The sequence below is a fragment of the Burkholderia sp. ABCPW 11 genome (assembly GCF_001523445.1).
Classification (GTDB): Bacteria; Pseudomonadota; Gammaproteobacteria; order Burkholderiales; family Burkholderiaceae; genus Burkholderia.
This window is the reverse complement of the sequence record NZ_LOVM01000007.1, coordinates 1-84,300: the sequence shown is the minus strand read 5'-3', so window position 1 is coordinate 84,300 and position 84,300 is coordinate 1. Positions and strand designations below refer to the sequence as shown.

Below are 84,300 nucleotides of genomic sequence, written 5' to 3'. Positions count from 1 at the left end.
CGACGTCACCGAGCTGTTGGTCGTGCTCAGACCCGTCGACAGCGAGCTGACGCTGCTCGACGTCGAAGTCGACAGCGAGTCCAAATTGCTGTTCGTCGTGCTCAACCCAGTCGACAGCGAATTCACACCGCTTTGCGCCGTGCTGATACCGGTCGAGGCCGATGTCGACAGTGAACTCAACTGGCTATAGTTCACTGCGTCGGTCGGATCTACGCCTGCTGCCACGTTGGTCAATTTGACTGGCGCAGTCGCGCTTGTACCACCCAGCGTCACTGACGTATGAGCCGAATTGTCATACTGCACCGAATTTGCTACACCGGTCGACAGCGAAGCAACCGAACTGTTGGTCACGCTCAGGCTGGTCGACAATGACGTAACGCCGCTTTGCGCTGTGCTGATGCCCGTCGACGCCGACGTCGACAGTGATGTGACCGAGCTGTTCGTCGAGCTCAGGCCGGTCGAAAGCGACGTCACCCCACTTTGTGCCGTGCTGATGCCCGTCGACGCCGACGTCGACAGTGAAGTGACCGAGCTGTTCGTCGAGCTCAGGCCGGTCGAGAGCGACGTCACCCCACTTTGTGCCGTGCTGATGCCCGTCGACGCCGACGTCGACAGTGAAGTGACCGAGCTGTTCGTCGAGCTCAAGCCGGTCGAAAGCGATGTAACCCCACTTTGTGCCGTGCTGATGCCCGTCGACGCCGACGTCGACAGTGATGTGACCGAGCTGTTCGTCGAGCTCAGGCCGGTCGAGAGCGACGTCACCCCGCTTTGCGCTGTGCTGATGCCCGTCGAGGCCGACGTCGACAGTGAAGTGACCGAGCTGTTCGTCGAGCTCAGGCCGGTCGAAAGCGACGTCACGCCGCTTTGCGCCGTGCTGATGCCCGTCGAGGCCGACGTCGACAGTGAGGTGACCGAGCTGTTCGTCGAGCTCAGGCCGGTCGAGAGCGACGTCACCCCACTTTGCGCCGTGCTGATGCCCGTCGACGCCGACGTCGACAGTGATGTGACCGAGCTGTTCGTCGAGCTCAGGCCGGTCGAGAGCGACGTCACCCCGCTTTGCGCCGTGCTGATACCGGTCGACGCCGAGGACGACAGCGACGTGACCGAGCTGTTGGTAGAACTTAGCCCTGTCGAGAGCGAGGCAATTGCGCTACTTTGCGACCCAGAACTAGAATTGGCAACGACAGTAGACAAGCTGGAAACACGCGAATCGACGGCAGTGACAGCTAAGTTTGTTGAATAAAGTTGCGATCCGTTTACCGCATCCGTACTCGTTGACAGTAGCTGCCCCGCAGCGACATTGGTAATAGTTCTCTCAGAACCGGCGGAGCCCACGCTGACGGTCCCGATAGGACCAATTCCAGCGAAAACATAGGTCACACCGTTGATAGTCGCCCATCCAGTAGCGACCGCACCGCTCGACTTTGAGCCATTCCCTAAAGCCACGTCGTTAGTGCCTCCAGCCGTGGCGTAATAGCCGATCGCAGTCGCGCCCGCAGCCGCCGCGAGACTACCTGAACCGAGTGCCGTAGCGTTCTTTCCGGTCGCGCTTGCAAGGTGCCCCACCGCTACGGACTCAAAGCCGGTAGCAGTTGCATACGAGCCGACAGCTACCGCTGGGACGTAGGTTGCAGTTGGGCTCGAAACCGAATTCGCAAGAGCCCCTTGTCCGATGGCGATATCGCCGGCGCCCGTCGCAGTCGAGGTCGATCCGATCGCGATCGTGCCAGTTTGAGTCGCAATCCCGCCGTCGGCAGAATATTGCGCCAAAACCAATTGGGGACAAGCGACCAAAGCAACCGCGACCAACGCGGCGACACTTCGTTTGTTAGGTTTCCCACGAGCCGACTCATTTTCCGATGCCGCTACCCAGGCGCCGAGCGCCTCGTTCCAAATTGTCCTGTAACTCTTGTTCATTTTCGACCCACCCGAATCACGCAAAACGGTGCTATCACCATCCAGCTTTCACACCACACCGATCCCTGGATAAAGATCGGCAATCTGACGGTGGCCGAATGAATCTATTCCACCGATTAGCCGTGATTTTCCAATCCATCGTCATCACCAGGGCTGAACGTTTATCAACATTGCGCACCACTTCGGTGAAAAATTGCAAACTTTCGCAAAACAATCTCGCACTCGATCAATCGCCAAATAATTGGCGAGTGTCGTTTTCTCTGAACTTTTCAAAAATTTTTCACTTCCGCATCGATCACGAAAATTTCGAAAGCACGAGTGTGACATTCGTGACAATATTTCACGGAAGGCTACAAAGAGGTATTTCCCAGGATTTTTCCGGCATCAAGAACCGATGTAGCTCCCTTAGGCCAAGAGCAGCCACAACGCAATCCGATCTACCTTCCAGGGGAAAAATATTGGAAAAGTATCGAAAATATATTGAATTCAAAAATCGACTCGATCGAGAGCTCGAGCTCGAGCGGAGGAAGGTGATTGATGAAGTGATTTCGGAGATCCGCGCCTGCATCGATTTGTTCAAACTCTCTGAGGGCGACATTTTTCCTCATAAACACGAACATCGGCGAACAAGGAAACCGAAATACTACGACCCGGTCTCTGGCCAAACATGGTCGGGAGTAGGTCGTGAGCCGCTCTGGATTAGGAATGGAGATCGAAGCAAATACCTTATCAAACAAACCGATCTTTAGTAAGCTCGGATAACATAAATCCCGACACCCCTATAAATACTCGCCAGGCACCCAAGAATTGCGAAGTCCATATGTGAATATAGGGGCATTCAATCGAAACATTCGATGGGTCCCCACGTCGGATCTCACACTCCAGCACTTCTCGTTCGCAGACGGCATTCGACCATTTATCGGCAGTTAGATATGAAGATATTGTTATTGGATAGCAACCAAGCGCATCGAGATTACGTGATCGCTCTTGAGAAATTAAAAGAAAATGACGTGACTTTCGCAACCAATGGCGCTCAAGCGTTGAATATTCTTCGCCGAGCCATGTTTGACCTCATTATTCTCGACTTGTCATCTCCACATATTTCTGGAATAGATGTACTTCGATGGATTCGCAACAATCTTGGCAATAAAATTCCGGTTGTTATTTTTTCGAGCAAATCTACAGATTATTCTCCAGTAGAGGCGTTAAACGCCGGCGCAGACGACTGTATCAAAATGCCTGTAAGCACAAGTGAGTTTATCGCAAGAGTGAATGCCGTCTCTAGGCGCGCGATCGCCCGAGAAGATTATGATGGAACGATTTCAGTCGGTGCGTACGTTGTTCCGCGGGGAGGGCAAAATATCTTCGTCGACGGGCAAGCTGTGAAAGTAACCAGAATGGAGTTCGACATTATTGCCGCACTTTTTAGAAATATCGGACACACGGTTCCGCGCGAGCACTTTATTACTTCTTTGTGGGGAAGCAGGGTCGATATATCCTCACGTTCGCTCGACACTCACGTGTATCGCGCCAAAAGCAAACTTCGATTAAATGGTTCTCACGGATTTCTTTTGCGGTCAATATACAATCTCGGCTACCGCCTTGAAAGGCTCTGAAAATAAGGACCCACCCAAGACAATCCGGCAAGCGTCGGCCGCCGACTGTCGATGCCCTATTCCGTCAGCTGCGGCCAATGAGGCTGTTTGCCGGCAAAAAAAGCTTGTAGACCGACAGCTTCCGATAGATGGCGGCCGTTGGATGGCGAGCAGTCTCCGGGTTCAGGCACGCAGAACGTCTCCTTACCAAACGGGGATATTGTCAAACGTTCGAGTGCCTCTCAACAAGACGATAAGCAACGCCGCACCGATGAGGTCACATGCGCCAAATGCGGTAAAGAAAATCCCATAGCCCAGTTTGTCGGCTGCTAAACCTAATAGTAGAGAAAATCCGAGACCTCCCAAGGAGGCGAACATCCCTATCATGCCAGCCGCTGTACCGACTTCGCCAGGTTCAAAGAGATCTGTAGACAAGGTATTTAGAAGAACAGAAATCATTTGATGAGCAAATCCTCCGACGCAGAATAATGCGATTGCTTGATAAGGAGAAGCCGTCAATCCAATGCAAGCCGGCCCCAGCATCAGAACTGCCCCAAGGGCAATGCCGACGACACGCGATGCGACTAAGGATATGTGGAAGCGCTCGGTCACGAAGGGAGAGAGATACCCACCAAACAGACCACCCAAATCAGCAGCCAGGAACGGCAACCAGGCGAACATTGCAATCTGCCTCAAGTCCATGTGCCGTTCTGTTGCAAGATAAAGCGGCACCCAGAAGATTAGCGTTTGCCAGACCGGTTCAGCGAAGAAACGTGCTTGGGCTATTGCCCAGAAACCACGCTCTCTAAGAATTTTTCCCACGTGGCGGGTCTTGTCGTTTGGTTCGCTCGTGATTTGTAGGTATCCGTTTCCACTTTTAGCTCGTACCCGAATCATACCAATGTACCGTGCCGGGGAGCGGTAGGCGAGATACCAAATTACTGACCATACAAAGCCAAGGCCGCCCGTAATCGCGAACGCACTTTGCCAGCCGTACTGGCGCATCAGGAAAATGACGACTGGTGGGGCGAATAGGGACCCGAGCGACGTTCCAGCATTAAAGTAGCCGACTGCCACCGATTTTTCTCGATGCGGAAACCATTCGGAAACAATCTTCATGCCAGCTGGAATCGCAACAGCGTCTGCGGCTCCCTTTACAGCGCGTAGCGCCGCCAATGAAAGCCATCCGCCCGCGAATCCATGCAGTACACCAGAGAACGAGGATATGCAAATAAAAATGGCTACCCCCGCCCGCAGACCGATAGAGTCAAGGATCAGTCCACATACCGGCTGCATCACCAAGTAGCCAACTTGAAACGCGCCCACTACATACGAATATTCTCGTGTACTAAGGTCGAGCACGGACTTTAGTTCAGGCGCCATCACCCCCAATGCGTTGCGAGACAGATAATCGATGATTGTGCCGAGACACCCCATAACCACGATCCACCAACGCATGCCTGATGGTTGATTCATAATATTCTTGGATGCAATTGTAACAGCGGTTGGCGGCCCGACGACACAGTAGCCTCTAAACCAATATTCCCCAATCAACAAAGTTGGCGTCACGAACAACCTATCGAATACCACTCAGAAAAATCAAATTCTATGGCGCACAAATACCCCCTGAATATCGGTTAGCACCGGTACGGGAAATTGATCACATAATGCACAGGCGACGCAAATCGCGGACAACGATTGCCGAATCAACGTCAATCAACCACCATTTCTTGATTGAATCGATTCCGCTTGATTAATTCTGATGGCCTAACCTTCCACCGTCGCTTAAAGGAAGTTGAAAAATGGCTCATGTTGTTAAACCCGCATGACAAAGCGACATCGGTTACGCTAATATTTCCTTGAAGCAACATGTTCTTTGCCTGTTCAAGGCGCGCCTCCATTACATATTGATGCGGGGGAAGACCAGTATACTTAGAAAACAAGCTAACGAATCCATACAGATTTGATTCGAAGCCGGCGGCGTTTGCGATCTCCCGTACACGGAGCGTTGTATCAAGTCCGGAGTGAATGAACTCCAGGGCCCTGTCCATGATCGCATCTACGCGAGTCATGTCGCACTCCCACGTGGTATTCCTCGCCAACGCAGTGAAGCGATAAAGCGCCGAGAGTGCTAGCCATTCGGAATGCTCGATTCCGGCTGGGGTACCAGACAACGCGTCCTGTGCGATCTCCTCCAGGAGTTGCACTAGTATGCGATCGTGGATCCCTGCATACCATCCATACAGCGGGATTGGCCTTGGGCCGGTTACGCCCTGAAGCCAGTCTACGTTGATGACGAGGTGGGTCTGATCGAGGCTCGTTCCCCATCGGTAATTCAACGCTGCATTGGGCGGACCATATGCCACACTGCCATCTGAAGCGTCCACATATTGCCACCGCCCGAAACGGTTTAGGCTCTCGACTTGCTTGTGAGGCTTTCGATACAAGCAGAGGAGAAGATTGGACTCGAACCTCAAATCCCGAACTTCGCCTTCTTCGCCAATGTGATAGCGATGCACCTGCATTCCGTCCCAGGGCGATGCTATCGGTCCAATTTTCCATGCATCCGGCAGGTCCGTCAGAACCCGCCCCTCAGCCGGGGAATTGTCGAAAGGCGGCGACTGCCCCACCGAATTATTGCTCATGGTCTGTGACGTTTGGCGTACAAAGTCAAGGTAATTGGACCATATTTTGGACACAACTGCGAGATGATCATTTTGTATGATGAAAATTTAGCCAGCCTCAGCGCCCAATGCACCTAATGCAAAACGCTAAGAGCGTTCAGTAGAGCAAGAGGCTTCCGTACAATCTCTCTGGCCAAGGATTGGCCAACATTCTTGTCCATCTCCAACAGGTGAATGGCACTGCTTCGTCTGCACGACAAACGTCCAACATTGCTTGCGCACGCCCGGACAGCAGTTTTGGCCACTTCGGAGCAACAACCCTTAAAATTCCCCTACTTAGCGTTCGTCGGGGCGATCAAGATTGCTTCCATCGCGCACTAACCGACGGCCTGTCCATCGCTCGAATTGCGCAATTGCTCAGCGATTGCACCCATACCATTCGGAATTACGTCGCGGACCACGCGCCAATTCCGTGGCATCGCATCGAGCTGCTTCGACTGCTCGCACGCAAAGTCGATGCACCGCCGGTCCGGGCTGTAGCCGCATCGACGACGACCGAACAACCGGCCGTGGTCGCGAACATCGAGACGGACCCCGCCCCCCCCCCCCCGGCGTTCTGCCCGACGAGATGCTCGCATGGGTCGGCGTTCACGTCGCATTTCCTCTCCAGCCAACACCGCATTTCGTGATATTCCCGATCCGGGAAGCCGGCTTCCTGAACTGAACGAACCGACAACGCGTTATATTCTGGTCCCAGGCAGGACCACTCCGGAGCCTCCCGCTATCGCCACCCTTCCCTACGCGCTTCTTCACCCCGAGAGAACGATAAAAATGGACCACGCGCAATATTTCAACCAAAGCTCGATCCAGGCCGCGAATCTTCGCCTGCACTACCTATCGCAGTTGCTGCGCGAGCAGACGGGTTCGATCGTCCAGTACGGCATCCTGCGCGGGTTTCCCATCGGTTTCAGTCATTGGGCGGAAGTCGCGGTCGGCGGCTATCTGCTCGGCACCTACGAGATCGCCGTTTGCGCGATCCTGGAAGCGCTCGGGTCGCCTGAAAAGGTGCTGGTCGATCTCGGGGCCGCCGACGGCATTTTCGGCATCGGCCTGGTCAGGAACAACGTCTTTGCGCGCAGCCTGTGTTTCGAGATGGACGAGCAACGCCGCCACGCGATCCAGCACCGCGCCGCGGAAATGGGGCTGGCGGACCGCGTCGCCGTCTACGGAAAGGCCGATCGCAACCTGCCCGCGATCCTGTCGGAGCACGGCGGGGAGCCGGCCGGACGGGTCATCCTGTGCGATATCGAAGGCGCCGAGTTCGACCTGTTCGACGACGCGCTGCTGGAGCAGCTCTCCGGCAGCCACGTCATCGTCGAAATCCACGACTTCCTGCTTGCCGACCCTGAGCAAGCCGCTCGCGCATTCGATGAATTGAGTCAGCGCGCGAGCAAGTACTTCAACGTGTACGAGATCCGCGACGGGCTGCGGGACATTCGCAACATCCCGTTGCTGCGACACTGGTCGGACTGGGACGCATGGCTGATGTGCGTCGAGGCACGCTACCGCATGATGCGGTGGCTCTGGCTCGAGCCGAAAAGCCAGCCGCGGCGCTCCGATCACGACATCGATCGTCTGATCCTCGACTACCAGCGCCGAATTTTCGCCGTGTGACGGCCGCGCGCGGCGTGTAACCGCCGCGCGCGGCCGGCAACGTCACGATCGGGCGGGCGCATCCGGGCGAATCGCCGCCCGCTCGAACGAATGCGCGCTGACGATGGATGTGGACGGTAGCGCCTACCCGATTGCATCGTCGCCGGACAACGCCTGCGCCATCTCCGATATCGGCCTGCTCCAGTCACCCAATGTCGCTTGCCGGTACAACTGCATCGACCTGTACCACGGCGTGTCTCGATGGCAGTTGGACCAACGCTCGTCGCACGCCGCCGACAGCAGTACCCACACTGGCCGTCCGAGCGCGCCGGCGAGGTGGGCAGGCCCCGTATCCACCGTGATCAACAAATCGAGCGAATCGAGGATCACGGCCGTGTCTCCGAGATCGCTCAGCTCGTCACTGATGACGCCAATGCCATGTTTATCGAGCACCGCATATTCGTCGTCGGTGATCTTGCCGAACTGCAGCGCATGGAAGCGGCTCTGGGGCGCACCGAACAACGGCGCAAGTTGCTCCAGCGCGATCGATCGATAGGGTTCATGGCGCACCGAGGTACCGCTACGCCAGATCAGGCCAATTTCGCGAACGCCGTGGCGTCGATTTTTGAAAATGTCGGCAACCCGCGCCGCCATTTCCCGTCCGGCCGGTGCCTGCAAGTATGAATCGGTGTAGCTGGGAAAGTATGGCGTCGCCTGATAGCGCACGAAGAGGTCGAAGGTACAGATGACGCAATCACTTTGGTCGATCGCACTGCGGGCATCTTCTACGACGGTGATCCAATCCCATGCGGAAAATATCGTTGCCAGTGTGTTCGGCGCCTGCAACACGACAGCCTGTGCCCCTTCGTCCCGCAAGAGATGCAAATACCGAGAAAACATGATCACGTCGCCCAGTCCCCTCTCCTGAACGACGAGGACACGCTTTCCCGCGACCGATTCGTCGAATCGCAGAAGCTTGCCGACGATTTTTTCGTACTCGACGGTATCGCTCCGATAGATATTGGAAACGATAGCGGCTCGGCTCCAGGTATCGCGTAGCCGTCGGCTCAGGGCGTGGGCCTCGCGAAAACGACCTTGAGCGTATTGCGAGATCGCGAGTTCGACCTGCACGATTCTGAGATCAGGCTCATGATCGAGTTCGGTGATGGCTCGAGTCAATAGCGTTTCGGCCTGCGAAAAAAGGCCGAGATAGTTCATGTCGATGCCGATCTGCGCGCGAAAGAATGGCTCTTCAATGCGATCCGCGAGCTCCTTCATCAGTCGAATCGCTTCCTCCGCGTGGCCCGACAACCTGAGCGCGCGGCCCAGCGCGAGGCCGGTGCGCGCGGACTTCTCACGAAGGTAGGCGTTGTATGCAACGTCGAGCGCGAATTGATCGCTTGTCAATTTATCCCCGCATGGAATTCCGGTGATTCGGTTTCTATATACGATCGAGTTTTATTTTGGGCGCCGTCGACACGACGACGTATCGCGGTCGCCATTTCCGGTATCCGCCACCGCCACGCGATTCCCCCGTACCGGCAGCTTGCGGTCGCAGGCTGCGGGAAATATGCCGCTTGCGCGCGCGACCTCAATCCGCGAACGCGACAGGAAGATGGCCGGCCGTCGGCGGCATATCGCTACGACGCCGCGGCCACTTGCCGAACCTTACACTTTGCCCGCGCGACATAAAAGCCCTCCGCCCGGGAACATTTGTCAAATAACTTGAATGACCGACAACGGGCCGACGATTTCCCTTAACATCCGCCGTCATGTCGGCTCACGTCGAACACGGTCGACCGACCGTCGGGCATCGGCTATCGATCGTTCTATTGGACGCCCACCCGGCACCGATTTCATCCGCACCCCAGGACCGATCATGTTCCAGACTCCAGGAGATTCCTTCGTCAACGGTTCGTTGCTGGGCCTGTGCGTCGAGGTGCCGATTGCCGTGCTGGTTTCGCTGGCCATGCACGGTGTCGACTGGAACGGCCCGCGCGTCGCGATGCTCATCGCCACGCCCGTGCTGATCGCGTGCGTTGCGCTGCTGACCCGTCCGGTCGCATTCAGCACGGTATGGAAGCACAAGCGCTCGCCTTTCGAGCTCGACGACAATCTCCGCGCCTCGATCTATGGCCGGCTCTGCGGGATCGCGCTCGGCGTGGTGTTCGGCATCATGGTCGCGACGACGTTCTCCTGATCCGGTCGCCCGAACCTTCCGGCGAAACCCGCATCGCCACCGGTCGGCAAGCGCTTCCCGTTTCCTTGCGTCATCCCGCCGCAACCGGCGGATCGAACGACGTATCCCACAACGGCGCGACACGGGCCGGGCCGTTCAACACGCCGATGCGGGCAAACAGGCCCGCTCCCGCCCTACCAACGTTTCGCGGAATCGATATGCGAACGTGCGTAGCGCATCGGTCGGCCCTCGCCTAGCGAGGCGTTGCGTAAACGCATCGTCATGCGAACGACGGGTATTGCGCACATCGAACGATTTCATCGATCGATATGACCGCACACGTGCATTTTCGACACGCAACGTTCGCGGTCCGCGCGATGCGTTCGCCACAGCAGGCGTGCCGGACGCGATCGTGGCGCACATGCCGGGCCGACGGCAACGCACATTACAAATCGGCCGCGCAGCGATTTACAAACCACGGATCGGCCGTTCGTCGGCGCGTTCGTCGTCAATAGCATCGTGATCCTCACAAACGTATCGATAACGACAGAGGATGGTCATGATCAAAAAAACGGTGGCGCTGGGTTTGGTTTCGATCGGTTCGGTCAGCGCGCATGCGCAGAGTTCGGTGACGTTGTACGGCGTGGTCGACGCCGGCATCGCGTATACGAACAACCAGGGCGGCGCGAGCAACATCCAGCAGACGAGCGGCAAGCTGAGCGGCAGCCGCTGGGGCCTGAAAGGCGCGGAGGATCTCGGCGGCGGCCTGCAGGCGATCTTCACGCTGGAAAGCGGGTTCCGGCCGAGCGACGGCGGGCTCGGCCAGGGCGGCCGCCTGTTCGGCCGGTCCGCGTACGTGGGGCTCGGCAAGAAAGGCCTCGGCACGCTGACGTTCGGCCGTCAGTACGAGCCGATCACCGATCTCGTCGCGCAGTACTCGGGGGCCGGTTTCTGGTCGCCGGCCACGCACGTGGGCGACAACGACAACATGAACCAGAGTTTCCGGCTGAACAACGCGGTGAAGTTCCGCAGCGACACGATCGCCGGCTTCACGGCCGACCTGCTCTATGCATTCAGCAACCAGACCAATGGCGGCGCGGGCACCGGATTCTCGAACAACAACGCGTGGGGCGCATCGGCGAACTACGTGAACGGCCCGCTGTCGATCGGCGGCGGCTATGTGCGATTCAACCATCCGAATGCGACGTCGAATACGAGCGGCGCGGTGGGCGGCGCGACCTCGAGCACCGGCAACGACTACAGCGGCGCGTTCTTCTACGGGCTGAACGGCGGCGTACTGAAGCAGCAGATCGGCGCGGCGGGCGCGAACTACGCGCTCGGCCGCGCGACGCTCGGCTTCGCATGGAGCCATACGCAGCTCGACTATCTCGACGGCTCGTCGCGCAAGTTCAACAACTACGACGTGAACGCGCGCTACCAGATCACGCCGGCGGCGACGCTGATCGGCGTCTATACGTTTACCGACGGGCGCGCGAGCGGCTTGCCGGGCACGAGCGGCCAGACGCTGAAGCCGCGCTGGCACCAGTTCACGCTCGGGTTCGACTATGCGTTGTCGAAGCGCACCGATATCTATGTGTCGGGTATCTACCAGCTCGCAGCCGGCGATGCGAGCACCTCGACGTCGGGCGGCTATCGCAAGATCGCGGCGATCTCGAACATCGGCAGCGCGTCGTCGACGAACCGCCAGCTTGCGTTCGTCAGCGGGCTGCGCGTGAAGTTCTGACGGCACCTGCATCGGACGCGGCGCGACAAGCGCCATCCGTAGCGTATCGGGACGCCCCGGCGCATGTGAAAAGCCGCTTTCGGCCTACGTCATGCATGCGCCGGGATCGATCGCGCTAGGCCCGTCAGTGCTGGATGCCCCAGCGCCGCACGGTCGCGCGTTCGAGCGTATCGAACACGAGGTTCTCGATCAGCAGCCCGATCACGATGACGGCCGCGAGGCCCGCGAACACGCGATCCGTATACAGCTCGTTGCGGTTCTGGAAGATGTACCAGCCGAGGCCGCCCTGCCCCGCGCTCGCGCCGAACACGAGTTCGGCCGCGATCAGCGTGCGCCATGCGAAGGCCCAGCCGACGCGCAAGCCGGACAGGATCGACGGCAGCGCGGCCGGCACGAGGATCAGCGCGATCTGGCGCAGCCCCGTGAGCCCGTAGTTGCGCCCCGCCATTTTCAGCGTGGCGGGCACGCCGGCAAAGCCGGTATACATGCTGAGCGCGAGCGGCCACAGCACCGCATGCACGAGCACGAACAGCAGGCTGCCGGTGCCGAGCCCGAACCACAGCAGCGCGATCGGCAGCAACGCGATCGACGGCAGCGGATTGAACATCGACGTGAGCATCGTGAGCAGATCGCGGCCGATGCGCGTGGATACCGCAAGCGACGTCAGCGCGAACGCCAGCAGCACGCCCAGCGCATAGCCGCGCAGCAGCACCGACATCGAGATGCCGGTCTTGACCAGCAGTTCGCCCGACTCGATGCCTTGCACGAACGCGGCCAGCGTCGCGCCGAAAGTCGGGACGAGCAGATCGTTCGCGACGATGCGCGCGACGATCTCCCATGCGGCGATCAGCACGAGCGCGATGACGCTGCGGCGAAACCACGCGGCGGCGCCGATGCGGCGCATGAGCGGCGCCGGCGCCGCGCGCTCGGCATCGGGCAGCGCGTCGAGCGTGCGCGTGTATTCGGCGCGCACGGGCGGCAGCGGCGGCAGGAGGGGATCGAGCGTACTCACGATGCGGCGTCCTCCGTCGTCGGTGCGTGGGGTGCGTCGGTGTCGAACAGCAGGCGATGGATCCGCGCGACGTTGTCGCGGAAGTCGCCGGTGTCGACGTCGTCGAGCGAATGCTCGTGACTGTTGAGCTCGGCGCGCACGCGGCCCGGATGCGGCGACAGCAGCAGAATCCGGTTGCCGACCACGAGCGCCTCCTCGATCGAATGCGTGACGAACAGCAGCGTGAAGCGGAATTCGTCCCACAGTCGCAGCAGTTCCTCCTGCATCTTGCGGCGCGTGAGCGCGTCGAGCGCGGCGAACGGTTCGTCCATCAGCAGCACGCGCGGCTGCATCGCCAGCGCCCGGGCAATCGCGACACGCTGTTTCATGCCGCCCGACAGCGTATGCGGATAGGCGTCGGCAAACGTGCCGAGGCCGACCTTGTCGAGATAGTGCAGCGCGCGTTCGCGCGCTTCGGCACGCGACAGCTTCGCGGCGGCGCGCAACGGAAACGCGACGTTCTCGACGACCGTCTTCCACGGCGGCAACTGGTCGAACTCCTGGAACACGACGATGCGGTCCGGCCCCGGCCCGCGTACCGGCCGGCCGTCGAGCGCGATCGAACCCGAGACGGGCTCGATGAAGCCGGCGATCGCCTTCAGCAGCGTCGACTTCCCGCACCCCGACGGGCCGAGCAGCACGAAGCGGTCGCTGCCGTACACGTCGAAGCTCACCCGATGCGTCGCGCGAACGATCCGCGCGCCGCTGCGGTATTCGAGGCTGACCTCGTCGATGGCGAGCAGGCGTTCGCTGTGCGTGCCGGCGGGCGCGGCGTTCGCTGCGGGCCGGCCGGCGGCACGTATGTCGGGCGCGGCGGATGCGGCCGGCGACGCGCCGTCACGCGCCGCATAGGGCGGCAACCAGGTTCGGGGAGAAGTGGCGTTCACGATCGAATCTCTTGCGGGCAAAGCATCAACATACGGCCGGGCGTCGTGCGGACCAACCATCGATTGTGCATATCGAAACCGCGTCGACGCATAAGCGTCGATCGCGGCGTCGCAGCATCGGCGCCGCTCAACTGCCGCCGGCCGTCGCGGGATCGTCGAAGAAGTAGTCGCGCCACGACTTCGGTTCGTTGCGGATCGCACCGGTGCGATGCATGAACTGCGCGAGCGGCAGCGTATTCTGCGGCGCGGTCTTGAACTGCACCTGCGGATTGCGCAGGATCTTCAGCAGCAGCGCGCGATCGATCTTCGACGCGTTCACGCGAATATAGGTATCGGCCGCCCGCTCCGGATCGGCCGCGATCTGCCGGGCGGCATCGGCCAGCGCGGCGACGAACGCGCGGTAGGTCTTCGGGTTGTCGTCGCGGAATTTCTCGGTCGCGTACAGCACCGTCGCGGAGCTCGGGCCGCCGAGCACGTCATACGAATTCAGCACGATGTGCGCGTTCGGGTTGCCGGCGAGCTCCTGCTCCTGGAACGGCGGATTGCCGAAGTGACCGGTGATCACGTTGCTGTTCGCGAGAATCGCGGCCGTCGCGTCGGGATGCGGAATCGCCTGCGTGAGTGCGTCGAGCTTGTCGAACTGCTTGTCGCCCCACTGCTTCGCGGCCGCGTACTGCAGCACGCGCGACTGCACCGACACGCCGACCGCCGGCACCGCGATCCGGTCCTTCGTGCTCAGGTCGGCGATCGTCTTCACGTTCGGGTTGCTGCTCACGAGGTAATACGGAAAATTGCCGAGCGACGCGACGCCCTTCACGTTCTGCCGGCCGCGCGTGCGGTCCCACACGGTCAAGAGCGGGCCGACGCCCGCGCCCGCGACATCCACCGCGCCGGACAACAGCGCGTCGTTCACGGCCGCGCCGCCCGACAGCCGCACCCAGTCGACCTTGATGTCGAGGCCCGCCTTGCGCCCCTCCTTCTCGATCAGTTGCTGGTCGCGCGCGACGTTCAGCATCAGGTAGACGACGCCGAACTGCTCGGCGATGCGGATGCGGCCCTCGGCGTGCGCAGCTTGCGGGATCGCCGCGCCCGCGAAAGCGAGCGCGGCGGTGAGCGTGGCCGCCAGCGCGCAACGCGCCGGCAAAAACGAAAACGACATCGGAACTCCGGTCAGGAAGGGGCGAAAATGAACGACGCGGCGCGCGGCTCAGAAAGGCGCGTCGCCTTCGATCGTCGTGCGGTACAGCTTGCGGCGCAGGTGGTCGGGCGTGCCGGCGGCGAGATGCATCAGCGAACGGTTGTCCCAGAACACCAGGTCGTGGTCGCGCCATGCGTGTCGATACAGGTGCTCGGCGCGCACGCTGTGCGCGAACAATTCGTCGAGCAGCGCGCGGCTTTCGTCGTCGGGCAACCCGACGATGCGCGTCGTGAAATGCTCGCTGACGAACAGCGCCTGGCGGCCGGTTTCCGGATGCGTGCGCACGACCGGATGAACGACCGCCGCGACCTGCGCGATCTGCTCGGGCGACAGGTTGGGCCGCCACGGGCTGCGCGCCTGCAATTCCGCATAACGCGCCAGATACGTATGCTCCGCGCGCCGCCCTTCGATCGCGCGGCGCAGATGGGCCGGCAGCGTGTCCCATGCGAGATGCATGTTCGCGAACAGCGTGTCGCCGCCTTCCGCCGGCAGCTCCTGCGCGTGCAGCAGCGAGCCGAGGCTCGGCTTTTCCTTGTACGACAGGTCGGAATGCCAGAAATGGCCGGCGTCGCCGAGCCCGATCGGTTTACCGTTCTCGACGATGTTGGACACGATCAGCACTTCCGGGTGGCCGGCCAGCGCGAACTGGTGCAGCACGTGAATCTGCAGCGGGCCGAAGCGGCGGCTGAACGCGATGTGCTCGTCCGGCGTGATGCGCTGATCGCGAAATACCAGCACGTGGTGATCGAGATGCGCACGATGGATGCGCGCGAAATCGTCGGCACCGAGCGGTTTCGACAGGTCGAGGCCGATCACTTCGGCGCCGAGCGGCGCGTCGAACGGCACGATGTCGAAGTGCTGCGCCACGCCGTCCGGCCGCAAGGCGGGATGCCCGGTGGAAAGCGTTGCGGCGTCGCGGAGGGCGGTAGTCGTCACGGCACGGCTCCTGATTCGGTCAAAACGCGAATCTACGAGGGCGTGCCGGCGGGCGTCAACGAAGCGATTCGGATACGTTTATCTGCTGCGGTGATAAAGATCGCTGCTCGCGCATACGGCGCCGATTCGGGCGGAATCGGCGATCGGCGTCGATGGCGGGAGGTTCCGGCCGCGTCCGACCGCGTCGCGCCGCCAGCCAACTAAGGTTGCCCGGCGCCACCCGACGCGCCATAGATCTGCCCGGTCACATAGCTCGCGCGCGACGACAGCAGCTCGACATAGATCGACGCGATCTCGGCCGGTTGTCCCGGCCGCCCCATCGGCACCTGTTCGCCGAACGTCTCCACGTTGTGCGTCGTCTGTCCGCCGCTGACCTGCAACGGCGTCCAGAACGGCCCCGGCGCGACGCCGTTCACGCGGATGCCGCGCTTGATCATCTGCTTCGCGAGCCCCTTCGTGAAATTCGCGATCGCCGCTTTCGTCATCGCGTAGTCCAGCAGATTCGCGGACGGGTCGTACGCATTGACCGACGTCGTATTGACGATCGCCGAACCGGGCGGCATGTGCGCAATCGCGGCCCGCGTGATCCAGAACATCGCGTAAAGGTTGGTGCGCAGCGTCCAGTCGAACTGCTCCGTGCTGATGTCGAGGATCGATTCGTGGCTCTGCTGGCGAGCCGCGTTGTTCACGAGGATGTCGAGCCCGCCGAGCGCGGCGACCGCCCGCTCGACGAGCCCGTTGCATGCGCTTTCGCTGCGGATGTCGACCGGCAGCGGCACCGCCTTGCGTCCCGCGCTGCGGATGAGGTCCACGACTTCGCGCGCATCGGGCTCCTCGTCGGGCAGATAGACGATCGCGACGTCCGCGCCTTCTCGTGCACAGGCGATCGCTACCGCGCGGCCGATGCCCGAGTCGCCGCCGGTGATCAGCGCCTTGCGGCCGTCGAGCCGGCCGCTGCCGCGATAGCTACGCTCGCCGTGATCGGGACGCGGCGTCATGCGGCCCGCAAGGCCCGGCCACGGCTGGTGCTGCTGCGGAAACGGCGCATGCGGATAGAGCGTGCGCGGATCGCGCGGCGCCGTATCGCCGGCGTCGGGCGGGCCGCCCGTTTGCGCGATCGTCGGCAGCGCGACGCTGGCGACCAGTCCGGCCGTCGTGCCCTGCACCCATTTGCGACGGGATTCGGAAACTTCGTCTGATGACATGATGGACTCCGGTGCGTGGATGGCGGAACGGAACGGGCGATTCGGGCGGCGGCGCCGCTACAGCGGTCGCGGCCGGTTGCCCGAATCGTCGGGCGCGTCGTGCTCGTCCGGCCACGGCTTGCCGGCCGGATCGCGCGCCTCGGTCTGGCGCGGATCGTCCGGCACGACCTTGCGCGCCTGATCGTCCGGAATCGTGTCCAGCTCGCCGCCGCCGGGCGCATGGCCGGAGCGCGCGGTCGATGCGCGGCCGGGTGTCGACTTGCGCCGGTCCGGCGCGCCGGTCGCCTCGCGTGCCGGGTCGGGCAACGCGGGGTTCTTTCGTCGAGTGTCCTGGGTCATGACTATCTCCCTGTTCGGATGGTGTCGGGCCGACCACGCGCGGGGTGCACAGGATCCGCCATCGTGCGTGTCCCGCATGCTCGTCCCGGTGCGGCTGCCGCCGGGTCGCGGCCGGACACGTTTCACCGCCGGCGCCGCCTTTCGTGCGCGACCTCGCCGGTCGGCACCGCGTCGACGTCCTGCAGCGGCTCGCCGGGGTTGCGGCGCTTCGCGGACTGATCGGCCGGCAAATCCTCCGTCTGCCCGGCGCGCCCGTCCACGCTGCCGCCTTCCGCATCGAGTTGCTGCTCGGCCCGCCGCCAGTATTCGTCGGCGCTGCCGTCCGGCGCGCCGTCCGCCTGCCACAGCCGGTATGCGCGCTCGCGGATCTGCGTTTCCCTGTCTTCGTTCATGCCGTTCTCCGTGTCTGCCATGGCGATCACCGATCCGGGCGCGACGGCGCCGACACCGCGCCGAGCGTCGACGACATTCCGCCGTCCGCGGCGGTAGCGAGATCGCCCAGCGCGACGATGCCGACCAGCCGCTTCTGTCGGTCGACCACCGGCACGCGGCGAATCTGTGCGTCGTCCATCTTCTTTTGCACCGCCGAAACGTCGTCGTCCTCGTAACACCAGTTCGCGGGTCCGCTGACGACGCCCTCGACCGCCTCGTCCGGCGGCACGCCCATCGACACCGCGCGCACGACGATGTCGCGGTCCGTCAGCATGCCGATCAGCCGTGTGCCGTCGCACACGGCGCCGACGTTCAGGTCGTTCATCAGCCTGGCCGCATCGCGCAGGCTCTGCGTCGGGCCGATGGTCGCGGCGTCGCGTGTCATCACTTCCGATACACGTGTCATGTTTCGCTCCTTGGAAAGCCGCCCACGGCGGCCTGCTGCACGAGCATCGCGCGTTCCGGCCGTCGCGCGGGTCAGTTCTCCGCCGAGCAGCGGACCGACGTGAGGCCGGCCGATTCGAGGATCCGCATCAGTTGCTTCAGCATCACGTCGGCGTCGGCCGCTTCGCGCCACTGCACGAACATCTCCTCCTCGCGCGCCGCGCATGCAGTCGTTTCGCGAAAACTCCTCGTTCGGCACGTGAAACCCGCGTCGCGTAATTTCCCGCCCAGTTGGTTGCGCGCGGCCGACCCCAGCGGATATTCGACCGTGACCAGCGCGGTCCTGGTGCGCCGCAAGCGCTGCTCGACGAACCGCAGCGGCCAGACGACCAGCAGCGCCAGCACCAGTCCGAGCGCACCGAGCGACAACTGGCCGCCGCCGATGCACAGCCCGATGACCGTCACGAACCACAGCGTCGCGGCGGTCGTGACGCCGGACACGAGGCCGTCGCGATGAAGGATCGCGCCGCCGCCGATGAAGCCCATCCCGGTCAGGATGCCGAGCGGCAGCCGCATCAGGTCGAGCACCGAGAACGCGCCCTCCGGTTTGCCCGCTTGCAGCAACAGCGCATTGACCTGCAGCATCGACAGGCACGCGGCGAGGCAGACGAGGATCGTCGTGCGCAGTCCGGCCGTCTTGCCGGATTCGCTGCGATCGATGCCGATCAGCCCGCCCGCGACGAGCGCCAGCAGGATCCTGACGAGAACGTCGTGCCACTGCAGTACGACCGGCATCGGTTCCATGCGCGCCTCCCCATGCGAATCGTCATGTGCCGGGGCGCGAACGCCGCCGACGACGCTGAACCGAGCAAGGACCGGGCCCGCATTCGGGGTATGGCGGCGCGTGTAGCGAGTCGGACGGAATTGTAGAAAGGGGCGTTCCGCGCGAGAGTGGCGAACGGCTGCCGTCGGCGTTGGCCCGCGCTTTGCAACGATCGGACAAAATGCGTTCGATCGATCGCTTTCCGTATCCGATCGGATACGACCATTCTCTTCGCAATCATTTCACGACATTCGGTTCCCGATCGGGTACGAAACGACGCCCCGGGCGTCGCGACTACTTTTTCGTTCCCGTACGAATACGAATTGATGTCCGCGCCCGCGAGTTATGCAATACTGTTCCCGATCAGATACGAAGCACGGAGAACGTCATGTCGGAGTCCCGGTCCGTCGACACGATCGGCGCGCTCGCCCACCTCATTCGCGCGACGCGGATCCAGCAGGGATTCACGCGGGACGAACTCGCGAACGCGACCGGGCTGTCGCCAAAATTCATCAGCCAGGTGGAAGCCGGCAAGCCGACCGCGCAAATCGGCAAGGTCATGCTGTTGCTCGGCGAACTGGGGGTGCGGCTGTATGCCGAATCGTCGATCGAGATTTCCGAAGCCACCGCGCTGAAGGCCGCGCAACGCCGCAGGAGCAGCCATGGCGGCTAGAACGCTGATCGCGTCCGCGAACGGCGTGCGCATGGGCACGCTGACCGACGACAAAGGCATCTGGTCGTTCGCGTACGACGCGAACTGGCTCGCGTCGCCCGCCGCGTATCCGCTGTCGCCGGCGTTCCCGCTTCGCGCCGGCGTCTTCACCGACACGTCGACCGATCGCCCGGTCCAGTGGTTCTTCGACAACCTGCTGCCGGAGGAAGGCATGCGTACGTCGCTCGCGCGCGAGGCGAAGGTCGATGCGGCCGACGCGTGGGGCCTGCTCGCGTACTTCGGCCGCGAATCGGCCGGCGCGCTGACGCTGCTGGCCGACGGCGAGCACGAAGCGGCCGGCGGCCTGCAACCGCTGCCGCTCGACGAGCTCGAACGCCGGATTCAGTCAATGCCCGAGCGCGCGCTGACGGCCACCGCACCCAAGCGCATGTCGGCGGCCGGCGCGCAGCAAAAGCTCCTGCTGGTGCTGCGCGGCGATGCGCCCGACTACGCGCTGTTCGAGCCGGTCGGCAGCGAACCGTCGATGCACCTGCTCAAACCCGACATGCGCGCGGCCGGCTATCCGCATTCGGCGATCAACGAGTTCTTCTGCATGCAGCTCGCGAAGAAGATGGGGCTCGACGTGCCCGACGTTCATTTCCTGCGCGCGCCGTCCGCCTGCTACGTGATCGACCGGTTCGACCGCGACGTCACGTCCGAACCGGCCGGGCGCGTGCATACGATCGACGCGATGCAACTGCTGAACTACGACCGCGGTTTCAAATACCAGCGGGCCAATGCGCAGGAGCTTGCCCGTGCGATCGACCGCACCAGCACGCGCGCGCTGACACGCCTGTCGGTGTTCCGCTGGACCGTGTTCAACGTGGTGGTCGGCAATGCCGACGCGCACCTGAAGAACCTGTCGTTCTTCGTCGACGCGCGCGGCTACCGGCTCGCGCCGTTCTACGACATCGTCAGTACGGTCGCGTATCACACGCCGACGCACCGCCCCGGCCATCGCGGCGATCACTGGCCGCACTGCGAGCTGACGATGCCGCTCGGGCATGCGACGCGGTTCGCCGATATCGACGTGGAGGCGCTGGTCGCGTTCGGTCAGGCGCTCGGGCTCAGGGAGAAAGCGGCCGCCGCTGAATTGCAGCGTTTTCTCGAACCGCTCGATCGTCACGTCGAGCAAACGCTCGATGAAGTGCGGAACATCGCGCATCCGGACGCCGGGGAAATGCGGTTGCTGAATTCGATCGTTGCCATGCCGATCGCGGAGATGGGGCGCGTGCTGCGGCAGACGCGCGGATAGGCTGCCACGCGCGGGCGTCGTGCCGCCCCCGATACCCGCGCGGCGCCCGGCGAATGTCGGGGCGTCAGCGGCGCGCCGCAAAAGCATCGACACCCGTCGCTGCCGCAGACCACGCCCACAGCCGCGACGCCTCCTCCGGATCGATCGCATGCGGCCGCACGCCCGATTCCTCGTTGCCGCGCGTCACCGCCGCAACGTCGCAATCCTCGCAATAGACGCCGCCGAGATCGGCGATGCGCGGCGACGTCGCCGCCCATACCTGGGTTGCCGCCCCCTGCGCAGGCGTCTTGAACGTCGGATCGACCGGCACGCCGTGCTCGTCGACCCAGCCCTGCGCCATCATTTCTTCTCGCGTCAGATGACGCTGCAGCGGCGTCGCGATCTTGCCGGGATGCAGCGAATACGCTCGGACACCGAACGGCGCCCCAAGCACGTCGAGCCGCACCGCGAACAATGCGTTGGCGGTTTTCGACTGCGCGTACGCCAGCCACTTGTCGTAACCGCGCGCGAACTCGATATCGTCCCAGCGGATCGGCGACAGCCGGTGCCCGAGCGACGACACCGCGATCACGCGCGCGCCGTCGCCGTGCGTCAGCACAGGCCACAGCCGGTTGACGAGCGCGTAGTGACCGAGGTGGTTGACGGCCATCTGCGCTTCCCGACCGTCGCCGACGCGCGTCTCGGGGCACGCCATGATGCCTGCGCTGTTGATGACGATATGCACGTTGCGCCGCGCGTCGACGAACCGCGCGGCGAATGCGGCCACGCTCGCGGCGTCGGCGAGTTCGAGCGGCGCGATCTCCACGCCGGCGATGCCGCGGGTCGCTTCGCGCGCGGCCGCGACGCTCCGTGCGCCGACGACGACGTGCGCGCCGGCTTGCGCCAGGGCACGCGTGGTTTCGAGGCCGAGGCCCGAATGGCCGCCCGTGACGACGGCGGTCTTGCCGTGCAGGTCGACGCCGGCCAGGACGTCGCTCGCCGTCGCGGCGGCGTCGAATCCGGAATGAAGAGGGTGCTGCCTGCTCGTCATTGAAGGCTCCAGGAATGGTGCGCGAAGCACGCGGCCGCCCATCGGCCGCGTCACCGCACGAGATCATTCTCCGGCCGTACAACCGGACTGTGAATGCAATAGAATCCGGTTTTTCGTCGAGATCGTCCGGGGGCTGTGCGTGGACCCGCTATCGGAAGTGCTGTCGCTGCTGGAGACGCGCGACTCGTTTTTCACCGGCTTGCGGGCCGGCGGCCCGTGGGCGGTCGACCTTCCCCCACCCGACGGGATCAAGTTCAATGCGGTGGTCGAAGGCAGTTGCTGGCTGACCGTCGACGGTGCGGGACCGCCCGTCCGGCTGCGCGCGGGGGACTGCTTCCTGCTCGCCGCGCCGCGGGCGTTTTCGCTGGCGAGCGATCCGTCGGTCGCGCCGATCCCGGCCGCCGACATGTACCGGCATGTCGAACGCGGTATCGCGCACTATGGCGAACCGGCCGACTGCTTTCTGATCGGCGGCCGCTTCGCGTACGAGGAAGGCATGCCGCTGCTGCTCGGCAACCTGCCGCCCGTGGTGATCGTGAGCGGCGATTCCGAATCGGCGGCGGTGTTGCGCTGGTCGCTACAGCAGCTCGCACGGGAATTCGACGCGTCGTCGCCGGGCGGGTCGCTGATGGTTCGGCATCTCGGCCACATGATGCTCGTACAGATTCTGCGGCGCTATGTGGACGCCGGCGCGAACGGCGATGTCGGGTGGCTTGCCGGGTTCGCGGATTCGCGGGTCAGCGCGGCGCTGGCCGCGATTCACGCCGCGCCCGAGCGACGCTGGACCGTCGACGCCCTGGCGGCCTGCTGCCACGTGTCGCGTTCCACGTTCGCGCTGCATTTCAAGCGGCGGCTCGGGTTCGGGCCGCTCGAATACGTGCTGCGGTGGCGCATACAGATGGCGATGCGCGAACTGCGCCGCTCGAACGCGCCGGTATCGGCGATCGCGCAGCGGCTCGGCTACGACTCGGATAGCGCGTTCGGTCATGCGTTCAAGCGCATCGTGGGTTGTTCGCCGCGCGCATATCGTCACGGCGTGACGAGCGAGTCGGGCAGCTAGCGTCGTTACCGCACCCCGGGCATGCGAGTTTGCGATTCCATCGACGCCACGCATTCGCATCGCGACTATCGGGATAAGTATTCTTATCACAATAGCTTCATTATCCGATCAAACCAGCGTTTGCGAAAACGCCCCGCCTGCGGCGAGGCGTCCACCGGTTCACCGCCCGATCGGCAATCCGGTCGGTTCGATCCAGCCGAGCTTGTATGCGATCAGCAGCGACAGAAACAGCGTAACCGACAACCCGACGCGCGCGGCGAGCGACCACGCCATCCGCTTGGACTTGCCGCGATCGTGATTCATGAAGTACAGCGCGAAGATCAGGCTCGCGATGATCATCGCGAATGCCACAGAGACCAGCAGGGTTTTCATTGCCGTTGCCTTTGAAGTTCCGAATCGGCCCGAATCAGTTCGGCCAGTTTGTGCCGCTCGTCGGCGACGCCGCCGACGCCCGATGCCGGCCAGTCCAGCGCGACGCCGTTGCCGAGCGAATCGCGCACGAGTGCCTGATACCGCCGGTCGTTGATCGTGCCGTGCGCCATCGTGTCCGAGATCTCGCGCCGGAACGGCAGCGGGAAACTCGCGTACGCGCGCGACAGCGCCGCGTATTGTCTCGCATCGATCTCTTTCGACGATGGTATGACAGTCCAGATCACCACGGCGACGATGGCCGTGAACGGAATCGCCGTGTAGCGAAGGATGAACTTGATCGGGGTCATGAAGCGGTGAGCAGAAGTGATCGCAAGCGCGCGCGGCGCAGCGGCGAAACGGCCAGCCAGCGGCACTTTGCATCATTGTACTGAAAGCACCATCCAGCCAACAGAGTATGATAATGAAATTATCATATTGATCACATGATTCGATGGCCCGGCATCCGCTGCGGGCGGTGTGCCCGTCACGCCGCCCGCAGCGGTTTTCCGCCCGTACCCGCGAACCCGCGACGATTGAGCGAAGCCCTTATGCCAGCGCAGTACTTCCGAAACCTGACGGGGAAACACCGTAGTGCGACCGCGAACCGCCAGCTCGGGTTTTCGCTCGCGTTCGTCGCCGGCGCGGCCAATGCCGGCGGTTTTCTCGCGGTCAAGCAGTACACGTCGCACATGAGCGGGATCGTGTCGGCGATCGCCGACCAGACGGCGCTCGGCGACGTGCGGTTCGCGCTCGCCGGCATCAGCTCGCTCGGGTCGTTCCTGATCGGCGCCAGTTGCTCGGCAATCCTCGTCAACTGGGGGCGCCGCCGCGGGCTGCACAGCCAGTTCATGCTGCCGCTGCTGGTCGAAGCCGCGCTGCTGTTGCTGTTCGGGCTGCTCGGCAGCCATCTCGCGCTGTGGGAAACCTTCTTCGTGCCGGTGACCGTGACGCTGCTGTGCTTCATCATGGGGCTGCAGAACGCGACGATCACGAAGCTGTCGGGCGCGGAAATCCGCACGACGCACGTGACGGGCATCGTGACCGACCTCGGCATCGAACTCGGGAAGCTGTTCTACTGGAACCGCTCCGCCATCGACGTCGACGCGCACGCGGTCATCGCCAACCGTTCGAAACTGAGGATTCACGCGACGATGCTCGCGTCGTTCTTCGTCGGCGGTCTCGCCGGCGCCATCGGTTTCAAGCACGTGGGCTACGTATCGACCGTGCCGCTCGCCGCGATGCTGGTCACGCTCGCGATCGTGCCGGTGATCGACGACCTGCTCGCGCTGCTGCGCAGCAGACGCTGATCGTGCGCCACGGGCGGCGCTTGCGCACGGTAACGCCGAAAGCGGATCGATTATAATTTGATTAACATATCGACCACCCTCGCCCCGTCATGGAAACGAAAACCGCCCGCCTGACCGTCCTGATCGATCCCGCGAAGAAGGAAGCCTTCGAGATGCTCTGCGCGGAGCAGGATCTTACGCCATCGCAAGTCGTGCGGCAGTTGATCCGCGAATATCTCGACCGGCACGGCGTCACGTACAAGACCCGCAGCGCGATCGGCAAGCGCGTGAAGTAAGCGCGACCGCAAAGGCGTGCGCCGCCGCTCAGTGCCCCCAGGTATCCGCAACGACCGTTACGCGCCGATCTCCCAGCGTTCGTGCGACTGCGCGCGCCAGACCAGCCGGCGCGGATCGATGCCCTCGCCGTGCTTCATGCGCCTCGCGGTGGCCGCCAGCTTCAGTTCGCCAGCCTGCGGGCAGGCGAGCGCCCGCTCCAGCAGGATACGCAACGACGGCAGCCGGCTGCCGTCCTTCCATGCGAATGCAACGAAGTTGTTGTCGTCGCCGCACGGCGCCAGCGCATACGACGAACCGAATACCGCTCGCAGTTGCTCGAGGTGTTGCGGCAATGCCGGATCGTCGTCCATGAAGTTGATCGCGAGCACCCCGGATTCGCTCAGGCGCGCGCGGCACGCATCGAGGAAGGTGCGACCCGTACAGCGGCCGCGCATACCGTCGGCGACGAACGCATCGTGCAGGATCACGTCCGTGCGGACGTCCGCCCGTTCCAGATGATCCGCACCGTCCGCGCATACCACGCGAAAGCGCGCATCGTCGGCAGGAATCCTGAACACGTTGCGCAGCGCGATCACGTCCGGATTGATCTCGACCGCGTCGATCGCCGTGCCGGGCAGGTGGCGATAGCAGTACTTCGCGAGCGAACCGCCGCCGAGCCCGAGCATGCAGATGTGTGCGGGCTCGGCCTGCAGCAGCAGGAAACCCATCATCACGCGCGTATAACCGAGCGTCAGCTGCACCGGATCGCGCAGCGACATGAAGCTTTGGGTGCCGAAATGATCGAAGTGCAGCGAGAGCGCGTGCTGCGTCTTCAGCACGAACGGCCGGCCGTCGTTCAGCGGCGTCGCCAGGAACCTGACGAACGCGTCGTAGGAAGTTCGATCCTCGGCCATGCGCGGGTACTCGGCTGAAAACACGGCGGATGAAAACGCGGATGCAACGGTCGCCTAACCGCGCGCTCAGACCTTCTTCAGGTAGCACGCCTTCAGCATGAAGCCGCCCATGTCGGTCTTGCAGTCGACTTCGTGATCGCCGCCGACGAGCCGGATGCTCTTGACCTTGGTGCCCATCTTCAGCGTGATCGACGAACCCTTCACGCGCAGATCCTTGATCAGCACCACCGAATCGCCGTCCGACAGCACGTTGCCGTTCGCGTCCTTGACGACGTCGCCTGCCGGTTCGTCGCCGGCCTCGGCGCCGGCGTCGGCCGACCATTCATGGCCGCAGTCCGCGCACACGGTCAGCGCGCCGTCAGGGTAAGTGTTTTCCATCGCGCATTGCGGGCAGGCGGGGGCGTTCATTGCGGTTTCCATTCGGGGAGGCATTCGGGTCGATCGACGATGCCGGGCGAGCAGGTTGCGCGCCCGGAGGTGCGGCGACTCGCCCGCGGCAGGACCGCAGGCCGGCATCGGCGCACACGGCATTATAATGCAATTCACATGATCGGGCCGATGCATTATAATCGTCCACTTTCGACAATCCGCGAATTTGAACGCACCTTTGCAGCCGATGTCGGCAAGTTCGCGCCGAATGACGCATGCAATCCGCCCGGCCGGCGCCTCGCAACCCTGCGGGCAATCTGCGCGCCGGCCGCCCGAGGTCCCGCAGCACGTGCGCAACCGTGCATGTCGCGCGCTGCCGCGCCCACCCGCCCGGAGGCTTTCCAGCATCGTGGCAACCGTCGTGTACGTTGAAATCGGCCCCGCATGGAACCGCAATCGGGGTCGCGCCGCGCGCGACGCGGCCGTCGCCGCGGCACGCCGCTTCGAGAGCGACATCCAGTTGATCGCGAACGGGCTCGGCAGCAACGCAAAAGACAGCGGCGCGATTGCGGCGCTCCAGGTTCACGGCGGCACGTCGGCCCAGGTGCTCGCCACCGGCCCCGACGAGGAAGCGGCGCTGCACGCGCTGCTGCCGTTGCTCCAGGCAAGCTGATGCTCGGCGCCGCCGATCCCGCGGCCGCGCGCCGTCCACCCCGAAACGCCATTTCCCGAGGAAGCGATGAACGACAACCTGACGTCCAACACCCCCAACCTGTCGGCCTCCGCGATCTGGGCGCTCGAACGCCTCGCCGATGTTCGCTACGGCCGCGACGCGCCGGCGCTCGGCTGGTCGATCGAACAGGAACTCGTCGGCGCGGGCTTCGTCAGCCATGCGGCGAACGGACGCTCCGGCGCGTCGATCACCGCGCAGGGGCGCAATTTCCTGAAGAGCCGCAAGTAACCCGCCATTCGGCACGGGCACGATCTCGCGTTGTACGCAACACGCGGGCGCGTCGATTGCCGTTGTCAGCAAGCGGGCCGACAACTCACCCCAGGCCATGTTCGCACCGGTATTCGCCACACGGCGGCGAACGGCCCGCATTCGTCGAGCGCCCCGCGTGACGCGCACCAGACCGCGACGCCGTCACGCGAGCCGGTCCGTGCGAGCACCGCCGGCCCCGGCCATCCGCATGATGCGGTCGCATGCGCCGATGCGGGCGGGGATTGCATCCACATCGTGCATCCACATCGCCGTTTAGCGGTATCGTACGGGGCTCAAGCGCGGCGCCCTGCGTCGCCATCCCTTCCTCATGGAACGCCCGATGACATTCAGCGCCGCCCCCTTCGTCTCGTCCCCGCCCGTTCTCGATACGCCGCGCCTGATTCTCGAAGGCCATCCGCTCGGCGACTTCGACGCACTCGCCGCGATGTGGGCGGAACCCGGCGTCGTCGCGCACATCTTCAACGGCGAGCCTTCCAAGCCGCGCGACTCGTGGATGCGCATGCTCGCGTATCGCGGGCTGTGGCCGCTGCTCGGCTATGGCTACTGGGCGATCCGCGAAAAGGCGTCGGGCCGCTATGTCGGCGATCTCGGCTTCGCGGATTTCCACCGGAACATCGAGCCGCCGATTCGCGGCGTGCCGGAAGCCGGCTGGGCGCTGGCGACGTGGGCGCAGGGCAACGGCTACGCGACCGAGGCGCTCGCGGCCGCGCTCGGATGGCTCGACGCGCAGCAGCGGTTCGAGCGCAGCGTATGCCTGATCGCGCCGACCAACGTCGCATCGATTCGGGTCGCGGAGAAAGCCGGTTACGGCGAGCCGCTGCGCATCCGCTTCAACGACGCCGATTCGTTGATGTTTTCGCGAAAGTGTCGCTGAGGGAGGCGAGCCGGCGCCGGGTCAATCGGCGACCGGTTCGTAGCAATGCATGAACAGGCCGTCGTCCATCGGCCAGCAGTTGCCGCATTCGTCGCGCAGGATCCAGTCGCCCGGCTTCACCGAGCGCCAGCCTTCCGGCGTCGCGACCGCCCACCTGCCGTGACGGCGCTCTACCCGTTCATGGTCGCCGTCGGCGAACCAGCGCGTTGCCTCGACTTGCCCGGCGCGTTTTCTGAATTTCATGCCACCACCGAAAGAAACGAATCTCAGTGTCGCGTTGCCGCGGCACCGGTGTCGTGCGACTGCGGCCGCACACTCGGCGCGCTCGTTGTCGCGCGGGCCGCGCGCAACGCCGTCCAGCCTTCCGCGATGAGCGCCTCCAGCGTGTCGCGCGCGACGGTGGAGATCCGGACGTCGATCTCCTGCAGTTTCATCAGCGCCGACACAACCTCGTCCGGTTGATCGGGTGCGAGCGCAACGATGAACGCCGAACGCCTCTCGGCAGCCCGGACGGCCTCGCTCCAGTCGGCACGCGCCACCGCTGCTTCGATCGCATGCGTGAGCGACTCGAGACTCAGGACGACTTGCAACGGCGTCATTTCGCCTCCCGTTGAATAATTCGCACTGTCCGCTTGCCCGCTCGCCGGGAGCCGGCGCGGCGTCGATCCGACCCGTGCGCCTCCGGTCACGCATGCGCGCAGCATGACTCGACGTGTCGTCGAAGCAGGCAGTCGATGCGACCGGGAAACGGACGCCACCGCAGTATGCGATGCGCGCGAGTCAGGTTCGGGAATTGTAGGGAGCGAGACGCGACAACGTCGGTAATATTTTGTAATGATATGTCGACTAACCTTGCCTGGCTTAGGTTCGGCCGGTGCGGGCGAGATTCGCGACGCCGGATTGGCGCAAACGTTTTCGTCTGAAGGATGCCCGCTCGCGCATCGTCGCGCGCGCCGCGCCGGATCTCGCATCGACCCGTTTCGATCTCACCCGCGGCCCGGCGCCGCCCGCGCCGCACTTTCCCCCTTCCAGCAGCGATTGGCCCATAGCTCAGTTCACCGAACGATTCAGATTTCGTCACATACCGCCGGAATGTTGCGCAGTATCATCCACGTCGCTTCGGCTACGACGCGCTCGGACTGGGCCTGACCGCTCGCCACCTTCCCGTTTTGCCCCCTTCGTTTACCGATGCCGATCCGAATCCTGCTCGTCGAAGACGACGTCCCGCTGTCCGCGCTGATCGCCGACTATCTGCGCAAGCATCATTACCAGGTGGATACGCTGTACGACGGCGCCGGCGCGGTGCCGGCGATCGTCGCGAGCCGCCCCGACCTGGTGCTGCTCGACGTCAACCTGCCGGGCAAGGACGGTTTCGAGATCTGCCGCGAAGCGCGCGTGCATTACGACGGTATCGTGATCATGGTGACGGGCCGCGACGAACCGTTCGACGAATTGCTCGGCCTGGAACTCGGTGCGGACGATTTTCTCCGCAAGCCGGTCGAGCCGCGCCTGCTGCTCGCGCGGATCAAGGCGCAGTTGCGGCGCACGCGCGTGCCGGCGAGCGACCCCGTGCCCGATACGCCGCAGCGATACGTATTCGGCAAGTTTTCGATCGACCGGGCCGATCGCCGCGTGCATCTTCCCGACGGCAGCGTGCCGCGTTTGACGTCGACCGAATTCGACCTGCTGTGGGCCCTCGTGTGCCGCGCGGGCGAGGTGGTCAGCCGGGAAGAGCTGACGCTGCTGCTGCGCGGCATCGCGTTCGACGGCCTCGATCGTTCGATCGACGGCCGCATCTCGAAGCTGCGCCGCAAGCTGCGCGACGATGCGAACGAACCGAAACGGATCAAGACCATCCGCTCCAGGGGCTATCAATTCAGCAAGCACGCGTGGGATTGAGGCCGCGCGTGGACCGACGAACGGCATCGCACGCGCGGCCCGCGATGTCCGGCGCGCGCTCGCAGCTATTGCGGGCGAGCCGTACCGGTATCCGCATTCGTGCCCGCGCCGGCCTGCCATCCGCCGCCGAGCGCCTTGTACAGCGCGACGAGATCGGTCGTCGTCTGCAACGCACCCTGCTCGGCCTGCTGCCGGCCCTCCGACCATTGCCGCTCGGCGTCCAGCACGTCGAGGAACGGCGACAACCCCTTTCGGTAACGATCGCGCGCGAGGTCCAGCGCGCCCTGTTCGGCCTTCACCGCATCGTCGAGCGCGGCCGCGCGCGCCTGATCGGTGCGGTACACGGCCAGCGCATTGTCGACGTCGCGCAGCGCGACGAGCACCGCCTGCCGGTAGGCGAGCGCCGCCTCGGCCTGGCGCGCCTGCGACAGCCGCAGGTTCGACACGAGCGCGCCGCCGGAAAAGATCGGCAGGGACACGGCCGGGCCGAACGCATAGAACAGATGCGACCAGTGCGCGAGTTCGCGCACGTGCGACGCGCGCAGGCCGACCTGCCCCGTCAGCGAAATGTCCGGATAGAACTGTGCGACCGCGACACCGACGTCGGCGGTGGCCGCATGCAGCTCGGCCTCCGCGCGGCGGATGTCGGGGCGCCGGCGCGCGAGCGTCGACGGTAAGCCGACGGGTACGGTCGGCGGCACGTCCGGCAACGCGCGCGGGGCGGCAAGCCAGTCGTCGAGCGCGCCCGGCGCGCCGCCGACCAAGTAGGCGAGACCGTTGCGCAGCAGCACGATCTGCTGGTCGAACTGCGGCAGTTGGGCACGAATCTGCGCGAGCCGCGCGTCGGCGCTGCGCACGTCGAGATCGCTCGCGAGACCATGCGCGGCCTGCTCGCGCGTCAGGTCGAGCAGGTCGCGCTGCGCGCGTTGCAGGTCGTCGGCCAGCGCGCGCTGCGCTTGCGCGCCGCGCAGTTGCAGATAGGTCTGCGCGACCTCGGCCTCGAGCGACAGCAGCGCGTCGTCGCGGCTCGCGACCGCCGCGCTCGTCTGGGCGCCGGCCGCTTCGACCGAGCGGCGCACGCGCCCGAACAGGTCCAGTTCCCACGACGCGTCGAACCCGGCCTGCCACAGGTTGACCGGCGCTTCGAGGGCATCGAGCGCGCCGCGCGCGCCTTGCTGCACGCGCGCGCCGGTTCCCGGCCCGAACCGGTCGAGCGGCGATCCCGGCGCGCCGAGACGATCGACGCGCTGGTCGATGCCCTGCTCCTCGACGATGCCTTTCAGGCCGAGCTGTTCGCGCTGGTAGCTGGCGGTCGCACGCACGTCCGGCAAACCCTGCGCGGCGGCGGCGCGAACCTGCGCGCGCGCCTGTGCGATGCGCAGCACGGCGGCCTGCACATCGAGGTTGTCGTGCGCGGCGCGCTCGACGAGCCGGTCGAGCAGCGGATCGCCGAACGCGCGCCACCAGCGCGGATCGGGGTCGGCGTCGATCGTCGGCGAAGACCGGACGGCCACGCCGGATGCGGGGGCCGCCGCCCGGCCGTCCGCCTGCATCGCATGCCAGGTGTCCGGCGCGTCCGCGTGCGGCGGCTGGTAGTCGGGTCCGACGGTGCAGCTTGCGATACCGACGCATCCGATGAATATCGTCACCGCGCGACACGCGATAGCGCGAATCCAGCGGCGGTTGCGGTGCTCCCGATGCATGCGCATGTCAATGCCCTCCCGCGCCGCCCGCGGCCTTCGCCGGCGTGAACAGGAACGTCAGCGGAATGCTGAATGCGCAGAACACCGCGAGGATCGCGAACACGTCGATATACGCGAGGATCGTCGCCTGCGCGATGAATGTCTCGTACAGCCGCCCGTTCGCCGTCTGCAGCGCGGCCGGCGGCGGCGCGCCCGTCAGCGCGGCGATCGCGCGCGCGTTCTCCTGCAGCGCGTCCTGGAAGTTCTGCGACAGCGTCGACATGTGCGTGGACAAATGGGCCATGCGCGCCTGCGTGCGTTCGCGGATCAAGGCGGTCGACACCGAGATGCCGATCGAGCCCGCGACGTTGCGGAACATCGTGAACAGCGCGGACGCGTCGTCGTTGAGCCGCTGCGGCACGGTCAGGTACGCGAGCGTCGTGATCGGCACGAACATGAAGCCGATCGCGAGCGACTGCGCACACCGGATCATCATGAGGTGCGTGTAGTCGATGTCGGGCACCAGCGTGCGCGAATAGATCAGCGAGGCGCACAGCAGCACGAAACCGAACCCGACGAGATAGCGCGTCTGCACGTGCGGCATCAGCCGGCTCACGAGCGGAATCTCGAGCGTGATCAGCAGCGCGCCGGGCGACAGCACGAGGCCCGCGAGCGTCGCCGTGTAGCCGAGACGCTGCTGCGCGAGCTGCGGCACGATCACCGCGCTGCCGTACAGCACGGCCGCAAACGTCGCGATCGTCACGCAGCCGAGCGCGAAATTGCGATCGCGCAGGCACGACAGGTCGACCACCGGTTTCTTCGTGCGCAGCAGCCACAGCGTCGCGCCGATCAACCCAAGTGCGGACAGCACGGCAAACACGCGGATGAAGTTCGAGCCGAACCAGTCCTCGTCCTCGCCGCGATCGAGCATCACCTGCAGGCAACCGAGCCCGATCGCGATCAGCCCGATGCCGATGTAGTCGATGGAAATCCCGCGGTCGGCGCCGCGCCGCCACGGCGGATCCTCGACGAGCTGCATCACCGCGAGCACGGTCAGCGCGCCGATCGGCACGTTGAGCAGGAACACCCAGCGCCACGAGAAATGGTCGGTGATCCAGCCGCCGAGCGTCGGCCCGAGCACCGGCGCGACGACGATCGCGATCGCCGAGATCGAGAACGCGCGGTTGCGCTGCTCGGGCGGAAACGTATCGAGGATGATCGACTGCTGGTTCGGCTGCAGGCCGCCGCCGAACAACCCCTGCAGCACGCGGAACACGATCAGTTCGCCGAGGTTGGTCGCGACGCCGCACAGGAACGAGCACACGGTAAACGCGGCGATGCACAGCAGGAAGTAGCGCTTGCGGCCGAGCATGCGCCCGAGGAAACCCGAGATCGGCAGCACGATGCCGTTCGCGACGAGATACGACGTGAGCGTCCAGGTCGCCTCGTCGTAGCTCGCCGACATCGTGCCGGCGATGTGCGGCAGCGCGACGTTGACGATCGTCGTGTCGAGGATTTCCATGAACGCGGCGAGCGTGACGACGATCGCGATGAGCCACGGGTTCGCGGCGGGACGCCACGTGCCATCGGATGCGCCGCTGCGATCGGGCGGCCGGTTCATCGGCGGGCCTCGTCAGGCGGGAACGGCATGCGGGTATCGGGCATCGGATCGCTCCGGTCGAAACCGGCCGCGGCACGGCGGCCGGTCATTTCAGGTGGACGGTCGGCTCGACCGACAGGCCGAGACCGAGCGGCGGACGGGTCGGCAGCGGGCCGTCGAGCACGATCTTCACCGGCACGCGCTGCACGATCTTCACGAAGTTGCCGGTCGCGTTCTCGGTCGGAAACGCGGAGAAGCGCGACCCGCTGCCGAGCTGGATGCTGTCGACGTGGCCGTGCAGGTCGAGATCGGGGTACGCGTCGACCGACACGTCGACGCGATCGCCGATGCGCATCCGCTCGAGCTGCGACTCCTTGAAATTGGCGGTGATCCACACGCGCGGCGTGACGATCGAGAAGATCGACGTGCCCGGTTGCAGGAACGAGCCCAGTTGCACGTTGCGTCGCGTGACCCAGCCGTCGGACGGCGCACGCATTTCGCAGTACGACAGGTTCAGGTTGGCCGTCTCGAGCTGCGCGCGCGCCTGCAGCACCTGCTGGCGGCGTTCCTCGACGGCCGTCTCGGCCTGCCGGATCTGCTGCGGCACGAGGCTCGCGGTACGCGCCTGCGCCTGGGCCATCGCGACGTTCGCGTCGGCGGTCGCGCGCTGCGCGTCGGCGGCGTCGATCGCCTGCTGCGACGTCGCGCGCGCATCGACCGCGCGCTGCCGCGTCTGCGCGGCGAGCGCCTGCCGGTACGCGGCTTCCGCGGATTCGATCTGCGCGCGCGCCTGCCGGTACTGGGCCGGATACTGCACGCGCGCGATATCGAGCTGCACGCCCGCCGCGTCGAGCTGCGCCTGCGCGAGACCGAGCTGCGCCTGGGCCGCGTCGACCTGCGCGCGGTAGTCGCGCGGATCGATCTCGACGAGCACGTCGCCGCGCCGCACGAACGTGTTGTCGTCGATCGCCAGCCGCGTCACGTAGCCGGACACGTGCGGCGCGACCGCGACCGCGTTGCCGTCGGTATACGCATCGTCGGTGCTGACCTGGTTGCGCGTCGCGAACCACCAGACGAACCCGGCGACGAGCAGCACGACCACCACCGCGCCGAGAATGATCAGCGGCTTTTTGCCGGGGCGCTTGCGTTCGCCGTCGCCGTTGCCGCCTTCTCCGTCGCCGCCGGTGCGGCCGCCGCGATCGTCGTGCGGATGATCATCGCCGCCACCGCCGCCCGGGGCGTCGGTCGGGCGCTCGCCGTCGTTGCGGCCCGGCGCGGCCGCCGAGCCGCTGCCGCCGCCGGACTGGCCGTCGCCCGCACGCGCGAGCTCGGTCGGCCAGCGGACGTGCAGCGGCGTCGACAGGGCGACACCGGCGGCCGCCGACGCGAACGCGTCCGGCGCGCCGGTGCCGCGAGGTCCGGGCGTCAGCGCGCGCCGGACCGCGGCGCCAAATCGCTCACGAACGGACAACGGGCACAGGATCGCATCGGGCATAAACGGAACTCCAGGCGGTGGCCGCGAGCGTCATTGCCCGCGCCGACCTCAAGCGCGCGCTCAAGCAAACAGCGGACCCGGGGCGTGCTTCGCCCGAAACCGGCAGCCCGAACCCGGCACGCCCGATGCGCGACACGTACGCTTCGACGGCCCCGACAGGACTCGCGAACTATGAAGCGCTCGACCTCACTCGATACCGACACGCGCAACGAAGATCGCGGCGACAGCACGCCCGGCCCCGAAGGCAAGCGCCGTGGCACAGCCACGCCGCCGCCGCGCAGCGCCCGCGACCCGGCCGAAGGCAAGCCGGCGGAGCCGGAAGGCGGGACGCCGCCGCATCCCACGCCATCGAGCGAACACGGCGATTCGTGAGCGCCGCGCGCCGCACGAAATCGCCGCCCGCGTGGCCGCGACAGGCGGCGGCAGAAATGACAAGCCGTTGAAAAATCGCGGACGACGGCCCGACAGGCGGCCCCGAAACGCTCGCGCGACGGCCGGCGCGGCGGCGACGCAGGAACGCATGTTGCGGCACCGGATCATGGATCTTTCAATCACCCGTCGCCTGCCCTTCATGACGCTCCCCGACCCGTCCGATTTCCCTGTTCGCGCGGTACCGCTGGCGCCGCTGGCGAAGGAACGCGCGACGATCGTCTGCCATCGCAACCAACGCGTGCTGCTGGTCGCCCGCGGACCGTCGTCGCGCTGGACGCTGCCGGGCGGCGTGATTCGCCGGGGCGAATCGGCGCTCGACGCCGCGCATCGCGAACTTCGGGAGGAAACGGGGCTCGCCGATCTCGAGCTCGCGTATTTCTTCTACGTGGACGGCAGCGTGAAACGCCATCACGTATTCGTCGCGAACCTGCCGCGCGGCGCGCACGCGTGCCCGGGCCGGGAAATCGCGCTGTGCCGCTGGGTCGGGATCCACGCGGTGCCGCACTGGCCGGCGAGCGCGCCGACGCAGCGCATCATCCGTCAGTTCGCGGACCTGTGCGCCGCATGCGGCCTGCCGCCGGCGCCGGTCACGCGTCTTTCGTCGCCTCGTTGAGTCCGGCGACCGGGGATTGCGGATCGCGCGTGAGCCCTTGCGCGAAGACCTTCAATCCTTCGAGAAGCGGCGTCAACGCATCCCACAGCGCCTCGTCGTGCAGCAGCCGGTAGATGCCGCGCACGCCGGGCGCGACATGCTCGTGCTGTGCCGGCTGCCATGCGCCGACGTGATGCAACGCGTCGGCTGCCGCAAACGCGGCGCGGCCGAACTGTTCCGGCGGAATGCGCGACAGCGCCGTCACGAGCATGGCGAGATTCTGCATGCCGCTCTGCATGCCGGGTTTGTCGAGCGCGTCGACGAACGTGTCGGCCAGCCGCGCGTTCGCGCTGACCACCTCGTTCGCGAAGCGCAGGAAGCCGTGCCGATGCAGGCTGCCGAGCAGGTGTTCGAGCGCGTCGTGCGCGCCGGGCTCCGGATGCGGAGGCGTCGTGTCGGGGGGCTGGCGTTCGGTCATGGGCTTGCTCCGGTTGGGGCGCCAGGCCGCCGTCGTGCCGGCAGCCGTGCGTGCGCCGAATGCTTGTCGTATTCGTTCACCGGCCCGCCGGTGCGGGCAGCCGCCGCCGCGTCAGTGCGCATGACTGCCGGGCGGCGCCTTGTATTCGCTGCGCGCGCCCATCGCATCCTCGACGCGATGCACGCCATGCAATGCGGCGACGCCGTCGATCAATGCCTGCCGTTCGGACTCCTCGACCTGCCCGGTCAGGCACACGTTGCCGCGCTCGACGCTCACGTCGATGTCGCGCGGGCGACCGACGAGCCGGCCGAGCGCAGCACGCACGCGCTCGGCGACCTGCACGTCGCTCGCATCGCCCGCGAGCCAGTCCGCCCGCAGGCCGGCAATCGCGCCGTGCGCATGGTCGGCCGCCCGCTTCGCCTGCGTATTCGCATAATCGGCCACGCCATGCCGGCCCGCAACCGCCTTGTCGCGCAGATAAGCGCGTCGCCGCCGGCCGGACGAAGGATCGAGGAAGTACATCGCGGCCGCCCCGCACGCAACGGCCACCGCAAGATTCAACAACGGATTCGAAGGGGTTCTGGAGTTCATGGAGGCACCGTAGGCAATACCCGGGACAGCCGGGCTTCGTTTCGGTATGCAGCACGTGCCGTTCCCCGGTGCAAGCGTCGCGTGCAAGCCGTCGCGCGGCGATGCGGCGCCGGAAACGACAAGCGTTTGAAAAATCATCGGGCCGCGCATCGCTCGACCTGAAGACCGGAAAATCGGAAGATCAGGATTCGGGCGTGCCGGCCGTTTCCGCCCGCTTGCCGCCCGGCTCGTCCTCACCGCGCTCGGCCGCGCGCTGCGCCATGTCGACGTAGGTTTGCGCCAGCGCGCGCAACTCTTCCTCCGACGCATCCTCGATCCCGATCAGCCGGTCGCTCGCCGCGCGCGTGACCGCGAGCAGTTCGTCGAGCTTCAGATGCAACGCCACGCTGTCGCGGTTCTGGTTGCGTTGCAGCAGGAACACCATCAGGAACGTGATGATCGTGGTGCCGGTATTGATGACGAGCTGCCACGCGTCGGAGTAGTGAAACACCGGCCCGCTCACGAGCCACAGCACGGTGATGGCGACCGCGCTGCCGAACGCCACCGGCGAGCCGGCCCAGGTGGTCACGCTCGACGCAAAACGTTCGAACGCGCGGGTGACGGCGTGCCCGGCCGGCCGGGAACCGGCGCCGGCCTCGCACGCCGTGTCGCGACGGTCGCGCGGTGGTTCGTTGGGTTCGCGCATGAAAGCCTCCGATTCGATGGTTGGTTTGAATGCGCATGAACCGCGTCGCCGCCCGCCGCGGAGCGCACGCAAGCGAGGGCCGCTCGGGGTTCGGTCCCGTCTGCGCGCCGTCGAGACGAGCATCGCGCGTGCCCGCCCGCACACCCCATCCGGCGGCGGCTTCACTGCGGCGCGTGCGTGTCCTCGTCGTCCGGGAAATAGCGCGTGTCGGTCAGCTGTGCGATGCCGTCGAGATCCGGAAAGATCGTCGCGACGCTCACGCCGACGCCGGCAAGCTCCTGCCGGATCGTCGCGAACCGGGCGCCCGGCACGACGATGCGCATGAGGCGGCCGGCGAAGTCCGCATGCTCGTCGATCGGCACGAAACGCTCGGCGCCGGCGTCGTAACAGTGAATCGTGAACCAGCCATCCTGCGCGGTGATCCTCGGCATCACGTGGCGCGGCCGGAACACCTTGGTGCGCGCGACCTGCAGCGGGGCGCGCCGTTCGGCGGCGGTCGCGATGTCGTCGGCGTCGTGCGACAGGCACCACACCACGCCGTCGCCGCCCGATTCGCCCGCGCGCCTGACCGCGAACCACAGCGCGGCCAGTGCGTTGCCGGACCAGTCGAGCAGACGCGTGCGCATCCCGTGCTGCTGCGCGAGCGCGAGCCAGTCGCACGCATCGAGGTTCTGCCCGGGTTCGAGATGCGGCAGCGCGCGCCGCGTGAATTCGTCCAGCATCCGCGCTTCGACGTCGGGCGACGCGCGCTGCCGCGCGATGCCCGGCACGAGCGGCCAGCCGGCGTTGCACTGGCCGCGAAAGAGCCGCAGCGCCATCGTCCGACGCTGCGCGCCGATCACGGCCATGTAGTCGGCCACACTGTCGATCGAGCGGCCTGCCGCCTCGTGCTCACCGTCCATGCGTCGCGCCTCCTGTCGCTTTTGCCCGTATTCGCGGCCGTCTCGGCGGCACGCGTTCGGCAGGGTCGCTTGCCGGATGCGGCGCGACCGGTACGGCCGGCTGCGTATCGCCGTATCGCGTCGCGGCTCACGGCGTCTTGCCGTGCTCCTTCTGCCAGCGCTCCATCAACGCGATCTCGTCGCGCTGCGCGGCGACGATCCGGCTCGCGAGCTGCCGCAGCGTCGGGTCCTTGCCGTATTTGAGCTCGACCTGCGCCATGTCGATCGCGCCCTGGTGATGCGGCGCCATGTGCGCGACGAAATCGCGGTCGGCATCGCCCGTGTACGGCGCACTCTCCATCGCCTCCATCATTTTTCGGTCGGCGCGCTTGAACGCCTGCGTGGACGTGTCGGGCACGCTGACGGGATTGGCGGGGCGCAACTGCCCGGCCGCGGGCAGCGCCGACGCGCACGCCGCCAGCAGTGCGCAGGCGGCGCAACGGCGCAGGGATGAACGGTTGAATACTGGCATGAGACGATTCCTCGACAAGAAAGTGAACGGTTCGCTCGCGGCATCCTCGCTCGTAAGCACGCGTCGTATCGGTCGCTGCGGGGTCGCGCCGCGCGATTCACCGCCATCGCGCTCGCGCATGCGAATCGCCGCGTGCGACCAGCGCGCGGATGCGGTCGGCGGTGCGGCACGCGATCGCCTGGATCGTCAGCGACGGATTCACGCCGCCCACCGTCGGAAACACCGAGCCGTCGCACACCCACAGGTTCGGTATGTCCCAACTGCGGCAATCGGCATCGACGACGCTCGTCGCCGGGTCGTCGCCCATCCGCACGGTGCCGGCGAGATGGCACGTGTCGTCCTCCTCGTGCCAGATGTCGCGCGCACCGGCCGCTTCCAGCGAACGCCCCATCTGCGCGAGCGCATGGCGGATCATCCGGCGATCGTTGTCGTCGTACGAATAGGTCACGCGCGCGACCGGCAACCCGAACGCGTCGCGTTCGTCGGCGAGCGTCACGCGGTTGTCCGCGCGCGGCAGCGTCTCGCCGACGATCTTCAAGCCGGCCTGGAAGTTGTAGCGCGCCATTTCGCGCTTCAGCGCGTCGCCCCACAGCCCGCGCGCGGCGACCTTGCGCGCCCATTCGATCGGCAGCGGCCCCTGGCTCATCCAGCAATAGCCGCCGAAGAAATCCTTGCCTTCGTCCGCATAGTTCCAGTGCTCGGTGATCGACAGCGACGGCGGCCCCTTGTACCAGCGCACTTCGTCGTCCATCGTCCCCCACGACGCCTGGTTGAGCTGCGCCATCAGGTAGCGGCCGACGAGGCCCGAACGGTTCGCGAGCCCCTGCGGATGCCGCCCGTTCGCGGACAGCAGCAGCAGGCGCGGCGTCTCGATCGCATAACCGGCGACGACGACGTTGCGCGCGCGCTGGAACCGGGTGCGGCCGTCGCGCGCGTAGTGCACGCCGGTCACGCGATCGCCGTCGGCCTCGATCCGCAGCGCCATCGCGAGATCGCGCACTTCGGCGCCGGCCGCGACCGCCCGCGGAATCCACGTGACGAGCGCACTCTGTTTCGCGTTGGTCGCGCAGCCGGCGATGCAGAAGCCGCGGTACACGCACGGATGCGCGCGGCCGCGCGGCGCGGACAGCGTCGCGAGCGGCGTCGGCGTCCAGTCGATGCCCAGTGCCTCCGCGCCGCGCGCCAGCACGAGCGCGGCCGCGTTCAGTTCGTGCGGACGATACGGATAGCGCGGGCGCGGCGGCCCCCACGGGTAGTTCACCGGCCCGCTGATCTTCAACGCCTGTTCGACCTCGCGGTAGTAACGCCACATCTCGCGCCAGTCGAGCGGCCAGTCGACGCCGTAGCCGAGCGCGGTGCGCGAGCGAAACCACTCGGGCCGGAACCGCAGCGACACCATCGCGAAGTGCACGGTGCTGCCGCCGATCGCGCGGCCGCTATTGTTGGTGCCGAGCGTGAGCGGATCGGCGCCGTCGCAGATCCGCTCGTCGGTCCAGAACAGCTTGTGCTGATGCGTCTCGTCGGACGCGAATTCCTCGAGGGGCCGCCACCATGCGCCCGCGTCGAGCGCGACGACCGAGAAGCCGTATTCGGCGAGCTTGCACGCGAGCGTGCCGCCGCCGGCACCGGTGCCGACGATCACGAAGTCGACCGCGTCGTCGTCGCGGAACATCCGCATCGGCGACCAGCCGCCGACCCGCAACGGATCGGGCGCACGGCCGTCGCGGCCGCGCGGCGACGAGGCGGACAGCGGTTCATCGGCGGCCATCGCGATCGCCCTCCTCCACGCGCATTTCCGCTTCCCACGGGTCGCGCCGGTTGAAGTCCATCCGCACGTAGCCGCGCGGGCTCGCGGGGCCGCCGAAGCCGATCTCGTTCCACGCGAACGGATGGCCGTAATACGCGCCGCAGATATCCATCAGCACGCGCTTCGCGAAGAACGTGCGCGGGTCCATGCCGGCCCAGGCCGGTTCCATCTGTCGATCGACGTCGCCTTTCTGCACCGCGTGCAGCAACGCGTCGGCGTCGCGCGCGGCGAGCGCCGCGAACGGGCTGCCGTGCGCGTGCCGCGCCATCGCGTCGAGCGCGGCAAGGCCCGTCTGCCACGCGGCGCGCAACGGGGGAAGACGCGCATCGCGATAGCCGTCGCCGTCGTCGGCCGCGAGCCGCGCGTCGACCAGCGCGGCGGTCGGGATCGCGCCCGCGCCGCCCGGCTGCTGCGGCACGATGCGCGTGCACAACGCACCGAGCGTCGCGAATCGTTCGGCATCCAGATGACGCGGCGCATTCGCAGCCACGCGCAGGCGCGCATCGATCGCGCGCCGCGTCGCATCGTTCCACGACGGCGTGTCGCGCTTGGCGAGCACGTCGTAGCACGGATAGCGCGGCAGCGCGACCGGCTTGCGGTTCGCATCGTTCATGACGCCTCCTGTTCGGCGAGCGCGGTCGCGGCCAGCCCTGCGATCGCGAGCGCGGTGAAGCTCGGCGGCGCCGGCAGCGGTGGGCCCGACAGCAGGTTCTGCGACCAGTTGCGCCAGCCGCCCATCTGCCGCGCGACGCCGCGCGCATGAAACGCGACGCCGACGAACCCGAGCACGGCCGTCGCGCGCAGCCACCCGCGGCAGAACCGCCGGTCGGCACGCGGGCGCGACAGCGCGAGCCGGGCAGTCGCCAGCGCGGCAAGCGGCGGCACGACGAGCGGTGCGAACATCGCGCGATGCTGGAAGGCGCCGCGAAAATGCAGCAAGCCGACTTCGCCGAGCGTGCCGACGAGCCCTGCCGCGACCAGCCCGGCAAGCGCCCGCCCGGCAGGCAGCCCGGCGAGCCGCGGCGCATCGGCCGGACTCTCGCGCAACCGCTCGCCCGCCGCGCCCAGCGCGCCCGACAGCAGCAGCGCGAACGGCGCGCCGAGCGGCGCGCCATAGAACAGGTTGTGCCAGCTGAAACCGCCCGGCCGCTTCGTCACGTTGTACAGGTGGAACGCGGAACCGGCGACGCCGACCGCGGCCGATGCGACGTGCACCGCGTCGCGCAGCCGGTGACGCACGGGCGTATCGTCCGCGTGGCCGTGCACGCTCGCGATCACCGACAGCGTCGACATCGCGAGCGGCGCGAGCATCGCGCGATTGTGAAAGGTGCCGCGATAGTGCTCGACGCCGCTGTCGGCGAGCACCGAGCCGGCCAGCAGCAACGCGCTGCGGTTCAGCAGCCGCGCGGCGTCGGCCAGCAGCCTGTCGCGCTCGGCGGCGCGATGTCGGCGGTGTCGCATCGTTCCTCCTCGTCGGGGTTAAAGCGCGAAATCCAGCAGGTCGGCGGTGCGCAATTCGAGGCCGAGCCCGGCGCGCGTCGCGTCGATTTCCAGTGCGCCGTCGACGAGCATCGGCGCGCCGTCGAACAGCATCCGCTCGATGCGGACGTGATCGTGAAACCATTCGACGTGGCGCAGGCGCGGCGCCGCGCAGCCGATGTGCCGATGCAGCGCGGGCGCGCAATGCGCGGACAGGTCGACGTGGTGCGCATCGGCGAGCGCGGCGGCCGCGAGAAAACCGCTGACGCCGCCGCAGCGCGTCGCGTCGGCCTGCAGCACGTCGACCGCACCGCCTTCCAGCAAGCGCCGGAAATCGTCGGGCGTATACGCGTACTCGCCGGCCGCGACGTCCACCCGCGCGCCGACGTGCTCGCGCACGAATCGCAACCCGGCGACGTCGTCGCTGCTGACGGGCTCCTCGAACCAGCGAACGTCGCAATCGGCGGCCGCCTGTGCGAACGCGAGCGCCGTGCGCGGCGCGTACGCGCCGTTCGCATCGACGAACAGGTCGACGTCGCGCCCGAGCGCGTCGCGCGCCGCGTGCACGCGCGCCGGATCGCGCGCGTCCTCCACGCCGATCTTGATCTTGCACGCGCGCACGTGCTCGGCGCGCCATCCGTCGAGTTGCGCGGCGAGCGTCGGCGCATCGTAAGTCGTGAACCCGCCGCTGCCGTACACCGGCACGCGTTCGCGCAGGCGGCCCAGCAGCAGCGCGAGCGGCATGTCGGCGAGTTTCGCCTTCGCGTCCCACAGCGCGGCATCGAGCGCCGATATCGCGGTCGCCGCGATCCCGCTGCGGCCAAGGTTGCGCACCGCGCGCCACAGCGCGTCGACGGCGGCCGGGATGTCCACCGCCGGCCGGTGGCGCAGCACGCCGGCCAGCAGCGACGTCACGAGCGGCACGGCGCTCGCATCCGTGTACGTATAGCCGAGCCCCGTCACAGGCCCCGCGTCGATCTCGACGATGACGACCGTCGTCGCGGTCCATGCATAGGTGCCGTCGGCTTCGGGCCGGTCGGTCGGCACGCGATACGCGCGAGCGCGCACGTCGTCGATCGCCGGCGCGGCGGAAAGGGCCATCGTTGCGCTCCGGTCAACTTGCTTTTTGCTTGCGGACCACGCGTGCAACCGCTGTGCCCGACGCGCGCGGCGCGGCACGTGCCTTGCGCCGCTGCCTCGCATCGGCTCATCCCGAACCAAGGAGAAACGGCATGGCGACAGTGGCGGATTTCATCGTCGAGCGGCTGTACGAGTGGGGCGTGCGCCGCATCTACGGCTACCCGGGCGACGGCATCAACGGCTTTTTCGGCGCGCTGAATCGCGCCGACGGCAAGATCGAATTCATCCAGGCGCGCCACGAGGAGATGGCGGCCTTCATGGCGTCCGCGCATGCAAAATTTACAGGCGAGCTCGGCGTATGCGTCGCGACGTCGGGCCCCGGCGCCGCCCACCTCGTGACCGGCCTGTACGACGCGCGGCTCGACCACATGCCGGTGCTCGCGATCGTCGGCCAGCAGGCGCGCGCGTCGCTCGGCGGCCACTATCAACAGGAAGTGGATCTTCCGGCGCTTTACAAGGACGTTGCGGGCGCATTCGTTCAGCTTGCGACGGTGCCGGGCCAGGTGCGCCATCTGGTCGACCGCGCGGTGCGCACGGCGCTCGGCGCGCGCACGGTCACCGCGCTCGTGCTGCCGAACGACCTGCAGGAGCTCGACTACGCGCCGCCGAAACGCGCGCACGGCACCGTGCATTCGGGAGTCGGCTACACGGCGCCGAAAGTCGTGCCGTATGCGGACGACCTGCGGCGCGCGGCCGACGTGCTCAACGCAGGGTCGAAAGTCGCGCTGCTGGTCGGCGCCGGCGCGCTGCACGCGACCGACGAGGTCATCGCGGCGGCCGACCGGCTCGGCGCGGGCGCCGCGAAAGCGCTGCTCGGCAAGGCCGCGCTGCCGGACGACTTGCCGTGGGTCACCGGCTCGATCGGGCTGCTCGGCACCAAGCCGAGCTACGAGCTGATGACCGAATGCGACACGCTGCTGGTCGTCGGCTCCGGTTTTCCGTATTCGGAATTCCTGCCGAAGGAGGGCCAGGCGCGCGGCGTGCAGATCGACCTGAAGGCCGACATGCTGAGCCTGCGCTACCCGATGGAAGTCAATCTGGTCGGCGACAGCGCCGAGACGCTGCGCGCGCTGCTGCCGCTCTTGAACGAGCGTCGCGATACCGCGTGGCGCGACCGGATCGCGAAATGGAACCACGACTGGCACGAGACGCTCGCGGCCCGCGCGGCCGCGAAAGCCAGCGCGGGGCGCGGCGTCAATCCGCAGCGCGCGTTTACCGAGCTGTCGCCGCGCCTGCCCGACGACGTGATCCTGACGAGCGATTCGGGCTCCTGCGCAAACTGGTATGCACGCGATCTGATGATGCGGCGCGGAATGATGGGCTCGCTGTCCGGCGGGCTCGCGTCGATGGGCGCCGCGGTGCCCTATGCGATCGCCGCGAAATTCGCGTATCCGGTGCGCCCGGTGATCGCGATGGTCGGCGACGGCGCGATGCAGATGAACAACATGGCCGAGCTGATCACGGTCGCCAAATACTGGCGCCAGTGGCCCGACCCGCGCTGGATCTGCATGGTGCTGAACAACGAGGACCTGAACCAGGTCACGTGGGAGCAGCGCGTGATGGAGGGCGACCCGAAATTCGACGCGTCGCAGCAGATCCCGAACGTGCCGTATTACCGCTTCGCGACGCTGCTGGGCCTCAAGGGCATCTACGTCGACGATCCGGAGCAGCTCGGCGCCGCGTGGGACGAGGCGCTCGCGTCCGACCGGCCGGTCGTGCTCGAAGTGAAGAGCGACCCCGAGGTGCCGCCGCTGCCGCCGCACGTGACGCTGCAGCAGGCGAAGCATTTCGCCGAAATGCTGGTGAAAGGCGACGCGCGCGAAGCCAACGTGATCGTCGAGACCGCACGGCAGGTGCTGTCGGCCGTGCTGCCCGGCAACGGCGAACACAGCGACAAGGCCGGCAAGGGCAGCAAGGAAGGGAAAGGCGAATCGTAAGCCGGGCAAGCGGAACGGCGCGACTAGTCGATGTCGACGTCGTCCCGCCCGTCGCCGTGCAGCGCGAGCGCCGCATTGACGAGCCCGACCTGCGCGAGCGTGAACGGAAAATTCCCGCACATGCGCCGCGCGTTCACGTCGTACTCCTCGGACAGCAGCCCGACGTCGTTGCGCAAGCCGAGCAGCCGCTCGAACAGCACGTGCGCGTCGTCGTCGCGCCGCTGCATCCGGTACACCTGCACGAGCCAGAAGCCGGCCGCGAGAAACGCGCCTTCGTCGCCTTCGCAGCCGTCCGCGAAACGCGGCGGGCGATAGCGGAACGGCAAGCCGTCGTCGACCAGCTCGCGCTCGATCGCGGCGACCGTCTCGACCACGCGCGGGTCGGACGCGTCGAGCATCCCCGTGAGTGGAATCAGCAGCAGGCTGACGTCGATGCCATCGCCGTCGAAACGGTCGACGAAGCGGCCGAGCTGCGCGTGGTAGCCGCGTTCGAGCACCTCCGCGCGCACCGCGTCGGCCCAGCGGCGCCACACGTCGAGCGGCGCGTGGTGGCCGAACGCGCGCGCGGAGCGGTACGCGCTTTCGACCGCGGCCCACACCATCACCTTCGACGACGTGAACGGGTGCCGCCCGCTGCGCACCTCCCAGATACCTTCGTCCGGCTCGCGCCAGATCGTCGCGAGATGCTCGAGCAGGCGCCGCTCGAGCGTCCACGCGTCGTCGTCGGGTGGCAGCCCGTGCCGGCGCGCCTGATACAGCGCGCCGAGCACCTCGCCGTACACGTCGAGCTGCAACTGGTCGGCCGCCGCGTTGCCGAAGCGCACCGGCTGCGCGCCTTCGTAGCCGGCCAGATGCGCGGCCTCCCACTCGGCCGCGCGCCGGCCGCCGTCGGCCGCATACAGCACCTGCAGTTGCGACGGATGATCGGCGATCGCCCGCACGAGCCAGTCGCGCCAGCGCGCAGCTTCGTCGCGATAGCCGCAGCGCACCAGCGCGCGCAGCGTGAAGCTCGCATCGCGCAGCCAGCAGAACCGGTAGTCCCAGTTGCGCGCGCCGCTGAAGCGCTCGGGCAACGAACTGGTCGGCGCCGCAACGATGCCGCCGGTGCGCAGGCTCGACAGCAGCTTGACCGTGATCAGCGCGCGTTCGACCGCGTCGCGATACGGGCCGTCGGCCGCGTTGCAATCCGACCAGACGCGCCAGAATGCCTGCGTGTCGCGCAGCGACGCATACGCATCGGGCACGGCCGGCGCCGGGTCGAACGAACGCGCGTAACTGATGCAGAAATCCGTCCGCTCACCCGCCGAGATCCGGCGTGTGCCGACGAGCCGGTCGCGCTGCACGTCGAGCCGCGCATCCGTGTCGAGCCACATCGCATCGCCGCCCGTCATCATCCGCCAGCGCCGGCCGAAACGCCGGCACCACGGTAGCGCGCTGCCATAGTCGAAGCGCACGCCGAGATCGACGTCGATGTCGACCGTCCCGCGCTCGCCGCACACGCTGCGGATCAGGCACGGATCGCGCGCGTTCCAGCTCATCCAGTCGGTGATCGCGATGCAGCCGGAAGGCGTATCGAACGTCGTCTCGAGTATCGCGGTGCCCGGCAGATAGCGACGCGTCACGCGCGCATCCGGGTCGCTCGGCGCGATCCGGAACCGGCCGTTGTCAGGCGTACCGACGAGCGCGGCGAAGCACGGCGGCGAATCGAAGTCCGGCCAGCACAGCCAGTCGATGCTGCCGTCGCGGGCGACGAGCGCCGCGCTGCGACCGTCGCCGACGAGCGCGTAATCCTCGATCCGCATCGCCCTCACCGGTTCCACTTGCGCGCGACGGCGAGCGCGGTCGCGAGCACGACGAGCACCGCGCCGAACGCGAGCGCACGCGATGCGCCGAGCCCGGCCTCGACGCCCGTGCGGCACGCTTCGTCGGTGAACGCGCCGCGCGTCGCATGCCCGCCGGGCACGGTCGCCCACAGGTTCGACGGGCGCGGCCCGGCCGGCGCGGCGCGCTGCTGGCCGCGCACCGCCGTTCGTGCGAGATAGCGGTCGAAGCAACCGGGCGCGATACCGTTCGCGACGATCGCGGCGAGCGACGGCCAGCCGACCCAGCGCTCGCGGCACGGATGCCGCGCGGCGTGCACGATCGCGTCGGCCGCCACCTCCGGCGCATAGACCGGCGCAACCGGACGCGGCGCGTGCGGCAGCACGGATTCGGCCCAGTCGAACTGCGGCGTGTCGATCGCGGGCAATTGCACCATCGTCAAGCGCACACGGCTGTGCGCATGCAGCAGTTCGCAGCGCAGCGCGTCGGTGAAGCCGCGAATCGCGTGTTTCGCGCCGCAGTACGGCGTTTGCAGCGGAATCGACCGATACGCGAGCGCCGAGCCGACCTGCACGATCGTGCCGCGGTTGCGCGGCGCCATACGCGCAAGCGCGGCCCGCGTGCCGTACACGCAGCCGAGGTAGGTCACGGCCGTCACGCGCGCATAGTCTTCCGGCGAGATTGCGTCGAACGGCGCGAACACGGTGACCATCGCATTGTTGACCCACACGTCGAGCGGCCCGAGCTCGTGTTCGATCCGCTCGGCGGCCGCATCGAGCGCGGCCGCATCGCTGACGTCGACGGCGATCGGCAGCGCCCGAACGCCGTACGCACGCACCTCGCACGCGGTGTCGTGCAGTGCTTCCGGGTCGCGAGCGAGCAGCGCGACGTTCGCGCCGCGCCGCGCGAATGCGTGGGCGGTCGCACGGCCGACGCCGGCGCTCGCGCCGGTGATCGCGACGGTCTTCACGGTCGGTTCCTCCCATTTTTCGATTTTTTTCGATGAGGGCCGGCATGCCGACGAAGCTTTTGCGCCGCTGCGTGCCGGAACGCGATCGGCGCAGCAAACGACATGCCGCGGACGATGCGGACCCATGCGGACCGCACCGTGCCGGCGCGCGCCGTGAACGGCCACCCGATTTACAAACCGGCTGTAACGCACCGGCGCGTTGCGTGCGCCATTCCGCCTCGCCGCGGCCGCAAGCATGCGAGCCGCGTACGCACGAAACTTGCTCGGCCGCGAACGGCTTTCGTCATGCCGCCGCCATCGGCAAGGAGTCGCGTTGCTCGTTCCGCTGTTCAGAAAAACGCGTCATATCGCATGCATCGCACCGTTCGCGTGGGCGGTCGCACCGCTCGTCGCGCGCGCGGCCGCCGAGCCTGCGGAGTCCGGCAATCCGGCCGCGCCGCTGCCGCTCGCCTACGTCGTGCACGCGGCCGGCCCTGCCGCGCAGCCGGTCTTCGTGCTCGGCTGGGCGCTGCTCGCGCTGTGCCTGTTCGTCTGCGTCGCGATCGCCGTGCTGCTGCTGATCGCGCTGTTTCGCCGTCGCGCGCGGGCGGGCGGTGGCCATGGCAGCGGGCTGACGATCGTGACCGTGGGCTCCGCGATCTCGATCCTGCTGCTGTTCGGCGCGCTCGTCTACATGCTGCGCGTGCTCGGCGCGATCGCGACACCGCCGCGCCCGCCCGCACTGACGATCGCGGTGACCGCGTACGACTGGTGGTGGGCCGTTCGTTATCCGGACGATGCCGGCGGCCCGGCCTTCGTCACCGCGAACGAAATCCATATTCCGGTGGGCGAGCCAATCGCGATCGAACTGAAGAGCGCCGACGTGATTCATGCGTTCTGGGTGCCGCAACTCGCCGGCAAGACCCAGACGATTCCCGGCCAGACCAATCGTCAATGGCTGCAGGCCGACCGGCCGGGCGTCTATCGCGGGCAGTGCTCGCAATACTGCGGCGCGCAGCATGCACACATGGCGTTCGAAGTGGTGGCCGAGCCGCCGGCCGCATTTCGTGCGTGGCTCGCCGCGCAGCGCCAACCGGCCCCGGCGCCCGCGGCCGGCGCCGAGCGCCGCGGCCAACGCGTGTTCGCCGCGCGCTGCGCGGGCTGCCACGCGGTGCGCGGCACCGACGCAACGGGCGACGCGGGCCCCGATCTCACGCACGTCGGCACGCGCCGGCTGCTCGCGGCCGGCACGCTCGACAACACGCCCGACAACCTGCGCCGCTGGATCGCGCATGCGCAGCAGATCAAGCCGCAATCGCTGATGCCATCGATCGCGCTCGCGCCGCGCGACGCCGACGATCTCGCCGCGTATCTCGCGACGCTGCACTGAACCGAGGATGCCGGTGGCCATTGCCCGCGACACGCCCACCCCGCTCAGCCGCGTACCCGATCTCGGCGAAGCGCCGCCCGGTTCCGCGCACGAGCGCGCGCTGGCCGAGCAATGGGAGTCCGAACCCGGCTGGCGCGGCTGGCTCGGCACCGTCGATCACAAGCGCATCGGGCTGCGCTACATCGTCACCGCGTTCGCGTTCCTGCTGCTGGGCGGCGTCGAGGCGCTCGTGATGCGCATCCAGCTCGCGCGGCCGAACGCGACGCTGCTCACGCCCGCGCAATACGATTCGCTGTTCACGATGCACGGCGTCACGATGATCTTCCTGTACGCGCTGCCGGTGCTGTCCGGCTTCGCGAACTACTTGTGGCCGCTGATGCTCGGCTCGCGCGACATGGCGTTTCCGCGGCTCAACGCGTTCTCGTACTGGGCGTTCCTGTTCGCCGGGCTGTTCCTGTACGCGAGCTTTCCGCTCGGTGCGGTGCCGGACGGCGGCTGGTTCAACTACGTGCCGCTCACGTCGCTCGACTACAGCGCCGGTGCGAACATCGACATCTATGCGCTCGGGATGATCCTGCTCGGCATCTCGACGACGGGCGGCGCCGCGAACTTCGTCGTCACGCTGCTGCGGATGCGCGCGCACGGCATGTCGATCGACCGGCTGCCGATCATCGTGTGGGGCACGCTGACCGCGTCGGTCGCGAACCTAGTCGCGGTGCCGTCGGTGAGTCTCGCGTTCCTGCTGCTGTGGCTCGATCGCAATGCCGGCACGCACTTCTTCGACGTCGCGCACGGCGGCCGGCCGCTGTTGTGGCAGCACCTGTTCTGGATGTTCGCGCATCCGTGGGTCTACGTGGTCGTGCTGCCGGCGATGGGGATCGTGTCCGACGCGCTGCCGACCTTCTGCCGGCGGCCGCTCGTCGCATACGAGGCCGTCGCGGTATCGACCGTCGCGACGATGCTGATCGGCTTCGAAGTGTGGGTCCACCACATGTTCGCGACGGGCATCGCGCCGCTCGCGCTCGCGTTCTTCGGCGCCGCGAGCATGCTGATCTCGATTCCGAGCGCGGTCGCGGTGTTCGCGTGGATCGCGACGATCTGGACCGGCCGCCCCGTGTTCCGCACGCCGTTCCTGTATTTCGCGGGCTTCGTGCTGATGTTCGTGATCGGCGGCGTGTCGGGCGTGATGACCGCGGCCGTGCCGCTCGACTGGCAGCTCACCGATACGTACTTCGTCGTCGCGCATCTGCATTACGTGCTGCTCGGCATCAACGTGTTTCCGGTGCTCGGCGGCGTCACGTACTGGTTCCCGAAGTTCACCGGGCGAATGATGAACGAGCGGTTCGGACGCTGGACCTTCTGGGTCGTGCTGGTCGGCTTCAATCTCGGCTTCTTTCCGATGCACGTGTCCGGGCTGCTCGGGATGCCGCGCCGCATCTATACCTATCCGTCCGGGATGGGCTGGGACACGTCGAACCTGCTGACGACGATCGGCTCGTTCGTGTTCGGGATCGGCATCGCGATGTTCGTCGTCAATGCGCTGGTGAGCGCGCGGCGCGGCGCGCGCGCCGGCGACAACCCTTGGGGCGGGGCCGGCCTCGAATGGTCCGTCGCGTCGCCGACGCCGGTGTACAACTTCGCGGTGCTGCCGCTCGTCGCGTCGCGGCATCCGCTGTGGGAAACGCGCGACGATCCGGCGCGCACCAGCCTGCGGGTTGGCTACCGGCTCGCGGACGGGCGCGAGGCGCTCGCGGTCACGCCGCTCGCCGCGGCACCCAGCGCGATCCTGAAGATGCCCGAAGACAGTTGCGTGCCGTTCGTGCTCGCGCTGCTGGCGACCGCCGTGTTCGCGGCGATGCTCGCGCGCTCGCCGACCCTCGTCTGCGCAGCCGTCGCCGGGTGCGCGATCGCCACTGCCGCGTGGCTGTGGCCGCGCCGCACGCTCGGGCAGCGCGCGCGCCTGCCGGCCCGCGCCGACACGCAGGCGCCCGCCGCGGCCGCCGGGCCGCATCCGGACGAGCCGCCGTCGGCGAAAGCGCCGGCCGGCGCGCCGGCCGCGTGCATCGAGCCGCTGCCGGTCGGCAGTTGCGGCGAGCGCGCAGGCGGCTGGTGGGGCGTGCTCACGCTGATCGTGACGGAGGCCGGGCTGTTCGGCTACCTGCTGTTCTGCTACTTCTACCTGCAGTCGCAATGGTCCGCGCCGTGGCCGCCCGAAGGAATGCCGAAGATCGGGCTCGCGGCCGCCAACACGGTCGTACTGCTGTCGAGCAGCGTGTTCGTGTGGCTCGCGGAACGCGCGGTGCGCGCCGACCGGCAAGTGCGCGCGGTCGCGATGCTCGTCGTCGCGCTGGTGCTCGGCGCCGCGTTCGCGCTGGTCCAGTGGCACGAATGGCGCGACCATCCGTACGGCCCGACCGCGCATCTGTACGGCAGCCTCTATTTCACGATCACCGGCTTCCACCTCGCGCACGTCGTGGCCGGCCTCGCGATCCTTGCGCTGCTCGCCGGGTGGACGGCCGCCGGTTTCTTCGGCCGCGAGCGACGCGTCGCGCTGACGGTCGGCGGGCTCTACTGGCACTTCGTCGACATCGTGTGGCTGTTCATCTTCACCGCGCTGTACGTATCGCCATTCTGGCTGAGGAGTACCGGATGAACGACGCACGCCGCGCGTGGACACCGCTGCTCGCGATCGCGGCCGGCCTGGTCGGCGCACCCGCGCTCTGGTTCGCGCAGATGCTCGTGTCGGAGACGCTCGCGTCCACCGCGTGCTATCCGCTCGGCGTCGCACAGGCCGCGCCGCGCTGGGCGCACGTCGGCGTGTGGCTCGCGCTGATCGCCGCGGGCGCGTTCGCGCTGGCCGCGGCCTGCGCAACGTGGCTCGCGCGCGCGTGGCGGCACCGGCGCGATGCCGATGCGCCCGTCGCGACGCGCGACGACAGTACGCGCTTTCTCGCGCGCTGCGGGATGCTCGCCGCGCTCGGCTTCGTGATCGGTCTGGTGTTTACGGGAATCGTCACCGCTTTCGTGGGGCCTTGCAGCCCATGGCGCTGATCTCGTTCGCTTCGTGCTTCGTGCCGGGCCGCCGCGCGGGCGCCGCGGTAGCGGTCGCGATATGCGTCGCGCTCGGCGGATGCGACATGCAGCGCGACGACAACGCGGCCGCTGCGGACACGGCCGGCGCAGCGTCGGCGGCGCAAGCGCCCGAGCCAGCATCGGGCTGGCGGTTCGTGCGGATTCGCACGTCGGCGGCCGATGCCGGCGCGTCGATGTCAGCTCGCGCGCGAGACGACCCACGCCTTTCCCGGTCGCGGGCGGCGGATTCCGGCGCATCTGGCGCATCTGGCGCGGCCGCCCAGCCTCCGCATGCGGCTTCCGCCTCAACCGCCCGCCGCCCGACGATCGCCGCGGCTGCCGCGAGCGCCGACGCCGCGACGCTCGCGCGCGGCCGCTACCTCGCACTCGCCGGCGATTGCGCCGCATGCCACGACGCGGCCGACCATACGCCGTACGCGGGCGGTCAGCCGGTGAATTCGCCGTTCGGGCCGATCTATGCGCCGAACATCACGCCGGACCCGACGCACGGAATCGGCCACTACACGCTGCGCCAGTTCGACGATGCGTTGCGGCGCGGCGTGCGTGCGGACGGCAGCCGGCTGTATCCGGCGATGCCCTACCCGTCGCTCGCGCACCTGAGCGACGACGACGTGCGTGCGTTGTATGCGTATTTCATGCGCGGCGTCGCGCCTTCGCTGAACGCGGCGAAGCTCACGCAGTTGCCGTTTCCGTTCAACCAGCGCTGGGCGCTCGGGCTGTGGAGTCTCGCATTCGCGAACCGCGACCGGTTCGCGCCGCAGCCGTCTCGATCGGCGGAATGGAATCGCGGCGCCTATCTCGTGCAGGGGCTCGGCCATTGCGGCGCCTGCCATACGCCGCGCGGGCCGGCCTACAACGAACGCGGCTACGACGAGCGCAGCCCCGCCTTCCTCACCGGCGGCATCAACGATCACTGGTTCGCGCCGAACCTGACCGGTGCGGACCCGGACGGCCTCGGCCGCTGGTCGGCCGACGACATCGCCGCATTCCTGCGCAGCGGCCATGCGGCGCGCGGCGCGGTGTTCGGCGCGATGGCGCCGGTCGTCGGCGAAAGCACCGCGTTGCTGACGGATGCCGACCGCCATGCGATCGCGGTGTACCTGAAGTCGTTGCCGGCGCAACCGACTGCCGCGACGAATCCGGTAGGGGTCGGCGTGCCGCGGCTGACGGTGGCCGGCCCTCGTCCGGAAAGCGGCCAGCAGGCGCCGGGGGCCGGCGTGTATGCGGGGTTCTGTGCGCGTTGCCACGGTGCCGAAGGCAAAGGCGTCCCCGATCGCGGGCCGGCGCTCGCGGGCAGTTCGATCGTGCTCGCGGCCGATCCGACCAGCACGATCCGGATCGTGGTCGAAGGCGCGCGGCCCGCGCCCGGGAAGACGGGGCCTGTGCAGCGGATGCCGGCGATGCGCGGCGCGCTGACGAGCGGCGAGATCGCCGCGGTGGTCAGCTACGTGCGCGGTGCGTGGGGAAATCGGGCCGCGCCGGTGTCGGAGCGGGATGTGAGGCGGTTGCGGGGGGCGATTCACAAGTAGGGTGTCGGTTTCGTCGCACGTGCATCGAAACCGTTCAGCAAGCGCCGATGGTTCGATATCGGTTGTCCATCTACGCAGGGCTCGACTTCATCGACGAACCGAATCAGCGTGCCAGCACCGCCACCGCCTTGATCTCGACGATATAGCCGGGCGAGCCGCCGAGCATGTGCGCGCCGGTCGCGGTCCACGCCGGCCGCGGATGCGCACGGAAATAGCGGTCGCGTACCTGCATGAACAGCGGCAGGTCGCGCATGTCGGTGTGAAACGTCGTGAGATCGACCACATCGTCGAACGATGCGCCGGCCGCCTCCAGCACTTGCCGCAGGTTCTCGAACGCCTGCACGATCTGGGCTTCGCGGCCCTCGATCAACTGCATCGCCGCGTCGCGGCCGATCTGGCCGGATACGTAAACGGTATCGCCGACCTTGATCGCCGGCGCATAGCCGATTTTTTCGTACACGGCTTCCATGCCGGCCGGGATGATCGCTTCTCGGTTGCTCATGAATGTCTCCGTGGCCGGGCTCGCCGGCCGGTTATGTGACGGTCGTCGTCGCGCGCCCTGCCGCGGCACATGCCCCCGTGAGGCAAGCAGATCGGCAGGCGCGCCCTTCAACCCGTATCCCCACCCGCGACCGGCAGCACCGTACCCGTGATGTAGCTCGCCTCGTCCGACGCGAGGAACAGGATCGGCGCGATCTGCTCGTCGAGGCTGCCGTAGCGCTTGAAGTACGTCGATTCGGTCACCTGCCGCACGGCCTCGGCCATCCAAGCCTGTTCCTGCTCGGTGTCGCCGGCCGCATTGCGCGGCACGCGGCGCGGCGGCGCGTTGGTCCCCCCGGGCGCGGTGGCGACGACGCGGATGCCGTGTTCCGCGTATTCCATCGCGAGCGCCGACGTCAACGCGTTCACGCCGCCCTTCGCCGCCGAGTACGGCACGCGGCGAATGCCGCGCGTCGCGTTCGACGAGACGTTGACGATCGTGCCGCCGCCGCGCGCGATCAGATGCGGCAGCACCGCATGGCACGCATAGAGCGTCGGCATCAGCGAACGGCGGATTTCCGCGTCGATCTGCACCGGCTCGAACTCGGCGAACGGCCGCATGCGGATCGCGCCGCCGACGCCGTTGATCAGGATGTCGATGCCGCCGAAGGTCTGCACCGCGTATGCCATCGCCGCATGCGCGCCGTCGTACGTCTCGAGATCCGCGACGAAGCCGGCCGTATTGCCGCCCGGCGCTTGCGCGGCCACCTCGGCCACGAAATCCGCGCGATCGACGAACAGCACCTTGCCGCCCTCGGCCGCCGCGCGCAGCGCGACACCGCGGCCGATGCCCTGCGCCGCGCCGGTAACGACGACGACCTTGCCGGAGAATCGTTGCATGGTCATGCCGCCTTTGCCGTGACGTTGGGGGTGAACTTCTCGTAGTGGAAGCTGTGCGGCTTCACGCCTGCGTCGTCGAAATACTGGCGCACCGCATCGACCATCGGAGGCGGCCCGCACAGATACACGTCGACGTCGCCGTCGTTCAGCGCGTCGGCCGGGATATGCTGCGTGACCCAGCCCTTGCGCGGATGGCTCGACGCGGCGTCCGCGACGACCGTCGCGAAGCTGAAGTTCGGCAGCTTCGCCGCCACCGCCTCGATCGCGTCGACCAGCACGAGATCGAGATCGCGCGTGACGCCGTACACCAGATGCACCTTCTGCTGCGACCCGCTGCGCGCGAGCACGTCGAGCATCGACAGGAACGGCGCGAGGCCCGTGCCGCCGGCGAGGAACAGCAGCGGCCGCTGTACGTCGCGCAGATAGAAGCTGCCGAGCGGCCCGTGCAGTTCGAGCGTGTCGCCCGGCCGCGCCGATTCGAGCCACGTGCTCATCACGCCGCCGGGAATCTTCTTGATCAGGAAGCCCACCTTCGCGTCGCCCGGCGCGGACGAGAACGAATACGAGCGGTGCTGGCCGCTGCCCGGCACGCCGATGTTCACGTACTGGCCCGGGAGGAACACCGGCGCGCTCGCGCCGACATCGAGTTCGAGCACGACGGCCGCATCGTTGTGCTGCTCGACCTTCGCGACCGTCGCGGCAAAGCTGCTCTGCCCGGTCTTGCAGGCGACCGACGACGTCGGCACCGCGATCACGCAATCGCTTTGCGGCACCATCTGGCACGTCAGCACGAGGCCGTCGTCCTTCTCGTCCTCGGTGAGCGCGTCGTCGACGTAATCGTCGCCGAGATCGTAGCGGCCGCTTTCGGCGCGGCACTTGCAGGTGCCGCACACGCCGTCGGAACAATCCATCGGCAGGTTGATCTTCGCGCGAAAGGCCGCGTCGAGCACTTTCTCGCCAGCCTTGCAGTCGATGAAGCGGGTGACCCCGTCCTCGAAATTCAGTGCAATCTTGTAGGTGGACATGACGTCGCCTCCCTTTCCTTCCTGTCGAAACGATCGGCGTCAGACGTGGTACACGTCGAGCACCTGCCGGATGTAGTCGTTCTTCAGCACGATCTTCTTGTGCGAGATCAGCAGCGCGTCGCCCACCTTGCGCAACGTGACGAACATCGTGCCGAAGAAGTGATCGGTCACGCGGTAACGGTGGTTCAGCGTGTGAAAGTTGTAGCGCACGTCCACCTCGCCATCGCGCTCGGCCAGCACCTCGACGTTCGTCACGTTGTGGCTGGTGCGCGGCTCGGGCGTCGACGCGCCGCTGCGTTCGGTCTTGATCCGGAACACGCGATCCTCTAGACCGCCGCGATCCGCGTAGTACATCAGCGAGATCTGGCTGGTCGGATCGTCGGTCGGTCGATCGTCGTCGTCCCACGCGGGCATCCAGTACGTGACGTCCTCGGCGTAGCAGGTCAGCCACTCGTCCCACGCGCGATCGTCGAGCAGGCGCGCTTCGCGATACAGCGCCGCGCAAATCGTCCGGTAATCGAAGCTCATGCCGCCACCTCCCCGCGTTCCTTCTTCAGCGCATCGCGCATCACGTGCACCCAGTGTTCGTGCTGGCACACGAACAGCCCTTCGTCCTCGCTGCGCTCGCCGGAAATACGCGGGCTCAGCCCCATCCTTCTCGCGTTCTCGTCCGGCCCGTCGATCCACAGCGGCGCGCCGCGCGACAGGTCGTTCCACATCGCCGTGATGCCCGCATAGCCGGCCTGGCACGCGCGGAACTCCTCGAGATCGTCGGCCGTGCCCATGCCGGTCACGTTGAAGAAATCCTCGTACTGGCGAATCCGCGTCGTGCGATCCGCTTCACTCTCGCCCTTCGGCGCGAAGCAGAAGATCGTGACCTCGGTCCTGTCGACGCCGAGCGGCCGCACCACGCGAATCTGCGTGCTGAACTGGTCCATCAGGAACACGTTCGGGTACACGCACAGGTTGCGCGTCTGGTTCACGATGAAATCGGCCCGCACGTCGCCGACGCGCGCACGGATTTCGTCGCGGTGCCGGTACACGGGCCGCACTTCCGGGTTCATCGTCCGGGTCCACAGCAGGATGTGGCCGTGGTCGAAGCCGTACACGCCCGCGACCGACTTGCTCCAGCTGTTCGCATCGACAGCCTTGGTGCCGTCTTCCTTGCGACGGCCCATCGTCGCCGCATAGTTCCAGTGCACGGTGCTGACGTGATAGCCGTCGCAGCCGTTCTCCATCTGCATCTTCCAGTTGCCTTCATAGATGTAGGACGAGTTGCCGCGCAGCACTTCGAGCCCGTTCGGCGCCTGGTCGACGATCTGGTCGATGATCACGCGCGCTTCGCCGAGGTAATCCTCGAGCGGCAACACGTCCGCGTTGAGGCTGCCGAACAGGAAGCCGCGATAGTTCGCGAAGCGCGCGACCTGCTTCAGGTCGTGCGAACCGTGCGTGTTGAACTGCACCGGATACTCGGTCGTCTTCTCGTCCTTCACCTTCAGCAGCTTGCCGGTGTTCGAGAAGGTCCAGCCATGGAACGGGCACGTGAAGCTGCCCTTGTTGCCGTGCTTGCGGCGGCACAGCATCGCGCCCTTGTGCGCACACGCATTGATGACCGCGTGCAACTCGCCGGTCTTGTCGCGCGTGATGACGATCGGCTGGCGGCCGATCCACGTCGTGTAGTAATCGTTGTTGTCCGGGATCTGGCTTTCGTGCGCCAGATACACCCAGTTGCCCTCGAAGATGTGTTTCATCTCGAGCTCGTACAGTTCCGCGTTCGTGAAGATGTCGCGGCGGCAGCGGAAGATGCCGGCCTCCTTGTCATCCTGCACGGCGGTTTCGAGCAGGTGATCCAGTGTGTCGGTGTGGTCGATCGTGGCGGACATGATGGCTCCTTCCATGCGCGTGCCGCGTCCTGCAAGCACGCTCGCATCGGTATCGGTTGAATCTCGGGGGACCGGCCGGCAGCGGCGGCGCACGCGCGCCGCCCGAGCCGCCGGCGGTTATGCCGCGGCGGAAGCGCGCGGGCGTTCGACGATCTGGTTGTCCCGGCCCTGCACCAGCGGCGTCAACACGAAGTTGAACTCGATGTCCTGGTACGCATCGGCTTTCATGCCGAGCGCCGTGCCGCCGGCCCTGGCGACCACGGGCGGAATCAGCTCCTCGCGCGTCGCATACGCGAAGTCGTCCCAGATCAGCGGATCGCCGTCGATGTTGAACTGCGTCGTCAGCTTGCGGTGACCGGGACCGTCGACGAAGAAGTGCACGTGCGCCGGGCGGTTGCCGTGGCGGCCGAGACGGTCGAGCAGTTGCTGCGTCGCGCCTTGCGGCGGGCAGCCGTAGCCGACCGGCATCAGCGTGCGGAATTCGTATTTGCCGTCCGCACCCGTCCTCACCGCGCCGCGCAGGTTGAAATCGCTCTGCGCACCCGTCGGGTCGAAGTGCGAGTAGAAGCCATGCGAGTTCGCGTGCCAGCACTCGACGAGCGCGCCGGCCACCGGCTTGCCGTCGAGGCCCGTGACCGTGCCGTGGATCACGAGCGGGCCTGCGCCGTCGTCGGCATCGAGGTCGATCTTCGCGACGCCTTCGCGCACCGGTGCGCCGGCCACGTACAGCGGCCCTTCGATCGTGCGCGGCGTGCCGCCGTGCAGCCCGATCGCTTCATCCTCGGCGTCCATCCGGATGTCGAGATATTTCTCGAGACCGAGGCCTGCCGCGAGCAGCGCTGCTTCGCCATCCTGACCAAGCTTGTTCAGATAGTTCACGCCGGCCCAGACTTCGTCCGGCGTGATGTCGAGATCGTCGATCGCCTTGAACAGGTCGCCGAGCAGGCGCAGCACGATCTGCTGCGTGCGCGCGTCGCCCTTCGTGCCGTTCGCGCCCGCGTTCGACGCGGCCTTCAGCAGGTCCTGCACTTCCCGGGTATCGAAAACTTTGACGCTCATGATGCTGTCTCCACGTGTATTTGGGGGAATGACGGTCTTTGCCTGACCCGATTACCGCACGACTTTCGTCAGCCCGTCGCGGGTGAAGCGCCTGACCTTGTCCTCGTCGAGCGCGATGCCGAGACCGGGGCCGTCCGGCACGGTCAGTTCGAAGTCGCTGTAATCCAGCGGCTGCGTCAGGATTTCTTCAGTGATCAGCAGCGGCCCGAACAGCTCGGTGCCCCACTGCAGGTTCGCGACACTCGCGAACAGGTGCGCGGACGCCACCGTGCCGAACGCACCTTCGAGCATCGTGCCGCCGTACAGCTCGATGCCGGCCGCGTCCGCGATCGTGGCCACGCGCTGCGCGGCGAACAGGCCGCCGCTCTGTTCGATCTTGATCGCGAACACGTCCGCGCCGTGATGCTTCGCGATCTCGAATGCGCTGTCGGGGCCTTGCAGGATTTCATCGGCCATCAGCGCAACGGGGAAGCGGCGCATCAGGCGCGCCAGCGCCGCGGCGGAAGCCACCGGCTGCTCGACCAGCTCGCAGCCCGCATCGGCGAGCGCCGGAATCGCGCGGGCGGCCTGCGTTTCGCTCCACGCCATGTTCACGTCGACGCGCACCGACGCGCGATCGCCGAGCGCCTTCTTGATCTCGGCGACGTGGCGGATATCCGTTTCCGGCGCTTTCGCGCCGATCTTCAGCTTGAATACGTTGTGGCGGCGCAGGTCGAGCATCCGTTCTGCTTCGGCGATGTCGGTGGCCGTGTCGCCCGACGCGAGCGTCCACGCGACCGGCAGGCGATCGCGGCGACGGCCGCCGAGCAGTTCGCTGACCGGCACGCCGAGCCGCTTGCCGTGCGCGTCGAGCAGCGCGGTTTCGAGCGCGCTCTTCGCGAAGTGGTTGACCTTCGCGAGCTTGCCGACGAACGCCATCAGCGTCTGGACGCGCGTGGCGTCCTTGCCGACGATCGCCGGTGCGAGGTACGCGTCGATCGCGAGCTTCATCGCTTCCGGGCTTTCCGGGCCGTAGGCCATCCCGGCGATCGTCGTGCCTTCGCCGATACCGATCGCGCCGTCGCTGCAGAACACCTTCACGAGCATCAGCGTCTGGCCGTGCATCGTGGCCACCGACAGCTTGTGTGGACGGATCGTCGGCAGATCGACGAGGCGGGTTTCGATGCGTTCGATGGTGGCGGAGGACATGGGGCACGCTGCGTGGGGGGAGTTCATGGGACGGATTTATACGCGGCGGGGAAATGGAGCGTCCAATACTTTTGGTCGGGATTTTTGATACCTGATGGGTATGGAAATCGCGGTCAACATGCGGAATATTGCGTTGCACCATACCTGATCTGGCTAGGTATGCGGGCTGGAAGGCTTGCTGGAGCGGGGTTGCGGGGGGTGGGATATCGCTTGGGTGAGAGCGCGATGCAGCTGCTTTCTGCAGCGGGAAAACCGGCCGAAATCGGCGGCCGGCCTGGGTCGATCAGGGTTTTCCTGATGGGAAAACGGTGGTGCGGGACGCGCCGGCGTTCGGTTTTGGTTTCCCCGAACGACAGGAAGGAAGTGGATAAGCGGTTATCGATCTTCGTCGTCGATGCTTATCGTTCATCAGAAATCGACGGCAGCTATTGGCCAGTTTCAGTCACTCGACTCCGGTGCTTAGATAGTCGACAATCGTGTGAAAGCGTATCGCGTCCCGCGACTGAATCAGGTGAGTACATGCAATCAAAGCTTCCTATGGCTGATGCCGTGCCACGTGGTATCAACAAGGCAAAAATTCAATCCCAAGTGCGCAACAAGTTTGCAGGGGCGCTGGCCAATGACACGAAATGGAACGAGCTAATTTCTTTCATGCGCGGTCTGGACGGGTGGCGACCTTCCTACCGTTCAAAGTGGGTCAATGGCCATGTATCCGCATATGATGTCGAGTGGTTCTACCACCTGCCGTTTCCATTCGTGGGAGTTGAGTGGATTGATATCGGATTGCGTGAGCAGGCTTTGGTCAGGCACGAGACGATCGATCACTCAGTGCTTATCTTGAGTAAGCTCACAGAAATTGGCTTGGAGTTTGAGGCGAGATGTGGCGTTGCCAGAGTCTGGGGCTATGCCCCGAAGTCTTATGAAGATTTTCCGCCAGAAGCATCGCTCTGACCAACAGGGACGGAGGAGAGTCTGCCAGTTCAAGTTGGTCGATAGATTGCCTAGACCGTCGACAATCCTGGGAGGCAAATGCACAACCCCTGATCGACGCACCTGAAAACACTGCGTTCAACGAATACGAGCCGCTTATGCTGATTTGGGCACCAACACGGAAATCCCTTGATGGCCGAGGGGAAAGCCAGGGCACGACCGCGAAAGTCGCGATTGAAGAACTCGACGGCGGAGTCTTTCTACTGATGCGGTACGAATCCCTGGACGCGCCATTTCCGACCTCTGATCATTTATATATGTCAATCGACGAGGCATACGACGAATGTGATTGCGTCTATGGCATCGGTCGCGATGATTGGCATCAAAAGTGACTGCATCCGGGACGTCGGGCATCGTCCTGGGACTCAGTACGACCAGGAGCTGCCACCAAACCGGCCGCTGATACGCGGCGCCGAGATCTCTTTTCTACTGGGATTTGAAGATTCCAATTCCTTTGCTCGGGCGTTCCACGCATGGACAGGAAAAACGCCGCAAAAGGCACGAACGGAAATGGGCGCGATCATCGGAGAGCCGAATACGGGGGTGGCTGGGGAGTAGAGAATTCCAACGACTCGTCGGGATTCGATCTGGGCCAGCCATCGGCCAAGAGCTGTCCTTTACTCTGGCAGGTTGATGTCCAATTTGATCACGTTCGCGAGCATTCGCCCCGCGAGCGCTACTTCAGGTCTCAGCAATGGATTCAAAAGGGCTGATCCATCGTCTTAACATGTCTCCCTCGCCGTCATGAGTACGGCATTTGCGACTCGATCTGGCCTGTGCCATATTGCGACTCATGCACGTAAACACTGTCCTACGCGACTATTTTTTGGAATTCGGCGAAGACGTCCATGTCGATGCCAATAAGCCACTGTTGCGTGCGAGCGAGGTCGCCAAATACCTGTACCTCATTCAGTCCGGTGCAGTGCGTCTCTGTGTGCGCAATGCCGAAGGTGCGGAAACTACAGTTCAGTTCTTCTTCGAAGATGACATGGTTTGCTCGCTGGAAAGCATGCTGAGCGGTTGCCCTAGCGGACTTGAACTGATCACTATGGAAGCATGCCAGTTGCGTGTGCTGCATCGGGATACGGTGCTGACCAAGTTTCAGTCCCATGCGACCATGCCGTCCGAACTGCTGGCGCTCACGCAACAGCGACTCGTCGAGTACATCAATCTTTACACGACCGCCATCGCCCAAACGCCGACACAGCGCTACCAGACCATGCTGGTATCCCAGCCGGACAAGCTCGCACGGATTCCGCTGCACATTCTGGCGGGCTATCTGGGCGTGACCCCGGTGCATTTGAGCCGCATTCGGCGAAGACTGAAATCCGGCCCGGGATCACAGGCGTTCTGAACATTTGTAAATGACAGCATTGCATCGACCGCGCACCATCGGCCCATCACGACTTTCGTTGGGCCTCATCGAGCGTATCTCCCTGACGGAAGTAGAGCGACGGTATAACGACTCCCACATATTCCGGAGAACCTTCGATGGCGATTGATGCGTCTGTTGTACTGCAATTGGGCGGCGCGGCACTTTTAATCTGGGCACTGGTTGGGCTGGCCCGCTGGCTTTGGCTCTATCTTTGGCTACCACAGCGGTTGAATGGAGAGCACCTGGCCGAGCGTTTTGGCCCCGGAAGCTGGGCGCTCATCACCGCGGCCAGCGATGGACTGGGCAAAGCCTTCGCACAGGATCTGGCGCGCCACGGCTTCAACCTGATTCTGGTATCGCGCACGCAGTCCAAACTCGACCGATTAAAAGAGGAAATGCAGGCGCTGGGCGTTCAAGTTCGCACTGTGGCAGCAGACCTGTCGAACACCGCCCCGCAAACCTACGAATCCCTGGTCGCTGTTGCCCAGGATGTTGATTTGTCGGTGCTCATCAATTGCGTGGGCACCACGGTGCATCGGCGCTATGGCGATGTACCGCCCAAGACCCTGCGCCATTTGCTGGCCGTAAATGTCAGCACAACGGCCATCGTGACATACACGCTGCTTCCGCTCCTGTTGCGCCATGCCGCGTCCACCGGACGGCGTGCGGCGCTGTTGAACGTGGGCTCCATCGTCGGCCGATTTTACTGGCCTGGCACTCAGCTCTATGGGGCATGCAAGGCATTTATCGACCACCTGAGCATTCCACTGGCCTATGAGTATCGCGATCAGTTGGATGTGCTGTCCTTCCAGCCCACCGTAATGGCCACGGCCATGGCTGCAGGCACCGAACCAGCGGCCATCACCATCCCTCCACAACAGGCCGCACATGCTGCGCTGTCACAACTGGGGCACGCGCTGACGTCCCATGGCCACTGGCGCCATGGCCTAATGGCTGCGTTCTTGGCGGTCTTGCCACGCGGGATCCGCAATGCACTTCTCTTAAAACAGGCACTGGCAATGGGGGAGGTCGAGTTGGCGAGAAATGAGTAAGCGACGGAATCAGAAAGACTGCTCTGACGTCCAAAGAAGGGGCAGTAAGTTCCACCTCAATGGTTCGCTTGTAGGCAGGACGACCGAAGTTGGCAGTAAAGCAAGCATTCGCCGGAGTCGGGTGTGTGGCTGCAATGGGTCGGCAACCGCCGCGCCGAAGAAGCATGAAGCGCATACGTCTGGCTCGGCGCAGCTGCGCGCCGAGCCTTCAGACGCGGAATAGGTCGTACCGCACAACGATATCTGCGTGTTATCCGACAGCATGCGGCAAAAACTCCACAGCAACTGTTCAGTTTCCGCACACATAATCGCAAACACCTCCCAATCCACGCGCCCTCCGCGCGTGGGAAGAAACCCGGATAGCCCCGCCACTCCACCCCCGCCTACCCTCCCGCGCATGCCGGCCAGCACCCAAGCAAACCCCCCGCCCCGGCCGATCCGAATTCCACAGGAGCGCACATGGATAGCAACACCCCCGCCCTATTCGACCCCGACGTCTGGCGCGGCAAGACCTTCACCGGCCGCTGGCACGCGAGCCCGCACGCGGCCGACGTGATCGAACCGGCGACCGGCAACACGCTTGGCCGCATCGGTCTCGCCGACGGCGCGGCCATCGCCGAAGCATCGGCCACCGCCCACCGCACCCAACCCGCATGGTTCGCCTTGCCCTACGACGAGCGCGCGGCGGTCCTGCGCCGCGCGGCGGCCGTCGCGCAAACGCACTTCGACGCAATCGTCGACTGGCTCGTACGCGAAAGCGGCTCGACGCGCGCGAAGGCGGCGTTCGAAACGTCGGTCACGATCAAGGCGCTCCACGAAGCAGCCGGCCTGCCATCGCGCGCGGCCGGCGAAGTGCTGCCGTCCGCAGCCGGCCGGCTGTCGCTCGCGCGCCGCCGCCCGCGCGGCGTGGTCGGCGTGATCTCGCCGTTCAACTTCCCGCTGTACCTTGCGATGCGTGCGGTGGCACCCGCGCTCGCACTCGGCAACGCGGTCGTGCTGAAGCCCGATCCGCGCACCGCCGTATGCGGCGGCGTATCGATCGCGCGCGTGTTCGAGCTCGCCGGCTTGCCCGAAGGCGTGCTGCACGTGCTGCCCGGCGACGGCGCGGCCGGCGCGGCGCTGGTCGCCGATCCGCACGTCGCGATGATCCAGTTCACCGGCTCCACCGCGGCCGGGCGCAAGGTCGGCGAAGCGGCGGGCCGCCACTTGAAGAAGGTGTCGCTCGAACTCGGCGGCAAGAACTCGCTGATCGTGCTCGACGATGCCGATCTCGACCGCGCGATCGCCAACACCGCATGGGGCGCGTACCTGCATCAAGGCCAGATCTGCATGGCGACCGGCCGCGTGCTCGTGCAGCGCGCGATTCACGACCGCTTCGTCGCGAAGCTCGTCGAGAAGGCGCGCAGCCTGCGCGTCGGCGACCCGGCCGCCGGCGACGTCGGCCTCGGCCCGCTGATCAACGCCGCGCAACGCGACCATGCCGCGAACCTGGTCGACGCGGCGCGCCGCGCGGGCGCACGCGTGGAGACGGGCGGCGGCCATCGCGGCATGTTCTTCGAGCCGACCGTGCTGAGCGGCGTCGCGCCGGGCAATCCGGCTTTCGACGAGGAGATTTTCGGGCCGGTGGCAGTCGTCGTGCCGTTCGATACCGACGAAGACGCGATCGCGCTCGCGAACCGGACCGAATACGGGCTGTCGATGGCGATCCTGTCGGCCGACGTCGGCCGCGCGCTACGCATCGGCGAGCGCTTGAACACCGGGCTGCTGCACATCAACGACCAGACGGTCAACGACGAGGCGATCAACCCGTTCGGCGGCGTCGGCGCGTCGGGCAATGGCTCGAGCATCGGCGGTGCGGCAAACTGGGAAGAATTCACGCAGTGGCAGTGGCTGACGATCAAGGGCGAAGCGCCGCTCTATCCGATTTGACGAGGAGACCGACCATGTACACCGAACACGATACACGCGCCGTCACCGCGGCCGTCGCGCGCGCCGCCGGCGCGCCCTTCTCGATCGAAGCGGCACGGATCCGCGCGCCGCGCGGCGACGAGGTGCTGGTGCGCGTCGTCGCGACCGGCTTGTGCCATACCGACTTGATCGTGCGCGACCAGTACTATCCGGTGCCGCTGCCGGCCGTGCTCGGTCACGAAGGCGCCGGCGTGGTCGAGGCGGTGGGCCCGAACGTGAAGACGCTCGCCGCGGGCGATCACGTCGTGCTGACCTACGGCGCGTGCGGCCACTGCACGTCGTGCGTCGGCGGTCACGGCGCGTATTGCCGGCAGTTCTTCGCGCTGAATTTCGGCGGCGCCGACGCCGACGGGCAGACCGCGATCCGGGACGAAGCGGGGCAACCGCTGCACGATCATTTCTTCGCGCAGTCGTCGTTCGCGAGCTACGCGCTCGCGCGCGAGAACAACGCGATCAAGGTGCCGAAGGAAGCGCCGCTCGAGCTGCTCGGCCCGCTCGGCTGCGGGATCCAGACCGGCGCCGGCGCGGTGATCCATTCGCTCGCGGTGCGCCCGGGCAGCAGCTTCGCGAGCTTCGGCGCGGGCGCGGTCGGCATGAGCGCCGTGATGGCCGCGCGCATCGCGGGCGCGACGACGATCATCGCCGTCGACATCGTGCCGTCGCGGCTCGCGCTGGCGCTCGAACTCGGCGCGACGCACGCGATCGACAGCCAGGAAGTCGACGTCGTCGACGCGATCCGCGAGATCACCGGCGGCGGCGCCGACTTCGCGCTCGAATCGACCGGGCTGCCGGCCGTGCTGTCGCAAGGGATCGAAGCGCTCGGCTCGCGCGGCACGATGGGCGTGGTCGGTGCGCCGAAGCTCGGCACGAAGGCCGAATTCGACGTGAACAGCCTGCTGCTCGGCGGCCACACGATCCGCGGCATCGTCGAAGGCGACAGCGTGCCGCAGACGTTCATCCCGCAGCTCGTGCAACTGCACCTGCAAGGGCGGTTTCCGTTCGACCGGCTGGTGAAGTTCTATCCGCTCGACCAGATCAACCAGGCGGCGGCGGACAGCAGCGACGGGAGCACGCTCAAGCCGATCCTGCGCTTGCCGCACTAGTTGGGGGCACCGCCGGCCGGCCGCCGACGCCAGTCGGCGCCATGCGGCGGGCGCCGTTGCCGGGAACGAAAATACCCGGCTTCGGGCACCGGGCTATATTACGCATTCGCGCGACACGCCGGGCCGGCAACACCGGCCCGGACATCGACCCAACTGGAGCGCAGCGTGAAGCCAGCCCCCGAATCCCTTTCACGGCCGGTCGACCTCGACCGGCTCCGCGCCCGCTTCGCCGCGGGCGAGCCGCTGCCGGAAACGGCCTTGCCGGCCAGCGTCGCGCGCTCGTGGCTGCGTTCGCGCGACGCCGGGCTGCGGCCGTGGCAAGCCGCCCGCTATGAAATGCAGCGCGAACTCGACGAATCGCGCGCGGACCGGCGGCTGATCCGCTGCGTCGCGCAGGAAATCGAACCGCTGTGGGCCGCATTCGGCGGCAGCGAATGGACGATCATGTGCGTCAATCCGCACGGCACGATCGTCCATGCGCGGCGCAGCCCGCAATGCGACGACGCGCTGCTCACGCCGATCGTCGCCGGACGCCGAATCGTCGAACCGAACATCGGCACGACCGCCCCGAGCTGCGTGATCCACGACGGCGCCGAAACCGTCGTCGCGGGCGCGCAGCACTATCTCGACGCGTTTTCGCGGGTGTTCTGTCTCGCGGTGCCGCTGGTCGGCTTCGACGGCGAAGTGATCGGCGCGCTGGACATCACCGGCGTCGGCCGGCGCAACGTCGCGCAGTTGCGCGAGTCGTTCCGGCACGCGTCGCTGTCCGCCGAGCAGCGGCTCTATGCGATGCTGCGCGACTGCCATCTGCTGCAGGTTCAGCATGACGCGCGCTGGCTCGGCACGCCGCTCGCCGGCGTCGTCGCGCTCGACGCAGCGGGCCGCGTGCGCGCGGTGAGCCGGCTGGCGCGCCGCATGCTCGATCTCGCGCCGGAAGGGCCGCTCGGGCCGTACGATCTCCGGCAACTGTTTCCCGGCGCGACGCCCGCGCAGCAGCGTCGCTTGCTGACGCCATCGCGCACGCCGCAGCGGATCGCGCGCGACGACGGTAGCCACGTATGGGTGCGCACCGTGCGTGCGCCGCTCGATCGCGCGACGCCCGCGCGTCAGGCCGATGTGCTCGAAGAAGCCGCCGACGTATGCAACGCGGCGCCGGCCGCCAGTCCGCAGGCGAGCCTGCACGAACAGTCGCTCGATGCGATCCGCCGGGCGCTCGACGAGCACGACGGCAACGTGTCGGCGGCCGCGCGGCAACTCGGCATTTCACGCACGACGCTGTACGCGAAACTTCGGCAGCTCGATGCGGCGGGGATCCGGCACGACGGGCCGCATCGACGATTCGGGACGAAGCCCTAAGCCGCTGCCCGCCGCTCATGCAGCCGCAACGCGAGCCACGCGATTCCGGCCGCGAAGATCGCGACCACGCCGCCGAAGGTGCCGATCCACGGCAGCCCGAAGTCGCCCGCGATATGGTTGCCGAGCAGCGCGCCGGCGCCGATGCCGACGTTGTACAGCCCGGAATAGATCGATACGGCCAGATCGGTCGCCTCCGGCGCCAGCTTCAGCACCCACGCCTGCATCGCCAGCCCGAAACAGACGATCGCGCCGCCCCACGCCAGCGTGTGCACGGACAGCGTGACGACGTTCAGCGCGCACGGGAACAGGATCAGCAGGCAGCCCGACAGCGCGACGATCGACGCCAGCAGGAAATCGTCGGGCCGGTGCGGATAGAGGCGATTGAAGCAGACCGCGGCCGGCAGGCCGGCGACGCCGAACAGGATCAGCACGTACGTGATCCGGCTGCTGCTCGCATGGTTGACGCTCTGCACGAACGGTTCGATGTACGTGTACGACGTGAAGTGCGCGGACACGACGAGCACGGTGATCGCGTACAGCGCGACCAGCGCCGGCTTGCGCAGGAACACCCCGATGCTGCTCAGCGAGCCTGCGCCCTGGCTCGGCAGCAACGGCAACGTGGCGCGCAGCAGCAGCAATGCGACGCCCGCCGCGCCCGCGATGATCAGGAACGTGACGCGCCAGCCGAACGCCTCGCCGATCACGCGGCCGAGCGGAATCCCGGCCACCATCGCGATCGCCGAGCCCATCGCGAGCAGGCTGAGCGCACGGCTTTTGCGGTCGCTCGGCGCGAGCCGCACGGCGAGCGGGACCGAAATCGACCAGAACACCGCATGCGCGCACGCGATGCCGAGCCGGCCGATCATCAGCACCGTGAAATTCCACGCGACGCCGGTCACGACGTGGCTGCCGACGAACACCAGCAGCGCGACGCTCAACAGCTTGCGGCGCTCGACGTGACGCGTGACGAACGTCAGCGGCAGCGATACGACGGCAACGGCCCATGCGTAGATCGTCAGCATCAGGCCGACTGCGGTCGGCTGCATCTGCAGGCTGTCGCCGATCGCGCTCAGCAGCGCGACGGGCACGAATTCGGTGGTATTGAAGATGAAAGCGGCGAGTGCCAGGGCCAGAACGCCCCACCACGATTGTTCGGAACTGACGGCGTCGGGGGTTGCCATACGGGAATTCGGCGAAAGTTGGGCGCGCGGGCGGCCCGCCTGGCGCATCGGCGCGATTGTACCAGCGCCGTTCGACACGCTGCCGCGGGCGCGGCGCGTGCGACGCGGGACATGGCGGTGACACGGCCGCGCGCCGATAATGTAACGAACCGTGTTTTGCCGACGATTTGCCCGAACGCTACCGGGCCAGGAGATTCGCATGCGTATTGAAACGTCATTTCTGTTCGATCTCGACGGCACGCTCGTCGACAGCGTCTATCAGCACGTACTCGCGTGGAAAGAAGCGCTCGACGCCGAAGGCATCGAGCTGTCGGTGTGGCGCATTCACCGCAAGATCGGGATGAGCGGCGGCCTGTTCCTGAATCAGTTGCTGCGCGAGACGGCCGGCGACATCGACGCGGCGCGCGTCGAGCGGCTCGCGCGGCTGCATGCGGCCGCGTACCAGCGGCTGCGCGCGCAGGTCCGGCCGCTGCCGGGCGCGCGCGAGCTGCTGGCCGCGCTGTCGAATGCGGGCATCCGCTGGGCGATCGCGACCAGCGGGCGGATGGAAACCGCGGCGATCAATCTCGAGGCGCTCGGCGTCGATCCGGCGAAGAACGTGGTCGTCACGCGCGATCAGGTGAAGTATGCGAAGCCGGACCCGGACCTGTTCCTGACCGCCGCCGCGAAGCTGAACGTGCCGATCGAGCATACGGTAGTGGTCGGCGACAGCATCTGGGACATGCTCGCCGCCGCCCGCTGCCGCGCGCTCGGCGTCGGCCTGCTGTCGGGCGGGTATGGCAGCGACGAACTGGAACGCGCCGGTGCGCTGCGCGTGTACGACGATCCGGCGGACCTGCTGTGGCACCTCGACGAGGTGGCGGCGCGGCCCTGAGCGCCGGGCGACCTGTTGACGTCGGCAACCGGCCCACACGAGGGTCGGTGCGACAAGCGCATGCAAGTTTCCGACAGCTTACGTGGGCGACAAGCTCGACGTGAAGGCGCGGCCTGCCTGAATCGGCAGGCCGCGCGCATCGTCGTTACTGCTTCACCGGAGCGGCGATGCCGTCGATGTCCGGCGCCCAGCCCGTGGGGTTCGAGAATCGCAGGGTGTTCGCACTGCCCTGCTGGAACGTGCCGGTCACCGTCAGCGTCGATACGTTCCCCCAGCCGCCCGTCGACGGGAACGATATCGTGACCGGCGGCGCACCGTCGAAGCTGATCAGTGCGTTACGCGGCGCCCCATCGCCATTCGCATAGCTGATCGAAACACTATACGTCCCGCTCGCCGCCACGCTGATGCCGTTGATCGTCAGCGTGCCGTTGCTGGTTCCGTCGCCGTTGCCGATGTAGCCGACGTCCTGGCCGCCCGAGCAGCCGTTGCAGGACGCAACGCGCGCCGCACCACCGAGCGTGTTGGCGGGCGCCTCGGCTTCGTACGCCAGCGGAGGCGGGGGCGGCAGTTTCACAGGCCCGGCCACCACGGCAACGGACGCGATCTCGGGCGCCGGCGTGGCACCGTCCAGGCTCGACAGCGTCAACGTGTTCAGCCCCGACTTCAGCCCGACGTATACCGTCACGGTGCCGACAGACGCGCCGGCCGGCGGAAATGCCACCGTCGTCGGATTGCCGCCGTTCACGCCGAGCTGCGCTTTGGCGGTTTCCGGCCCGGCATTCAGGTAAGCGATCCGGACGAAGCCGCCGACCGTCGACGACGCGACGTTGTCGAACGTCACCGTGCCCAGCCCCGTGACCTTCCTGCCGCCCGCACAAGCGATGCAATTCGCATACGCGGCGCCCCCCGACAGCGTGCTCGGCAGGAACGTGGACGACGGCGCGTCCTTGCCGCGCAGCACCAGCATCACGGTGCCTCCTGCCGGAACGCTCGCGACCGTATAGGCGTCGGCGGCCGTGCCGAGATTCTTGTGCGCCCAGACATCGCGCACCGTGGCCCGGGTGCCCGCAGCCAGCCCCAGTTGCTTCCACGTCACCGTCATCGGGCTCGCCGCGGCGCCGTTGTTGAGCAGCAGGACCGCACGCCTTCCGCTGCCGGCCAGCAGCTTCGCCCAGATCTGCTGCCCGTTGGCGTCCGCGACCTTCAATCCCTGCAATCCCAGCGCATCCTGGTCGATCGCGATCAGTTCGGGGTTGGTGAGCAGGGTCACGCTGTCGCTCGAAAGCGGCTTCGACAGATCGTTGCCGAGGATCATCGGCGCGCCGGCGATCGCCCATAGATTCACGTGAGCGAGATCGTTCGCCGCCGTCATGCCCATGCCGGCAACCATCATGTCGGGATCGTTGTAGTAGCCGGTGTGCTGCCCTTCCGGATGATAGTTTCCGTTGAAGTTGCCCAGCACCGAGCTGAACTTCGGAACGCCGCTTCCGGGGCCGTAGATGTCTCCCGTCGTACGCCACGACGTGGCGATCCCCGCGCCCCAGGCCCACGGCCCCAACCCTGCATCGGGATAACCGCTCTTGCCCAACGTGCCCCAGTCGCACATGTTCAGCACCAGCAGCTTTCCGGTAGCGGCGTAGGCTTTCTGAATGGCCTGCGAAATGGCCGTATACGCTTGTTGCGGATCGTATCCGGCCGCGCTGCCGCCGCACCAGTCGACCTTGACGAAGTCGTAGCCCCATTGAGCGAACTGCAGGAAATCGTGATCGTAGTGCGCGTAATCGCTGCCGACGAAGTGCACGCCGTTCGTGCTGCCGCAGCCCTGCGGCCCGGAGTCGATATAGATGCCCGCCTTCAGCCCCTTGCCGTGAATGTAGTCGGCCATCGCCTTCATGCCGCCCGGCCACTGGTTGGTGGGATTGCCGTTCATGTCGACGTTGATGATGAAGTTGCCGTTCGCGTCGCGCTTTCGGGAAGTCCACCAGCCTTCGTCGATATTCACATACTGGTATTTGTTGCCCGACGCAATGCTTTCGTTCAGCTTGGCCAACCCGTCCGCTTGCGCCTTGATCGTATCGAAACTGACATCTTCCGCGAGGCTGTTCCATGACGACCAGCCCATCGGCGGAGGATTCACGGCGATCTGCTTTCGCGCGGCCGGTGCCGCGTCCATCGTCGTGCCACCGTCGGACGTCGCGGCCGTCTCGATACCGCCGGCTCCGGTAGCCGCCATCGCGACGCTGCTACTGACGGAGGCGGGGCTCGTATCGTCACCGCCGCACCCGGATATCACGCCGGCCGCCAGCAGCATGCCGACCGTCAATATTCCTAACTTATTTTTCAAATTCATCTGCGTCTCCAGATTATTTGAGTGGCGCGTACCCGTGTGTGCGGCACGCGTTCGCAGATTAGTGAGTTCCTTGGCGTTTATTCAATCTTTGCGACGCGCGGCCAGATACTGGGATCATTTCCGCAAGCAATCCGAAAGATGCAATTATTCAAGCGATTCAATCAATTTCGGTTGACAGTCTTATGCTGCCGGACCGCTCCCACCGGCGTGGATAGCGTCGTCTTGCTGTCCGATCCCATCGATGCATGCGCCGAGCAGCAGGTTCACGGCGTCCGACAATCTCGCCAGCAACCCGCTTATCGCGTCAACATGCCCCGCACGGCCCTGCGCCTCGATTTCGGCGCAGATCGCGACTATCGCATGCTCCTGCACCATCGCAAATGCGCCCTTGATCGCGTGCACATGCCGCAGTATTGCTTCGATATCCTTGTTTGCGATCGCGGCGCGCGTCTGGACAATCGCGTCGGTCGTCGTCTCCGCGAGCAGATCGCGCAGTTCGCCATGCAGGTGCGACAGCACGGCCGGCGCCCCGTCGGCGGCATCATCCGACGGTTCGGACCGGTGCGAGCGCTTGACCTGCCGGCGCACGACCGCATCGATCTGGGCAAGCGACATCGGTTTGGTCAGCACCTCTGACATGCCCACTGCCTCGCAGCGCCGGATCTCTTCCATCGACGCGTGCGCGGTGATCGCAACGATCGGCAGCGCGTCGCCCCGCCCACGCAGGATGGCGGTCAATCGGTAGCCGTCCATCACCGGCATGCTCAGGTCGGTCATCACGAGGTCGTAACGCGTTTCGCTCATGCGTCGCAACGCGTCGAGGCCGTTTTCCGCGAGATCCGCGTCGTAGCCCAGCATGTCGAACTGGTCTTTCAGCAATGCCCGGTTGACCGGATGGTCCTCGACCACGAGCAATTTTGCGCGAACAGGCGCTTCATGCAGTTCGTCGGCCGGCTCGGCAGCGTCGATATCGCCAGGCTGACCGAGCACACGCGCCAACGCCGCGTGCAGCCCTCCGATCGCGTAGCACGAAACAGATACGCGTGGCCCCAGCACGACCGGTGTGCGCGGCCCGTCGGGCGATGCGTCGATCGTCCATTGCACCCGCTGCACCAGCGCTTCCTCATCGGAAACGGGCCACGGCCTGAGATGGCCGAACACGATCACGGTGTCGCAGCTGTCTGGCACCTCTGCCGGGCTGGAAACGAGTACCGCGTCGATACCCCAACATGCAAGGTGCTGCGCGATGCTGTCGCGCCAGCCCACGGCCACCGACACCAGCGCGACATTCGGGCGACCCGCAAACGCGCCGCGCCGCTCGAACGACGCTTCGTGCGCATGCCGCCCGGATAACGACAGCACGAACGTGCTGCCGTGCCCCGGCGCGCTATCCACCGTGAGCGTGCCGCCCATGAGGTCGGTCATCCTTTTGCACAGCGCGAGCCCCAGGCCCGTGCCTCCGAAGCGGCGCGCGATCGTCGCATCCGCCTGCGTGAATGCATCGAAGATGAAAGCGTGACGTTCGGGGGCGATGCCGACGCCCGTATCGCTGACCGCGATCTCGAGCCGCCCTCCGTTCTCGCGCACGTCGACGGCGACATGCCCGTCGTCGGTAAATTTCAGTGCGTTACTGGTAAGGTTCGCGACGATCTGCCGGATCCGGACCGGGTCGCCAAGATAGCGCGGCGCCAATTCGGGATCGAAGCGGCACGCCAGTTCGATGCCCTTGTCGCCGGCAATCGGCGCGAACATCACGCACACCTGCTCGACCACGTCGACGACGTCGAATGCGATCGTCTCGACACTCATCTGTCCGGACTCGGCCTTCGAGAAATCGAGCACGTCGTTGATCACGCCGAGCAGCGCGTGCGATGACGACGTGATCGTCGCGAGCCGATCCCGCTGCAGCGCCGACAGCGGCGATCGGCCCAATAGCTCCAGGTTTCCGAAAATCGCATTGAGCGGCGTGCGGATCTCGTGGCTCATCGTCGCGACGAACGTCGATTTCGCGCGATTGGCTTCGTCTGCCGCGCGCCGCGCCTCGTCGAGCTTGCGTTCCGTATGCTTGCGCGCGGTGATGTCGGAGAACCCGCACAACAATACCGGCTCGCCTTGATAGCGCGTCTTGACGAGGCTGACCGCCAGTTCGCTGATCTGGCCGTCGATTTCGACCACGAGCTCGGCATCGAGCGGCCCAGCCAATGCTTCGTGCGGATGAGCCTGCCGCCAGCGCTTGAAGATCTCCAGGAACCGCAGATGCAGCGGCGATGCGCCGTCGGCCGCATCCGCCGTGCCACGGTACCGCGCCATCACACCATTCTCCAGCATCATGTCGCCGGTGCGAACCGACAGCAGCCCAAGCCCGAACGGCGCCATCGCGATGATCGAGCGGTTCAGATGCTCGCTTTCGAACACCTGCTTCGAACGGCGATAAAGCGGCTTGAAGACCGTGCGATTGAAGTACAGCAGAAACGCCCACATCAAGGCGATGATGACGAATGCCGCTACGGCCCGGATCGCCAGATCAGGCAACAACGCGTTGACGACCGTGCGCCACGTATACGCATAGACGAGCGCCCAGCCGGTATCGGACAGGCGCTCGCCGATCGTGAACACGCCCTTCTCGTACCGCGCATCGAAGCGCTGAAACGCATGCTTCCATCCGGAGAGCTGCTGCACACGCTCGGCAAGGCGCTCGTGGGTATCGCGATCGATGTCCGCCTCCAGCATCACCTTGCCGGCCGGATCGAGCAGCAGGAATTCGCCGTCGTACGGCACCTCGCCGAGCTTCCTGCGCAGCACGTCGGTCGGCAGGTCGCTGACGAACACGACGAACGGCTTGCCATGCTCGAACCCCGGCTGCACCAGCCGGAACGATTCGACGCCCGTCAGCGGATCGCGCGACGGCGGTAGCCAGAACACCTTGCGCGATTCGAACAACATGCGGTCGTAGTCCGGATCGCGGAGATCGCCGATCGACGGCGCCACCTCGCGGATCAGCCCGGTCGTGTCCTTCGCGCCGAGCGACGCAACCGGATTGCCGCCGGGCGGCGGCGGCACGATCGAGATGAACGTGTCGTCGACATTGAACGCATAGCCGGACATCGCCTGGCCGCGCTGCTTCGCGCTCGCGCTCGTCGAATAGGCTTGTTCCTCGAAGAGCGCCAGATAGTCGGCATAGTCCGACGCGCGCTGCCCGTGCGCCATCTCGCCCAGGAGCAGTTGCGGATCGACGTGCTTGCTCGACTGCACGACGAGCCGGCCGCCCTTTTCCGCGAATTCCTTGACGAGCGCGTCGCGCGGGCGACGACGGTCGACCCACAGCAGTTCCGCGTTGTAGACACCACGGCGCATCGCTGCCTGCTTGGTTTCCACTTCGACCAGCAGCAGCGCCTTGTGCGCGAGGAACGTCGAGCGGCTGTCCGCGATGTACGCGCGGATCGCCGCTGCCGCGCCGATCATTACGGCGAGCAGGATCGTCACGGTCATCGCGAAGCCGCCACCGTAGAGCAGTCGCTTCTGGTAGCGGCCGAGCAGGTGCAACTCGCCCGCGTTCGCTTTGGCGCGGCTTTTAGGAAAACGGAACATCGAACGAAAAGAAAGACGTTCAAGCATGAGAATTCTCGAGTAACGTCCACGTCCGGCTGGCGTATTGCACTGCCGGATCGAGAGGTAGATCGTGGGAGCCCTTCTCAGACATGCACGGTCCGGCCGGACCGTGCATGTCTGAGGATGAGGCTCGGTGAGCGTTGCTGGGCAACTTGCGTTCGGGGCTCGTCACGTATGCCCAACGCGCATGAAAAAAAGCGCCCGAATTGCTTCGGGCGCTTGCTGTGGCGTGGCTACCGCATTCACGAACGCCGTGAGCACGGGGCCGGTGAATCGTTGGCCGTTCAGCTGCCGGGCAACTGCCCGGCAAGCCGTCCGGCCCGCGACTTACCAGTAGAAGCCGCCGCCGATCACCGCGCCGACTTCACCGCGGCTGCTCGTGTTGACGGCTGCCTTGACCGTCCACTTGCCGTCACGCGTCATGTACGACGCACCGAGTGCCGAACCGTATTCGCCGCCGTACGTACTGCCCGCGATCGACACGAAGGTGCGCCCCGGTTGCGTCGACTGCGGCAGTCCGGCCACGGCCATCGCCGCTGCCACGCCGCCCATTGCATCCTGGCGGGCGCTGCGTACCGAGTTCTGCATCTGCTGCACGTTGACCGCATCGGTCGGCGCCGTGCCGGCCGCGACGTTCGTGATCTGCCGCTCGTTGCCGGCCGAACCGACGGACACCGCGTTGTCGCGATCCGCGACCGAGCCCGCACCGAGCGCAACCGAGTTGTTACCGGTGGCGTTCGCGTTCTGACCGATCGCGGTACTGCCGGCACCCGACGCATTCGAACCGTTGCCGATCGCCGTGCCGCCACTGCCCGATGCATTCGAGCCACTGCCGATTGCCGTACTGCCGTCGCTCGAAGCCTTCGCTTCGTGCCCGATCGCCGCGCTGTCCTTGCCCGACGCCTCCGAGCCGGCGCCGACCTCGACGCTTCTCTCGCCGCTGCCCGGCGCATCGATATTGCCCGAGCCATCGCCGGGGCCGCCCGGGTTGCCGGGAATGCCGCCAGCTTCCAGATCGGAGACACGATCGCCGAGGTCGGAGAACCGGTTCTCGAAGTCCTGCTGCATCGCGTACAACTGGCCGCCGTTCACCGCGTCCATGCTGCCCGACTCGATCCGGCCCGGTGCGACGTTGAGCAGCTTCGTGCCCATCGAGCCGCCGAACGTCACGCTGTCGAGGTCGATGCCGTCGTAGACCACGGCCGCGAGTTCCTTGCCCGTGTAGTCGATCAGGCCCGTCGCCTTCAGCTGCGCGATCGTCACGGCGTCGCTGTCGTTCACGCCATTCGCGACACCCGACAGCGTGCGCGGACCGGCCGTGCCGGCGAAGTCCACCGACGTGCCGCCCGTCGCCGCGCCGACCGTGATCGCGCGCGTCGTCGGATCCTGCTGAACGAGACCGATCTGCCCCGATTCGAGCTGGTTGTTGATTTTCACGATGTCGCCTTCGTTGGTCGTCACGCGGCCGTCGAGGTTCGTCACCACGTCGCCGACGTTGTGATACGTGTTCGAGCCGCCATTGCCATCGCCGACGGTGAAGGTGGGTGCCGAAATCGAACCGTCCGCGTTGACCGTCGAGCCCGCGCCGATCGCCGATGCGACGCTTTCCGACACGCCATGCAGCTGCGAGCCGTTCACCGCGTCAAAACTGCCGGCTGCGACTTCGCCTGCCGCCACACCGGTCAACTTGCGCTCGCCCGCTGTGCCCGTGAAGTCGACCGTCGTGCCGTCGGTGTTCGCGGCAACCGTGATGTTGCGCGACGTTGCGTCCTGCTGCACGAGGCCGACCGTGCCGTTGCCGATTTGATCGGCCAGCGTCTTGATGTCGCCTTCGTTGGTCGTCACGCGGCCATCGAGGTTCGTCACCACGTCGCCGACGTTGTCGTAGGTAGCCGAGCCGCCATTGCCGTCACCGACCGTGAAGCTCGGCGCCGTGATCGTGCCGTCCTGATTCACCGTCGAACCCGCGCCGATCGCCGAGGCAACGCTTTCCGACACGCCATGCAGCTGCGAGCCGTTCACCGCGTCCAGGCTGGAAGCCGAGACCTCACCTGCCGCCACGCCCGTCAGTTTCCGCTCGCCGTCCTGACCGGTAAAGTCGACTGTCGTGCCGTCAGTGTTCGCGCCGACCGTGAGGTTCGCGCCGGGTGCCGACTGCTGAACAAGCCCGAGCGTGCCGCTCGACAGGTCGTTGATCTGCTGATTGATGTTCGTGATGTCGGACCGGTTCGTCTCGATATCGTTCTTCGCGATGGTCAGTTGACCGTCCAGCGCGTACAGCGCGTCGCCGACGGTGGATTGACCACCGCCGTTTACGAGATTGTATTTCGGGCCGGTGACGGCGCCCGTATTCGGGTCGATCGACGCGCCTCCGCCGAGTGCGGACACGACAGGTTCGAGCTGCGACACGTTGACCGCGTCGGTAGCTTGCGTGCCCGCGGCAAGGTTGACAATTTGGCGGGTGAAAAGCGTCCGTGCACTGCCGTCCGCATTGGTCGCAACATCATTGCCGACCGAGAAAACCTCTGCGCGGCTTGTTCCAGTGTCGGCGCCCACCGAGGCGGAATTCTTCCCAGTGGTGCGAGCGCGGCTGCCGAGTGCTACAGCACCGCTGGCACTGGTGTAGGCACCAGTCCCGAAAGAGACAGTTCCGTTACCTCCGGTCGAAACGCTGTTTGCACCGACCGCAATCGAACCGGAGTTGCCGTTCCGCGCTCCTGCGCCAATAACGATCGAATTACCACCATCCACCACGGCGCCGCTACCAATACCAATCGCGCCGGTAGCAAGCCCACCGATAGCGCCATTGCGAACGGTTGCCCCGCCGATTGCCGTGGCATTCGATACCCCCACATTCTGCCCATTGATCGTTGAGCCGGCACCAATCACCGTATTGTTGTCGGTCGTAGACGGGTTTTGGATGATCGTCCCGCCGCCAGCGGTATAGTCGTTCGTGCCCAACACACCGATACTGTGTGTAGAGGGGGCCGTCGCTGATACGCTGACATTGGCAGGCGTGCATTCTGCAGCCGTGGTAAGCGAACCAGGCAAGCGGTCTTCCGTCATGCAGATATCGGCCGCGAATGCGCCACCAACTGTTGCGCTGCCGATTGCAAACCCGACCACGACCTTGCGCGCCGCGCGCGCCACTCCTTTCGAATGCGACTTCGCCGTTTCGGCGACCGCCGTCCATGTGCCCGTCGCGGCGTTCCAGATATTGCGGTAAGTCTTGTTCATTTCCCATTCCTTTCAAGTTGTCAGGTAGACGATTGAATGGTAGGGATAGCCAGTCTGCCGGTCTGTCGTCCGAAACTGAATTGCCGACTCCGGCTCTGTAGGGCCGGTCCTGCATTGCTAGACGTGTATCGCAGGCGCTACCGCAGAGAAATGCGCGAATATCACGCATAAAAAATCGGCCTCGCACATCCTTCGCGCGAGGCCGTATCGAGGACGGGCAGCAGCCCGCATCGCGCAACGAGCGTTACCGAATCTCGACTCGCACTTCCACGCGCCGATTCTGCGCGCGCCCTTCCGCCGTCTCGTTCGGTGCAACCGGATCGGCTGCGCCCATGCCCTGCGCGTCGAATTGCTCGGCGCGCAGGCCCTTCGTGCGCAGGTACGTGACGACGGATCGTGCGCGTGCTTCGGACAACCTCAGGTTATGTGCTTCCGATCCGGTCGAATCGGTATAGCCGATCACCGTCACGCGATTGAAGGTGTTCGCCTGGTTAGCGCGAACGAATTCGTCCAGCGTGCGGCGCGCGCCGACGGTCAGCACTGCGCTGTCCGTCGCAAAGTTCGCATTGCCTTGCAGCAGTATCTGGCGCGGCTGCGGGGCCGGTTGAGGCTGCGGCGCGGGCTGCGGCTGTACCTGCGGCGCAGGCTGCACGACCGGCTGCGGCTTGCCGCACATGAACGTGATCTCGCGCGGATCCTTCATCGGTGCATTGCTGCGCACGCGGTCAATCATCTCGAGCGGCGTGAAACCCTTGCCCTGACAGAACTCCTCTGCCGCGCGGGCACATGAATTCACGCTACCCAGCAGCCCGTCGCAGCTCACGCGGAACACGTTGTCCGGCTTGCCCGGAATCGACACCGCACGAATGTCGTAGGTCGGCCCCGATTGGGTCGTACAGGCGCCGAGCGCCATCGCGATCGCGCCGATCGAAGCAGCGCGCAACAACAGAGTTTTCATGGTCATGGTGAAACGTCCGCCCAGAGGCGGACGACAGAATTGAATTGGAAAGATGGAAACGCGTGATGCGGTGTCGCACGGGCGGAGCGGCGCGAACCGCCCCGCCCTGCGCGATTACCACTGGTACGACGCACCCACGCCGACGGTATTGCCGCCGCTCGACAGACCCACGCCGGCCTTCATCTTCAGGTTCTGCGTGATGCGGGCTTCGCCGCCGAACGCCACTGCCTGATAGCCCTTGTAGGTCGCTCCGCCGACGCCGAACGACAACGTCTTGCCCGGATCGACGCCAGGAATCATCGTCAGCGCGGTGGCTGCCGCGATGCCCGAGTACGCGTTCTTCGACACGTCGTTGATCTGCCCTTGCAGACCGCCCACTGCGCGGTCGAGCTGCCCCTTCGACGCTGCGTCGTTCGCGTTGATACCGTCCGCGATGTTGACGATCCGACGGTTGCCTTCGTCGGTGCCGTTGCCGAACGACACCGTGTTGGCTTCGTTCGCCACCGAGCCGGAGCCGATCGCGACGGACTGGTTGCCCGACGCGTTCGCGCCGGAACCGATCGCGGTCGCGCCTTCGCCGGTGCTCGATGCACCCGAGCCGATCGCCGTGCCGTTGTCCTTCGACACGCTCGAACCCGAGCCGATCACGGTGCCGTTATTCGCGCCACCGCCGATGTTCGACCCCGAGCCGGCCGCCGTGTTGCCCGTGCCGGTACCGGCGTTGGCGGGGTTTTCGTCTCGCGCGCCGGTATCAGTGCCGGCGAAGTACGGGTTGTCGCCCGAACCGCCGCCACCACCGCCATTGCCCGGATTCTGCTCGAGGGCGCCGACACGATCGTCGAGACCGCTGAACTGGTCGCGCAAGTCGCTCAACTGGCCGAAGTTCACCGCGTCGTACTTGTTCACACCGTCAGCAACGTTGGTCAGCACCACCGGCGCCGCGCCCGTCCCGCCCAGCGTCACCGAGCCGTAGTTCGGCGTGCCGTCGTCCTTCAGGTCGTAACGCACCGCGAGCGAATCGGTCGCGCCGTACTGGGCCGCTGCCTGGACTGCCTCGGCAACGGTCTTGTACTTGTTCCCGTTCACTTCGATCGCCGTGTCCACGAGCTTGCCGTCATCGTCGACCGTCGTGCCGCCGCCGATTACGTCCGCGACGCTCTGCGCCGTGCCGTACAGCTGCGAACCGTTGATCGCGTCGTTGCTCGTCGCGTTCACCGCGCCTGCGGCCACGCCGGTCAGCACACGGTCGCCCGCGGTGCCGGCGAAGTTCACGACAGTACCGTCCGTGTCCTTCGCGACCGTGATGTCGCGCGTCGTCTCGTCCTGCTGGACCAGACCGATCGAGCCGTCCGCCAGGCTGTCCGAGATGTTCGTGATCGCGTCGCCGACGTTGTTGAACGTCTGGTTGTTGACCACATACGTCGGGCTCGTCACCTTGCCGTCCGCATCGACCGTCGAACCGCCGCCGAGCGAATCGGCCACGCTTTGCGCCACGCCGTGCAACTGCGCGCCGTTCACCGCGTCCGTGCTGGTGGCGCTCACCGCGCCCGCCTTCACATTCGTGATCGTCGTGCCGCCCTTGCCGGCCAGAACGACCTGATCGAAGTTCGCCGAGCTGTCGGTGTTCTTGCCGTACGTGACGGCGAGCGACGACAGCGTGCCCGGGTTGCCCGGATCGGCCGGCGCGACGAGACCGGCGTCCTGCAGCTGGCCAAGGTTCACCGCGTCGTTACGTGCGACGCCGTCCGCGACGTTCGACACGCGCACCGGGCCGTTACCGTTGCCGAGCGTCACCGAGCCGTAGTTCGGCGCGCCGTCCGCGTTGCGGTCGTACGTGACCGCTGCGAGCGACTGACCGGTTGCCGGATCGACCAGGCCCGAATCGGCGAGCTGGTTCTGGATGACCGTGATGTGCGTCGTGTTGTCCACGACACGGCCATCGAGGTTCGCCAGCGCATCGCCCACGCTGTGGTAGTCCTGCTTGCGCGATGCATCCGCCGGATCGGCCAGCGAGTACGTCGGGTTCGTCACGTTGCCGCTCGCGTCGACGGTCGAGCCGCCGCCCAGCGAATCGGCCACACTCTGTGCGGTGCCGTGCAGCTGCGAACCGTTGATCGCATCCTTGCTCGTCGCCGTTACCGCGCCTGCCGCCACGTTCGTCAGCGTCGTGCCGTTCGCACCGCCCAGCGTCACCCGATCCTGCGACGCATCGTCGTACGCCACCGCGTTGGGCGTACCGCCACCACCGTTATCGGCAACGTACTTTTTCATCTGGTCGACGTTCACCGCATCGGTGCCGGCCGTACCCTCGGCCACGTTGACGATTTGGCGTTCGCCGCCGACGACACCGACCGACACCGAGTTGATGCGGTCCGCCCGCGAGCCCGCGCCCAGCGCGACCGAGTTGCCGGCGCTCGCCATCGCGCCATAGCCCATGGACGTCGAGTTGTTGCCGGTCGCGGCCGAGTTCGTGCCGATCGCCAGGCTCTGGCTGACCGCATTTGCGCCGTTGCCGATCGCAACCGCACTCGCGCCGGCTGCGCTAGCCAGCGAACCGATCGCCGTTGCGAAGTCCGCGCCGGCCGCAGTCGTCGCGCCGGAACCGATCGCCACGCTCGAGCTGCCGTTCGCCGTTGCACCGCCGCCGATGGCCGTCGCATTGCCGTTCAACGCCTGTGCATCGGTGCCGAGCGCTGTCGCCTGCGTACCGGTCGCTCGCGCGGCCGTGCCGACCGCGACGCCGCCGAAACCGCTCGACACCGCGCCTGCGCCCGCCGCAAGGCCGCCCTGGCCCGGCGTGACCGTCGGCGCATCGCTGCCGTCGCCAGCCCCGTCCGCCACGAAGTAGCCGCCGTCCGTCGTGGTCTGCGGCATCGCATCCAGCGTCGACTTGATTTGCGCCACCTGATCGTTGACCTGATTCAGCGTCGCGGTCGTGTTGGTCGCGAGCTTTGCGTCCAGCGTGCGCAGGTTGACCGCATCGGTGCCGCTCTGCGCGTCGCCGACGTTGACGATCCGGCGCTCCGCGCCCGCGTTGCCCACCGACACCACGCCGACCTGATTCGCGACCGAGTTCGCGCCCAGTGCCACCGAGTTCATCGCCGATGCGCTCGCGCCCGTGCCCAGCGCGAGCGCCGAGGTTCCGCTCGTCGATGCGTTGGCACCCAGCGCAACCGAACTACCCGCCGCTGCGTTCGCGTTCGCGCCGATCGCCACCGCACGGCCGCCCGTCGCCGACGCGTCGTCCGTGCCGTCGTTCCGGCCGTTCGCCTTGAAGTAGCGCGTTGCCGTTGCGATCTGCTCGCCGGTCGACGCTTGCAGCGCATCCAGCTGCGAACGGTTCACCGCATCGTTGGCATCCACGCCGTCGGCGACGTTCTTGATTTGCGTGCCACCGGTCGACGGATCGCCGCCCAGCGTGATCGTGCCTTTCGAAGCGTCGTCGTACGTGACGGCGGCAAGCGACTTGCCGTCGTCGCCGATCAGGCCCGAACCCTTCAGTTGGCTCATGTTCACCGCGTCCGTGTCGGCCACGCCCGCGTT

At 66.3% G+C, this 84,300-nt stretch carries 76 protein-coding genes and 2 pseudogenes; 30 read left to right on the top strand and 48 right to left on the bottom strand.

Annotation, left to right across the window (positions count from 1 at the left end; genetic code table 11):
- Positions 1-195: pseudogene (locus WS61_RS36010) on the bottom strand (hypothetical protein); the annotation flags it as partial.
- Between the two features lie 94 nt (positions 196-289).
- On the opposite strand from WS61_RS36010, the gene WS61_RS36005 reads away from it, so the two are divergent.
- Positions 290-1,243 carry a hypothetical protein gene (locus WS61_RS36005; protein WP_373557109.1) on the top strand — a complete coding sequence of 318 codons (954 nt, stop codon included), beginning with the start codon at positions 290-292 and terminating at the stop codon, positions 1,241-1,243.
- A 2-nt stretch (positions 1,244-1,245) separates the two neighbouring features.
- Here WS61_RS36005 and WS61_RS36000 read toward each other — a convergent pair.
- Positions 1,246-1,917 (bottom strand): annotated as a pseudogene (locus WS61_RS36000) (ESPR-type extended signal peptide-containing protein); the annotation flags it as partial.
- A 98-nt stretch (positions 1,918-2,015) separates the two neighbouring features.
- Between WS61_RS36000 and WS61_RS32570 the strand changes: the two are divergent.
- Both WS61_RS32570 and WS61_RS32565 read left to right on the top strand, forming a co-directional pair.
- On the top strand, positions 2,016-2,666 hold the full coding sequence (locus WS61_RS32570) for an H-NS family nucleoid-associated regulatory protein (protein ID WP_095211590.1): 651 nt from the start codon (positions 2,016-2,018) through the stop codon (positions 2,664-2,666).
- A gap of 105 nt (positions 2,667-2,771) precedes the next feature.
- Positions 2,772-3,533 (top strand): response regulator transcription factor, encoded by a 762-nt coding sequence (locus WS61_RS32565; RefSeq protein ID WP_095211589.1) that lies wholly within the window; start codon positions 2,772-2,774, stop codon positions 3,531-3,533.
- A 183-nt stretch (positions 3,534-3,716) separates the two neighbouring features.
- Here WS61_RS32565 and WS61_RS32560 read toward each other — a convergent pair whose 3' ends face one another.
- Together WS61_RS32560 and WS61_RS32555 are read right to left on the bottom strand one after the other, a co-directional pair.
- The gene (locus WS61_RS32560; protein WP_095211588.1) at positions 3,717-4,988 is read right to left on the bottom strand and encodes an MFS transporter; all 1,272 of its coding nucleotides are present in this window, start codon (positions 4,986-4,988) and stop codon (positions 3,717-3,719) included.
- Positions 4,989-5,224: 236 nt separating this feature from the next.
- Positions 5,225-6,157 carry an AraC family transcriptional regulator gene (locus WS61_RS32555; protein WP_095211587.1) on the bottom strand — a complete coding sequence of 311 codons (933 nt, stop codon included), beginning with the start codon at positions 6,155-6,157 and terminating at the stop codon, positions 5,225-5,227.
- A gap of 615 nt (positions 6,158-6,772) precedes the next feature.
- On the opposite strand from WS61_RS32555, the gene WS61_RS04045 reads away from it, so the two are divergent.
- Positions 6,773-7,810, top strand: coding sequence for a hypothetical protein (locus WS61_RS04045; RefSeq protein WP_257126929.1), 1,038 nt, complete (start codon positions 6,773-6,775; stop codon positions 7,808-7,810).
- Positions 7,811-7,933: 123 nt separating this feature from the next.
- Here WS61_RS04045 and WS61_RS04040 read toward each other — a convergent pair whose 3' ends face one another.
- Entirely contained in the window at positions 7,934-9,196 is a 1,263-nt protein-coding gene (locus WS61_RS04040) for a glycosyltransferase family 9 protein (RefSeq protein WP_059499340.1), read from the bottom strand.
- Between the two features lie 322 nt (positions 9,197-9,518).
- Here WS61_RS04040 and WS61_RS04035 point away from each other — a divergent pair, with 322 nt between their 5' ends.
- Complete coding sequence (locus WS61_RS04035) at positions 9,519-9,989, top strand: hypothetical protein (protein ID WP_257126927.1); 471 nt, start codon at positions 9,519-9,521, stop codon at positions 9,987-9,989.
- Between the two features lie 538 nt (positions 9,990-10,527).
- Positions 10,528-11,712 (top strand): porin, encoded by a 1,185-nt coding sequence (locus tag WS61_RS04030; protein ID WP_059499349.1) that lies wholly within the window; start codon positions 10,528-10,530, stop codon positions 11,710-11,712.
- Between the two features lie 124 nt (positions 11,713-11,836).
- Here WS61_RS04030 and WS61_RS04025 read toward each other — a convergent pair whose 3' ends face one another.
- The 9 genes from WS61_RS04025 to WS61_RS03985 form a co-directional block, all read right to left on the bottom strand.
- Entirely contained in the window at positions 11,837-12,724 is an 888-nt protein-coding gene (locus WS61_RS04025; RefSeq protein ID WP_059499338.1) for an ABC transporter permease, read from the bottom strand.
- Positions 12,721-13,710, bottom strand: coding sequence for an ABC transporter ATP-binding protein (locus WS61_RS04020; RefSeq protein WP_059499337.1), 990 nt, complete (start codon positions 13,708-13,710; stop codon positions 12,721-12,723). The genes WS61_RS04025 and WS61_RS04020 overlap by 4 nt, the downstream gene beginning before the upstream one ends.
- Positions 13,711-13,777: 67 nt before the next feature.
- Positions 13,778-14,809, bottom strand: a complete 1,032-nt coding sequence (locus tag WS61_RS04015) for an ABC transporter substrate-binding protein (RefSeq protein ID WP_059499336.1) — start codon at positions 14,807-14,809, stop codon at positions 13,778-13,780.
- A gap of 48 nt (positions 14,810-14,857) precedes the next feature.
- The gene (locus WS61_RS04010) at positions 14,858-15,784 is read right to left on the bottom strand and encodes a TauD/TfdA family dioxygenase (protein WP_059499335.1); all 927 of its coding nucleotides are present in this window, start codon (positions 15,782-15,784) and stop codon (positions 14,858-14,860) included.
- Positions 15,785-15,984: 200 nt separating this feature from the next.
- Positions 15,985-16,989, bottom strand: coding sequence for an SDR family oxidoreductase (locus WS61_RS04005; RefSeq protein ID WP_059499334.1), 1,005 nt, complete (start codon positions 16,987-16,989; stop codon positions 15,985-15,987).
- Positions 16,990-17,046: 57 nt separating this feature from the next.
- Positions 17,047-17,328 (bottom strand): hypothetical protein, encoded by a 282-nt coding sequence (locus WS61_RS04000; RefSeq protein ID WP_059499333.1) that lies wholly within the window; start codon positions 17,326-17,328, stop codon positions 17,047-17,049.
- 122 nt (positions 17,329-17,450) lie between these two features.
- Positions 17,451-17,720, bottom strand: a complete 270-nt coding sequence (locus WS61_RS03995; protein ID WP_179949653.1) for a DUF2934 domain-containing protein — start codon at positions 17,718-17,720, stop codon at positions 17,451-17,453.
- A 26-nt stretch (positions 17,721-17,746) separates the two neighbouring features.
- Positions 17,747-18,166 (bottom strand): CBS domain-containing protein, encoded by a 420-nt coding sequence (locus WS61_RS03990; RefSeq protein ID WP_059499331.1) that lies wholly within the window; start codon positions 18,164-18,166, stop codon positions 17,747-17,749.
- Positions 18,167-18,237: 71 nt separating this feature from the next.
- Entirely contained in the window at positions 18,238-18,948 is a 711-nt protein-coding gene (locus WS61_RS03985; protein WP_059499330.1) for an MgtC/SapB family protein, read from the bottom strand.
- Between the two features lie 407 nt (positions 18,949-19,355).
- Between WS61_RS03985 and WS61_RS03980 the strand changes: the two genes are divergently transcribed.
- On the top strand, positions 19,356-19,640 hold the full coding sequence (locus WS61_RS03980) for a helix-turn-helix domain-containing protein (RefSeq protein WP_059499329.1): 285 nt from the start codon (positions 19,356-19,358) through the stop codon (positions 19,638-19,640).
- Positions 19,630-20,934, top strand: coding sequence for a HipA domain-containing protein (locus tag WS61_RS03975; RefSeq protein WP_059499328.1), 1,305 nt, complete (start codon positions 19,630-19,632; stop codon positions 20,932-20,934). The genes WS61_RS03980 and WS61_RS03975 overlap by 11 nt, the downstream gene beginning before the upstream one ends.
- 64 nt (positions 20,935-20,998) lie before the next feature.
- Here WS61_RS03975 and WS61_RS03970 read toward each other — a convergent pair whose 3' ends face one another.
- Complete coding sequence (locus WS61_RS03970; RefSeq protein ID WP_059499327.1) at positions 20,999-21,964, bottom strand: SDR family NAD(P)-dependent oxidoreductase; 966 nt, start codon at positions 21,962-21,964, stop codon at positions 20,999-21,001.
- A 139-nt stretch (positions 21,965-22,103) separates the two neighbouring features.
- Between WS61_RS03970 and WS61_RS03965 the strand changes: the two genes are divergently transcribed.
- Positions 22,104-23,024 (top strand): AraC family transcriptional regulator, encoded by a 921-nt coding sequence (locus WS61_RS03965; RefSeq protein ID WP_059499326.1) that lies wholly within the window; start codon positions 22,104-22,106, stop codon positions 23,022-23,024.
- A gap of 159 nt (positions 23,025-23,183) precedes the next feature.
- On the opposite strand, the gene WS61_RS03960 is transcribed toward WS61_RS03965, so the two are convergent.
- Positions 23,184-23,396 carry a twin transmembrane helix small protein gene (locus WS61_RS03960; protein WP_006489184.1) on the bottom strand — a complete coding sequence of 71 codons (213 nt, stop codon included), beginning with the start codon at positions 23,394-23,396 and terminating at the stop codon, positions 23,184-23,186.
- Positions 23,393-23,743 (bottom strand): hypothetical protein, encoded by a 351-nt coding sequence (locus tag WS61_RS03955; protein ID WP_034209179.1) that lies wholly within the window; start codon positions 23,741-23,743, stop codon positions 23,393-23,395. Before WS61_RS03955 ends, WS61_RS03960 begins: the two co-directional genes overlap by 4 nt.
- Before the next feature lie 240 nt (positions 23,744-23,983).
- Between WS61_RS03955 and WS61_RS03950 the strand changes: the two genes are divergently transcribed.
- On the top strand, positions 23,984-24,742 hold the full coding sequence (locus WS61_RS03950; protein ID WP_059499325.1) for a YoaK family protein: 759 nt from the start codon (positions 23,984-23,986) through the stop codon (positions 24,740-24,742).
- 89 nt (positions 24,743-24,831) lie between these two features.
- Positions 24,832-25,017: a ribbon-helix-helix protein, CopG family gene (locus WS61_RS03945; protein ID WP_006489181.1), complete on the top strand. Its 186-nt coding sequence runs from the start codon at positions 24,832-24,834 to the stop codon at positions 25,015-25,017.
- A gap of 57 nt (positions 25,018-25,074) precedes the next feature.
- Here the strand turns inward: WS61_RS03945 and WS61_RS03940 are convergent, their stop codons facing one another.
- Together WS61_RS03940 and WS61_RS03935 are read right to left on the bottom strand one after the other, a co-directional pair.
- Entirely contained in the window at positions 25,075-25,911 is an 837-nt protein-coding gene (locus WS61_RS03940; protein WP_059499324.1) for a spermidine synthase, read from the bottom strand.
- A 66-nt stretch (positions 25,912-25,977) separates the two neighbouring features.
- On the bottom strand, positions 25,978-26,331 hold the full coding sequence (locus tag WS61_RS03935; RefSeq protein WP_373557108.1) for a zinc ribbon domain-containing protein YjdM: 354 nt from the start codon (positions 26,329-26,331) through the stop codon (positions 25,978-25,980).
- A 358-nt stretch (positions 26,332-26,689) separates the two neighbouring features.
- On the opposite strand from WS61_RS03935, the gene WS61_RS03930 reads away from it, so the two are divergent.
- The 3 genes from WS61_RS03930 (at position 26,690) to WS61_RS03920 (ending at position 28,157) form a co-directional block, all read left to right on the top strand.
- Complete coding sequence (locus WS61_RS03930; protein ID WP_059499323.1) at positions 26,690-26,953, top strand: HPr family phosphocarrier protein; 264 nt, start codon at positions 26,690-26,692, stop codon at positions 26,951-26,953.
- A 66-nt stretch (positions 26,954-27,019) separates the two neighbouring features.
- Positions 27,020-27,241 carry a hypothetical protein gene (locus WS61_RS03925; protein WP_034209183.1) on the top strand — a complete coding sequence of 74 codons (222 nt, stop codon included), beginning with the start codon at positions 27,020-27,022 and terminating at the stop codon, positions 27,239-27,241.
- 349 nt (positions 27,242-27,590) lie between these two features.
- Positions 27,591-28,157: a GNAT family N-acetyltransferase gene (locus WS61_RS03920; protein ID WP_059499322.1), complete on the top strand. Its 567-nt coding sequence runs from the start codon at positions 27,591-27,593 to the stop codon at positions 28,155-28,157.
- Positions 28,158-28,178: 21 nt separating this feature from the next.
- Here WS61_RS03920 and WS61_RS03915 read toward each other — a convergent pair whose 3' ends face one another.
- Both WS61_RS03915 and WS61_RS03910 read right to left on the bottom strand, forming a co-directional pair.
- Entirely contained in the window at positions 28,179-28,400 is a 222-nt protein-coding gene (locus WS61_RS03915; protein ID WP_034209185.1) for a hypothetical protein, read from the bottom strand.
- Positions 28,401-28,423: 23 nt separating this feature from the next.
- A complete protein-coding gene (locus tag WS61_RS03910) occupies positions 28,424-28,756 on the bottom strand; it encodes a hypothetical protein (RefSeq protein ID WP_059499321.1) in 333 nt (110 codons plus the stop codon).
- 589 nt (positions 28,757-29,345) lie between these two features.
- Between WS61_RS03910 and WS61_RS03905 the strand changes: the two genes are divergently transcribed.
- Positions 29,346-30,056 carry a response regulator gene (locus WS61_RS03905; protein ID WP_059499320.1) on the top strand — a complete coding sequence of 237 codons (711 nt, stop codon included), beginning with the start codon at positions 29,346-29,348 and terminating at the stop codon, positions 30,054-30,056.
- 65 nt (positions 30,057-30,121) lie between these two features.
- Here the strand turns inward: WS61_RS03905 and WS61_RS03900 are convergent, their stop codons facing one another.
- The 3 genes from WS61_RS03900 to WS61_RS03890 all read right to left on the bottom strand — a co-directional run bounded on the left by WS61_RS03900 (position 30,122) and on the right by WS61_RS03890 (position 34,833).
- Positions 30,122-31,765 carry an efflux transporter outer membrane subunit gene (locus WS61_RS03900; RefSeq protein ID WP_059499319.1) on the bottom strand — a complete coding sequence of 548 codons (1,644 nt, stop codon included), beginning with the start codon at positions 31,763-31,765 and terminating at the stop codon, positions 30,122-30,124.
- A gap of 1 nt (position 31,766) precedes the next feature.
- A complete protein-coding gene (locus tag WS61_RS03895) occupies positions 31,767-33,359 on the bottom strand; it encodes a DHA2 family efflux MFS transporter permease subunit (protein WP_059499318.1) in 1,593 nt (530 codons plus the stop codon).
- A gap of 85 nt (positions 33,360-33,444) precedes the next feature.
- Entirely contained in the window at positions 33,445-34,833 is a 1,389-nt protein-coding gene (locus tag WS61_RS03890) for an HlyD family secretion protein (protein ID WP_059499317.1), read from the bottom strand.
- 171 nt (positions 34,834-35,004) lie between these two features.
- Here WS61_RS03890 and WS61_RS03885 point away from each other — a divergent pair, with 171 nt between their 5' ends.
- Together WS61_RS03885 and WS61_RS03880 are read left to right on the top strand one after the other, a co-directional pair.
- On the top strand, positions 35,005-35,205 hold the full coding sequence (locus WS61_RS03885; protein WP_059499316.1) for a hypothetical protein: 201 nt from the start codon (positions 35,005-35,007) through the stop codon (positions 35,203-35,205).
- 199 nt (positions 35,206-35,404) lie between these two features.
- A complete protein-coding gene (locus WS61_RS03880) occupies positions 35,405-35,878 on the top strand; it encodes an NUDIX hydrolase (RefSeq protein WP_059499315.1) in 474 nt (157 codons plus the stop codon).
- Here WS61_RS03880 and WS61_RS03875 read toward each other — a convergent pair.
- The 9 genes from WS61_RS03875 to WS61_RS03835 all read right to left on the bottom strand — a co-directional run bounded on the left by WS61_RS03875 (position 35,853) and on the right by WS61_RS03835 (position 43,411).
- Positions 35,853-36,335 (bottom strand): hypothetical protein, encoded by a 483-nt coding sequence (locus WS61_RS03875; protein ID WP_059499314.1) that lies wholly within the window; start codon positions 36,333-36,335, stop codon positions 35,853-35,855. The genes WS61_RS03880 and WS61_RS03875 overlap by 26 nt on opposite strands.
- A 111-nt stretch (positions 36,336-36,446) precedes the next feature.
- Positions 36,447-36,926, bottom strand: coding sequence for a BON domain-containing protein (locus WS61_RS03870; protein ID WP_059499313.1), 480 nt, complete (start codon positions 36,924-36,926; stop codon positions 36,447-36,449).
- Between the two features lie 181 nt (positions 36,927-37,107).
- Complete coding sequence (locus WS61_RS03865) at positions 37,108-37,611, bottom strand: low affinity iron permease family protein (RefSeq protein WP_059499312.1); 504 nt, start codon at positions 37,609-37,611, stop codon at positions 37,108-37,110.
- Positions 37,612-37,772: 161 nt separating this feature from the next.
- Positions 37,773-38,513: an FRG domain-containing protein gene (locus WS61_RS03860; protein ID WP_059499311.1), complete on the bottom strand. Its 741-nt coding sequence runs from the start codon at positions 38,511-38,513 to the stop codon at positions 37,773-37,775.
- A 127-nt stretch (positions 38,514-38,640) separates the two neighbouring features.
- Positions 38,641-39,024 carry a DUF305 domain-containing protein gene (locus WS61_RS03855; RefSeq protein WP_059499348.1) on the bottom strand — a complete coding sequence of 128 codons (384 nt, stop codon included), beginning with the start codon at positions 39,022-39,024 and terminating at the stop codon, positions 38,641-38,643.
- Between the two features lie 97 nt (positions 39,025-39,121).
- Positions 39,122-40,792 (bottom strand): GMC family oxidoreductase, encoded by a 1,671-nt coding sequence (locus WS61_RS03850; RefSeq protein WP_059499310.1) that lies wholly within the window; start codon positions 40,790-40,792, stop codon positions 39,122-39,124.
- A complete protein-coding gene (locus tag WS61_RS03845; protein WP_059499309.1) occupies positions 40,779-41,444 on the bottom strand; it encodes a gluconate 2-dehydrogenase subunit 3 family protein in 666 nt (221 codons plus the stop codon). The genes WS61_RS03850 and WS61_RS03845 overlap by 14 nt, the downstream gene beginning before the upstream one ends.
- The gene (locus WS61_RS03840; RefSeq protein ID WP_059499308.1) at positions 41,441-42,292 is read right to left on the bottom strand and encodes a hypothetical protein; all 852 of its coding nucleotides are present in this window, start codon (positions 42,290-42,292) and stop codon (positions 41,441-41,443) included. The genes WS61_RS03845 and WS61_RS03840 overlap by 4 nt, the downstream gene beginning before the upstream one ends.
- A gap of 18 nt (positions 42,293-42,310) precedes the next feature.
- Complete coding sequence (locus WS61_RS03835) at positions 42,311-43,411, bottom strand: enolase C-terminal domain-like protein (RefSeq protein ID WP_059499307.1); 1,101 nt, start codon at positions 43,409-43,411, stop codon at positions 42,311-42,313.
- Between the two features lie 131 nt (positions 43,412-43,542).
- Here WS61_RS03835 and WS61_RS03830 point away from each other — a divergent pair, with 131 nt between their 5' ends.
- Positions 43,543-45,387, top strand: coding sequence for a thiamine pyrophosphate-requiring protein (locus WS61_RS03830; RefSeq protein WP_059499306.1), 1,845 nt, complete (start codon positions 43,543-43,545; stop codon positions 45,385-45,387).
- Between the two features lie 23 nt (positions 45,388-45,410).
- Here WS61_RS03830 and WS61_RS03825 read toward each other — a convergent pair whose 3' ends face one another.
- Complete coding sequence (locus WS61_RS03825) at positions 45,411-47,189, bottom strand: glycoside hydrolase family 15 protein (RefSeq protein ID WP_059499305.1); 1,779 nt, start codon at positions 47,187-47,189, stop codon at positions 45,411-45,413.
- A 5-nt stretch (positions 47,190-47,194) separates the two neighbouring features.
- Positions 47,195-48,178 (bottom strand): SDR family oxidoreductase, encoded by a 984-nt coding sequence (locus WS61_RS03820; RefSeq protein ID WP_059499304.1) that lies wholly within the window; start codon positions 48,176-48,178, stop codon positions 47,195-47,197.
- Positions 48,179-48,491: 313 nt separating this feature from the next.
- Here WS61_RS03820 and coxB point away from each other — a divergent pair, with 313 nt between their 5' ends.
- The 4 genes from coxB to WS61_RS03800 are packed head-to-tail and all read left to right on the top strand — an operon-like array spanning position 48,492 to position 54,169.
- Positions 48,492-49,547: a cytochrome c oxidase subunit II gene (coxB, locus tag WS61_RS03815; RefSeq protein WP_059499303.1), complete on the top strand. Its 1,056-nt coding sequence runs from the start codon at positions 48,492-48,494 to the stop codon at positions 49,545-49,547.
- Positions 49,548-49,560: 13 nt separating this feature from the next.
- Entirely contained in the window at positions 49,561-52,200 is a 2,640-nt protein-coding gene (ctaD, locus tag WS61_RS03810; protein WP_059499347.1) for a cytochrome c oxidase subunit I, read from the top strand.
- Positions 52,197-52,598 (top strand): hypothetical protein, encoded by a 402-nt coding sequence (locus WS61_RS03805; protein WP_059499302.1) that lies wholly within the window; start codon positions 52,197-52,199, stop codon positions 52,596-52,598. Before ctaD ends, WS61_RS03805 begins: the two co-directional genes overlap by 4 nt.
- Positions 52,589-54,169 carry a cytochrome c gene (locus tag WS61_RS03800; protein ID WP_059499301.1) on the top strand — a complete coding sequence of 527 codons (1,581 nt, stop codon included), beginning with the start codon at positions 52,589-52,591 and terminating at the stop codon, positions 54,167-54,169. Before WS61_RS03805 ends, WS61_RS03800 begins: the two co-directional genes overlap by 10 nt.
- 103 nt (positions 54,170-54,272) lie before the next feature.
- Here WS61_RS03800 and WS61_RS03795 read toward each other — a convergent pair whose 3' ends face one another.
- The 7 genes from WS61_RS03795 to WS61_RS03765 form a co-directional block, all read right to left on the bottom strand.
- Positions 54,273-54,671: a RidA family protein gene (locus WS61_RS03795; RefSeq protein WP_059499300.1), complete on the bottom strand. Its 399-nt coding sequence runs from the start codon at positions 54,669-54,671 to the stop codon at positions 54,273-54,275.
- Between the two features lie 107 nt (positions 54,672-54,778).
- Positions 54,779-55,555: a benzoate diol dehydrogenase BenD gene (benD, locus tag WS61_RS03790; RefSeq protein ID WP_059499299.1), complete on the bottom strand. Its 777-nt coding sequence runs from the start codon at positions 55,553-55,555 to the stop codon at positions 54,779-54,781.
- On the bottom strand, positions 55,552-56,574 hold the full coding sequence (benC, locus tag WS61_RS03785; protein ID WP_059499298.1) for a benzoate 1,2-dioxygenase electron transfer component BenC: 1,023 nt from the start codon (positions 56,572-56,574) through the stop codon (positions 55,552-55,554). Before benC ends, benD begins: the two co-directional genes overlap by 4 nt.
- Before the next feature lie 39 nt (positions 56,575-56,613).
- Positions 56,614-57,102, bottom strand: a complete 489-nt coding sequence (gene benB, locus WS61_RS03780) for a benzoate 1,2-dioxygenase small subunit (protein WP_059499297.1) — start codon at positions 57,100-57,102, stop codon at positions 56,614-56,616.
- Complete coding sequence (locus tag WS61_RS03775) at positions 57,099-58,457, bottom strand: Rieske 2Fe-2S domain-containing protein (RefSeq protein ID WP_059499346.1); 1,359 nt, start codon at positions 58,455-58,457, stop codon at positions 57,099-57,101. The genes benB and WS61_RS03775 overlap by 4 nt, the downstream gene beginning before the upstream one ends.
- A gap of 117 nt (positions 58,458-58,574) precedes the next feature.
- Entirely contained in the window at positions 58,575-59,516 is a 942-nt protein-coding gene (gene catA / locus WS61_RS03770; protein ID WP_059499296.1) for a catechol 1,2-dioxygenase, read from the bottom strand.
- A gap of 51 nt (positions 59,517-59,567) precedes the next feature.
- Positions 59,568-60,704, bottom strand: coding sequence for a muconate/chloromuconate family cycloisomerase (locus WS61_RS03765; protein WP_059499295.1), 1,137 nt, complete (start codon positions 60,702-60,704; stop codon positions 59,568-59,570).
- A gap of 225 nt (positions 60,705-60,929) precedes the next feature.
- On the opposite strand from WS61_RS03765, the gene WS61_RS35540 reads away from it, so the two are divergent.
- From WS61_RS35540 to WS61_RS03740, 7 genes are all read left to right on the top strand, one after another.
- The gene (locus tag WS61_RS35540; protein WP_257126859.1) at positions 60,930-61,655 is read left to right on the top strand and encodes a DUF6678 family protein; all 726 of its coding nucleotides are present in this window, start codon (positions 60,930-60,932) and stop codon (positions 61,653-61,655) included.
- Positions 61,656-61,792: 137 nt separating this feature from the next.
- Entirely contained in the window at positions 61,793-62,026 is a 234-nt protein-coding gene (locus tag WS61_RS35140) for a hypothetical protein (protein WP_179949652.1), read from the top strand.
- Positions 62,027-62,451: 425 nt separating this feature from the next.
- Positions 62,452-63,048 carry a Crp/Fnr family transcriptional regulator gene (locus WS61_RS03760; RefSeq protein ID WP_257126858.1) on the top strand — a complete coding sequence of 199 codons (597 nt, stop codon included), beginning with the start codon at positions 62,452-62,454 and terminating at the stop codon, positions 63,046-63,048.
- 137 nt (positions 63,049-63,185) lie between these two features.
- A complete protein-coding gene (locus tag WS61_RS03755; protein WP_059499294.1) occupies positions 63,186-64,121 on the top strand; it encodes an SDR family oxidoreductase in 936 nt (311 codons plus the stop codon).
- A gap of 459 nt (positions 64,122-64,580) precedes the next feature.
- On the top strand, positions 64,581-66,050 hold the full coding sequence (locus WS61_RS03750; RefSeq protein ID WP_059499293.1) for a benzaldehyde dehydrogenase: 1,470 nt from the start codon (positions 64,581-64,583) through the stop codon (positions 66,048-66,050).
- Between the two features lie 14 nt (positions 66,051-66,064).
- Entirely contained in the window at positions 66,065-67,192 is a 1,128-nt protein-coding gene (locus WS61_RS03745) for an NAD(P)-dependent alcohol dehydrogenase (protein WP_059499292.1), read from the top strand.
- A 165-nt stretch (positions 67,193-67,357) separates the two neighbouring features.
- Positions 67,358-68,548: a helix-turn-helix domain-containing protein gene (locus WS61_RS03740; RefSeq protein ID WP_257126857.1), complete on the top strand. Its 1,191-nt coding sequence runs from the start codon at positions 67,358-67,360 to the stop codon at positions 68,546-68,548.
- On the opposite strand, the gene WS61_RS03735 is transcribed toward WS61_RS03740, so the two are convergent.
- Positions 68,545-69,729: a sugar transporter gene (locus WS61_RS03735; protein WP_059499291.1), complete on the bottom strand. Its 1,185-nt coding sequence runs from the start codon at positions 69,727-69,729 to the stop codon at positions 68,545-68,547. The genes WS61_RS03740 and WS61_RS03735 overlap by 4 nt on opposite strands.
- A 199-nt stretch (positions 69,730-69,928) precedes the next feature.
- Here WS61_RS03735 and WS61_RS03730 point away from each other — a divergent pair, with 199 nt between their 5' ends.
- Positions 69,929-70,603, top strand: a complete 675-nt coding sequence (locus WS61_RS03730; RefSeq protein ID WP_034209221.1) for an HAD family hydrolase — start codon at positions 69,929-69,931, stop codon at positions 70,601-70,603.
- 145 nt (positions 70,604-70,748) lie between these two features.
- Here WS61_RS03730 and WS61_RS03725 read toward each other — a convergent pair whose 3' ends face one another.
- From WS61_RS03725 to WS61_RS03705, 5 genes are all read right to left on the bottom strand, one after another.
- Positions 70,749-72,953 carry an alpha-galactosidase gene (locus tag WS61_RS03725; RefSeq protein ID WP_257126856.1) on the bottom strand — a complete coding sequence of 735 codons (2,205 nt, stop codon included), beginning with the start codon at positions 72,951-72,953 and terminating at the stop codon, positions 70,749-70,751.
- 180 nt (positions 72,954-73,133) lie between these two features.
- Complete coding sequence (locus WS61_RS03720) at positions 73,134-76,568, bottom strand: hybrid sensor histidine kinase/response regulator (protein ID WP_095211584.1); 3,435 nt, start codon at positions 76,566-76,568, stop codon at positions 73,134-73,136.
- A 321-nt stretch (positions 76,569-76,889) separates the two neighbouring features.
- A complete protein-coding gene (locus tag WS61_RS03715) occupies positions 76,890-79,799 on the bottom strand; it encodes a YadA-like family protein (protein ID WP_059499289.1) in 2,910 nt (969 codons plus the stop codon).
- 244 nt (positions 79,800-80,043) lie between these two features.
- The gene (locus WS61_RS03710; protein ID WP_059499288.1) at positions 80,044-80,763 is read right to left on the bottom strand and encodes an OmpA family protein; all 720 of its coding nucleotides are present in this window, start codon (positions 80,761-80,763) and stop codon (positions 80,044-80,046) included.
- Between the two features lie 108 nt (positions 80,764-80,871).
- On the bottom strand, positions 80,872-84,300 hold a 3,429-nt coding region (locus WS61_RS03705; RefSeq protein WP_179949651.1), incomplete at its 5' end, for an S-layer family protein.

Coding starts and splice junctions, on each gene's coding strand:
- WS61_RS32570 (WP_095211590.1), top strand. CDS start 2,016: ATGAATCTATTCCACCGATTAGCCGTGATTTTCCAATCCATCGTCATC.
- WS61_RS32565 (WP_095211589.1), top strand. CDS start 2,772: ATGGGTCCCCACGTCGGATCTCACACTCCAGCACTTCTCGTTCGCAGA.
- WS61_RS32560 (WP_095211588.1), bottom strand. CDS start 4,988: ATGAATCAACCATCAGGCATGCGTTGGTGGATCGTGGTTATGGGGTGT.
- WS61_RS32555 (WP_095211587.1), bottom strand. CDS start 6,157: ATGAGCAATAATTCGGTGGGGCAGTCGCCGCCTTTCGACAATTCCCCG.
- WS61_RS04045 (WP_257126929.1), top strand. CDS start 6,773: ATGGGTCGGCGTTCACGTCGCATTTCCTCTCCAGCCAACACCGCATTT.
- WS61_RS04035 (WP_257126927.1), top strand. CDS start 9,519: ATGACCGACAACGGGCCGACGATTTCCCTTAACATCCGCCGTCATGTC.
- WS61_RS04030 (WP_059499349.1), top strand. CDS start 10,528: ATGATCAAAAAAACGGTGGCGCTGGGTTTGGTTTCGATCGGTTCGGTC.
- WS61_RS04020 (WP_059499337.1), bottom strand. CDS start 13,710: ATGGTTGGTCCGCACGACGCCCGGCCGTATGTTGATGCTTTGCCCGCA.
- WS61_RS04015 (WP_059499336.1), bottom strand. CDS start 14,809: ATGTCGTTTTCGTTTTTGCCGGCGCGTTGCGCGCTGGCGGCCACGCTC.
- WS61_RS04005 (WP_059499334.1), bottom strand. CDS start 16,989: ATGTCATCAGACGAAGTTTCCGAATCCCGTCGCAAATGGGTGCAGGGC.
- WS61_RS04000 (WP_059499333.1), bottom strand. CDS start 17,328: ATGACCCAGGACACTCGACGAAAGAACCCCGCGTTGCCCGACCCGGCA.
- WS61_RS03995 (WP_179949653.1), bottom strand. CDS start 17,720: ATGAACGAAGACAGGGAAACGCAGATCCGCGAGCGCGCATACCGGCTG.
- WS61_RS03990 (WP_059499331.1), bottom strand. CDS start 18,166: ATGACACGTGTATCGGAAGTGATGACACGCGACGCCGCGACCATCGGC.
- WS61_RS03985 (WP_059499330.1), bottom strand. CDS start 18,948: ATGGAACCGATGCCGGTCGTACTGCAGTGGCACGACGTTCTCGTCAGG.
- WS61_RS03980 (WP_059499329.1), top strand. CDS start 19,356: ATGTCGGAGTCCCGGTCCGTCGACACGATCGGCGCGCTCGCCCACCTC.
- WS61_RS03975 (WP_059499328.1), top strand. CDS start 19,630: ATGGCGGCTAGAACGCTGATCGCGTCCGCGAACGGCGTGCGCATGGGC.
- WS61_RS03970 (WP_059499327.1), bottom strand. CDS start 21,964: ATGACGAGCAGGCAGCACCCTCTTCATTCCGGATTCGACGCCGCCGCG.
- WS61_RS03960 (WP_006489184.1), bottom strand. CDS start 23,396: ATGAAAACCCTGCTGGTCTCTGTGGCATTCGCGATGATCATCGCGAGC.
- WS61_RS03955 (WP_034209179.1), bottom strand. CDS start 23,743: ATGACCCCGATCAAGTTCATCCTTCGCTACACGGCGATTCCGTTCACG.
- WS61_RS03950 (WP_059499325.1), top strand. CDS start 23,984: ATGCCAGCGCAGTACTTCCGAAACCTGACGGGGAAACACCGTAGTGCG.
- WS61_RS03945 (WP_006489181.1), top strand. CDS start 24,832: ATGGAAACGAAAACCGCCCGCCTGACCGTCCTGATCGATCCCGCGAAG.
- WS61_RS03940 (WP_059499324.1), bottom strand. CDS start 25,911: ATGGCCGAGGATCGAACTTCCTACGACGCGTTCGTCAGGTTCCTGGCG.
- WS61_RS03935 (WP_373557108.1), bottom strand. CDS start 26,331: ATGGAAACCGCAATGAACGCCCCCGCCTGCCCGCAATGCGCGATGGAA.
- WS61_RS03925 (WP_034209183.1), top strand. CDS start 27,020: ATGAACGACAACCTGACGTCCAACACCCCCAACCTGTCGGCCTCCGCG.
- WS61_RS03920 (WP_059499322.1), top strand. CDS start 27,591: ATGGAACGCCCGATGACATTCAGCGCCGCCCCCTTCGTCTCGTCCCCG.
- WS61_RS03915 (WP_034209185.1), bottom strand. CDS start 28,400: ATGAAATTCAGAAAACGCGCCGGGCAAGTCGAGGCAACGCGCTGGTTC.
- WS61_RS03910 (WP_059499321.1), bottom strand. CDS start 28,756: ATGACGCCGTTGCAAGTCGTCCTGAGTCTCGAGTCGCTCACGCATGCG.
- WS61_RS03905 (WP_059499320.1), top strand. CDS start 29,346: ATGCCGATCCGAATCCTGCTCGTCGAAGACGACGTCCCGCTGTCCGCG.
- WS61_RS03900 (WP_059499319.1), bottom strand. CDS start 31,765: ATGCGCATGCATCGGGAGCACCGCAACCGCCGCTGGATTCGCGCTATC.
- WS61_RS03895 (WP_059499318.1), bottom strand. CDS start 33,359: ATGAACCGGCCGCCCGATCGCAGCGGCGCATCCGATGGCACGTGGCGT.
- WS61_RS03890 (WP_059499317.1), bottom strand. CDS start 34,833: ATGCCCGATGCGATCCTGTGCCCGTTGTCCGTTCGTGAGCGATTTGGC.
- WS61_RS03885 (WP_059499316.1), top strand. CDS start 35,005: ATGAAGCGCTCGACCTCACTCGATACCGACACGCGCAACGAAGATCGC.
- WS61_RS03880 (WP_059499315.1), top strand. CDS start 35,405: ATGACGCTCCCCGACCCGTCCGATTTCCCTGTTCGCGCGGTACCGCTG.
- WS61_RS03875 (WP_059499314.1), bottom strand. CDS start 36,335: ATGACCGAACGCCAGCCCCCCGACACGACGCCTCCGCATCCGGAGCCC.
- WS61_RS03870 (WP_059499313.1), bottom strand. CDS start 36,926: ATGAACTCCAGAACCCCTTCGAATCCGTTGTTGAATCTTGCGGTGGCC.
- WS61_RS03865 (WP_059499312.1), bottom strand. CDS start 37,611: ATGCGCGAACCCAACGAACCACCGCGCGACCGTCGCGACACGGCGTGC.
- WS61_RS03860 (WP_059499311.1), bottom strand. CDS start 38,513: ATGGACGGTGAGCACGAGGCGGCAGGCCGCTCGATCGACAGTGTGGCC.
- WS61_RS03855 (WP_059499348.1), bottom strand. CDS start 39,024: ATGCCAGTATTCAACCGTTCATCCCTGCGCCGTTGCGCCGCCTGCGCA.
- WS61_RS03850 (WP_059499310.1), bottom strand. CDS start 40,792: ATGGCCGCCGATGAACCGCTGTCCGCCTCGTCGCCGCGCGGCCGCGAC.
- WS61_RS03845 (WP_059499309.1), bottom strand. CDS start 41,444: ATGAACGATGCGAACCGCAAGCCGGTCGCGCTGCCGCGCTATCCGTGC.
- WS61_RS03840 (WP_059499308.1), bottom strand. CDS start 42,292: ATGCGACACCGCCGACATCGCGCCGCCGAGCGCGACAGGCTGCTGGCC.
- WS61_RS03835 (WP_059499307.1), bottom strand. CDS start 43,411: ATGGCCCTTTCCGCCGCGCCGGCGATCGACGACGTGCGCGCTCGCGCG.
- WS61_RS03830 (WP_059499306.1), top strand. CDS start 43,543: ATGGCGACAGTGGCGGATTTCATCGTCGAGCGGCTGTACGAGTGGGGC.
- WS61_RS03825 (WP_059499305.1), bottom strand. CDS start 47,189: ATGCGGATCGAGGATTACGCGCTCGTCGGCGACGGTCGCAGCGCGGCG.
- WS61_RS03805 (WP_059499302.1), top strand. CDS start 52,197: ATGAACGACGCACGCCGCGCGTGGACACCGCTGCTCGCGATCGCGGCC.
- WS61_RS03800 (WP_059499301.1), top strand. CDS start 52,589: ATGGCGCTGATCTCGTTCGCTTCGTGCTTCGTGCCGGGCCGCCGCGCG.
- WS61_RS03795 (WP_059499300.1), bottom strand. CDS start 54,671: ATGAGCAACCGAGAAGCGATCATCCCGGCCGGCATGGAAGCCGTGTAC.
- benD (WP_059499299.1), bottom strand. CDS start 55,555: ATGACCATGCAACGATTCTCCGGCAAGGTCGTCGTCGTTACCGGCGCG.
- benC (WP_059499298.1), bottom strand. CDS start 56,574: ATGTCCACCTACAAGATTGCACTGAATTTCGAGGACGGGGTCACCCGC.
- benB (WP_059499297.1), bottom strand. CDS start 57,102: ATGAGCTTCGATTACCGGACGATTTGCGCGGCGCTGTATCGCGAAGCG.
- WS61_RS03775 (WP_059499346.1), bottom strand. CDS start 58,457: ATGTCCGCCACGATCGACCACACCGACACACTGGATCACCTGCTCGAA.
- catA (WP_059499296.1), bottom strand. CDS start 59,516: ATGAGCGTCAAAGTTTTCGATACCCGGGAAGTGCAGGACCTGCTGAAG.
- WS61_RS03765 (WP_059499295.1), bottom strand. CDS start 60,704: ATGTCCTCCGCCACCATCGAACGCATCGAAACCCGCCTCGTCGATCTG.
- WS61_RS35540 (WP_257126859.1), top strand. CDS start 60,930: ATGCAGCTGCTTTCTGCAGCGGGAAAACCGGCCGAAATCGGCGGCCGG.
- WS61_RS35140 (WP_179949652.1), top strand. CDS start 61,793: ATGCTGATTTGGGCACCAACACGGAAATCCCTTGATGGCCGAGGGGAA.
- WS61_RS03755 (WP_059499294.1), top strand. CDS start 63,186: ATGGCGATTGATGCGTCTGTTGTACTGCAATTGGGCGGCGCGGCACTT.
- WS61_RS03750 (WP_059499293.1), top strand. CDS start 64,581: ATGGATAGCAACACCCCCGCCCTATTCGACCCCGACGTCTGGCGCGGC.
- WS61_RS03745 (WP_059499292.1), top strand. CDS start 66,065: ATGTACACCGAACACGATACACGCGCCGTCACCGCGGCCGTCGCGCGC.
- WS61_RS03735 (WP_059499291.1), bottom strand. CDS start 69,729: ATGGCAACCCCCGACGCCGTCAGTTCCGAACAATCGTGGTGGGGCGTT.
- WS61_RS03730 (WP_034209221.1), top strand. CDS start 69,929: ATGCGTATTGAAACGTCATTTCTGTTCGATCTCGACGGCACGCTCGTC.
- WS61_RS03725 (WP_257126856.1), bottom strand. CDS start 72,953: ATGAATTTGAAAAATAAGTTAGGAATATTGACGGTCGGCATGCTGCTG.
- WS61_RS03720 (WP_095211584.1), bottom strand. CDS start 76,568: ATGCTTGAACGTCTTTCTTTTCGTTCGATGTTCCGTTTTCCTAAAAGC.
- WS61_RS03715 (WP_059499289.1), bottom strand. CDS start 79,799: ATGAACAAGACTTACCGCAATATCTGGAACGCCGCGACGGGCACATGG.
- WS61_RS03710 (WP_059499288.1), bottom strand. CDS start 80,763: ATGACCATGAAAACTCTGTTGTTGCGCGCTGCTTCGATCGGCGCGATC.